Source organism: Kribbella soli, from assembly GCF_004331345.1.
Classification (GTDB): domain Bacteria; phylum Actinomycetota; class Actinomycetes; order Propionibacteriales; family Kribbellaceae; genus Kribbella; species Kribbella soli.
The window spans coordinates 280422-395764 of record NZ_SJJZ01000003.1 but is presented as its reverse complement, the minus strand read 5'-3'; the positions used below and the strand labels follow the sequence as shown (position 1 = coordinate 395764).

Sequence of the window (115343 nt, the reverse complement as noted above, 5' to 3'; positions counted from 1 at the left end):
CGACCTGCACCGCCGGGTGCCCGTACTCCGCGGCGATCTCGGCCGCCCGGCGTTCGATCCGGTCGAGCAGAAAGCGCTCCACGACGGGGTCGGTCGTGACGACATCGAGGTCGAGCTGGCGATGATCGCCCTTGCCGAAGATCGAGCCGTACCCGACCAGCCGACCGTCGTCGAACACCAGCCAGCCGTCGGTCGTGGGGTCGAAGCCGGGCTCGGAGAGCTCGTCCTGTGCGTCGTCGAGGGTGTAGTCGGCGAAACCGACCACCGAGGTGTTGTAGTCGGACACCAGTTCGAGGACCGCCTGCGCGTCCTCCAGCGTCGGCGAGCGGACGGTGTAGGCGTCTGGCAGTACGGCGGTCATTCCCACATGGTGATGAACGACCGCCGTACTGTCCACGGCATTAAAAGGGGATTAGCAGGCCTTGTCCCACTCCAGCTCACACGTGGTCTGAGCGGTCCTCAAGGTGGACACGGCCGCGGGCGGCGCCTGGTCGGACCAGGACGCGAGCGTGACGCCGACGGCGTCCTCGATCGAGCGCGGGCTGACCAGGTAGTTGTTGCTGATCATCGAGAACACCAGCTTGCGGCCGTCCTTGTTCGTCACGTACCCGGACAGCGAGGTGACGCCGGTGAGCGAGCCGGTCTTGCCGTGGAGGTTGTTGGCGGCCGGCGTGTTCTGCATCCGGCTGCGCAGCGTGCCGCCGACGAACCGTTCCGGGTTGCCCGCGATCGGCAAGGCGTCGTACCACTGCTTCCACCAGGACTCCTGCTGTGCACCGATCAGTACGTCGGTGATCGCGTCGGCGGTCACATTCACCTTGCGGGACAGGCCGGAGCCGTCGGAGAGCCGGATGCGGCTGGTGTCGACGCCGATGCTCTTCGCGTAGTCGGTGACCACGCCCAGCCCGGCCGGCCAGCTGCCGTCCGCGTCGACGACCGCTCCCATCGCCTTGACCAGCGTCTCGGCGTGCATGTTGTTCGAGAGCTTGAGGAACGGCGTCATCAGTTCGCCGACCGTCATCGACTCGTCCCGGGCCAGGCGCGTCGCGCTCGCCGGGGTGGCGGCGTTCTTGATCCCGCCGCTGACCGAGATGCCCTGCGCCGTCAGCGCGCGCCGGAACACGTCGGCGGCGTACAGCTCGGGCTCCCAGACGGTCACCCATTCCTGGCCTGTCGAAGCACCCAGCGGCACCGAGCCGGTCACCCGGACGACATTGGTGCCGTGGTCACGCTCGATGCTCAGCGTGTTCGACGAGCCTGCTGCGCCGGTCGTCGCCGTGTTGACCAGCTTGATCACACCGTTTGCGGGGACCAGGTCGAGCTTGACCGGCGCACCGGCGGCCGCACCGGGGCGGCTCTCGACGATCGCCGTACCGGAGTCGTAGTCCGTGTCCGGGGCGAGCGTGAGCGCGGAGATCTGCGCGTTGTAGTAGAACGGCTCGTCGTCCCAGGCCCAGCTGTCACCGAGGCGGACGTGGTCGAAGTACGTGTCGTCCGCGATCAGGTCGCCGTGCACCCGCCGTACGCCGGCCGCCTTGAGCTGCTTGGCCAATGCGGCGTAGTCCGACTCGAGTGCGGTCGGGTCGCCGTACCCCTTGAGGTAGAGGTTGCCGAGCAGTTGTCCACCGCGGATGGGCGCGCCGGCGAGTACGTCGGTGTGGAAGCGGTACGACGGGCCGAGGACGTGCATCGCCGCGGTCGAGCTGAACAGCTTGGTGTTCGACGCGGGCAGCATCCGTTGGGCGCCGTTCCGGTCGTACAGCGTTTCGCCGGTGGTCGCGTCACGGACCACGAGCGCGACCTGCGAACCGTCGTACCGGCTGTCGTTCAGCAGACCGTCGAGCTGCTGCTGCAAAGCCGTTGCTTGTACGGCGGTGGGCGCGGCGACGGACTGTGTCACGACCCCACCCACAGCGGCGGCGACCGCGGCAACCGCGGCGATCATCCCTCTCGGTAAACGACTCACGAGACACTCCCTCACCCCTGGCGGAAACCAACTAGCGGGAGTCAACACCCCGCAGTCCCCGGGGTCCAGGGATTGAGGTCTCGCGTTTCAGGTGAATCGATGGAAAAGTTCGTCTCACAGGTATCCGCCCCCACCTGAGGAGTCACACCATGCCCCGACTTCTAACCAGACTTCTGGCGGCCGCTCTGGCCGTCTTCAGCCTCTCCGCCTTCCTGTCGCCCGCGGTCCACGCCGCGACCACGGCGGCGGTCTTCCCGAGCGAGATCATCGGCGAGAACTTCCCCGATCCGGACGTCTTCGAGCAGAACGGCACCTGGTACGCGTACGCGACCAACGGCAGCCGCGGCACCCTCCCGGTCGCGACCGCACCAAGCGCGAACGGGCCGTGGACGGTCCGCGGGGACGCGATGCCCGGCGGCCCGTCCAGCGCCTGGGCCCAGCCCGGCCGCACCTGGGCGCCGGACGTCTACCCGAACTCCGACGGCACCTACACCCTCACCTACACCGCCTGGCACAAGGCCTCCGGCCGCCAGTGCATCGGCGTGGCCACCGCCACGAATCCGCTCGGCCCGTTCCAGCCGGTCGGTACGGCGCCGTTGATCTGCCCGCTCGAGCTGGGCGGCGCGATCGACGCGAACACGTTCGTGGCCAACGACGGCACCCGGTACCTGGTCTGGAAGAACGACGGCAACGCGATCAGCCAGCCGTCGACGCTCTGGCTGACCCGGACGGCGAACAACGGTCAGACCCTCGTCGGCGGCAACACCGCGATGCTCACGTCGAGCGGCGTGATCGAGGCACCGGATCTCGTCCAGCGCGGCAGCCAGTACGTGCTGTTCTTCTCCGGCGGCGGCTACAACGACTGCAACTACCTGACGTCGTACGCGACCTCGACGAGTCTGAGCGGGCCGTGGACCACGGCGTACCGGCCGTTGATGACGACGGCGACGTTCGACAGTCACGTCTGCGGGCCGGGTGGCGCGGACTTCGTCGGGGACCAGGTGTTCGTCCACGGCTGGGTGAACGGGGGACGGCACCTGTACGTCGCTGACGTCGGGTGGGCCAACGACTACCCGGTGGTGCGCGGGAGCCGGGTCCGGTACGAGGCGGAGCGCGGCACGCTGAACCACTGCGTCGTACGGTCCAACGCGGCCGGCGCGTCGGACGGGAAGGTGGTCGCGTACATCGACTACGCCGACTCGTGGGTGGAGAACACGGTGTTCGCGCCGGTCGCGGGCAGTTACACGCTGTCCGTCGGGTACGCCAACGGTTCAGCGTCCACGGCGAGCCACGGTCTCGTTGTCAACGGCAACAACGCCGGGTCGGTCAGCTATCCGGTCACCGGCTGGGACAACTGGCAGCAGAGCTCGGTCCCGGTCACACTCAACGCCGGCTGGAACACGATCCGGCTGACGAAGGGCGACCTGTACGCGGAGGTCGACTACCTCGAGGTGCAGTAGATCCGTCTGCGTGACCCCGTACTCTCGTATCTGCATGGCGAGACGGAACGGGGAGCAAGAAGCAGGCGATGGCAAAACCACCAGAACAGGTGTCCGAGAACCGGCGTGGACGTCCGGTGTGGCTGGACCTGCGCCGCACCGGACGCGGCCTGCAGGCGATGCTGTACGGCGGCCTCGCCTCACTGATCTCGCTGGTGATCACGTTCTGGACGCTGCCCCAGATCAGCAGTGACGGCCGCCTCCCGATCCTCCGGCTGGTCGTCCTGCTGGCGGTGTTCTCGGTGCTGGTGCGCTGGGTGCTGTCCGGCGTCGCGGTGCTGATCGGCTCGCTCGGGGTGCTGATCGGCGGGCTGCTGTCACAGTTCGGAGTCGTCTACCTCGCCATCACGGTCGATCCCGGGGTGAATCTGCACGGTGGGGTGGAGGCACCGCTGCTGGTGTCGATCTGGATGTCGTCGGTGAGCGCCTTCGTCGGCTGGGTCGCGTACGCGGGCAGTGACGACGCGTACGTCGCGGAGGTGATGCGGGTCGTGCACCGCCGCGCCCGGCGGATCCAGCCCGCGCCGAAGACCGGGATGCTGATCATCCAGATCGACGGCCTGTCCGCGCCGCTGCTGAACTGGATGGTCCTGGCCGGCAACCTGCCGAACCTCGGCGGCTGGATCCGGGACGGCAAGCACTCGATGCTCGCCTGGCACACCGGCGTACCGGCCACCACCCCGGCCAGCCAGGCCGGGATCCTGCACGGCGGCTCCCGGCACATCCCGGCGTTCCGGTGGTACGAGAAGGAGACCGGCCGGGTGATGGTCACCAACCGCGGCCGGGACGCGGCGGAGATCGAGGCCCGGATGTCCACCGGCCGCGGCCTGCTCGCCGACGGCGGCGTCAGCATCAGCAACAACTGGTCCGGTGACGCGGACAAGTGCGAGCTGGTGTTCAGCCGGGCCGCCCTGCCGAACAGCCGGAGCCGCGGCTACGTCCGGTTCTTCTCCAGTCCGCAGGGCGCCACCCGCGGTCTGGTGCTGTGTGTTGCCGAGATGGTGAAGGAGTTGCACCAGGCCAGGCGGCAGCGGGTCCGGCACCTGGTTCCGCGGGTCAAGCGCGGTGGGTCCTACATCTTCCTGCGGGCGATCAGCAACGTCCTGCTCCGCGACCTGAACGTCTCGCTGATCACCGACGAGCTGGTCAAGGGCACCCCGGTCATCTACTGCGACTTCGTCGACTACGACGAGGTCGCGCACCACGCCGGCCCGACCCGCGCCGAGTCGCTGCAGACGCTCGAAGGTCTCGACCGGGTGCTCGGCGCGTTGCAGCGGATCATCGAGATCCTCCCGCATTCGTACGAGATCGTCGTGCTGTCGGACCACGGCCAGAGTCAGGGCGCGACGTTCCTGCAACGCTACGGGCGGACGCTCGCCGAGGTGGTCGACGAGCTCGTCGACACCACCAAGGAGCCGGTCGCGGCGGTCGGCAGGTCCGAGGGCTGGGGCCCGGTGAACGCGTTCCTCACCGAGCTGAGCATGCGCCGCAGCGTGGCCGGGACGGTCACCCGGAAGGCACTGCACGGCAAGGCCCGCAGGGGCGAGGTGGAGCTCGGACCGAAGGACTGCGAGCCGCCGGTCGCCGCGGACGAGCAGATGGTCGTGACCGCGTCCGGCAACCTGGCGCTGATCTACCTCGCGACGACGCCCGGCCGGGTGCCGCTGGAGGAGATCGAGCTGCTGCACCCGAAGCTGATCCCGGGCCTCGCGACCCATCCCGGGATCGGGTTCGTCGTGGTCGACTCGCTCGCCGAGGGACCGGTCGCGATCGGGCGGTCCGGGGTCCGGGTACTGCGTTCCGGCCGGGTGGAGGGGGAGGACCCGCTGACGGCGTACGGCGAACTCGCGGCGCCGTCGTTGCTCCGGCAGGCGGAGATGCCGCACAACGGGGACCTGGTCGTGGTCAGCCGGCTGGACGACTACACCCACGAGGTGGCGGCGTTCGAGGAGCTGGTCGGATGCCACGGCGGCATCGGCGGCTGGCAGACCGAGGCGGTCCTGGTGCACCCGAGCCGCTGGGTGCTGAACGAGCCTCCCGTAGGCTCCGACGCGGTCCATGAAGTGCTGATCGACTGGCTGGAGAAGCTGGGGCAGCGCAAGGACCTTCCGGTCGAGTCGAAGGTGGAGGCCTGAAGCGTGCGAGTCACATGCGAGTGACATGGTGGGGGCACGCCACCACCACGATCGAGGCAGACGGCACGCGGCTCCTGACCGACCCGGTGCTGACGTCGCGGATCGCGCACCTGCGCCGCCGCCGCGGCCCGACGCCGCCGGCGGAGGCGGGGCAGTGCGATGCGGTCCTCATCTCGCATCTGCACGCTGACCACCTGCACCTCACGTCGCTGCCGTTCATCTCGCCGGACGCCGCGCTGATCGTGCCGCGCGGTGCGGCCAAGCTCATCCACGCCGACAGCGGGCCGGCCTACTCGGACCGCTGCATCGAGGTTGCTCCCGGCAATCAAGTGCGGATCGGGTCGCTCGAGATCACCGCCGTCACGGCCCACCACGACGAGCGGCGGCTGCCGTGGTCGTCGTACGCCGCCCAGCCGCTCGGGTACCGGGTCGACGGCTCGCCGAGTGTCTGGTTCGCGGGTGACACCGATCTGTACGACGACCTCGCGGCCGAGACCGGTGCGATCGATCTCGCGCTGGTGCCCGTCGGCGGGTGGGGACCGTCGCTCGGGCCCGGGCATCTGGACCCTCTGCGTGCCGCCGAAGCGGTTAGGCGGGTCGGCGCGTCGACGGCGGTGCCGGTACATTTCGGGACGTTCTGGCCGATCGGCCTCGACTGGATCAAACCGGAGCTGTTCCTGCCACCGGGGGACAGGTTCAAGGCCGCGATGACCGAGGCGGACCCCGCGGTGAAGGTGGAGGTTCTGGTGCCAGGCGAATCGATCGAGGTGCCTGCGTGACCGGCGACACCAAGTTCGATCTCTGGTACTTGTTCGCGTTGGCCGGTGCAGTCCTGATCGGGGCGGTGCTGCCCGTACTGCCGACCGGCGCCGCGGTGTCGGCGGGCGCCGTACTGGCGTCGCACAGCAATCCGATCGGGCTGGTCGGAGTACTGATCGCCGGCGCGGCCGGGGCGTACATCGGGGACCTGATCGTGTACGCCGGATGCCGGTTCGGTGGCGAACGGCTGGCGAAGCGGATCGGGTGGTTGCGCGACAACGCGTCGCTGGACGCGCTCCGGGAGCGGTTGGCCGACCACGAGATCAGCGTGCTGCTCACGTCCCGGCTGATCCCGGGCGGCCGGGTCCCGGTGCTGCTCGCGGCCGGACTCGCCGGCTACAAGTGGGAGCGATTCGCGCTCGTCGACCTGTTCGCCTCGTCGCTGTGGGCGGCGGTCTACATGGCGATCGGACTGCTCGGCTACGCGCTCTTCGACGAGCCCTGGCAGGGCGTGGTCGCCGCGATCGTGCTGGTCATCCTTACGACTGTGGTCAGCAGCCTGGTCCAGCGCGCGCGACGCAAGCGGTCAGACCCCGAATGACGCGTTGCGGAGCCGCTCGACCGACTCCGCATCGCCGTCCAGCTGTACATCGGCGACCTGCTGCCGCCCGAAGCAGAACAGCACCAGCTCACCCGGCTCACCCGTCACGGTGACCGAACCGTGCTCGTTCGGCCGCTTCGCGACGGACGTCGTACCGTCGGGTCGCTTGAGCACCAGGCCGCTCGGCGCCTTCCGCAGCATCGTCTTCGCCGCCAGCCGGACCGCCTTCCACAGGGCGTCCTGCTGCTCGGCGGGAAGGTCGCGGACGTCGTACGACGCCTGCGCGCGGCGGACGTCCTCGTGGTGGACGAAGTACTCCGTCGTGTTGAGCTGGTGACCGAGCTTCGGCAGGGCGTAGATCGAGACCGGCGGCGGACCGTTGCGTACCTTGCCGACGACCTCCGCGAAGCTGTAGCGCTCCTTGGCCCGCTGCATTCGTCTCTCGGTGGTGTCCGCGAGCGCCGGGATCATGATCCCGGGGCCTGCCATCGGGTCCGCCTCCCGGACGTACAGGTGGACTGCGAGGTCGTAGGCGTCCCAGCCGTCACACAGCGTCGGAGCGGCGGGGCCGACTTCCTCGAACAGGTCACACAGAGCGAGTCGTTCTACCCGGCTGTAGTCGGTCACAAGTCGATCGTAGTTGTCGGGAGGGAATGGCAGAATGTCAATCGTTGTCATGCCTGTGTCCCCTGTATGCACCTGACTGTCCTGGAGTGTGTCTTGCCTGTCCCGAAAGTCCCAGACAAGGGCGGCGTCACCCGGAGAGGTTTCGGGGTGCTGCGGGTCGCGATCTGGGAGGAGCCGGGCATCTTCGCGCTGTCCGTGCTCGCCGCCATGCTGTACGGCGCGATGACCGTGGCCGGCGGCTGGGCCCTCGGCTGGACCACCGATCATCTGATCCGCCCGTCGTTCGAGCGCGGTGACACCACCGGCGGCACGATCGCGGTGCTGATCTCGCTGTTCATGGGGATCGCGATCCTGAACGCGATCGGTGTCGTCGGACGGCGACTCGGGGCCGGTGTGATGCAGTTCCGCCTGCAGGCGACGTACCGCCGCCGGGTCACCCGGCAGTACCTGAAGCTCCCGCTGGAGTGGCACCACCAGCACTCGACCGGCATGTTGCTGTCGAACGCCAACGCCGACGTGGAGTCGACCTGGTTCGTGATCGCGCCGCTGCCGATGGCGATCGGCGTGATCGCGATGCTGGTGTTCGCGACCATCGCGATGTTCGCGGCCGACGTCTGGCTGGCGCTGGTGGGGTGCCTGGTGTTCCCGCTGGTGTTCGTCGCGAACGTGATCTTCCAGCGCTACCTGCAGCCGCTCGCGACCCGGGCGCAGCAGCTCCGCGCGGACGTCTCCGAGGTCGCGCACGAGTCGTTCGACGGCGCGCTGGTGGTGAAGACGCTGGGCCGGGAGGCGGCCGAGACGGAGCGGTTCCGCGCGCCGACGTACGCGCTCCGGGACGCGAACATCGCGGTGAACAAGGCCCGCGGCATGTTCGACCCGGTCATCGACGGCCTGCCTCGGCTCGGCGTTCTCGCGGTGCTGCTGGTCGGCGTCGGGCGGGTGCAGTCCGGCGGCGCGGACGCGGGTGACGTGGTCCAGGTGGCGTTCCTGTTCACGCTGATCGGTTTCCCGATCCGGGCGCTCGGCTGGGTGCTCGGTGAGCTTCCGCGGTCGGTCGTCGGGTGGGACCGCGTGCAGCGGGTGCTGACGGCCGAAGGCGGGACGGAGTACGGCGAAGCGCGGTTGACGTCGACGAAGGCGGCCCGGCTGCAGGTCGCCGGCGTCCGGTTCGGGTACCTGCCCGAGCGCGACGTACTCGCCGGGGTGGACTTCATGGTCGAGCCCGGCCGGACCGTCGCGGTCGTCGGGCCGACAGGCGCCGGGAAGTCGACGATGACGACCTTGCTGACCCGGCTCGTCGACCCGGAACAGGGTGTGGTGAAGATCGACGGGATCGACCTGCGGGACCTGGCCCGCGACGAGCTGGCCGGGTCGGTCGCACTGGTGGCGCAGACCGCGTTCCTGTTCGACGACACGATCCGCGGCAACATCACGCTCGGCGGGGACTACAGCGACGACGACGTGTGGGACGCGCTGCGGATCGCGCAGGGCGACGGCTTCGTGAAGGCGTTGCACGACGGGCTGGACACCAAGGTCGGCGAGCGCGGTACGACGCTGTCCGGCGGGCAGCGGCAGCGGATCGCGCTGGCGCGGGCCCTGGTACGGCGGCCGCGGTTGCTGATCCTGGACGACGCGACGAGCGCGGTGGACCCGCAGGTCGAGGCGCGGATCCTGGCCGGGCTGCGATCCGCCGTCCAGGAGGACTCCGGTGCGGCGACGACCGTGCTGGTGATCGCGTACCGGAAGGCGACGATCTCGCTCGCCGACGAGGTCCTGTTCCTCCACGACGGCCGGATCCAGGCGCACGGCACGCACACCGAGCTGCAGGCTTCGACGCCGGCCTACCGGGACCTGGTCGACGCGTACGAGAAGGACGCCGAGCGCCGCCTGGAAGAGGCCCAAGAGGATACGCAGCTTGATGAAGAAGGGGTTTCAGCGTGAGTGCGGCGGAAGCTTCGCGGCTTGACCACGGCGACAACGCGGGTGGGCTTCAGACCCTCAAGGACGGTCTGAAGGTCTCGCCCGAGCTCGCGCGTGGGTGGTGGGTGACCGGGCTCCTCGCGCTGACGATGACGGCCGGGCGGATCGTCGTACCGATCGCCGTGCAGCAGACGATCGACAAGGGCCTGTCCGGCCCGGGCGGTCCGAACATGTCGTACGTCGCGTGGATGTGCCTGATCTGCGCGCTGGGCGTGATCCTCACCGCCGGAGCGTCGTACCTGACGACCGTGCGGCTCGCGGTCAACTCGGAGAACGGGCTGGCGACGATGCGGATCAAGGCGTTCCGGCACGTGCACGACCTGCCGGTGCTGACCCAGAGCACCGAGCGCCGCGGGGCGCTGGTCAGCCGGGTCACGTCGGACGTGGACACGGTGTCGCAGTTCCTGCAGTTCGGCGGGTTCATCTTCCTGGTCAGCCTCGGGCAGATGCTGCTCGCGACGGTCGTGATGTTCTTCTACTCGTGGCAGCTCGCGCTCGTTGTGCTGTGCTGCTTCATCCCGTTGTTCGCCAGCCTGAAGTACCTGCAGCGCGCGATGTCGGCGGCGTACGGCGTGGTGCGGGCCAAGGTCGGCGAGATGCTGTCCGCGATCGCGGAGCCGGTCGTCGGCGCGCAGGTGGTCCGCTCGTACGCGATCGAGCAGCGCACGCAGGACCGGATCGACGCGTCGATCGAGGACTACCGGCATACGGCGACGAGGGCACAGGCGTTGACCGGGCTGACGTTCTCGATCGGTGGTCTGGCCGCCGGTCTCGCGAACGCCGGCGTACTGACGGTCGGCCTGCTGCTCGGCATCGACAACCAGGCGACGCTCGGGGAGTTGCTCGCGTTCATGTTCCTGGTGGCCCTGTTCTCGGACCCGGTGCAGATCGCCACGCAGGTGCTGACCGACGCGCAGAGTGCGTTCGCCGGCTGGCGGCGGGTGCTCGGTGTGATCGCGACGCCGGCCGATGTCGCGGACCCGGGCGAGGAGGGTGTGAAGCAGGCGCGCGGGCCGGTCACGGTCGAGTTCGACGACGTGGCTTTCGCTTATCCGGAAGGCGAACTGGTCCTGCGCGACGTCGACGTACGGATCGAACCGCACCGGCGGGTCGCGGTGGTCGGGGAGACCGGATCCGGCAAGACAACGTTCGCGAAGTTGCTGACCCGGTTGATGGATCCGACGTCCGGGGCGGTCCGGCTGGACGGCGTGGACGCCCGCGAGATTTCCTTCGAATCGCTCCGGGAGCGGGTCGTGATGGTGCCGCAGGACGGGTACCTGTTCGACGCGTCGCTGGCGGAGAACGTGCGGTTCGGACGGCCTGAGGTGACGGACGCGGAGCTGGTCACGGCGTTCGAGTCGCTCGGGCTGACGGACTGGCTGGAGTCGTTGCCGGACGGGCTGCAGTCGCCGGTCGGTCAGCGCGGCGAGTCGCTGTCGGCGGGGGAGCGGCAGCTGGTGGCCCTGGTCCGCGCGAACATCGCCGACCCCGACCTGCTCGTGCTCGACGAGGCGACGTCAGCGGTCGACCCCGGCACCGAGGTGCGGGTGAACGCGGCGCTGGAGCGTCTGATGTCCGGCCGTACGTCGGTCACCATCGCGCACCGATTGTCGACGGCGGAGGCGGCCGACGAGGTCCTGGTGTTCGACGAGGGCGAGATCGTGGAGCGCGGCCCACACGCCGAGCTCGTCGGCGCAGGCGGCGTCTACACCCGCCTCCACGACAGCTGGATCGCCCAGCGCAGCGCGCTCTAACGGCGTACCGAAGAACGGGAGGTCCCCGCCCGCCGGACTTGTGGTCACGCTCAGTGTGACCTGCCGGCGGGCGGGGACGTCACCCACTACCCGTTCGTCGGTACGTACCGACGTGTTGCTCAGGGAGTCGGGGCCGCGCCGTTGCTCGGGCCCGGCTGCGGTACCAGCAGGAACTCGACACCGCCCTTGTCATCGACCGCCGCGTCCAGGATCTTGTCGTCGAGTGCGTTCGCGGCGTTCTGCTCGAGGAAGACCCGGGCACCCGCCTCCTCGACGACCTGGTCACCCGGTTGCGGTGCCTCGGTCGTGGTCACCGCGAGCGCCGGATCCGCCGGGTTCTCCTGCGAGATCCGCACCCCGGCCCCCTCCGGCGCGCCCTCGACCCCGGTGATGCTCTTGATCACCAGCGTCGCGTTCTCAGTCAGGGTCAGCACAGCCCACTCCATCCGTCGATTGTCACTAGCCCCCGCCCCGTGCCCGACCACCAAAACCTCAAACCCACCCAGACCGCCCCACCACCGCCCGAGGCCGCGAAAGCTCGACTTTGTGCACGACGTCCGTACGACAGCCAAGGAAAACCACGGATACCGTGCACAAAGTGCCGGGGCGGAGGACGGCGGGCGTTCGGTGCCTGGTGTTTGGTGTGGGTTAGGCGGCGGCGGGGCGGGTTGGGTGGGGTGCGGCGGTGCGCCAGGTGGGGGCAGGGTCGGTACGGCGGGAGCCGCGGTCGAAGGCGGCGCGGAACCGGTGGACGAGATCGCCGGGACGGAGAACTGCGTCCTCCCAGCCGAAATGAACGACCTCGAGACCGCGATCAGAGAGTTGCTGGTCGCGTTCGAACGACCGGCGGAGCAATCGGCGACGTTCGCTCGGCGTCGCGGCCTCGAACTTCTCCAGACCGTCTGCTTCCCCGACGGTGCGGAACTCGGGCCACCAGAAGTCGACGCGAAGCGACAGCCAGCGATGCCCGTCCCAGAACTCCGCCTGAAGTACAGGAGCCGGGAGCCCGCCGTCCGCGAACACCAGGCGCGCGTACGACTCCAAGGCTGACTCGGAGCGAGGATCGCCCAAGGCAACTGCCTCCCGGGCCTTCCGTATGCCGGGCCAGCGGTGCTGACGCTCCAGGACAGCCTCGAGCTCGGCGAGCGAAACCGATCTGGACAAGGCGTGATCGACGGTCACCGCAGCCTCCCGGAGGGGTAGCTCGCGCGCGATGTCGACTGTGGTCCGAGCGTCCGAGGTGAGCCACAGCCCTTGGTGCAGTTGCAGGTCTGGCGCGGTCAGGCCGGCCCGGTGCAGTACGACGTCGGTGCGCTTCAGGTTGCGGCGGCGACCAGGTTCGCAGCTGAGCCAGATCGGGTTCGCGGCCGGCCGTCGGTCCCGATCCGTCCACACCCGGAGTCCGGTGAGGTCCGCTGCTGTGAAGTGGCTGATGACCGACTTCGGATGTGCTGCCTGTGCGCATGCAGCCCGTGCGAGGTGTTGATCGAGGCTGCCGTCGACGTACCGGCCGTGCGCGTGCTGCAGCAGACCGTTGCGCAGAAGCCGCTCGACGTCGTACTTCTGCAGACCCAACTCCATCAGATCGAGATGTCTCAGCGGCCTGCCCATCCGGCGGGCCAGCCGCCGCCGCACCCCGTCCCCAAGCCGTTCCACCCACCCAATCCTCCCGAAAACCCCGCCCCGCCGCCCGTCGCCGCCCGGCCGCCTGTGGACAACTCGACTTTGTGCACCCGATCCGCATTTCCGGGCTCCCGACGTACGGAGGTGGTGCACAAAGTCGCTGTTCGACGGGCGTGGGCGGGAAGTGGGGTGCGGTGGGTGTGGGTAATGGTGTGTGATCGGGGGATGGGTATTGAGATGGGTACGGCGGGGGTTGGGGAGTTGGGGGATGTTGTCGGGGTGCTGCGGGAGTGGCAGCGGGAGGGGGTGGCGTCGCAGTTGCATCCGGGGGATCTCGGGTGGTTCTGGCGGTTCGGGGTGGAGCGGACGGCGGCGGCGACGCGGATCTGGCGGCGGGGCGGTGAGATCGTCGCGATCGGGATGCTCGACGAGCCGGACTGGTTGCGGATGTCGATCGCGCCGGAGCTCCAGCGTGACGAGGAGCTGGCGCAGCGGATCGTCGAGGACGTGTCAGTGCCCGCACAGGGTGTGCTGATCGAGGGCAAGGTGTACGTCGAGACGCCGATGGGAGCGCTCGTCCAGGACCTGCTGTTCAAGGACGGCTGGAACGCGGACGTGCCGTGGGTCCCGGTGTGGCGCGACCTGACCGATCCGGTGCCGGATCCGGGCGTCCGGATCGACGTGGTCGGCCCGGAGGAGGCCCACGAGCGGACCGGCGTCCAGCGGGCGTCGTTCGACGGGTCGACGTTCACCAACGACCGCTGGTTCGCGATGGCCGACGGCCTGCCGTACGCCGACGCGCGCGATCTCTTGCTGCGCAACGACATCGGCGAATCCGTTGCCGCCGCCACCGTATGGTCGGCCGGCGAGGGACGCCCCGGCTACATCGAGCCGATGGGCGTCCACCGCCTGCACCGCGGCCGCGGGTACGGCACCGCGATGGTCCTCGGTTGTGCTCGCGCGCTGCAGGAGATGGGCGCTTCCAGCGTCTACACGGTCACCCCGGTAACGAACGTCGGCGCGGTCGAGACGTACCGGGCCGCGGGGCTCGAGCCGCAGGACGAGATCCGCTCCCAGTTCCGGGAGGCCTAGGCAGTCGCTGCGTCGTCCGCGGCCCGGAGCACGCGCAGGATGTTGCCTCCGGCAAGTTTGCCGAGCTCCTCGTCGCTCCAGCCGCGGTCGGCCAGTGCGCTGAACAGCACCGGGTACGACGCCACGTCCGGCAGTTCCACCGGGAACTCCGGGCAGCCGTCGTAGTCGCCGCCCAGACCGATGTGGTCGACGCCCGCCACCTCGCGGACGTGCTCGACATGCTCGACCACGTCCGCGAGCGTGATCTCCGGCCGCGGTACGTCGTACATCGCCTCGACCTTCTCGCGATGCTCGCTGCCCTCGAGGCCGTGCTCCTTGGCCAGCGCGTGCATGCCGTCGAGCCAGTCGACGTACGCCTGCGAGACGAAGTACGGCACGAACGTCACCATGCAGACGCCGTCGTTGCCGGCCAGCGTCTCGAGGACGTCGTCCGGCGCGTTCCGCGGTACGTCGCAGACCGCGCGCGCAGACGAGTGGCTGAAGATCACCGGCGCGCTCGTCACCCGGAGCGCGTGCCGCATGGTGTCCGCAGAGACGTGTGAGAGGTCGACCAGCATGCCGATCCGGTTCATCTCCCGGACGACCTCCTCGCCGAACTCGTTCAGCCCGCCGAGCACCGGCTCGTCGGTGGCCGAGTCCGCCCAGGACACGTTGTTGTTGTGGGTCAGCGTCATGTACCGCACGCCGAGCGCCCGCATCACCCGCAGGACGCCGAGCGACTCACCGATCGAGTGGCCGCCCTCCATCCCCATCAGCGACGCGACCCGGCCCGCCTTGATCGCCGCGTCCACGTCGTCGGCCGTGTCCGCCAGTTGGAGATCCGACGGGAACCGCTCGACGAGCCGCCGGACGAAGTCGAGCTGCTCGAACGTACGCCGTACCGCGTGCTCGTCCTGCGGCACCCAGAGGGACCAGAACTGCGCGCCCACGTGACCCGCGCGCAGCCGCGGCAGGTCCGTGTGGAGCTCCGGAACCGGGCCCGCCAGGTCGTGCGCGTCCAGGTCGTACCCGCACAGCTCGTAGAACGCGATCGGCAGGTCGTTGTGCCCGTCGATCACCGGATGCTCCCGCAGCAACGCCTCGATCCGACTCATTGGGTCATCTTCGCAAGTTCGGGACGGTGGTCAGAAGGCAACCCCGGATCGGGGACAATGGGTGGGTGACTATCGACGAGTTGACCTTCGACGCGGCCGGTCTGATCCCGGCAGTGGTGCAGCAGTACGACACGCGCGAGGTCCTGATGGTGGGCTGGATGAACGCCGAGGCGGTACGCCGTACCGCGGAGAGCGGCCGGAGCACGTTCTGGTCGCGCAGTCGGCAGCAGTACTGGGTGAAGGGCGAATCCAGCGGCCACCGTCAGCACGTGAAGCAGATCCTCGTCGACTGCGACGCCGACACCCTGCTCGTTCTCGTCGACCAAGAAGGCCCGGCCTGTCACACCGGGACGCACAGCTGCTTCGAGCACGGCGAGATCGAGGTGAAGGCAGCGTGACGGCGCCGGCGCTCGAGACGTTCCGCGAGTACGCGAAGGACCGCCGGGTCATCCCGGTGACGCGGCGGCTGCTGGCCGACGCGGAGACGCCGATCGGTGTGTACGGCAAGCTCGCGGCCGAACGCGAGGGCACGTTCCTGCTGGAGTCGGCGGAGAACGGCGGTGTCTGGTCCAGGTACTCGTTCATCGGGGTCCGCTCGTCCGCGACCCTCACCGAACGCAACGGCGAGGCCGTCTGGACCGGCAATCCGCCAGTAGGCCTGCCGCAGACCGGCGACCCGTTGAAGGCGCTCCGCGAGACGCTCGAGATCCTGCACACGCCGCGGCTGCCGGACCTGCCGCCGCTGACCGGAGGCATGGTCGGCTTCCTCGGCTACGACGCCGTACGCCGCCTGGAACGCTTGCCGGACACGACGACCGACGATCTCGGCCTGCCCGAGCTGACGTTCCTGTTCGCCACCGACCTGGCCGCCCTGGACCACGAGACCGGCGAGATCTGGCTGATCGCGAACGCGGTCAACTGGGACGACTCCGACGAGCGCGTCGACGAGGCCTACGCAGACGCCGTACGCCGCCTGGACGCCATGGAGCGCGACCTCGCCCGGCCCACCCCGTCGTACGTCGTGCACGCGGACCGGAAGGCCCAGCCGGACCCGCACCGGCAGCGCTCCAGCGCGGAGTACCGCCAAGCGGTCGAGGACGCGAAGGAAGAGATCCGCGCGGGCGAGGCGTTCCAGATCGTCGTCTCGCAGCGGTTCGAGCTGCAGAGCAGCGCCTCCGCGCTCGACATCTACCGGGTGCTGCGGCGCTCGAACCCCAGCCCGTACATGTACCTGGTCCGCCTGGACGGCTTCGACATCGTCGGCTCCAGCCCGGAGGCTTTGGTCAAGGTCACCGAGAACAAGGTGATCCTGCACCCGATCGCCGGCACCCGCCGCCGCGGCGCGACGCCGGAGGAGGACCACGCGCTCGAGGAGGAGCTGCGCGCGGACGTGAAGGAACGCGCTGAGCACCTGATGCTCGTGGATCTCGGCCGCAACGACGTCGGCAAGGTCTGCGCCCCCGGCACGGTCGAGGTCGTCGACTTCATGGACGTCCGCCGCTACAGCCACGTGATGCACCTGGAATCGACGGTCACCGGGCAGCTCAAGGCCGGCATGACCGCCTTCGACGCGCTCACCGCTGCATTCCCCGCGGGGACGTTGTCGGGGGCACCGAAACCGCGGGCGATGGAGATCATCGACAAGCTCGAGATCACCCGGCGCGGGGTGTACGGCGGTGTGGTCGGCTACCTCGACTTCGCCGGCGACGCCGATACCGCAATCGCGATCCGCACCGCGGTGCTGCGCGGCGGTACGGCGTACGTCCAGGCCGGGGCCGGGATCGTCGCGGACTCGGATCCGGCCGCGGAGGACGCCGAGTGCCGGACGAAGGCGGCCGCCGTACTCAACGCGATCGCGGTCGCGGGAACGTTCAGCGACGTCCTGGGGGACGTGTGAAACCGCAGCGGCTGGTCGACCTGCTCGCACTGGTGGCGCTGGTGCTGCTCGGCCTCTCGGCGTACCTGACCTGGGTGTCGGTCAACCCCGGCAACGGTCGCGTGGACGAGGTCTTCAACGGCTACTCGATCACCAAGGCCCCGGTCGCGCTGGCGCTCGCGGCGCTGGTGGCGGTGGTGATCACCAAACTCGCCGGTACGGCGCTGCGCCGCCTGCTCGGTGCGCTTGTCGCCGTGCTGGGCGCGATCGCGGTCGCCGTAGCGCTGCTGGTGCGGCCCGACGGCCCCGAGCTGAGCAGGATCCGGCCGGTGCTCAGCGCCGTACTGGCCGACCAGGTCATCCAGACCGGCGGCCCGGCGCCGTGGTTCGCCCTGGGCGGCGGAATCACGCTCGTCGCGGCCGGTCTGCTCACCGTGCTGACGGCGCATCGCTGGCGCAGCGCGACCCAGCGTTACGAGCGTGATCCGGCCGCCTCACCGGCGGATCAGTGGAAGGCGATCGACGCCGGGGAGGACCCGACTCTCTGATCGCGGCGGGCTACCGCCACAATAGGACGGGACGACGAGGAGGAGTGGCGCCAACTATGGACAATACGGTGGCGGATCAAGGGGCTAGTCGGATCGACGAGGAAGCTCCGCACGATCTGCACGGCAACAGCCCGGCGGCGTGGACCGCGGTGGCGATCGTGCTGGTCGCGTTCACGGTCGGCGCCATCGCCATGGTGCTGGGACCGAACTGGGTGCTGTTCTGGATCTCCGTCGGGATCGCGGTGCTGGGGGCTCTGGCCGGCAAGGTGCTGCAGCTGCTGGGCTTCGGGGTCCCGACCGACGGCGACCACTGAAGGGCGGACGGACATGACTGTGCTTGACGACATTCTCGCCGGGGTCAAGGCCGACCTCGCGGAGCGCCAGGCGCTTGTCGGCCTGGACGACCTGAAGCTCGAGGCCCAGCGCAAGCCCGACGCCAAGGACCCGATGCCGGTGTTCCGCGGCGACGGGATCGCGGTGATCGCCGAGGTGAAGCGCTCCAGCCCGTCCAAGGGCGAGCTGGCCGAGATCACCGACCCGGCCGCGCTGGCCGGTGAGTACGAGCTGGGCGGCGCCGCGGCGATCTCGGTGCTGACCGAGGAGCGCCGCTTCAACGGCAGCCTCGACGACCTGCGTGCGGTCCGCGGCCGGGTCGACGTACCCGTGCTGCGCAAGGACTTCATCGTCTCGTCGTACCAGCTCTGGGAGGCGCGCGCGGCCGGCGCCGACATGGTGCTGCTGATCGTTGCCGCGCTCGAGCAGGAGGCGCTGGTCTCGCTGATCGAGCGGGCCCAGTCGATCGGCCTGTGCCCGCTGGTCGAGGTGCACGACGAGGAGGAGACCCGGCGTGCGGTGGACGCCGGCGCCCAGCTCATCGGCGTGAACAACCGGAACCTGAAGACCCTCGAGGTCGACCGGGACACCTTCGCCCGGGTCGCGCCGACGATCCCGACCGAGCTCGTGCGGGTGGCCGAGTCCGGGGTCCGCGGTCCGCATGATGTAATCGAGTTCGCGCGCGCCGGGGCCGATGTCGTCCTCGTCGGTGAAACCCTGGTGACCGGCCGCGATCCTCGCGCTTCGGTCGCCGATCTCGTCGCCGCCGGATCGCACCCCGCCATCCAGCAGCGGCACTAGCCCTTCCCGGCCGGTCCAAACGGCACGGGGCAGCAACTCTCCCGCGCCGTACGGGCCGGGTCGGAAGGTTTTGTCGGATGAGTACTGTGCTGCCCGACCAGTTCGGGCACTTCGGCCGTTTCGGCGGCAGGTTCATGCCGGAGGCGCTGATCGCGCCGCTCGACGAACTCACCCAGGCCTGGCGGGACGCCATGGCCGACCCGGAGTTCACCGGTGAGTTCGAGCGGATGCTGCGCGAGTACATCGGCGCCCCGAGCCTGCTGTACGACGCGACCCGGCTGTCGGACATCGCCGGTGCGCGGATCCTGCTGAAGCGCGAGGACCTCAACCACACCGGCGCGCACAAGATCCGGAACGCGATCGGCCAGGCGCTGCTGACCAAGCGGATGGGCAAGCCGCGGGTGATCGCGGAGACCGGCGCCGGGCAGCACGGCGTCGCGACCGCGACCGCGTGCGCGTACCTCGGCCTGGAGTGCGTGGTCTACATGGGCGAGGTCGACACCGAGCGCCAGGCGCTGAACGTGGCCCGGATGCGGCTGCTCGGCGCCGAGGTGATCTCGGTGAAGACCGGCAGCCGGACGCTGAAGGACGCGATCAACGAGGCGCTGCGCGACTGGGTCGCCAGCGTGGACAAGACGCACTACATCCTCGGTACGGCGGCCGGTTCGCACCCGTTCCCGGCGATGGTCCGCGACTTCGTGCGCGGCATCGGCGACGAGGCGCGGGAGCAGTCGCTCGCCCTGCTGGGCAAGCTGCCGGACGCCGCGGTCGCGTCGGTCGGCGGCGGGTCGAACGCGATCGGCCTGTTCACCGCGTTCATCGGCGACGACGTGAAGCTGTACGGCATCGAGCCGGGCGGCGACGGGTTCGAGACCGGACGGCACGCGGCGACGATCACCGCCGGGCAGGTCGGCGTACTGCACGGTGCGCGGTCGTTCCTGCTGCAGGACGAGGACGGGCAGACGATCGAGTCGCACTCGATCTCCGCGGGCCTGGACTACCCGGGTGTCGGCCCCGAGCACGCGTGGCTGGCCGACACCGGGCGGGCGACGTACCGGCCGATCACCGACGCCGAGGCGATGGAGGCGTTCCGGTTGCTGTCGAAGACCGAGGGCATCATCCCGGCGATCGAGTCGGCGCACGCGGTCGCCGGCGCACTCGACATCGCGAAGGAACTGGGGCCGGAGGCAACCATTTTGGTGAACCTGTCCGGTCGCGGCGACAAGGACATGGACACGGCCGCCACCTGGTTCGGCCTCGGCGGGAAAGAGGCCACCGGTGAGTGATGTGGTTGCCCTGGGCAAGGCCGGGGTCGCGATCCGGAAGGCGAACGACGCGGGCCGCGGCGCCCTGATCGGGTACCTGCCGGCCGGCTTCCCGACGTACGACGGCGCGGTGGACGGCGTCAAGGCGATGATCGACGGCGGCGCCGACGTGATCGAGCTCGGCCTGCCGTACAGCGACCCGGTGATGGACGGCGTCACGATCCAGCGGGCGACCGAGGTCGCGCTGGCCGGTGGGCTGCGGACCCGCGACGTGCTCAGCACGGTCGAGAAGGTCGCGGCGTACTCCGATGTACCGGTGCTCGTGATGACGTACTGGAACCCGGTCGAGCGGTACGGCGTGGACCGGTTCGCGGCCGACTTCGCCGCCGCCGGGGGAGCGGGGCTGATCACGCCCGACCTGATCCCGGACGAGGGCGCGGAGTGGATCGCGGCCGCCGACAAGCACGAACTCGACAAGGTGTTCCTGGTCTCGCCGTCGTCGACCGACGAGCGGATCGCGATGACCACGGCCAACTGCCGCGGCTTCGTCTACGCGACCGCTGTGATGGGTGTCACCGGTGCGCGGGACAAGCCGTCGGATCTCGCGGCGCCGCTGGTCGCCCGGGTGAAGTCGGCGACCGGCCTGCCGGTCGGCGTCGGCCTGGGCATCTCGAACGGCGACCAGGCGGCCGGTGTGGCGGCGTTCGCGGACGCGGCGATCGTCGGCGCGGCCCTCGTCAAGGCGCTCCAGGACGGCGGCCCCGCGGGTGTTCGCAAGCTCACAGAGGGCCTGGCCGAAGGCGTCCGCCGGGAACCCCGCGCGCCCGCCGAACGTTAGAACCGCCGTGAGTCGATCGAGGAACGCTGTCCTGCTCCTGGCGGCGGTGGCTCTGCTCGCCCTCGCGGGCTGCAGTGGCAAGCAAGAGAAGCCGGACAACCCCGGCGGTGCGATCATCCGCAGCAGCCAGGACCCGAACGGGTTGCGCGGCGCCACCCTCGACCGGCCGTACTCGATGCCCGCGGCCACCTTGACCGACACCGCCGGGAACCCGTTCAACCTGGTCACCTCCACCAAGAAGCCGGTCACGCTGGTGTTCTTCGGGTACACGAACTGCCCGGACGTGTGCCCGACCGTGATGGCCGACGTGGCGTCCGCGCTCACCAAGCTCGACGACCAGGTGCAGGACCAGATCCAGATGCTGTTCATCACCACCGACCCGGCGCGCGATACCGGGCCGGTGATCCGCAAGTACCTGGACCGGTTCGACCCGTCGTTCGTCGGGCTGACCGGATCGCTGACGTCGATCAAGGACATCGCGAAGGCCGTCGGCGTACCGGTCGAAGGGATGCAGAAGCTTCCTTCCGGTGGGTACGAGGTCGGTCACGGAGCGCAGGTGATCGGCTTCGGGAAGAACGACAAGGCGAACGTGCTCTGGTTGTCGAACGCCGCCATCGGCGACCTGGCGCACGACTTCGGGAAGCTGGTGGAGGACAACCGGTGAAGCCGTGGATTCCCTGGGTCTCCCTGGTGGCGCGGCTGGTGCTCGGCGGCGTGATGCTGGTCGCCGGCGCGCTGAAGGTGACCGATCCGGAGACCGCCGCGCAGGCGGTCCGCGCGTACGAGCTGCTCCCGTCGGCCCTGGTGGAACCGGTCGGCTGGGGGCTGCCGTTCCTGGAGATCGCGATCGGGTTGCTGTTGCTCATCGGCTTCGGTGTCCGCGCGTCCGCGGTGGCTGCGGGTGTTTTCATGATCGTCTTCATCGCCGCGGTGTCGTCCGCCTGGGCCCGGGGCCTGTCGATCGACTGCGGCTGCTTCGGCGGCGGCGGTCAGGTCGCCCCGGGACAAACGAAGTACCTGCAGGAGATCCTCCGGGATCTCGGGCTGCTGGGGCTGGCCGCCTGGCTGTGGTTGAAGCCCGCCAGTAAGTTCGCTGTCGTATCGGAACCGGACACAGGACCGCAAGGAGCCACCGCGTCGTGAGCAAGACCAACTACCCGGCGAATCCGCTGCTGCAGCAGCCCAAGCGCCGGATCACCCCCGGCATCATCGTGGTGATCGTCCTGGTGCTGGCCCTCGGTGCCGGTGTCGGCGTGCAGTACTACCGCGGCCACTCGAAGGTCGAGGTGAGCATGAGCGAGCGTCCGGAGCCCACCGTCGTCACCGGTCCCGGCACGTCCGGCAAGGGCGTCACGGTCGGCCAGTCCGGCGCGAAGGTGAACATCGACCTGTACCTCGACTTCCGCTGCCCGCACTGCGCGGAGTTCGAGGAAGCGAGCGGCGCCACCGTCGACAAGCTCGTCCAGGACGGTACGGCGACGGTCACGTACTGGCCGCTGCAGTTCGTGAACCCGGACGCCTCACCGCGGCTCGCGAACGCGTTCGCCGCGGCGGCCGCGAACGGCAAGGCGCTGAGCTTCGTCGACGAGGTGTACGGCGACTTCTCGAAGTCCTGGACCACCGACCAGCTGCTGGAGCTCGGCAAGCAGCTCGGCGTCGGCGACGCGAAGTTCCAGCAGGCGGTGCAGGACAACACGTACGCGAGCTGGCTGGAGTCAGTGGGCAAGGCGGCCGACGACCGGGGCGTGACCGGTACGCCGACCGTCTACATCAACGGCAAGCAACTGGAGGCCGACCAGCTCACCGCCGAGGGCCTGCAGAAGGCCGTCGACGCCGTCGCAAGCTGAGGCCCCATCGTGACCGTGCGTTTCTGGCCGTGCTCTGGTGGGTCGAGTAGCGTTCCCCCTTGCCATGTCTAGTCTGCTTCCCGCCGTGATGGTTCCGGCGTTCATCCCGAGTCCGAGCCAGGGTGTTTGGCACCTCGGCCCCCTGCCGATCCGCGCGTACGCGCTGTGCATCCTGGCCGGCATCTTCGCCGGCTACTGGCTCGGCCGCCGGCGCTGGGTGGCGCGCGGCGGCTCGGCGCCGGTGCTCGCCGACATCATGTTCTGGGCGATCCCGTTCGGGCTGATCGGTGCGCGGATCTATCACGTGATCACCGACGCCGAGCTGTACTTCGGCGAGGGCAAGCACCCGATCGACGCGTTGAAGATCTGGCACGGCGGACTCGGTGTCTGGGGTGCGGTCGGCTTCGGCGCGCTCGGCGCCTGGATCGCCTGCCGGCGGGCCAAGGTGCCGTTCCTGGCGGTCGCGGACGCGATGGCGCCGGGGATCGCGCTGGCGCAGATCTTCGGCCGGTTCGGGAACTACTTCAACCAGGAACTGTTCGGCGGCCCGACGACCAAGCCGTGGGGTCTGGAGATCGCGACGGACCACCGGCCGGCCGGGTACGCCGACTTCGCGACCTTCCACCCGACGTTCCTCTACGAAGCGGTCTGGAACCTCGGCGTGATCGCGCTGATCCTGCTCGTCGAGCGCCGGTTCAAACTCGGTCACGGACGGGCGTTCTTCCTGTACGTCGCGGCGTACACCGCCGGCCGCGCGTGGATCGAACACATGCGTATCGACACCGTGAACCACTTCCTCGGCCTGCGGCTGAACGTCTGGACCGCGATCATCCTGTTCGTGCTGGCCGTCGTCGCCTTCGTCATCAGCGCCCGCAAGTACCCCGGCCAGGAAGACATCTCCACCGGCCCCGCCGCCGGCGAAACCCCCACCACCGACGAGCCCGAAGCCACCGCTGACAAAGCTGACGAGGCTGACGAGGCTGACGAGGCCGACGAGGCTGACGTCGCTGACGAGGCGACCCCGGCGAAGGCTGTGAGCAGCAACGGCTCCGACTCCGACGACGGGTCTCGTGACTGAGACGCCCGAGGTTTCTGCCGAGCATCACGGTGACCACACGCACCGTGATGTGAACGGCGGCTGGCTGCGTCCGGCGGTGTTCGGCGCGATGGACGGCCTGGTGTCGAACTTCGCGCTGATCGCCGGCATGGACGGCGGCACCAGCTCCGGTTCGAAGTTCATCGTGCTCGCCGGACTAGCGGGCCTCGCGGCCGGCGCGTTCTCGATGGCGGCGGGGGAGTACACCTCGGTCGCCTCCCAGCGCGAGCTCGCCCGCGCGGAGATCGAGGTCGAGCGCGCCGAGATCAAGAAGCACCCGCTCGACGAGGAGATCGAGCTCGCCGAGACCTACCGGGCGAAGGGCCTCGACCCGGACCTGGCCAGCAAGGTCGCGAAGCAGTTCCACGCCGACCCGGACCAGGCCCTCGAGGAGCACGTCCGCGAGGAGCTCGGCATCGACCCCGGCGACCTCCCGAACCCGGTGATCGCGGCCGCGTCGTCGTTCGTCTGCTTCGCGATCGGTGCCTTCGTCCCGCTGGCGCCGTACCTGTTCGGGGCCGGCAGCGTCCTTCCATCGCTGATCCTCGCTCTGACGGCCCTCTTCGCCTGCGGCGCCGTCGTCTCTCGCGTCACCAGCCGCTCCTGGTGGTACTCCGGCCTCCGCCAACTCTTCCTCGGCGCCGCAGCCGCCGCCCTCACCTACTTCGTCGGCACGCTCGTCGGTCCCGGAATCGGTTGAGTGTGCGTGAACAAGCTGCTGTAGGCGTTCAGGGCGGGTTGGCCGCCGAGGTGGGCGTAGAGGACGGTTGAGTCCTTGGGGATGTCGCCGGTGCGGATCAGGTCGATCAGGCCGGCCATGGACTTTCCTTCGTAGACCGGGTCGATGATCATCCCCTCCAGCTGACCGGTCAGCCGGATCGCGTCGAGGGTCGACTGCACGGGTACGCCGTACTCGTCGCCGGCCCAGCCCTCCAGGACGGTGATCTCGTCGGCACGGAGGTCCCGGTCGAGGTCGATCAGCTCCGCGGTGGCGCGGGCGATCCGTTCGACCTGGTCGCGGGTCTCCTGGAGCTTGGCGCTCGCGTCGATCCCGATCACCCGCCGTGGGCGGTCCTGGCCCGCGAACCCGGCGATCATCCCGGCGTGCGTCGAGCCGGTCACCGAGCAGACCACGATCGTGTCGAAGAAGACCCCGAGCTCCTGCTCCTGCTGCTCCACCTCGTACGCCCACTGCGCGAACCCGAGCCCGCCGAGCCGATGGTCCGAAGCACCGGCCGGGATCGCGTACGGCGTGCCGCCGCGAGCCTCGACGTCCGCGAGCGCCTGCTTCCAGCTGTCCTTGAACCCGATCCCGAACCCGGCCGGATCGAGCCGCACCTCGGCGCCCATGATCCGGCTGAGCAGGATGTTCCCGACCCGGTCGTTGAGGGCGTCCGGCCAGTTCACCCAGTTCTCCTGGACCAGCACCGCCTTCAGCCCGACCTTCGCCGCGACCGCGGCCACCTGGCGGGTGTGGTTCGACTGGTACCCACCGATCGACACCAGCGTGTCGGCGCCCTGCGCCAGCGCGTCCGGGATCAGGTACTCCAGCTTCCGGGTTTTGTTCCCGCCGTACGCGAGCCCGGAGTTGCAGTCCTCCCGTTTCGCCCACACCTTCGCCCCACCCAGGTACGCCGAGAGCCGCTCCAGCGGATGCACCGGACTCGGCCCGAACAGCAACGGGTAGCGCGAAAAATCACTGAGCCCCATCAGTTCCTCCAACTACGATCGGCGGAATGTTCCCCGGTGAGATCGATGTCCCTCCGGCCACGTACCTCGATCAACTAGGCACCATCTTCACCCGCTTCGACACCCAGGACTCCGGAAACGTCGCGTACGGCGTGCAGACCGCCGACGCCCGGTACTTCGTGAAGACCGCCGGCGACCCGGCGAACACCGAGCCGTACCTCGACTTCGCCGACCGAGTCACCCTCCTCCGCAACGCGATCGAGCTCGCCCACTCGGTCGACCACCCGGCGCTGCCGACCCTGCACGCCGTGATCGAGTCCCCGACCGGTCCGCTCCTGGTCTACGACTGGCGCGTCGGTGACCCTCTCCACAACCCGGCTGTCCGTGAGCGCTTCCAGGCCCTCCCGACCGAGGAGATCCTCACCGCTCTGGACACCCTCTACGACCTACATGCCGCCTTGGACGCAGCCGGCTGGATCCAAGGCGACTTCTACGACGGGTCCTTGCTCTACGACTTCACAACCCAACGCCTGACCGTCATGGACCTCGACTCCTACCACCGCGGCGCCTACCGCAACACGATGGGCCGCATGTTCGGCTCCACCCGCTTCATGGCCCCCGAGGAACTCGCCCTGGGTGCCCCCATCGACACCCGAACCACCGCCTACGCCCTCGCCCGCGCCGGCCTGATCTTCCTCCCCGACCCGCCACCGGCGCTCGAAGACGTTCTCATCGAGGCGACGACCGCGCGGTTCCCGACCTATCGGGCGTTCCACGAGGCCTGGCTGACCGCTTCGTCGACGACCGCCGACAGGTCGATCAACCGCTCCAGGTGAACCCCGGGGTCGGGTTGATCGAGCGCCCACGCCGCGCGCGCGACCAGAGTGACGGCAGCAACCAGTACGGCGCCTCGCCGTACCAAATCGGCCGGCCACGTAGCTGCGCTGCCGGCTTGGTAGGCGGCCACCAGATCCGCGATCGGTGTCGGGGTGAACTGCAACAGGTACCCGAGGTCGAAGCCCAAAGCGCCGACGCCGAATTGATCCCAGTCCACCGCGATGACGTCGTCGCCGTCTGTCCGGAGCAGATTGGGTGGATGCGCATCGCCGTGGACGAGCAGCTGTGGCAGTCGATCGAGCTCGGACATCACCTCGGACCGGTGGCTCCACAGTTGGTGGCCGGAACGCCGTACGTCGGCGGGCAGAACCTCGGCCGTTTCGAGCGCGGCCCAGCCACCGTGCTGCTGATCATCAGCCAGCCGGTCGCGCAGGATCCGCCGCGCGAACCAGTCGGCGGGCTCCAGCCGATTCAGGGCGAACCGCCCGAGCGCGGCCGCCGCGTCGGAGGAGGTGAGCGGAGTCGGCTGGGCGGCGTCGGTCCAGAGCGTGATGCCGTCCGGATCGCTGTCGACCTTCACACAGCGGGGTGCGCGCAGCCCGACGGTCAGCTCGAGCAGACCACTGGCGGCGACATCGGCTTGGCGGCGCCAGTACGCGTAGTGGCTCGGCCGCTCCTCGCCGGGCACCAGGCGCTTGGCGACGAACCCCTCGGGCGTACTCCACACGCCGCCGTCCGCCCGTCCGTTGCCCACGCTCAGCAGGACCCAATTGCGCCTCGGTTGCCAAACCATCGCGCAGATTTATCACCCGATTGGTCCACTCCACCCGGCCGCCTCTTCGACAACTGCGGACAGGTCGAGCATGCGTCTCACGTGATCGCCGGGATGCGTTTGTGTGAGCGACCAGGCTGCGCGTGACACAACGGTGTACGCCGCGGTCAGTACGGCTCCACGTCGTACAGCAGCCGCGTCACCGCCGTGCGCGTCGACCAAGGCGTCCAGCGGAACCTCGACCGCGAGCGCCAGGTAGCCGAGGTCGAAACCGAGCGGGCCCAGCCCGAACTGCTCCCAGTCGATCGCGACCACGTCGTCACCGGCGCGCCCGAGCAGGTTCATCGGATGCGCGTCACCATGTGTCGGCACCCGAGGTAGGTCATCTAGCACCGCTAGCGCGCGGTCCCGCAGTCTCCACAGCTCGTCGATCGCGGGCGAGGCGAGTCCCGCCCGGTCCAGCGACGCCCACCCACCGCGCCGCTCCACAGTCCCCAGACGGTCACGCAGTACGTCGCGAGCACCCCAGCCAGGCTCTGCCAAGGAGCAGCGCGCAAACCGCCCCAGCGCCCCGGCCAGCGCCTCGGGAGCCCACTCAGCGGGAGGCGTGTACGCCATCCGCAGCGTGATGCCGTCAGCATCCCGCTCGACATCCAGGCAGGCGGGTGCGCGAAGTCCCGGCGTACCCGCGACCACACCAGATTCGGCCACCAGCGCCTGTCGTTCCCAGTAGGCGTGGTGACGGGGGTTTTGTACGCCGGGAACCAGGCGCTTCACCACTTCGCCGTCGGGGGTTCGCCAGACGCCGCCAGTAGCTTGGCCGGTGCCGGCCGTGAGCGGTTGCCAGTCGGGGGACGGGTACCAGGGCATAGGGCTTGCCTATCAGGATCCCGCGGTCTCAGTAGGTGAATTTCCGGGGCTGTGGGTGGTTGGGATGGGAGCAGGCTGGGATGATGGGAGGCTAGTAGTGAACGCTTGCTTACGGAGGGTCATCAAGGCGTTGCGCAGTGGACAGGAAGTCCAACTGGCGGGCGTCATGAGGTAGTCTCGGGACTCCCGGCTTGGGCCAGTGTTGTCCCGCGGCCAGTTGTGTTGACCGTAGGACGACGGGAGCTCCTGAATGTTTGGTGTCCCCCCTGCCCAAAACCGGCACCGCCCGAGCGAGGGTCTGTACGACGGAGCCCACGAGCACGACGCTTGTGGGGTCGCTTTCGTCGCGACCCTGACCGGTGAACCGAGCCACGACATCGTGGCCAAGGCTTTGACCGCCCTGCGGAACCTCGAGCACCGTGGTGCGTCCGGTGCCGAGCCCGATTCCGGCGACGGCGCCGGAATCCTGATCCAGGTACCGGACGCGTTCTACCGCAAGGTGTGCGAGTTCGAGCTGCCGGCGCCGCACAGCTATGCGACCGGTATCGCGTTCCTGCCGGCCGATGCCGACGACGCCGCGAAGGCGATCGACCGGATCGAGGAGCTGGCGGACGAGGAGCAGCTGACGGTGGTCGGCTGGCGGGACATCCCGACCACGCCCGGCCTGCTCGGCGCGACCGCGCGTTCGGTGATGCCGACCTTCAAGCAGCTGTTCGTGACCGCGAAGGCCGGCCGCGTGCTCGGCCTGGCGCTGGAGCGGATGGCGTTCCGGCTGCGGAAGCGGGCCGAGAAGGAGACCGAGACCTACTTCCCGTCGCTGTCCGGCCGGACCATCACCTACAAGGGGATGCTGACCACCGACCAGCTGGACAAGTTCTTCCCCGAGCTGACCGACCCCGACCTCGCCTCCGCGATCGGGATCGTGCACTCGCGGTTCTCCACGAACACGTTCCCGTCCTGGCCGCTGGCCCACCCGTACCGGTACATCGCCCACAACGGTGAGATCAACACCGTCCAGGGCAACCGGAACTGGATGCGCGCCCGCGAGGCGCTGCTCTCCAGCGACCTGATCCCGGGTGACCTGGAGCAGCTCTACCCGATCTGTACGCCGAGCGCGTCGGACTCGGCGTCGTTCGACGAGGTTCTGGAGCTCCTGCACCTCGGCGGCCGCTCGCTGCCGCACGCGATGCTGATGATGATCCCGGAGGCGTGGGAGAACGCCGCCACGATGGACCCGCAGCGGCGTGCGTTCTACGAGTTCCACTCGACGCTGATGGAGCCGTGGGACGGCCCGGCGTCGGTGGTCTTCTCCGACGGCACCAAGGTCGGCGCGGTCCTGGACCGCAACGGCCTGAGGCCCTCGCGGTACTGGGTGACCGACGACGGTCTCGTCGTACTCGCCTCCGAGGCCGGTGTCCTCGACATCGACCCGGCGACCGTGACCGAGAAGGGCCGGCTCGAGCCCGGCCGGATCTTCCTGGTCGACGTCGACGCGCACCGGATCATCACCGACGCCGAGGTGAAGAACGCGCTCGCCGCCGAGCACCCGTACGACGAGTGGCTGCACGCCGGCCTGATCCGGTTCGAGGACCTGCACGAGCGGGAGCACGTCGTCCACAGCCATGCGTCGGTGACCCGGCGCCAGCAGGTCTTCGGGTACACCGAGGAGGAGCTGCGCGTCATCCTCACCCCGATGGCGAAGGCCGGCGCGGAGCCGATCGGCTCGATGGGCACCGACACGCCGATCGCCGTCCTGAGTGACCGGCCGCGGCTGCTGTTCGACTACTTCGCGCAGCTGTTCGCGCAGGTCACGAACCCGCCGCTGGACGCGATCCGCGAGGAGCTGGTGACCTCGCTGTCGTCCAGCCTCGGCCCGGAGTCGAACCTGCTCAACCCGAGCCCGGCGTCCTGCCGCCAGGTGGTGATCCCGTTCCCGGTGATCACCAACGACGAGCTGGCCAAGCTCCGGCACATCAACCTCGACGGCGACATGCCCGGCCTGGCCACCACGGTCCTGCGCGGCGTGTACGACGTCGAAGGCGGCGGCGAGGCACTCCGGACCCGGCTCGACGAGATCTGCGCCGAGGCCGACGCCGCGATCAGCGAGGGTGCCCGCATCCTGGTGCTGTCCGACCGGCACTCGAACGCCGACAGCGCGCCGATCCCGTCGCTGCTGCTCACCTCCGCGGTGCACCACCACCTGGTCCGGGAGAAGACCCGCACCCAGGTCGGACTGGTCGTCGAGGCCGGTGACGTCCGCGAGGTCCACCATGTCGCGCTCCTGATGGGGTACGGCGCGGCCGCGATCAACCCGTACCTGGCGCTGGAGTCCGTCGAGGACCTGTGCCGGCGCGGTACCTACCTGCCCGGCATCGAGCCCGAGCAGGCGATCCGCAACGTGGTGAAGGCGCTCGGCAAGGGCGTCCTCAAGGTGATGTCGAAGATGGGTGTCTCGACGGTCGCGTCGTACACCGGCGCCCAGATCTTCGAGGCGAACGGGCTGTCCCCGTTCCTGGTCGACATCTACTTCACCGGTACGTCGTCCAGGATCGGCGGCGTCGGCCTGGACGCGATCGCCGAGGAGGTACGGCGTCGCCACCTGCGCGCGTACCCGGCCGACGGCATCCTGCCCGCGCACCGCAAGCTCGAGATCGGCGGCGAGTACCAGTGGCGCCGCGAGGGCGAACCGCACCTGTTCGACCCGGACACGGTCTTCCGGCTGCAGCACAGCACCCGGACCGGGCGGTACGACATCTTCAAGCAGTACACGTCGCGCGTCGACGAGCAGTCCGAGCGGCTGATGACGTTGCGCGGCCTGTTCGGCTTCAAGAGTGGTCGCGGGCCGATCCCGATCGACGAGGTCGAGCCGGTGAGCGCGATCGTCAAGCGGTTCTCCACCGGTGCGATGAGCTACGGCTCGATCAGCGCCGAGGCGCACACCACGCTGGCGATCGCGATGAACCAGCTCGGCGGCAAGTCGAACACCGGTGAGGGCGGCGAGGACGCCGACCGGCTGTACGACCCGGCCCGGCGGAGCTCGATCAAGCAGGTCGCGTCCGGCCGCTTCGGCGTCACCGCGGAGTACCTGACGAACTCCGACGACATCCAGATCAAGATGGCGCAGGGCGCGAAGCCCGGCGAGGGCGGGCAGCTGCCCGGCCCGAAGGTGTACCCGTGGGTGGCGAACACCCGGCACTCGACGCCCGGCGTCGGCCTGATCTCGCCGCCGCCGCACCACGACATCTACTCGATCGAGGACCTTGCGCAGCTGATCCACGACCTGAAGAACGCGAACCCGCAGGCGCGGATCCACGTGAAGCTGGTCTCCGAGGTCGGCGTCGGCACGATCGCGGCCGGTGTCTCGAAGGCGCATGCGGACGTCGTCCTGATCTCCGGCCACGACGGCGGTACGGGCGCGGCGCCGCTGACGTCGCTGAAGCACGCGGGTGGTCCGTGGGAGCTCGGTCTGGCCGAGACCCAGCAGACCCTGCTGCTGAACGGGCTGCGGGACCGCATCGTCGTACAGACCGACGGCCAGCTGAAGACCGGGCGGGACGTGATCATCGCGGCGCTGCTCGGCGCGGAGGAGTACGGTTTCGCGACCGCGCCGCTGGTGGTGTCGGGCTGCATCATGATGCGGGTCTGCCACCTGGACACCTGCCCGGTGGGCGTCGCGACGCAGAACCCGGTGCTGCGGGAGCGGTTCTCCGGCAAGCCCGAGTTCGTCGTGAACTTCTTCGAGTTCATCGCCGAGGAGGTCCGCGAGTACCTGGCGGAGCTCGGGTTCCGGACGCTGGACGAGGCGATCGGGCACGCCGAAGTACTGGACATCGAGCGCGCCGTCGACCACTGGAAGGCCGACGGGCTCGACCTGTCGCCGATCCTGCACGTGCCGGCGCTGCCCGAGGGCGCGTCGCTGCACCAGACCGTCGAGCAGAACCACGGTCTGGACAAGGCGCTCGACAACGAGCTGATCCGGATCTGCCGGCCGGCACTCGACAACGGCGAACCGGTCCGGGCGCAGCTCGCGATCCGCAACGTCAACCGGACCGTCGGCACGATGCTCGGCCACGAGATCACCAAGCGGTACCGCGCGGCCGGGCTGGCCGACGGCACCATCGACCTGACCTTCACCGGGTCGGCCGGTAACTCGTTCGCCGCCTTCGTACCGCGTGGAGTCACCCTGCGACTCGAAGGTGACGCCAACGACTACGTCGGCAAGGGCCTGTCCGGCGGCCGGGTCGTGATCCGGCCCGACCGGCACGCGCGGTTCGACGCCGCCGACCAGATCATCGCCGGCAACGTGATCGCGTACGGCGCGACGTCCGGTGAACTGTTCATCAGCGGCGGCGTCGGGCAACGGTTCTGTGTCCGGAACTCCGGCGCGACCGCGATCGTCGAGTCGGTCGGCGACCACGCGTGCGAGTACATGACCGGCGGGCGCGTCGTCGTACTCGGCGCCGTCGGCCGGAACTTCGCCGCGGGCATGTCGGGCGGCGTGGCCCACGTGATCGACCTGGACCACACCCTGGTGAACCCGGAGCTGGTGGATCTGCACCCGGTCACCACGGACGAGTCCGAACTGCTGCACGACCTGGTCCGCAGGCACTTCGAGGAGACCGGTTCGGAACGGGCGGCCAAGCTGCTCGCCGACTGGCCGGCCGCGGCGGCCAGGTTCACCACGGTGATGCCCCGCGACTACGCCCGGGTGCTGGCGGCCAAGGCGGCCGCCGAGCGCGACGGCCTGGACGAGGACGCCACCACGCGAGCGATGATGGAGGCCATCTGATGGCTGACCCCAAGGGATTCCTGACCACCGGACGCGAGGTCGCCGACCGGCGGCCGGTCGACGAGCGGGTGCAGGACTGGAAAGAGGTCTACCCCGGCGGGCCCGGCAAGGCGCTGCTGCCGATCATCACCAAGCAGGCCGGCCGCTGCATGGACTGCGGCATCCCGTTCTGCCACAACGGCTGCCCGCTCGGCAACCTGATCCCGGAGTGGAACGACCTGGTCTGGCGCGACGACTGGTCGAGCGCGATCGAGCGGCTGCACGCGACCAACAACTTCCCGGAGTTCACCGGCCGGCTCTGCCCGGCGCCGTGCGAGACCTCGTGCGTGCTCGGCATCAACCAGGACCCGGTGACGATCAAGAACGTCGAGGTCGCGATCATCGACAAGGCCTGGGAGACCGGTGACGTCAAGCCGCAGCCGCCGGAGTGGCTGACCGGTAAGACCATCGCGGTCGTCGGGTCCGGTCCGGCCGGCCTGGCCGCCGCCCAGCAGCTGACCCGCGCGGGTCACACGGTCGCGGTCTACGAGCGCGCCGACACCCCCGGCGGCCTGCTGCGGTACGGCATTCCCGAGTTCAAGATGGAAAAGCTTCAGGTCGACCGCCGCATCCAGCAGATGAAGGAAGAGGGCACGGTCTTCCGCTCCGGCGTCAACGTCGGCGTGGACGTCACGGGCACCCAGCTCAAGCAGCGGTACGACGCGGTCGTGATCGCCACCGGCGCCACCGCCGCGCGGGACCTGCCGGTGCCGGGCCGCGAGTACGGCGGCATCCACCAGGCGATGGAGTACCTGCCGCAGTCCAACCGGGCCTCGCTCGGACAGACCGTCGAGGACCAGATCGTTGCCACCGGCAAAGACGTGGTGATCATCGGCGGCGGCGACACCGGCGCGGACTGCCTCGGTACGGCGCACCGCCAGGGCGCGCGGTCGGTGACCCAGCTGGAGATCATGCCGCGGCCCTCCGACGACCGCCCGGGCCACCAGCCGTGGCCGACGTACCCGATGATCTACCGGGTCGCCTCCGCACACGAGGAGGGCGGCGACCGGGTGTACGCCGTCTCCACGGTGAACTTCGAGGCCGATGCCGACGGCAACGTCGCGGGGCTGAATCTGGTCGAGGTGGAGTTCAAGGACGGGAAGTTCAACCCGGTCGAGGGCTCCGAGCGCACCATCCCGGCGCAGCTCGTGCTGCTGGCGATGGGCTTCGTCGGCCCGGAGCGCGAGGGCTTCCTCGAGCAGCTCGGCGTCGAGCTCGACGAGCGCGGCAACGTGAAGCGGGACAACCGGTACCAGACGTCGGTCGAGGGCGTCTTCGCCTGCGGTGACGCCGGCCGCGGCCAGTCGCTGATCGTCTGGGCCATCGCCGAAGGCCGCTCCTGCGCCGGCGGCGTCGACGCCCACCTCACCGGATCGTCGACACTGCCCACCCCGATCCCGCCCACCGCCCGCCCCCTCGCAGTCTGACCGCAGCCCCACCTTGGGCCCCAGGCAACCAAAACCCGGCATGGGAAACGGTTGGTCGGTGCTCAAGGTGGGGCTTCTCGGTAGGTTGGTGAGTGTGGTGCTGAGGCTGGTGACGAAGGAGCGGCTGCGGACGGTTGCGCCGTGGGCCGGTTTGAGCCTGCTCTTCGTGCTGACCTCGGTCGTGGTGGGGCTGTTCGGGTTCGTGAACGACTCCGAGCGGGTCACGATCGGTGCCCACGCGGCGACCGTGTCACCGACGTTCGACGGGCACGCGACCCTCGACCTCGGCGCCGTACTGCCGCGGTTGCGGATCCCGACGAACACGCCCGGCGGCATCGGCGTCAACGTCGACGTCCAGGAGACCGACGCCGACAACCTCACCGAGCTGCTCACCCGCGACACCCTGATCGCCTCCCAGCCCGACGGTGAGATCGGGCGGATCAAGCAGGTCATCCAGGAGATGGCGGTCGACAACGCGGTCGCCGGGGCCGGGTCCGGCCTGCTCGTGGTCGTGGTGGTCGCGACCCTGTGGACAGCGCTGGGGGTACGGCGCCGGAGCGAGCTGTGGCACCTGGTCCACCGGCACGAACGCCGTACCGAGCACCGGATGATCGTCATCCTGGTCGCGATGCTGATCACGATCGCGTCGATCTACGGGCCGGGACGGATGCGGCAGGCCGACGTACCGCCGACGCAGTGGCAGCCGTTGTTCAAGCTGCTGCCGGAGATGTCGTTCGACAACCGGCTGAAGACGGTCGAGGTCGCGTCCGGGTTCTCCACCACCGGCGGGGTCGGGGTGATCCGGACGCTGGTCGAGACGTACAAGAAGTCTACCGAGCTGTACGGCGAGCTGAAGGACCGGGTCGCCGAGGTCTCCCCGCAGCTGCACAAGCCGAACGAGAACGAGAAGGTCGCCCTGCTGGTCTCGGACCGGCACGACAACATCGGGATCGACGGCTTCGCGGCCGAGGTGGGCAAGGCGGGCGGCGCCAAGCTGCTCATCGACGCCGGTGACGACACCTCGTCCGGGCAGAGCTGGGAAGCGTTCAGCATCAACTCGCTGCGGCAGCACTTCAAGGACTTCAAGGTGGTCTCGGTGGCCGGCAACCACGACGCCGGCGGCCATGTCGAGGAGTTCATGCGCAAGGCCGGATTCACCGTGCTCGACAGCAAGCCGGTCGAGGTCGAGGGGATCCGGTTCCTCGGCGACAGCGATCCGACCCGCACCGGGCTCGGCAGCGCGGACACCCCGGGCGACGAGACGATCGAGCAGCAGTCGCAGCGGCTCGCGGACATCGCCTGCGACCAGCCGGACGACAAGCGGATCTCGACGATGGTGGTGCACGACCCGTCGTCGTTCGCCGACACCGCCGCCCGGGGGTGCGCGACGCTGCTGCTGTCCGGTCATTTGCATCGTCAGGTCGGGCCCGAACACCGGGTGGTCGACAACCGCGCGGTCACGACGTACACGAACGGGACGACCGGGGGAGCGGCGTACGCCTTCGCACTGGGCTACACGTTGCGCAAACCGGGCGAGGTCACACTGATCACGTACCAGAAGGGGCTGCCGGTCGGCCTGCAGACGGTCACCGCCCAGCCGAGCGGCGACGTGACCGTCGGGCCCTACACCCCCTTGGGTTCTTGACGATTCAGGCGATGCGCCCGCTCGTCTTCAACTGTTAACTGTCCAGTAACGGGGGCGGACCAGCGGACCCAGTGGTTTGCAGGAGTAGGGTTTTGTGACGTGCGTCGCGCAAAGATCGTTTGTACGCTCGGCCCGGCTACGGCCGCCCCGGAGCGCATCACAGAACTCGTCCAAGCAGGTATGGACGTCGCAAGGCTCAATCTGAGCCACGGCGCCCACGCCGAGCATGAGCGCATCTATCAGCGGATTCGGACCGCTGCCGCGGAGACCGGCAAGAACGTCGGCATCCTGGTGGACCTGCAGGGCCCGAAGATCCGGCTGGCCGAGTTCGCCGAGGGCAAGGCCACGCTGACCTACGGCGAGCGCTTCACGATCACCACCCGGGAGGTGCCCGGTGACCAGACCATCTGCGGTACGACGTACGACGGTCTGCCGGGTGACGTCAACCCGGGCGACCAGCTGCTGATCGACGACGGCCGGATCGGGCTCGTCGCCGAGGAGGTCACCGAGACCGACGTGATCTGCCGGGTCACCGTCGGCGGGCCGGTCTCCAACCACAAGGGCATCAACCTGCCCGGCGTCTCGGTCAGCGTGCCCGCGCTGTCGGAGAAGGACGCCGAGGACCTGCGCTGGGCGCTGCACCTGCCGGCCGACATGATCGCGCTGTCGTTCGTCCGGGACGCCGCCGACATCCAGCTGGTGCACAAGATCATGGACGAGGAGGGGCTGCGGCTCCCGGTCGTTGCGAAGATCGAGAAGCCGCAGGCGGTCGCCAACCTGGACGAGATCATCGAGGCGTTCGACGGGTTCATGGTGGCCCGTGGCGACCTCGGCGTGGAACTCCCGCTCGAGGAGGTCCCGCTGGTCCAGAAGCTGATCATCGACCAGGCCCGGCTGAACGCGAAGCCGGTGATCGTCGCCACCCAGATGCTGGAGTCGATGATCTCCGCGCCGCGGCCGACCCGGGCCGAGGCCTCCGACGTCGCGAACGCCGTACTCGACGGCGCGGACGCGGTCATGCTGTCCGGTGAGACCAGCGTCGGGCGGTTCCCGATCGAGACCGTCAAGACGATGGCCCGGATCGTGGAGTCGACCGAGGAGCACGGCCTCGGCCGGGTCCAGGAGATCGAATGGGAGCCGAAGACCAAGGGCGGCGTGATCGCCCGCGCGGCCGCGGACGTGGCGGAGCGGCTGGAAGCGAAGTACCTGATCGCGTTCACCCAGTCCGGTGACACGGCGCTGCGTCTGGCTCGCTATCGCACCGAGGTCCCGCTGCTCGCGTTCACGCCGGTCCCGTCGGTCAGCTCCTGGCTGAGCGTGGTGTGGGGCATCACCACCCACATCGTCCCCACCGTCGACCACACCGACGAAATGGTCCGCCAGGTCGACCAGCGCCTCCTCGAACTCGGCATCCTCAACAAGGGCGACCTGGTAGTCATCGTCGCCGGCTCCCCGCCCAGCATCCCCGGCTCCACCAACGCCCTCCGCGTCCACCGCATGGGCGACGCCATCGAAGGCAACGCCCCCGCCTACCGAAGCCCCAACCCGTAAGACCGGGTGCAGAGAGGCGGGCGGTCCGGTGACCGCCCGCCTCGACTAGCTTCGGTCCGTGGACCATCTCAAGAACGCCCGGTTGCACGGCGAGGACCACCGCGGGTCCCAGGCCGTGGGGCTGCGCTGGACGGGTAGCCGGATCGACGGCTGCGATTTCGGGCGCGCGGCTTTGCGGGATCTGCGGATCTGGGACACAAAGGTCGCGGACTCCTCGTTCGCCGGCGCCGACCTGCGGGACGCCGTACTGGGAAGCTGGCACCGCAAACGCCGCAACGAGTGGCGGCAGGTGTCGTTCGCCGGTGCCGACCTCCGCGGCGCCGTGCTGATCGGCGCACTCTTCGACGGCTGCGACTTCTCGCAGGCCCGTCTCGACGGCGTCCAGTTCGAGCAGTGCGACCTCCGCGACTGCACCTTCGCCGGTGCACTCCGCGACATCGTCTTCGACTGCCGCCCCCGACCCGACTGCCCGGCTCCAGCACCCCTCGTGAACCTCGACTTCCGCGCGACCACCTTCAACGGCGTCGAGTTCTGGGACTGCCACCCCGACAACGTCGTACTTCCCGATGACCCCGGAATCTTCTTCATCCCCAACTACCGCCCCGCCGCCCGACGCGCGCTGGCCGCACTCGAGTCGGACCCCTCACCCGAAGCTCACCTCCTCCGAGCCGAACTGACGAACGCACTCAAAGGCCCCGGCACAGAAACCGGCGCCACCCTGCACAACCACCACGACTACGAGTCCCCAGTCCTAGCCACCCTCGCCCACCACCACCTCACAACCTAGAACTTCGGCTCGGCCGCGCGAGACCTGCGACCTACAGCGCAGGCGGCAGGGCGATGAGCGGAATCGGTCGAATTGCGGCTAGAGTTCTCCTGCAGCCTTGCCGGGTTGGTGGAATGGCAGACACGACGGACTCAAAATCCGTTGCTCGCAAGGGCGTGTGGGTTCGAATCCCACACCCGGCACAAACTGTCGGTGGTCTTCGGGACGATGTGGCATGGGTCACTTCAGGTCGCGGGAGACGGTGGAGTCCGCGTTGCGGATGTCGGGCGACGGTGTGCCTGATCGTGTCAACGCGGAGATCCATGGCGTTGCGCTGCAGACGATTCGGACGTGGCGTCGTCGCTACCAGATGGAAGGCCGGACGCGCGGCGGTGTTCGCGCCCAGGCCTCGTGCCCGCGGTGTGACGGGGCTGGTCTGGACGAGACGGCGTACGCGCTCCTGCTGGGGTGGTATCTGGGGGACGGTTCGATCGCGCGGGCGCGACGAGGTGTCTTCACGCTGCAGATCGCCAACGATGAGAGATACAGCGATCTGAACCAGGAGATCGCCGAGACGATCAAGCGCGTGAAGCCGAATGCGAGCCCCTGCCTGCGTGGTGGCGGCGGAGCGATCCGGGTAGAGGCTCGCTGGAAGCACTGGCCGTGTGTCTTTCCGCAGCACGGGCCTGGACGGAAGCATCTGCGGAAGATCGAGTTGGCGGACTGGCAGCGGGAGATTGTTGCCGAGTACCCCGAACAGTTGCTCCGGGGGCTGTTTCACTCGGATGGGTGCCGGTTCGTGAACTGGGCGAGTAAGCCGGACGGCAAGCGGTATTACTACCCGCGGTACATGTTCTCGAACGAGTCGGAGGACATCCGGAAAATTCTCACGGATGCGCTGGATCAGTTAGGGATTGCTTGGCGGCAGCCGCGGCGGAATGCCATCGCGGTGAGTCGGCGGGAGGCGGTTGCTGTGCTCGACACGTTTGTGGGGGCTAAGAGCTGACGTGGGGTCGCTAGGGTGTGCGGTGTGACTGCTAAGCGTGTGGTGATTGCCGAGGACGAGGCTTTGATTCGGATGGATCTGGCCGAGATGCTCGCGGAAGAGGGGTACGACGTCGTCGGGCAGGCGGGGGACGGCGAGGAGGCTATCCGGCTGGCGATCGACCTGCGGCCGGATCTGGTGATTCTCGACGTGAAGATGCCGAAGCTGGACGGGCTGAGCGCGGCCGAGAAGATCGCGGGGGAGCGGATCGCCCCGGTGCTGATGCTGACCGCGTTCTCGCAGCGGGAGCTGGTCGAGCGGGCGCGGGACGCCGGCGCGATGGCGTACCTGGTGAAGCCGTTCTCCAAGGCCGACCTGCTGCCCGCGATCGAGATCGCCGCATCCCGGTACGTCGAACTCGCCGAGCTGGAGCGGGAGGTCGCCGACCTGGCCGAGCGGCTGGAGACCCGCAAGCTGGTCGACCGGGCGAAGTCGATCCTGCAGACCAAGTTCGGGCTGTCCGAGCCGGACTCGTTCCGGTGGATCCAGAAGACCGCGATGGACAAGCGGGTCTCGATGCGCCAGGTCGCCGAGCTGGTCGTCAACGAAGCCGGAGATTCCTGATCGGGCGAGAACATCTGCCTGTCCATGCGCAATCTGCCGTCATCTGCTCGCAGTACCGGCGTGTCGTAACCGTGAGGTGAACGCTTACCGGCATTGGTGACAAACCGTGGCCGAGGCCGCCGGTCGCGTCGAGCGGATCTCACTGAGACAGTCCGCTCGCTGACTCTGTGTCACCGCATTTGGCGGTCGGACAGCAATCAGGTCATCGGACGATGCTTACCGGGGTAACGACCTCACAACACAGCCTGTGCGCTGTTCGCTTGGAACCACCGCTGGGTCTAACCTGCGGGTGCTCGTGGCAAATGCGCGAGAGTCCCGGATTCGCTGGGACTATCCAGACATGGGAGGAACAGTGCACCAGCGTTCCGTAGTACGGGTCGGCGCGTCGCTGATCGTTGCGTCGTTGGCCCTGACTGCCTGCGGCTCACGCAGTGGCAACGATTCTGGCGGGGGCTCCGAAGAAGCGACCAAGACCGCGAAGATCGGCGTCATCGCGCCGTTGTCCGGAGACTTGTCGGCTCTGGGTCTGGGTATCCAGCACTCCGTCGAACTCGCCGTGAAGCAGGCCAACGAAGCCAAGGCGATCCCGGGCTGGAAGCTCGAGGTAGTGCCGAAGGACGACGAGGGCAAGACCGAGCCGGGCAAGAACGCCGCCACCGCGCTCGCCAGCGACAAGGACGTGATCGGCGTCGTCGGCACGCTGAACACCAGCGTCAGCCAGCAGGTCCAGCCGGTGCTCGCGCCGAAGGACATCGTCCAGGTCTCCCCGGCCAACACCGGCCCCGGCCTGACCCAGGGCGCCAAGTGGCAGACCGAGCCGAAGCGGCCGTACCCGACGTACTTCCGTACCTGCACGACGGACGCGGTCCAGGGTCCGTTCGCGGCCCGGTACCTGTACGAGACCGCGAAGATCACCAAGGTCGCGACGATCCACGACAAGAAGGCGTACGGCCAGGGCCTGGTCGGCACCTTCACCGAGGAGTTCAAGAAGCTCGGTGGTCAGATCGTGTCGGCGCAGACGATCAACCCGGACGAGTCGAACTACCAGGCCGTGATCTCCGCGGTCAAGCCGTCCAACCCGCAGGCGGTCTACTACGGCGGTGAGTACCCGAACGCCGGGCCGCTCTCGCAGCAGATGAAGGCTGCCGGCCTGAACGTCCCGCTGATGGGCGGCGACGGCATCTTCGACCCGAAGTACATCACCCTGGCCGGAAAGACGGCCGACAACGACCTGGCCACCTCGGTCGGCGCCCCGGTCGACAGCCTGGAGTCGGCGAAGAAGTTCGTCGCGGACTACACCGCTGAGAAGTACAAGGAGCCGTACGCCGCTTACGGTGGCTACTCGTACGACGCTGCGAACGCGATCATCGCCGCGCTGAAGGAGTCGCTGAAGAGCGCCACGGACGTCGAGTCCGCGCGCAAGGCGACGGTCGACGCGATGGCCAAGGTCAGCTTCGACGGTGTGACCGGCAAGGTCGCGTTCGACCAGTACGGCGACACCACGTCGAAGGTCCTGACCGTCTACAAGGTTGCCGGTGGCAAGTGGGCGACCGTGGAGACCAAGGACTTCGAGACCAAGTAAGCAGAGTCGACCTCATGTCTCGGGGGTGGGAGCGATCCTCCCACCCCCGTGGCATGTCATAACCGAGGCAGATGGGAGGTCGACGTGGACCAGTTCTTCCAGCAACTCGTCAACGGGTTGACCTTGGGCTCGCTGTACGCCCTGATCGCGGTCGGGTACACGGTCGTGTACGGCATCGTGCAGCTCATCAACTTCGCCCACGGCGAGGTGTTCATGATCGGCGCGTTCGGCGCGCTGACGACGTACCTGTTGTTCTTCGACGGCAAGACCAATGTATGGATCCTGCCGATCATGATCGTCGGCGCCATGATCGCGTCGGTCGGCACCGCGGTGCTGATGGAGCGTGTCGCGTACCGTCCCCTGCGGAACGCGCCACGACTCGCGCCGCTGATCACGGCGATCGGCATCTCCGTGTTCCTGCAGGAGTTCGTCCGCCTCTTCTACGAGGAGCCCGCCTGGACGGTGTTGGTGTTCGCCGGTCTGGCGATCGCCGTCGGCTACGTCGCCGGCGGACGGGTGGCCAAGGTGGACCTGAACCACCCGGTGTCCAGGTGGTACGACCGGGCCCCGCTGCTCGGCGGCGCAGGTGGCGCCGTCGGCCTGTGGAGCGTCGTACGGCTGATCAACCGCGATCTCAACCCGCTGCTGGTCGTCGGCGTGATCGTGCTCGGCGCAGTGGTCGGCACCGCGATCGGCTGGCTGGCCGGTCTGGCGGTACGACGGAACGCCCGGGCCGAGATACCGGTTCCGGCGATCGCGGCCGCCGCTGTCGGTGGCGCCGTCGTCGCCGAGGTCGGCTGGCTGCTCTACAAGAAGCTGATCACCACTGTCGAGTGGCCGAGCGCCAAGCTGCGCATCCCGTTCCCGCAGATCGACGTGGTGACGGGCAAGGCGCTGCAGGTCGGCGGTGTGACGATCCAGCGGTCCGCGCTCTTCACGGTCGGGGCGCTCGTGATCTGCGCGGTCCTGCTCTGGTTCTTCATCAACCGGACCCGGATCGGCCGCGGTATGCAGGCGGTCTCGCAGGACCCGGACACGGCACGGCTGATGGGAATCAACGTCGACCGGATCATCGTGGTCGCCTTCGCCCTCGGTGCGGTGCTCGCCGCGATCGCCGGCGTCTCCCAGGGCCTGCAGAACACCAACATCGACTTCCGGATGGGCTTCCTGGCCGGTCTGAAGGCGTTCACCGCCGCCGTGCTCGGCGGTATCGGCAACATCTACGGTGCGGTCGCCGGTGGTCTGGTCCTCGGCGTCGTCGAGGCGATGGCCACGCAGTACATCCCCGGCCAGTTCGGCGGTAGTACCTGGAAAGACGTGTGGGCGTTCGTCATTCTGATCCTGGTTCTGGTGTTCAGGCCGCAGGGCCTGCTGGGCGCGAGGGTGGTGGACCGCGCATGACCGATATCGACACTCCTGTCGACGACATCTCGGAGGCTCCGGTGGCGAAGCCGGGCAAGCCGATCGCCTGGCCGCTGGGCCTGGCCGGCGTGGCGCTGGTGATCGTCGGCTCGTTCCTGTCCTGGAGCTACGACGGTCAGATCCTGAACGACCTGTCGATCAACTTCTACCCGAACGGCCTGCAGATCCTGGCGATCATCCTCGCCCTGCTGTCGCTCGTGCTGCTGCTCGTCGAGAAGGGGCCGCTGGTCAAGCTGGGCTCGTGGCTGGACGCGACCCTCGGTCTGCGGGCCCTCGGCGTCGGGCTGGTGCTGTACATGGTGCTGGCCCTGGTCGCGATCTCGGTGGAGTCCGACGGCCTGATCAACGTCAACCCGGGCGGGTACGTCACGCTCGTCGGCGGCTTGCTGATCGCGGTGTCCGCGTGGATGCTGCCGTTGCACCAGCTGCGGGACATGAGCGAGGCGCGGATGCCGGCCTGGTTCGACATCCTCTCGATCGCGGTCCTGATGGCGGCCTTGCTGTTCACCGCGGCGTACGCGCTCGCTCAGACCGAGGCCTGGCCGCTGATCCTGTGCCTGGTGTTCGTCGGGGCGGCCGCGACCTGCCTGTTCCGGTGCGGGGTGATGACGTTCGTCAGCCACGCCGGACAGCGGCACCGCAAGGTGCTGACCCTGGCGGCGTTCGCGGCGGCGTTCCTGTTCCCGTTCACCCAGAACGGGGACGACACGAACATGTCGATCGCGGGCTCGGTGCTGGTCTTCAGCGCCACCGCGATGGGTCTGAACATCGTGGTCGGCCTGGCCGGCCTGCTGGACCTCGGGTACATCGCGTTCCTGGGATCGGGTGCGTACGTCGCGGCGACGCTGTCGACGTCGGCGTTCGCGACCATCGACTGGAAGCCGCCGTTCCTGATCGTGGTGCTGGTCGGCGCCTGTGTGGCGGCGACACTCGGCCTGATCATCGGTTCGCCGACGCTGCGGGTCTCCGGCGACTACCTGGCCATCGTGACGCTGGGCTTCGGTGAGATCTTCCGGTTCTCGATGTTCAACCTGGACGGCAACAACGGGCCGAACCTGACCAACGGCCCGAACGGTATCCCGGGCATCCCGGACCTGGTGTTGTTCGGCTTCGACTTCGGTACCGACCACACGGTCGCGGGTGTCGAACTCACCCGGAACGCGAACTACTACTTCCTGCTGCTGATCCTGGTCGGCTTCGTCATCCTGACGTTCTCCCGGCTGAACAACAGCCGGATCGGGCGCGGCTGGGTGGCGATCCGGGAGGACGAGAAGGCCGCCGAGGCGATGGGCGTGAACGTGTTCGGGCTGAAGCTGCTCGCGTTCGCGATCGGCGCCTTCCTGGCCGGTATGGCGGGCACGGTCAAGGCCCACCAGGACGGCGCGGTGAGTCCGGACCAGTACATCTTCCTGGAGTCGGCGTTCCTGCTGGCCGCGATCGTGCTGGGCGGTATGGGCACCATCGTCGGGGTGTTGCTGGGTGCAACGATCCTGAAGGTGCTGCCGGAGAAGCTGCGGTTCTTCCTCGAGTACCGGCTGCTGCTGTTCGGCCTGCTGCTGGTGCTGATGATGCGGTTCCGGCCCGAGGGGCTGGTCGCGAGCAGACGCCGGAAGCTGGAGTTCCACGAGGAGGACGAGGCGCTGGCCGTCGCGGTCGAAGAGGAACGGCTGATCGCGGTGGAGGAGGCGAAATGACGGTGACCGAAACTCAGGACGTGGCCGCACGGCCGATCGGCGACCCGGTCCTGGAAGCCTCCGGTGTGACTATGCGGTTCGGCGGTCTGCTGGCGGTCAACGACGTCAACCTGACCGTCCGCGAGGGCGAGATCGTCGGTCTGATCGGCCCGAACGGCGCCGGCAAGACGACGTTCTTCAACTGCCTCACCGGTCTCTACAAGCCGACCAGCGGGCAGGTCCGGTTCTCCGGTACGCCGTTGCCGCCCAAGCCGCGGGCCGTGGTCCGGGCCGGGATGGCGCGGACGTTCCAGAACATCCGGCTGTTCGCGAACATGACCGCGCTGGAGAACGTGATGGTCGGGCGGTACTGCCGGACCAGCGCCGGCGCGCTCACGTCGGTGCTGCACGGCCCGAAGTTCCGCCGCGAGGAGGCGGCCACCCGGGCCCGGGCCCAGGAACTGCTCGAGTTCGTCGGGCTCGGCCGGTCGACCGAGCACCTGGCCCGGAACATGCCGTACGGCGACCAGCGCCGGCTCGAGATCGCGCGGGCCCTGGCCACCGACCCGAAGCTCATCCTGCTGGACGAGCCGACTGCCGGTATGAACCCGCAGGAGACCCGGCAGGCCAGTGACCTGATCTTCAAGATCCGGGACTCCGGGCTGTCGGTCGTGGTGATCGAGCACGACATGCGGTTCATCTTCAACCTCTGCGACCGGGTGCTCTGCCTGGTCCAGGGGGCGGCCCTGATCGAGGGCACCCCCGAGGAGGTGCAGTCCGACCCGCGGGTGATCGAGGCCTACATCGGCACCGGCGAGGACGACGACGAGGACGAAGGCCCGCAGGACGACGTACCCGGAGGGGAGGTCTGATGGCCGCGATGCTCGAGGTCAAGGACCTGGAAGTTGCCTACGGCAAGATCCTTGCGGTGAAGAAGATCAGCTTCAGCGTGGAGCAGGGGCAGGTGGTGTCGCTGATCGGCACCAACGGCGCCGGCAAGACCACCACGCTGAAGACGATCTCGGGTCTGCTCCGGCCGACCGGCGGGGAGGTCTGGTTCCAGGGCGAGCGGATCGACCACGTGGCGGCGCACGACATCGTCACCCGCGGTCTGGCGCACTCGCCCGAGGGCCGGCGGATCTTCCCGCGGCTGTCGGTCGAGGAGAACCTGCTGCTCGGCGCGTTCTCCCGTCGGGATCCCGCGGGCGTGCGCTCCGACCTGAAGGCGGCGTACGACCTGTTCCCGATCCTGGGGGAGCGGCGCAAGCAGCCGGCCGGTACGTTCTCCGGCGGTGAGCAGCAGATGCTGGCGATGGGCCGGGCGATGATGAGCCGGCCGAAGCTGCTGATGCTGGACGAGCCCTCGATGGGTCTGTCGCCGATCATGATGAAGCGGATCATGACGACGGTGAGCGAGCTGCAACGGCAGGGTACGACGATCCTGCTGGTCGAGCAGAACGCCCAGGCCGCGCTGAAGCGGGCCGACTACGGGTACGTGCTCGAGGTCGGGAAGGTCGTGCTGTCCGGCACCGGCCGGGACCTGCTGGTGAACGACTCGGTCCGGAAGGCCTATCTGGGCGAGGACTGACGCGGTTGCTGCTGGTTCAGTTGCGGATGACAACGAGCAACTGAACCAGCAGCGGCGCGACGATCAACGCCGGCAGCAGGTCGGCGACGGCCACCTGCTTCAGCTTGAGCAGCCGCAGCGCGACACCGATGAGCATCACGCCACCTGTCGCGCCGAGTGCGATCACGTGAGCATCTGGCAGTACGTCGCCCAGTACCGCACCGACGGCCGTCATCGAGCCCTGTACGACGAGGATCACCAAGGCCGACGCGGCGACGCCCCAGCCGAACGACGCGGCGAAGGCGATCGACGTGAAGCCGTCCAGAACCGCCTTCAAGAACAGCTGATCCGCGCCGCGGCCGAGTCCGTCGGACAAGGCGCCGAGAAACGTCAGCGGGCCGACGCAGAACACCATCGACGCGGACACGAACCCTTCGACGAACGTGCTCTGCCCTTCGCCGCGGTCGAACCGGCGCTGCATCCACGCGCCGAAACCCTCCAGCCGCTGCTCGATCCTGAGCAGCGATCCGACGATCCCGCCGATCAGCATCGCGCCCAGCACGATCAGGATCGGGGCGCTGTCGCCGACCGCGTCGCTGAGTGTGTGGTCGCCGACGGCGAGTGCAGAAGAAATTGCGATGAGGAGCGTGACCAGGCCGATCGCGTCGGTGACGAGGTCCCTGGTGCGGTGACTGAGCCGGTGGCCGACGAGTACGCCGAGTACCGAACCGACGAGCACTGTCGCGACGTTCACGACGGTCCCGATCCCGATGAACAAACTGGTCCCTCCGGACATCTGTGGTCAGCTTTGCATGTGACCCCCGAGGGCCTACTGTTGCGCGAGGACGAGCGTATCCGCCCGTCTGTTCACCTCGGGGGTGGACCGTACCGGGAGGTCGCTGTGGTGGCTGCCGTCGAGGTGAGGGACGCCCGGCCGAGCGACGCCGACGCGCTGGTGGCGCTGTGGCGTGAGCTCAGCACCGCTGCCGGTCTGCCGTCCCGGCTCCCGGCCCCGCCGTCGCCCGCTGCGGCCGAGGTTGCCGTCAGCAAGCATCTGGACGACCCGTTCGGCCGGTTGCTGGTGGTCGAGCTGGACGGTCACGTGCACGGGATGGCGTATCTGCGCCGGACCATGATCAGTCCGCTGCACGACGACTCGACCGTCACGGTCGAGTACCTGCACGTCAGCGACACGTCCCGCCGGCACGGCCTCGGGAAGGCACTGATCGCGGAAGCGGTCGCCTGGGCCGAGCACGAGAGCTGCCTCCACCTGGCCGTGGTCGCGCCCGCGATCGCCCGCGAGGCGAACCGCTTCCTCGCCCGCCTCGGCCTCGGGCAGGCCGGCGTACTGCGGTTCGCGAACACGCACACCGTACGTCGCCGGCTCAACGCCGAGCATGCGCCGAACCTGCTCGCCCTGCTGTCGTCGCGCCGCTCGGCGATCGCCCGTCGCGCGGTCAGCTCCCGGGCGGAGCCTGAATCAGCTGGCAAGTGATCCGGGCGGTGCACACCCGCTTGTCCCGGTCGTCGGTGACGACCACCTCGTACGACGTGGTGGTCCGGCCGAGGTAGATCGGTGTCGCGACGCCGGTGACGACCCCGTCGCGGACCGCGCGGTGGTGGGTCGCGTTGATGTCGACGCCGACCGCGACCTTCCCGGACGTCGCCGCGTGCAGCGCCGACCCGATCGAGCCGAGGCTCTCGGCCAGCACACAGGACGCGCCGCCGTGCAGGAGGCCGTACGGCTGCGTGTTGCCCTTGACGGGCATCGTCGCGACCACCCGTTCGGGTGACGCTTCGCTGACAACGATTCCCATCAGCTGGAGGAGGGTGCCCTCCATGCCCATACCTGGTCCGAGGTTCGTTTCATCTGTCACGGAAGCAGTGTGTCAGAACTGTCCACGGGACCCACTAGAGTCGGTGTGTGGCTCCAGATACCGACACTTCTACGATGACCAAGGACTCCGCAACCCCGGGCACCGGGCGACCGCGGGTCCTGCTGCTGGACGGGCACTCCCTGGCGTACCGGGCGTTCTACGCGCTCCCGGTGGAGAACTTCTCCACCACCACCGGGCAGCACACCAACGCGGTGTACGGGTTCACCTCGATGCTGATCAACATGCTGCGCGACGAGCAGCCCACGCATGTCTGTGTCGCGTTCGACGTGTCCCGCAAGACGTTCCGCTCCGAGCAGTACACGGAGTACAAGGCGGGCCGGTCGAAGTCGCCGGACGAGTTCAAGGGGCAGATCTCGCTGGTCAAGGAGGTGCTGGAGGCGCTCCGGATCCCGACCACGGAGATCGACGGCTGGGAGGCCGACGACATCATCGCGACGCTCGCCACGCAGGCGTCCGAGCAGGGCTTCGAGGTGCTGATCAGCAGCGGTGACCGGGACTCGTTCCAGCTGGTCAGCGAGGACGTCACGGTGCTGTACCCGAAGCGCGGCGTGTCCGAGATCGCCCGGATGGACCCGGCCGCGATCGAGGAGAAGTACGGCGTCGGCCCGCGGCTGTATCCGGATCTCGCCGCGCTGGTGGGGGAGCAGAGCGACAACCTCCCGGGCGTGCCCGGGGTCGGCCCGAAGACGGCGGCCAAGTGGCTGAACCAGTTCGGCTCGCTGAACGACGTGATCGACCGGGTGAACGAGATCAAGGGCAAGGCCGGTGAGTCGCTGCGTGAGCACCTCGCCGACGTGATCCGGAACCGGCAGATCAACGAGCTGGTCCGCGACCTGACACTGGACGTCTCGGTCGACGACCTGGCCCGTATCCCGTGGGACCGGGAGAAGGTGCACACGCTGTTCGACAGCCTGGAGTTCCGGGTGCTGCGCGAGCGGCTGGTCGCCGAGCACGAGGAGGTCGACGCGGCCGTCGACCACGGCTTCGAGCTGGAGGGCGTGCAGCTGAAGCCGGGCGAGGTGGGGGCCTGGCTGAAGGAGCACGTGAGCGGCGGTGACCGCGTCGGTGTCGCGGTGCAGGGCAGCTGGGGCGGCGGCACCGGTCAGATCACCGGTCTGGCGCTGGCGAACACGTCCGGTGCGGCGGCCTGGTTCGACCCGACCACGATGACGCCGGACGACGAGTCCGCCTGGCAGGCCTGGCTCGCCGACGAGAAGCAGCCGAAGGCGCTGCACGATGTGAACGGCCCGCTGCTCGGCTTCCTGGAGCGCGGCTGGACCCTGGCCGGCCTCAGCTCGGACACCCAGCTCAGTGCGTACCTGGTCCGCCCGGATCAGCGGGCGTACGACCTCGCCGACCTCACCGTTCGGTACCTCAAGCGCGAGCTGCGCAACGAGGAGGCCGAGAACGGCCAGCTCAGCTTCGACGACGTCGAGGGCGGGCCGGCCGCGGACCACACGATGCTGCGCGCCCGCGCGATCGCGGACCTCGCGGACACTCTCGACGCCGAGCTCGAGAAGCAGGCCGGTACGGCGCTGCTCGCGGACGTCGAGCTGCCGCTGATCCAGGTGATCGCCGCGATGGAGCGGGACGGGATCGCGGTCGACCGGGCGTACCTGGAACAGCTCGAGGAGCGGTTCGCCACCGGCGTACGGGACGCGGCCACGTCGGCGTACGAGGTGATCGGCAAGGAGATCAACCTCGGGTCGCCGAAGCAGCTGCAGGTGGTGCTGTTCGACGAGCTGCAGATGCCGAAGACCAAGCGGACCAAGACCGGGTACACCACGGACGCGGACTCGCTGCAGGCGCTGTTCGAGAAGACCGAGCACCCGTTCCTGGCGTACCTGCTGGCGCACCGGGACGCGACCCGGCTGCGGCAGACGGTCGAGGGTCTGCTGAAGACGATCAGCCCGCGCGACGGCCGGATCCACACGACGTTCAACCAGACCATCGCGGCGACCGGTCGGCTGAGCTCGACCGAGCCGAACCTGCAGAACATCCCGATCCGCACCGAGGAAGGGCGCCGGATCCGGCAGGCGTTCGTGGTCGGCGAGGGCAACGAGTCGCTGATGTCGGCGGACTACAGCCAGATCGAGATGCGGATCATGGCGCACGTGTCGAAGGACCAGGGCCTGATCGACGCGTTCAACTCCGGGATGGACTTCCACTCGGTGACCGCGTCCCGGGTGTTCTCGGTCGAGCCGTCCGCGGTGACCCAGGAGCAGCGCGCGAAGATCAAGGCGATGAACTACGGGCTCGCGTACGGCCTGTCGGCGTACGGGCTGAGCCAGCAGCTGAAGATCGGTGTCGACGAGGCCAAGGGCCTGATGGACGAGTACTTCGAGGGCTTCGGCGGGGTCCGGGACTACCTGCGGTCGATCGTGATCGACGCCGGTAAGACCGGGTACACCGAGACGATCCTGGGCCGCCGGCGGTACCTGCCGGACCTGACCAGCGACAACCGGCAGCGCCGCGAGATGGCCGAGCGGATGGCGCTGAACGCGCCGATCCAGGGGTCGGCCGCGGACGTCATCAAGATGGCGATGCTGAAGGTCGAGCGGTCGCTGCGCGAGTCCGGCCTGAAGTCACGGATGCTGCTCCAGGTCCACGACGAACTCGTCTTCGAGATCGCCCCCGGCGAACGCGAGGCCCTCGAGGACCTGGTCCGCCACGACATGGGCCACGCCGTCGACATGGCCGTCCCGCTGGACGTGTCTGTCGGCGTCGGCCGCACCTGGCACGAGGCCGCCCACTAAGAGGTCGCGAACACCGGTAGGGGATCGGGGGAGAGGGCTCGCTGGATGCAGGCTCTCTCCCGGTCGGTGAGGTCTGGGAGGTCGTTCAGGGGCCACCAGCGGACGTCGAGGGACTCGTCGTCGTTGACGCGGGGCTCGCCGCGGACGGGGCGGCAGCGGAAGCAGAGGTCGAGGAACTGGACCTGGTCGCCGTTCGGGTAGCTGCCGGGTGGGAGTGACTCGACGCTGACCAGGCGCTCGACGACTGCCTCGACCGCGGTCTCCTCCTGGATCTCGCGCACCAGCCCGACGGCCGGCTGCTCACCCGGCTCGAGGATCCCGGCAACCAGGCTCCACCGGCCGTTGTCGGCGCGTTCGACGAGGAGCACCTCGTCGCGGTCGTTGAGCACGACCGCGGTCAGCCCGCTCAGCCACAACAGGTCGTGCCCGATCTTCTCGCGCAGGTCGAGGACGAATTTCGGTGTCGGCATGCCCAGAACCCTACCGAGGCCGGCGTCCAGGACTTTCTTCGCCGCAAGAAATTTGGGTGGCCGAACGCAAGCGGCAAGCGTTTGCCGCGCAAGATACGAACAGTGATTGATCGATCCCGATCGGTATCGGACGAGACCTTCCGTCGGGTCGCGTTGTATGTCATTCTCCCGGGCAAAAGATCCGAGATCCTATCGGATATTGCTCTCGGATCTTTCGTCTCCGTTCCGACCCCGCCGCCTAGGAGGAACCATGCCGAACGATCACGCACGCCCGGGACTCAGCCGCCGATCACTCATCGCCGGAGCCCTCGGACTGACCGCGGCCGCCGGCGGCGGTGTGCTCAGCGCGTGCAGTGGCTCGAGCAACGCCGGCACCGCAGCCCCGGGTTCAGGCGCCGCGGCGCCCAGCGTCACGCTCGGCCCGAAGCTGGCGACAGTGCAGTATCCGGAGGGGTACGTCGGCCCGGTCGCCCGCACGCTGACGCCGATCACGACCGAGAAGACGACGTTCAAGATCGTCGTCAAGCAGGACGTGACGATCGGCGACTGGAAGACCAACGCGTTCACCAAGTGGCTGGAGCAGAAGACCGGGATCCACATCGAGTGGATGCAGGTCGGCGGCACCGACGACGACGTGATGACCAAGGTCAACGCGATGATCGCCGCCGGTGACATCCCGGACGCCTTCCTCGGGATCGCGTTCACCCGGTCGCAACTGTTCCTGTACGGCCAGCAGGGACTGTTCACCGACGTCGGCCAGTACATCGACGGGTACGCGCTGAACCTGCAGCAGGCGATGAAGGACTATCCCGACACCCGCAAGCTGATCCAGGCGCCGGACAAGAAGATCTACTCCTTCCCCGGCATCAACGACTGCTACCACTGCCGGGCCAGCGACGGCCGCGCCTGGCTGAACACCGAGTGGATCAAGCAGGTCGGGCTGGCCATGCCGCAGACCACCGACGAGTTCCACGAAGTACTGCGCGCATTCAAGAAGGCCGACCTGGCGGGCAACGGCAAGACGATTCCGTTCGCCGGCTACAAGGACTCCCCGATCGACCCGTTCTTCATGAACCCGTTCCTCTACAACCCGGGTGAGCCGTGGCTGGTGGTTCGCGACGGCAAGGTCGACGTCGCGTTCGACAAGGACGAGTGGCGTGAGGGGCTGAAGTTCGTGAACAGCCTGTACAAGGACGGGCTGATCAACCGGGACGTGTTCACCGCCGACGAGGACCAGCTGAAGCGCTACGGCAACGCGTCCGGCAAGCCGCTGATCGGGGGCGCGCGGACGAACTACTGGGGCGTCTTCCTGGACATCGACCAGAAGGACCCGCACGCGCGCTGGCGCCAGTACGAGGCGTGCCCGCCGCTGAAGGGACCGAACGGCGTCCAGTACGCCGCGTGGGACTACACCGGCGTCGGCGTCGAGGTGGCCCACCTGGTGATCACCAAGAAGTGCGCCAAGCCGGAGCAGTTGGTCCAGTGGGCCGACGCCCAGTACGAGCTGGAGGCGATCCTGCGCGGATACGGCGGTCCGGCGTTCTCGTGGGCGAAGAAGGGCGAGCTCGGGATCAACGGCAAGCAGGCGGTCTACGGGTTCGACGCGACCTGGAACTCGCAGAAGAACATCAACTGGAGCCAGGACAACCCGATGTACCGGTCCCAGGACTTCCGGCTCAGTGAGCGGGTGAACCCGAAGGACATGACCTTCGAGAAGCCGCTCTACGAGCAGACCAGGGACAAGTACTTCCCGCACAAGCAGCCGCCGGAGATGCAGTTCCCGCCGGTCACCCTGGACCAGGACCAGGCCGCGCAGGAGGCGGAGCTGAGGACCAACCTCAAGGGCGAGGTGAACCAGTCGTTCGCCAAGTTCCTCACCGGGCAGCTCGACCCCAACGACGACGGTGCGTGGAACGACTACAAGGGCCGGGTCGCGAAGATCGGCGTGAAGCCGTATCTGGAACTCCAGCAGACCGCCTACGAGACGTACAACGGATGAGCGCGGGAACGACGCTGGCGCCGGACGAGCGGCGGCTCGGGGCCGGTGCGCCGATCCAGGACACCAAGAGCGACAAGATCGCGCTGGCCTGTATCTACACCGCCCTCGGGCTCTTCTGCCTGGCGGTGCTGTACCCGATCGTCTACGTCCTCAGTGCCTCCGTCAGCAACACCAAGCTGGTGTCCGCCGGCGAGGTGTGGCTGTGGCCGGTCGGGTTCACGCTGGATGCGTACAAGGCGATCCTCGACTACAAGTCGATCGTCAGCGGCTTCGGCAACTCGGTGTTCTACGCGGTCGCCGGCGCTCTGGTCGCCACGATCCTCACGCTGCTCGCGGCGTACCCGTTGTCGCGGAAGGGGCTGCCGGGCAAAGGGATCATCATGGCGGCGTTCGTGTTCACGATGATGTTCAGCGGTGGGCTGATCCCGACGTATCTGGTCGTGCACGAGCTGGGGTTGCTGAACACGCGGTGGGCGATGATCCTGCCGACCGCGCTGGCGGTCTGGAACGTGATCATTACCCGGACCTACTTCATGGTGACGATCCCGGAGGAGTTGGTGGAGGCCGGGAAGGTGGACGGCTGCAGCGACTTCGGGTTCTTCTGGCGCGTCGTCCTGCCGCTGAGCAAGCCGATCATCGCGGTGAATCTGCTGTTCTACGCGGTCGGTTCGTGGAACTCGTTCTTCAACGCGCTGATCTACCTGACCAACGAGCACCTGTTCCCGTTGCAGGTGATCCTGCGGCAGATCTTGCTCCAGACCAAGGTCGACCCGTCGCAGATGGCCGACACCAGCAAGCTGGCGCAGATGCAGGAGTTGCAGCAGCAGCTGAAGTACTCGCTGATCGTGATCGGCATGATTCCGCCGCTGCTGGTCTACCCCTTCGTCCAGAAGCACTTCGTCAAGGGAGCCATGATCGGCTCCCTGAAGGGATGAGGTCTCGTGGCCACAACAGAAACTGAGACAAGGTCGTCGGTGCGGTCGGCCGGCCACAAGCGCACTCGGGTGGCGAAGTCCAGGGTCGGCCTCGGGCTGCGGATCCGCAGGAACTGGCAGCTGTACGCGATGCTCGCGCTGCCGCTGATCTGGCTGGCCATCTTCGCGTACTGGCCGATGTACGGCGTGATCATCGCGTTCAAGGACTACAACGTGGTGTCCGGGATCTGGGGCAGCCCCTGGGCCGGGATGAAGTACTTCGACCGGTTCGTGGAGTCGTACCAGTTCTGGCGGCTGATCAAGAACACCGTGTATCTGCACGTCTACGAACTGGTCGCGACGTTCCCGTTGCCGATCATCCTCGCGCTGTGCCTGAACACGGTTCGGAAGAAGTGGTTCAGCCGCACGACGCAGCTGATCACCTACGCGCCGCACTTCATCTCGACAGTGGTCGTGGTCGGTCTGCTCGTGGTCCTGACCAGTCCGAACACCGGTGTGACGAACAAGCTGATCGGGTTGTTCGGGTTCGGTCCGACCGATGTCATGGGCGACTCGGGGATGTTCCGGCATCTCTTCGTCTGGTCGGGCGCGTGGCAGACGATGGGATTCGCAGCGATCATCTACCTGGCCGCGCTGACCAGCGTGCCGCCGGAGCTGCACGAGGCGGCGATCGTGGACGGGGCGTCCCGGTTGCGGCGGATGTGGCACATCGATCTGCCGGCGATCGTGCCGGTCGCGGTGATCCTGCTGATCCTGGACATCGGCCGGATCCTGTCCGTCGGCTTCGAGAAGGTGCTGCTGATGCAGAACAGCCTGAATCTCGACGTAGCGGAGGTGATCGATACCTACGTCTACAAGATCGGCCTGGCCTCGTCCGTCCCACAGTTCAGTTATGCGACCGCGATCGGGCTGTTCAGATCGGTGATCGGGCTGGTGTTGCTGGTGCTGGCGAACACGTTCGCCCGGCGGTTCGCGAAGTCAAGCTTGTGGTGATTCGGCGGCCTGGCGGTGCAGTCCTGCCGCCAGGCCTGCCGACAGCAGGAGCGCGCAGGTGCTGGTCATCGCGGCCAGCACCTTCACGCCGTCCAGGCCGGTCGCGATGCCGGTGCCGAGAATGACCCCGGCGGCCACCGCGAGCACCACCAGACCGAGCCAGATCGCCAGCGCGGCGCGCTTCTCCTGCTGCGCGATTGCGGCGTACACGACCAGCTGCAGTACGGCGTACGCGGAGCCGGAGACTGCGAACAGCCAGGTGTAGGGGCCGAGGGGTGCGTACTTCTCCTCGCCGCCGATGATCGCGACGACCAGATCGGGAAGGATCAGGGTGCCGATGACCGTGCACACACCGAGACCCGCGACAGCCGCGATCGCCTTGCGCAGCCGCAGGGTGTCACCCGGCGCCTGTGCGAGGGTCGGGAACACCAGGACGATGACGAACTGCGGGAGGAACAGGCAGGCTTTCGCGATGATCACTCCGGCCGCGTAGTACCCGCTGTCCGTGCCGTCGAGCAATGCGCGGGCGAACAACACGTCGGCGTTGGCGAGCGCGAAGAACGCCAGCAGCGTGTGCGTGCCGTGCACGGTCTCCCGCAGTACCTCCTTGACCTGGTCCTTGGTCGCGCCGGTCGATCCGCGGAGCGCGATGCGGCCGATCACGACCGGTACGGCGGCGCCGAGCGCGAGACCGATCATCGCTGAGTCGAGCGTCGGACGGATGAGCAGTGCGCCGCCGCCCAGGACGAGGCGGCCGACACCGGTGGAGGTGTAGATCGCGGCCAGCTCGGTCCAGCGTTTGCTGCCCTGGAGGACGCCGAGCTGGGACCCCATCACCGTCAGGCAGCCGAGCGTCGGGGCGAGCAGCAGGATCGAGACCACCGAATCGATGTGCAGCAGCCACATGAACACCGGCGTGAGCACCAGGCAGACCGCGGTCAGTCCGAGCGCCGCGCGATTGCCTGCCTTCAGCATCGCGTCGGCCAGTTCTCCGGCGCCGGCACCGGAGTGTGTCGCGAGTTGGCGGGCGCCGGCTGCCTGCAGGCCGAGCGAGGCGACATTGCCGATCAGCAGCAGACCCAGCAAGGCCGTGAGGGCGCCGAACTGTTCCGGGGCGAGCCGGTGCGTGCCGATGAGCGTGAATCCGTAGGCGGCGACGTTCATGATCGCCATCGCTACGGCCACCACGGTGGCCCGCCGCAGGAACGCCAGGCGCTTGGCCTTCGGTGCATCGGCCGGAGTGATGCCAGACGTCATTTACGCTGCCTCGGATCGTGTGAGATTTGCCGGACCTCACGGTACGGCAACGATGCCGCCCAGGAGCCGCCGGATCCGTTAATGTCCGGCCGGTGAGGAGGCTGAAAGCTGGTAGTTCGGAGCAGGTCGTCTGGCGGGCACGGCTCGTCCTGGGATGCCTTGCTCTGATCGCTCTGTGCTTTCAGCGTGCTCCCGGCCAGATCGTTCCGGATCGCAGACTCGAGCTGACGGCCGGGCCGGGCGGGTTCCTGTCGCGCGCACTGCACCTGTGGGATCCGCACACTGCGTTCGGCCAACTGCAGAGTGACGCCTACGGCTACCTGTTTCCGATGGGGCCGTTCCACTGGTTGCTGGACACGCTGTCGGTGCCGGACTGGATCACGCAGCGCCTGTGGTGGTCGCTGGTCCTGTGCGTCGCGTTCCTCGGCATCTGGAAGCTCTGCAACGTCCTGCAGTACGGCGTGCCTTGGACACGGCTCGCCGTCGCACTGCTGTACGCCGTGGTTCCACTGGCGTTCGGCGGGCTCCCCATCGAGGTGTGGCCGCTGGCCATGGCCCCGTGGGTATTACTGCCACTCGTCTCACCAGGTGCCCGCTCCGGCTGGTGGCGGGTCAGCTGGTCGGCTGTCGCGTTTGCGCTGATCGGCGGCGCCAACCCGGTGGCCGGCGTCGCGACCCTCGTCGCACCGGCCGTCTGGCTCCTGGTGCGCGCGAGGGTGAAGCTGACTGTCGCGTGGCTGGGCTTCGTCGTCGCAGCGTCGATCTGGTGGCTGGTCCCACTGCTCATGCAGTTCCGGTACGGCGCTGCGCCGCAAAGCCCGCGCTGGATACCGGTCGCCGGTGCGGTGGTCGCAGTGCCGCTCGCACTGGCTGCGGCGCACTTCCTGCGCCGCCTGACCAACCTGTCCGTCACACGAGGCGTCCACCGCCGCGTCGTACCTGTTCTGGTCACCTGCCTGGCCGTGGCCGCCGCCCTGCCCGTGGTGCTTACCCGACCGGACGGGGCGTTCGCTGCGATCCCGCCGCACTGGGAGGACGCGGCCAGCTGGTTGGACGAGCAGACCACACCCGGCAGCGTGCTGGTCCTGTCCAGCTCCAGCGAACCGCTCGCTGCCCTCGTGAGCCGCCCACTGGCCGCGCTCACGAATGACATGCGGAGCCGTATCGACTCCGGCGTCGGTGACCCGGCGCTGCGTCAGGAGCTGACCCGCGACGGCGTCCGGTACGTCGTCGTACGGAACGACGTACCGGAAGGCACGCCGTCGCTGGCGATCCACGAGAGTCTGGCCGACTCCGGCATCGGACGGGTGGCGTACTTCGGCCCGCCTGGGCAGGCCCGCCTGCCGTACCCGAGCGTGGAGATCTACGACGTCGGGGCGACCACCCCAGGTCGGCTGATCCCTCGGTCCCGGCTCGTAGCGGTCGGCGGCACCGCTGACGACGTACCGACTGTGGTGACCGCGCTCGGTGGCCAGGGGGCTGCTGTACTGCGGGCAGACGCCAACGGCAAGCTGGACGGTCTGCCACTGATCGCGACCGACAGCCAGCAGACTGATCAGCAGCAGCCGAGTGCAGTGGTACTGCGGAACGCGCAGATCGGCAGGTCAGCCTGTCTGCACGTTGGCGCGCGGGCCTTGTGTGGCCAAGACCAGGCGAAGGACTCCGCCGAACCGAACGGCCTGTCCCGCATTGTGCAGCTCCCGCAGGCCGCGACGTACCAGCTCCGCGGGACGGCCCTGCCGCGGGACGGCGAGGCGCTCGAACGGCTGCTGTCGGTGCCGGGAGCGATCACCGCCACGGCGTCGTCGCGGGCGGTCGCCGCGCCGGAGGGACGGCCGAACGCGGCGGTCGACCGCGATCTCGGCACCGGCTGGCTGGCCGCGCCGGACGACCCGGCACCGAGCCTGACACTGAAGTTGCCTGCAGCAAGGGACGTGCAGGGGCTGCGGTTCCAGGCGTACCTGAACGGTTCGCGGCCGGCAGAGGTCGTGTTGCACTTCGACGGCGGTGCGACGCTCCCGGCCACGGTCGACGCCGGTGGGTACGTCCGGTTCGCGACGAGGCACGTGCGGACCGTCAGGATCGACTTCACCGCGACGAAGCCGCTGCAGGACGCGCGGACCAGTCCGGTCGGCGTGACCGAGGTCGAGGTTCTCGGTGCGGACGAACTGCGGAAGGCGGTCCCTCCGCAGCGCCGGGTTCCGGCGTACTGCGGCAACGGGCCGACGGTCCGCGTCGACGGCGTACCGGCGCGGACGCAGGTCGCGGCGACCATGCGGGATCTGCTGCAGCGGCGGCAGGTGGCGTTCGCCCTGTGTGGCCAGATGTCGACCATCCCGCTGCGGTCCGGCCTCCACCAGGTGGAGGTGCAGGCGAACGGGGGGCTGGTGCCGGTCGAGACCACGCTGGTGAAGGCGGGGTTCGGAGACGTGTCCGTGACGCCGGTGCAGGGTGTGGACGTCTGGCGTCCCAACCCGACCGAGCTGACGGTCGAGGTGCCGGATGCGGACGAGCAGTCCGTGCTGGCCGTCGCGCAGAACTACAACGAAGGCTGGGAGGCGTACGACGGCAGCGGCCAGAAGCTCACGCCGATCCGGATCGGCGGCTGGCAGCAGGGCTGGGTCCTGCCGGCCGGGCCGGAGCAGGTGGTCACGGCAAGCTTCATGCCGGACAGGACTTACCGCGCCGGGCTGCTGCTCGGGCTGGTTGCCTTGCTCTCGGTCTTGGCCACTGCCGCGTTCTTCACCACAGGACGTTCGACGAGGCGGTAGCTGACTGCTGCCAGGACGACAGAGGCCAGCAGAGTCACGGGCAGTTGTACGGCGAACGGACCGTCGATCAGGCCTAGTACGACGAACTGGTACGCCACAACGCCGTACGAGAGCTGTGCTGCGAGCTGCGCCGGTCGACCGCCCAGTACGCGGACTGTCCTGGCTGTAGGCGTCAGGACCGGGAAGAGGACACAGGCGACGACGACTGTGTAGAGCAGGCTCTTGATGAGCGCCTGCGCGGCTGTGGGGGTGGAGTGGTCGTACGGACCGGCGATCGGAGTCGCGGTGATCAGCAGGAGCGCTGCAGCGATTCCCCAGAGTGTGCCGGGGACTCTGGTCAGCATGTCGAGTGTTGACGGGCCGAGCCGACCTGTGGCGCGGGCGACCTGCCAGAGCGCCATACCCATGCCGACGGCGAACCAGCCGAGGTACCCGGGCAGCCAGAGCCCTGCCTCGGGGTGACCGGTTGCCATAACCGCGGCCATCCACACCGGTCCGAGCACGGTCAGCGCGACCAGGACCAGGAGCCGCCACCGGACACTGCGGCGGGTGGGACGCTCGTACCCGGTCAGCAGCCGCCCCAGACCGGGCAGGAGCAGGTAGAACGGGAGCGGCGTCAGGACGGCCCAGCGGAGGTAGGTGGTCGCCGGCTGTGGGACGAGGACGATCGACAGCACGACGGCGACCAACAGTGCCGGGAGGATGCGTAGTGCGCGGCTGCGCAGGTACGGGAGGGTGAGCGGGGGCAGGGTGCCGGAGAACCACGCCAGTACGTGCGGCCGGTAGAGCAGGAACCCGGACACTGCACAGAAGATGGCCCAGCCGACGTCCAGCCGGGACACGACCCCGGCGAACGGCGCATGCGTGTGCAGACCGACCTGTGACACCACCACTGCGAGTGCAGCTATCACTCGCAGTCCGTCCACTGCGGGGAATCGGGTCATGCGGTCTGTCCTTTGTGGGCGGTCCAGATGGCTGTGCCGGGGACGAGGGGGCCACGCTCGGGTCCCCAGCCGCCCCAGATGAGCCGGTGCCCGGCCGGCCATTCCGGTTCGAGCAGGTCGTCGACGACGAACCCGGAGCCGGTCAGCTCCCGGATCCAGTCGCCGGTCGTGCGGTGGTGCTCGGCGTACACCGGCGTGCCGGACGCGTCGACCTCGACGTACGGCGTCCGGTCGAAGTAGGAGTGGGTGATCCGCAGGCCGGCGGCCGACGGGTCGTCGGGCATCGTCCAGCGGAACGGGTGAGTCACCGAGAACACCAGCAGCCCCCCGGGCTTCAGGACGCGCGCGATCTCGTGGAACGCCGTACCGACGTCGGCCACGAACGGGAGCGCTCCGAAAGCGGAGCAGACGATGTCGAAGGTGCTGTCGCGGTAGGGGAGTGCGACAGCGTCAGCGGCCACCGTGCGGACCGCCGTGCCGGTGCGTACGTCGAGTTCTTGAGCGATCCGGAGCTGCTCGATCGAGATGTCGAAGGCAACCACATCGGCGCCCTGCCCGGCGAGCCAGCGCGAGCACTGGGCCGCACCGCAGCCGACCTCGAGGATCCGCTTGCCGCGGACCGGCCCGAGCAACTGGGCCGCCTCCTCGTCGACGCCCTCCGGACACCAGACGAACCGGTCGTCACCGAGGAAGTCGCCGTGCTCGACCAGGTACTCAGCCGCGACCCCGTCCCAATAGGTCCGGCTGGCACGTGACGTCTGAGCTTCCGTCAGCTCAACCCTCCGCGGCTCGACCACCGGCTTACCCTAGAGGACCCCGGAGTCTGCAGCCTCCGAGGTCCTGGATCAGCTCTCCAGCTTGCTGTCGGCGTAGACGGTCATGGCGTCGCGCATGTACTCGACCAATGCGTCGTCGCCACTGCCGATGTTCTGGCGGAACCGCTCGTCGTCGACGTACATCTGCCCGAGGCCCTTGTACGCCTCACGTGTCGGCGTCCAGAACAGACAGGTGACCTCGTGGTGCAGCTGGATCAGCTCCTGCACACTCAGCTCGGTCACTGCGACCCCTTCCGCCTTCAGCGCGGCCAGCCCTTCGTGGACGCGGGGGTAGCCCGTCCGGGCCTTCTCGGCGTCCGCCTCGGTCCAGCCGCGCATCCGCTGGTAGCTCGCATCCACTGCTTCGTCGCCCCAGCGCTCGCGCGCTTCGGCCTCGTACGGGTTGCGCTCGAATCCTTCGAAGACCTTGTCCGGTGACATCTCTCCTCCTCTCTTCAAGTTGTCGATGGTGGCGTCGACGGTCTGCACCAGCCGGCCAAGGCGCAGTTGCTCCTTGACCAGCCACTCCTTGTGCTTGGCGAGCACCTCGATCGCGTCCTGCTCGTCGCGGTGCGCGATTACCTCGCCCACCACGTCCAGACTCAGCCCGAGGTCCCGGAGCAGGAGGATCTGCTGCAACCGCAACAGCTGCTCCTGCTCGTAGTACCGCCGGCCGTTGGGCGCGACCCGGGCCGGCATCAGCAGGCCGATGGAGTGGTAGTGCCGGAGCGTGCGGGAGGTGACACCGGAGGACCGGGCCACCTGCGCGATCGACCACGCCATCGAACTGCTCCTTTCCGTCGACGTCCCCGACGGTAGATGTTGCCGCTACGTCAACTTCAAGCCGATTTGTCCAAGGGATGCGGCAGGATGCGGAGGCATGAGCGATTTCGCGGCCAGTGCCGTTCCGCTGACCGGTGGGTACGGCGGGCAGACGTTCGCGGTGAGCGCCGGCGACGAGGACGCGGTCATCAAGTTCTACGTGCGGGACCCGGAGCGGTCCGCCGTCGACGCCTCGCTGCTCGAGTTGGTGCGCGGACTGCTGCCGGTGCCGCGGGTGCTGGATCTCAAGCGCGAGGGGTCCTTCGAGGATCCGCCGTACCTGCTGACCGAGCGACTGCCGGGGATCAACCTGCAGGTCTTCCTCGAGTCGGCGACGGAGGAGCAGCGGCGACGGGTCGGGACGCAGCTGGGAGAGCTGCTGGCGCGGCTGAGCGGGATGCCGTTCCTGCAGTCCGGGATGTTCCGCGGCGGTGAGCTGACGGTCGAGCCGTTCGGGTTCGGCGACCTGACGGAGTACGTCGCGGGGCTCCGGCTCGGGTTCGACGACCGGCAGCGGGAGGGTTTCGCGGCGGTCGTCGACGAGGCGGAGGACGTGCTGGCCGACGGCGTGCACCGGGTCTGCCTCGTGCACAGCGACTTCAATCCGAAGAACCTGCTGGTCGACCCGGAGACGGCGTCGATCACCGGGTTGATCGACTGGGAGTTCGCCCACGCCGGTTCGCCGTACGCCGATCTGGGCAACCTGCTCCGCTTCTCGGAGGACCAGGTCCTGGCCGCGGCCGTACTGGACGCGCTCCGGGGAATGGGGCTGGGGGAGCGGCTGGTGGACCTCGGTCGGGCGGCCGATCTGTGGGCGCTGCTGGACCTCGCGGAGCGGGCCGCTGAGCACGAGGTCGCGGCGGCCGCGCACCGTCTGGTCTCCCGAATGGCGGACACGGGCACGCTGGCCGGGGGCCGTCCGGCGTTCGGCGTCGTACATTGAGATCAGTGGCACGTCGGGAGACCTCGGCGGGCGGCCGGTCGGCACCGGGTGCCCCAGGTTGTGCTGTCTCCGTCAAGACCGGTATTCTGTGAGATGCGCTATGGGCCCGCGCGACCTCGGACGGAGCAGGCTCGTGCTCGCAGCAGTCGGTGGTGAATCTGTGCTCTTCAGGCAATCCAGCGGTTTGATGCGATCCAACGGTTCATGACGCGACCGCACAACACCACCAGTCCACGGAGCAACCCACCACATGACGGCCAGCATCGAGGCACCTCTCGACCCCGCAGTACGCACCACCCCGCAGGTAGCGGTCAATGACATCGGGTCGGAGGAAGACTTCCTCGCGGCGATCGATCAGACCATCAAGTACTTCAACGACGGCGACATCGTCGAGGGCACCATCGTCAAGGTCGACCGGGACGAGGTCCTGCTCGACATCGGTTACAAGACCGAAGGCGTAATCCCCTCCCGCGAGCTGTCGATCAAGCACGACGTCGACCCGAACGAGGTCGTCAACGTCGGCGATCACGTCGAGGCCCTGGTTCTCCAGAAGGAGGACAAGGAAGGCCGTCTGATCCTCTCGAAGAAGCGCGCCCAGTACGAGAAGGCCTGGGGCACGATCGAGAAGATCAAGGAAGAGGACGGCGTCGTCACCGGCACCGTCATCGAGGTCGTCAAGGGTGGCCTCATCCTGGACATCGGCCTGCGTGGCTTCCTGCCCGCCTCGCTCGTCGAGATGCGCCGGGTCCGCGACCTCCAGCCGTACGTCGGCCAGGAGATCGAGGCCAAGATCATCGAGCTGGACAAGAACCGCAACAACGTGGTCCTGTCCCGCCGGGCGTGGCTGGAGCAGACGCAGTCCGAGGTGCGGATGAACTTCCTCACCCAGCTGCAGAAGGGCCAGATCCGCAAGGGTGTCGTCTCCTCGATCGTCAACTTCGGTGCGTTCGTGGACCTCGGCGGCGTCGACGGTCTGGTGCACGTCTCGGAGCTGTCCTGGAAGCACATCGACCACCCGACCGAGGTCGTCGAGGTCGGCCAGGAGGTCACGGTCGAGGTGCTGGACGTCGACATGGACCGCGAGCGCGTCTCGCTGTCGCTGAAGGCGACCCAGGAAGACCCGTGGCAGCAGTTCGCCCGGACCCACCAGATGGGCCAGATCGTGCCCGGCAAGGTCACCAAGCTGGTTCCGTTCGGTGCGTTCGTCCGCGTGGAGGAGGGCATCGAGGGTCTGGTGCACATCTCCGAGCTGGCCGAGCGGCACGTCGAGATCCCGGAGCAGGTCGTCCAGGTCAACGACGACGTCATGGTCAAGATCATCGACATCGACCTGGAGCGGCGCCGGATCTCGCTGTCGCTCAAGCAGGCCAACGAGGGTGTCGACCCGGTCTCGGACGACTTCGACCCGACGCTCTACGGCATGTCGGCGACGTACGACGACCAGGGCAACTACATCTACCCGGAGGGCTTCGACCCGGAGACGGGCGAGTGGCTCGAGGGCTTCGACGCGCAGCGCGAGGAGTGGGAGCGGCAGTACGCCGAGGCCCACACGCGCTGGGAGGCCCACAAGAAGCAGATCGAGGACGCCAAGACGGCGGACGTCGAGGCCGGCGAGGCGTCGACGTACTCCTCGGCCTCCGGCGGCTCTGCCCCGAAGGACGACGCTCCCGTCGAGGGTGCGCTCGCTTCCGACGAGGCACTGCAGGCGCTTCGCGAGAAGCTGACCGGCCAGGGCTGACCCGGTAGCAGTAGTACCCGAGACCCCCGCATCCCCCGTACTGGATGCGGGGGTCTCGCACGTCTACGACGCATTGACCGTCGCGGTGGCGGCTCATAGCGTCGGGACAAGGCCCGTGATCCGATGCTCCGGGCCTGTCTCAAGGGGGGCCCTTTCGTGGCCAGAAAACGCAGTGTCCTGTCCCGCGCCAGACTCGCAGCCGGAGCGATTGTGCTGCTTGCACTGCTCGCACCGGCCAACGGCGCCGCCGACGCTGCACCGAGCCGCCCAGTCGCGACCAGTGACAACGCGGTGGTCCGGTGGAACACCACCGCAGCGACCGCCGCACTGGCCACTCATCTCGCGCCGACCGACAATCCGCTGCACGAGTCGCGCATGTACGCGATGATGCACATCGCCATCCACGATGCGCTGAATGCCATCCAACCGCGCTCACAGGCCTATGCATTCCACGGCCGTGCGCGGGGCGCGTCCCCGGAGGCCGCCGTTGCCGCTGCCGCGAGGACAGCGCTGGTCGGTGCGCTGACGGACCTCACCCCACCGTTCACCGACACGAGCGCCGCCATCGCCGGCGTCGAGACGGCGTACACCTCGGAACTGGCGACGATTCCGGACAGCGCCGCGAAGCTGGCCGGTGTCGCGCTCGGCAAGAAGTCGGCGTACACCATCCTTGCCAAGCGTGCGGACGACGGGGCGTCCGAGGTGCCGCTGGTGGTCGCCGACTTCCCGCAAGGCGTCGATCCCGGCGAGTACCGGTTCACTCCTGGTACGCCGTTCGCCTTCGCCCCCACGTGGGGAGAGGTGCGGCCCTTCGCGCTCCGCTCGGCCAAGCAGTTCCCGGTGGCACCGCCGCTCGCGCTCGACTCGGCCGAGTACGCCGCCGACTACAACGAGGTGAAACGTCTGGGCGGCGACGGCGTGACCACGCCCAGCGCCCGGACCGCCGACGAGACCGAGATGGCCAGGTTCTGGGTGGAGAGCTCGCCGTTGCTGTGGAACCGGCTTGCCCGCCAGTTGGCAACCGGCCGGCACCTGGATCTCTGGCAGAGCGCGCGCCTGTTCGGCCTGCTCGATCTGGCCCTGACCGACGGCTACATCGCGACCTTCGCCGTGAAGTACAAGCTGCTGTTCTGGCGGCCGGTGACCGCGATCCAGCTGGGCGCAACGGACGGCAACGACGCGACTGCGCCGGACCCGACCTGGACCCCGCTGGTGACCACACCGCCGATCCCCGATCACGACTCCGGCCACAGCGTCGAGGGTGGTGCGGCGGCCGCCGTACTTCGCGGGTTCTTCAAGACCGACCGGATGGACTTCTCGCTGTGCAGCTTCACCGTGTTGCCCGGTAGCACCTGCACCGACGCCAACCCGGTGGTGCGTCACTTCACCAGGTTCTCGCAGGCTTCTGCCGAGAACGCCCGCTCACGAGTGCTGGTCGGGTTCCATTTCAAGCACGCCACGACCGAAGGCGAGAACCACGGAACGAAGATCGGTCAGCTGGTGGTCCGCAATTACCTGCAACCCCGCCACTAGCCGGACTGGCCTCCCGCACTCTGAACGGGCGCGGGAGGCTGGTGGCGGTGAGGAGTTGGGTCAGGGTCGTGCGGTTCAGATTGTCGGCGCCTGGCATTCCGGTCTCGTCGAGGATGTCCAGGGCGAGCTGCCAGTGGTGGTGGGCTTCTGTGACGCTGTCGCGGGAGTGCAGGGCCTGGCCCAGGTGGGTCAGTGCGCAGACCTCTGACCAGCGGTCGTCCAGGTCGCGGCTGAGGTCCAACGCCTCTGAGGCGATCCGCTCGGCGTCGTCGTGGTCGCCCTGGCCGAGTAGCGCGGTGGCGAGGGTGTTGAGTGCGAAAGCCTCGGCGCGGCGCTCGCCGGCGACACGGTTCAGCGCGACCGCCTCGCGCGCTGCCACGACCGCTTCGTGGTGACGGTCGGCGAGCAGGTAGGTCTCGGCGATGTTCGCTTGGTTCCGGGCGACTCCGGCGGTGTCGTTCAGCGGCTCGAGAACGTCGATCGCCGCGCGGTGGTGCCGAACGGACGCGTCGGTGTCACCCCAGCGGCGATACAGCCGGCCCAGGTCGGTCAGCGCCGAGCCCCGGCCGTGGTCATTGCCGAGCAACTCGAACAGCCGCAGCGCCTCGTCGAGGTGCTTGCAGGCCCGGTCCAAGTCGGAGCGGAACAGGTACGCGCGACCGACGGCGTGCGCCGTCACCGCCTCGGCGTCGCCATCGCCCGTAAGGCGAGCGGCGTCGAGCGCCAGGCACTGGATCTCGAACAGGTCGTCAAGGGCGCGCAGGTACATGAGGTACGGCCAGAGCGCATGCGCGAGCCGGTACGCCGCTCGATCGTGCCCCTGCTCGACCGCGGTGCGGACCGCGGCGACCAGGCCCTGCCGCTCGTCGGTGAACCAGTCGACGGCCTGCCGCGCGGTCTCGAAGACCATCGGCTCGACACCTGCTGCAGGCGTGCCGAAATCGAGGAGCGGTTCAGACTTCTCCAGCGCGACCTTGCCGTTCAGCGCCGAATGCGCGTACCAGTCCAGCAGTCGCGTCTGCGCTGCGGTGCTCTCCGCCGCGTCGTCGAGCTCCTGCACGAGCCGGACGGCGTACTCAGCCAGCAGATCGTGCAGCTGGTACCTCTCTCTGGGCTGCTCGAGCAGATGCGCGCCGACGAGCTGGCCGAGGGCCTGTCGCGTCTCCTCGGGCGGTACGGCGAGCAGCGCGCTGACGGCCTCCAGACTCGTGTCGGGACCCGGATGCAGCCCGAGCACGCGGAAGGCGCGGGCAGGCTGTGAGTCGAGTACGTCGTACGACCAGCCGAAGACTGCCCGCAGCGCGCCGTCGGCGTCCTCACCGACGTCCAGCAGCGCCAGCCGGTCCGGATGCTGCTCGAGCTCGGTGGACAACGCCTGCACGCTCCCGGCCGGGTCCCGGGTGAGGCGCTCCGCGGCAATGGCCAGCGCCAGCGGGAGGTGGCCGCACAGCCGCGTCAGCTCGGCCAGCTCCGCCGTGTCGTGGCGAACGTCGTGGGCAGCTAGGACCCGCGTGAGGTACGCCGCCGCGTCGTCCTCACTGAACGGCTCCAGCGGCACGCGGTGCGCACCTTCCCGGGCGGCGAGGGACCTGAGCTGGCTGCGGCTGGTGACCAGCACCAGACCGGCCGAGCCCGGAATCAGCGGTCGCACCTGGTCGGCGTCCCGGGCGTTGTCCAGTACGACGAGCACCTCGCGGCCGGCCAGGACGCTTCGGAGCAGGGCTGCCCGCGCCTGCCGGCCATCCGGGATCTGAGCACCGGTCAGGCCGAGACCTCGCAGCAGCAGATCCAGTGCGGTGTCCGGATCTAGCGGCCGGTCAGGCCCGTAGCCCTGCAGGTTCAGGTACAGCTGACCGTCCGGGAACCGGTCCGCTGCCCGATGCGCCCAGTGCAGAGCCAGCGCGGTCTTGCCCACTCCGCCCGGCCCGTGCACGGCAACGATCGTCGGAGCGCTCGACGCCCGCGGCGCCGAGCTCAGACGGTCGAGCTCGGCGAGCGTCGCCGCCCGGCCGGTGAAGCCCCCTGGAGCAGGCGGGAGCTGGCGAGGGGTCATCGCGCTCTGCTTGGGCGCCAACTGCCGGGGCTGTGTCGCCGCGAGCAGCTGAGCGTGCAGGGCACGCAGCTGCTCATCAGGATCGGTTCCCAGCTCGTCGGCGAGCCGGCGGCGCAGTTCCTCGTACTGCGTCAACGCGTCGGCCGGACGGCCGCACTTGGCGAGCACGGTCAGCAGCCGCAGCCAGAGCGACTCGCGGAGCGGGTAGGCCGCTGCGAGCTCCCGCAGCTCCGGCAAAGCTTGCTCGTGCTTCCCCGCGGCGAGGTCGAGGTCGAGCCGTCGCTCGACGGCGGACAGGTACGTTTCGGTCAGCCTGGGCGTCTGGAGCTGGTCGAGCCATTCCGAGTCGACCCCGCCGAACGGCTCGCCGCGCCACAGCGCGAGCGCTGCCGTGAGCCGGTCCCGTTACTCGCCGGGGTCGTCCAAGCGGCTCGCCGCCTCGACCAGCTGCCCGAACCGGGACGCGTCCACCTGTCCGCTGGCGATGCGCAGCGCGTAACTGCTGCCGATCAACTCGATGTCTGCCTCCGGTCCGAGCAGCCGGCGCAGCCGGAACACCAACGACTGCACGCTCGGCCGGAGGTTCTCGGGCGGGTCGGTGCCCCAGACGCGACGGCCGATGGCGTCCACGGTGACTGGCTCCGGCGCGGCGAGGGCGAGCACCGCCAGCAGGGTCCGGGGGCGCCCGGTCAGGCGCGCGACGGGCACGCCGTCACGAATCACCTCAACCGGTCCCAGTAGCCGGATCTCCACGCCGTGCCCCCTCGATAGCCTGCCCCTTCGATTGTCCGGCCCGGAGGGCTCAACTGCTGCCCGAACCGGGTCGGTAGGCTGCGACGGTGCTGAGAGTGGGACTGACTGGCGGTATCGGTGCCGGGAAGAGCGCGGTGTCGTCGCGGCTGGCCGCGCGGGGTGCCGTGGTGATCGACTCCGATGTGCTCGCGCGGGAGGTGGTCGCGCGGGGGACCGACGGTCTCGCGGAGGTGGTCGCGGCGTTCGGTCCCGGCGTACTGACGGCCGACGGTGAGCTGGACCGGCCGGCGCTCGGGAAGATCGTGTTCGGCGACGAGACCGCCCGCCGGAAGCTGGAGGCGATCATCCACCCCCGGGTCCGGGCGCGGGCTGCCGAGATCGAGGCCGATGCGGCGGCGGACGCGATCGTGGTGCACGACATCCCGCTGCTCGTCGAGACCGGTCAGGCGGACCGGTTCGACCTGGTGCTGGTGGTCGACGTACCGCTGGAGGTCCAGGTGCAGCGGCTGACCGCGCAGCGCGGAATGACTGACGAGGAAGCGAAACAGCGGATCGCGAGCCAGGCATCCCGGGACGACCGGCTCGCGGTCGCGGACGTGGTGGTCGGCAACTCCGGCAGCCTGGCCGACCTGGATCGCCGCCTGGACGAGGTGTGGGCCACACTCCAACAGCGCCAAGGCCACGGTCCGGACACGAAAAGGTGACCCTTGCGCGGGAAATGATGAATCCGGGACCGCCTGTACGAGAATCTGTCCCGGTTCGGCCCGAGGTGTGTTTCAGGCCGGACACGGTCGGCGCACCTCCGTGCCGGTCCGAACGTCCGACGTTGGGAGGATGGCGTGGTTTGCCCGCGCTGCAGCTCTGACGTCCCCGAGGTGTCGCACTTTTGTCATCACTGTGGCAATGACATGCGCACCGGGGACTCCGAGCGGAAGAACGCGTACGCCGCCAGGCCCGACGAGGCCGTGGCCTCGTTCAAACTGGTCTCGACGATCATGCCGCAGGGGTCCGGCAAACAGCCGTACACCTACAAGGTCGCGCTCGGCATCGCCCTGCTGCTGACCGTGGTGACGGCGGCGCTCGGCGCCCTGCCGGTGGCGATCATGATCGCGGCCTTCGCGATCCCGATCGTCTACATCATCTACTTGTACGACGTGAACCTCTGGGAGGACGAGCCGATCCCGGTGGTCGCCGCGGCTTTCGTGCTGACCGGCGTACTCGCGGCGCTCTTCACCTGGATCTGGTCGGACAAGGTCGGGCTGTCGATCGCCACGATCGGCGAGAACCGCTCGGGACCGTCGTTGCGGGACCTGTTGATCGTGCTCCTCCTGGTGCCGGTCGTGTCGGAGCTGATCCGGCAGATCGGCCCGCTCTACCTCGCGTCGCGGCCGCGGTACGACGACCTGATGGACGGCTTCACCTTCGGTGTGGTCGCCGGTGTCGGCTACGCGTGCTTCGAGACGCTGGTGCTGCACTGGGGCTGGATCAGCGGCGGCTTCGCCGGTCCGGGCAGCAGTGCCGGGACCTGGATCTCGATCGTCGTGCTGCACGGCTTCATCAAGCCGCTGGTGTACGGCTCGGCGACCGGTCTCGCGGGCGCGGAGTTCTCCGGCCTCGGCGAGAAGTACGACGGTTTCACGCCGCGCTGGGTCGGCGGCCTGCTGCAGGCGATGGTGGTGAACGCGCTGTTCCAGGGCGGCATCTACCTGCTCGGCTTCGTTGGCGGCCGCGGCTCGACGATCGGCGCGATCCTCGGCGTCGTCTGGGGCCTGTTGCTGCTCGGCGCGCTGATCATCCGGGTCCGGACCGTGCTCCACAAGGGCCTCCTGGAGGCTGCGCTGGAGTCGGCCGCTCGGGGCGGTTCCAACCACGCGTCCGGCGATCTGGCGTTCTGCTCGCGCTGTGAGATGCCGCTGCTCCCGCACTCCGACTTCTGCTCGGCCTGCGGCAACTCGGTGCGATCCGTACCGAAGTCCGCCCGCGGGGTGACAGCAGCCACGGGTGCCAGTGGGTACGAAGCGACGACTGGGGAGACGCAGGCATGAGCAACCAGCAGCCGCCGTACGGTGGTCAAGGCGGTCAGGGCGGACAGCCGCCGTACGGCGGGCAGCCGGGGCAGCAGCCCGGTCAGCAGCCTGGCTACGGTCAGCAGCCCGGGTACGGCCAGCAGCCAGGTCAGCAGCCGGGTCAGCAGCCGGGTCAGCCGGGTCAGCAGCCTGGTTACGGGCAGCCGCAGCAGCCTGGGTACGGCCAGCAGCCGCCGTACCCGCAGCAGGGCCAACCGCAGGCGTTCCCTGGCCAGCAGCCTCCGCAGGGCTACCCGGGGCAGCAGCAGGGGTTTCCCGGCCAGCAGCCGGGCTTCCCCGGGCAGCAGCCTCCGTACGGCGGCCAGCAGTGGAACCAGCCTCCGCGCAGTGGCGGTGGCGGCAGCAGCAAGACGCTGCTGATCGCCGGCGGTGCGTTCGCGGTCGTGGCGATCATCGGTGTCGTGCTCGCCCTGGTCTTCAAGGGTGGCGACGACGACCAGGCCGACCCGACTCCGGCCCCGACGTCCGCGCCGACCTCGCAGCCGACCGGCGAACCGACCGAGGAACCCACGGGCGAGCCCACCGGTGAGCCGACTTCTGAGCCCACCGGCTCGCCGACCACGGAGCCGACGACGGAGCCGAACGGCGGCGACGAGGGCATCGAGGTCGCCGAGGGCGTCTACGTGAAGCCGCAGACGGGGTACATCCGCAAGAGCGTCGAAGGGTTCAAGGGCGTCGTCCTGGTCAAGCAGGGCGAGGGTGTCTTCATGGTCCAGGCCGCGAAGGTGACGGGTACCAGCGCAGCGTCCCTGCTGCCGCAGGTCCTCAAGACCGACACCAAGAGCCTGTCCTCGGTCAAGACCGGCCAGGTCAAGACGACGACACCGGGTCCGGAGGACAAGACCCCGGTCAAGACCCTGCTCACCCAGTCGTACTCGGGCCTGCAGAGCAGCCAGAGCGGCAGCCTCGCGGTCGTCGGGTTCGTCGCCGTGGTGGAGCGCGAGGACGGGGTGTTCACGGTCGCCAGGGCGTACGGGCGCAAGGACAAGCTCTCGACGCTCGACCCGGACACCACGGCCATGCTGAAGTCGGTGCTGCAGAGTCAGTGAGCGGAAAGCGAGACAAGGGGACCGGCGGTAACCCCTGGGTCAACCAGACCGGACCGGACCCGGACGAGACCGACGAGCCGGAGGACCAGCTCCCGCCGTCGCCGTGGGACCTCGAGGTGGCGCCACCGCCGTCGCCGTGGGGCGACGGCGGCGCGCCCGGACCGGGTCCTGGACCCGGCCCGGGGTCCGGGTCTGGTTCCGGTCCGGCGACGCAGACCTCGTCGGCGTGGGGCGACAAGGTCGGCCCGCCCTCGATGCGCCGCCCGCCGGCGGAGAAGACGAAGCGCTTCTCCGTCCCGCCGCTGCTGATCCCGATCGGCGCCGGCCTGCTCGTGGTCGCGCTGGTCGCGGTCGTGCTGGTGGCGCTGTCCGGCGGTGACAAGAAGGCCGACCCGGGCCAGTCGCCGAGCCCGCCTGCCGGTACGCCGACCGCGCCGACCGCGCCGGCATCGTCGTACCAGCCGCCGCCGAACGCGCTCCCGGTCGGGTTCGGCGTCTCCCTCGTCCCGGTCCAGGGCTGGAAACTGGTCACCAAGGAGACCCAAGGAAAAGAGGTCGCGACGTACGCGCCGAACGGTGAGCCCCGCGCGTTCTTCTGGGTCCGGCAGAAGCAGAACGTGACCGCGAACGCCTACCTGCTCGGGATCGTCGAGGGCGAGACCGAGAACGAGGTCGCGCAGCTCGGCAACGTACGGAACCTGCCGTGCCCGAAGGACGTCTTGGTGGAGTGCATCGCGATCGACTACACCTCCACGGCCAAGGTGAACGGCGAGGACGTGCAGGTCAAGGGCTCCGTCGAGGTGTACCGGCGCAAGGACAACGTGGTCACCGCGCTGGACTTCCGGACCCGGGTCGACTTCGCCGCGAAGGCCGAGGCGGACGCCGCGATCATGAAGAAGTCCGTGATCGACAGTCTGTGACGGATCCCCAGAACTACCGCGAGGAACAACTATGAGTCAGCAGTACGGTCCACCGCCGGGCCCGCCGCCGGCACCCGCTCCCGGCGGTTGGGGCACCGGGCAGGGACAGCAGGGTCAGCAGGCACCGCTCGCGCAGCGCGGCGCCGCCGCCGGTGGCGGCTTCGGTGGCGGCGGCTGGGGCCCCGGTCCGGGCCGGCCGAGCCATCCGCCGAAGGCGAACCGGACGCCGTGGATCATCATGGCCGGCGCGATCGTGGCGGTGCTGCTGGTCGCGGTCGGCGTCGTGCTGATGGTGAACGGCAAGGACGACAAGCCGACCACGCAGTCGACGCCGGAGCCGGGCGGCCGCACCATGTACACGCCGTCGCCGACGCCGACCCCGAACGACTCCAAGGGGCCGAACGACGTCGGTGTCCAGGTCGGCTGGGGCATCTGGTTCACGCCGTCCAAGGGCTGGCTGCCGGACTGGGACAAGTCCAGGAGCGGCAAGAACTACATCTTGCAGCAGTTCAACGCGCGTGGGCTGATCGACGGGTACTACTGGGTCCGTCAGACCGAGCTGTACGACGCGAAGGGCTTCGCCGAGCACCTGGTCGACGTCGAGTCGAACGGTATGGAGGGCGTCCGGATCGGCAAGGGCACCGCGTGCAAGCCGGCGAACCCGAACATCAAGGCCTGCTACGCGCTGTCCTACACCGGGGCCTGGGTCGCCAAGAACGGCAAGAAGGTCCAGATGCAGGGCTTCGTCACCGCCTACCAGGACCAGTTCGACCGCACCACCGCCACCGACGCGGCCCTCGAGACCCGCGTCTATGCGCGCCGCGTGAACGAGCTGATCTACATGAACAACAGCCTGGTGAAAAGCTTCTGACCTGCGGTTTTTAGAAACTGTCGGCGCGGGACCGTACGGTGGAGGGCATGAGACAGGTCTCGGATCTCCAGCGTATGGTCGCCCCGCTGAAGGTGGTGTCGGACTTCGATCCGGCGGGTGACCAGCCGGCCGCGATCGCGGACCTCGAGCGGCGGATCAACGCCGGCGAGCAGGACGTGGTGCTGCTGGGCGCCACCGGTACGGGTAAGACCGCGACGATCGCGTGGCTGGCCGAGAAGGTCCAGCGCCCGATGCTGATCCTGCAGCCGAACAAGACGCTCGCCGCCCAGTTCGCGAACGAGTTGCGGCAGTTCTTCCCAGCCAACGCCGTCGAGTACTTCGTGTCGTACTACGACTACTACCAGCCCGAGGCGTATGTCCCGCAGACGGATACCTACATCGAGAAGGACTCCTCGATCAACGAGGAGGTCGAGCGGCTGCGGCACTCCGCGACCTGGTCGCTGCTGACCCGCCGCGACGTGATCGTGGTCGCGACCGTCTCCTGTATCTACGGCCTGGGCTCCGCCGACGAGTACCTGAACCGCATGATCCATGTGAAGGTCGGCACCGAGATGGACCGCGACGGCCTGCTCCGCAAGCTGGTCGGCGTGCAGTATGCGCGCAACGACCTGGCCGGGACCCGCGGCACGTTCCGGGTCCGCGGCGACACGCTCGAGGTCTTCCCGGTCTACCAGGAGCTCGCCGTCCGGGTGGAGTTCTTCGGCGACGAGATCGAGCGCGTGATGACGCTGCACCCGCTGACCGGTGAGGTGATCAGCGAGGAGGACGAGGTCTACATCGGCGCCGCCACGCACTACGTGACCGCGCCGGAGCGGATGGAGCGCGCGATCACCTCGATCGAGGCCGAGCTGGAGGGGCGGCTGGCCGAGCTCGAGCGCGGCGGGCAGCTGCTGGAGGCGCAGCGGCTCCGGATGCGTACGACGTACGACATCGAGATGATGCGGCAGATCGGGACGTGTTCCGGGATCGAGAACTACTCCCGGCACACCGACGGCCGCGAGGCCGGTACGGCGCCGCACTGTCTGCTGGACTACTTCCCCGAGGACTTCGTGCTGGTCATCGACGAGTCGCACGTGACCGTCCCGCAGATCGGCGGGATGTACGAGGGGGACATGTCCCGGAAGCGGACCCTGGTCGAGCACGGCTTCCGGCTGCCGTCGGCGATGGACAACCGGCCGCTGCGCTGGGAGGAGTTCCTGGAGCGGATCGGCCAGACCGTGTACCTGTCCGCGACCCCGGGGCAGTACGAGCAGGACAAGTCCGACGGGTACGTCGAGCAGCTCATCCGGCCGACCGGTCTGGTCGACCCCGAGGTGATCGTGAAGCCGACCAAGGGCCAGATCGACGACCTGATCCACGAGATCCGGATCCGGGTCGAGCGCAACGAGCGGGTCCTGGTCACGACGCTCACCAAGAAGATGTCCGAGGACCTGACCGACTACCTGCTCGAGATGGGGATCCGGACCAGGTATCTGCACAGCGAGGTCGACACGCTCCGCCGGGTCGAGCTGCTGCGCGAGCTGCGGATGGGGGAGTACGACGTTCTCGTCGGTATCAACCTGCTCCGTGAGGGTCTCGACCTGCCCGAGGTGTCGCTGGTCGCGATCCTGGACGCCGACAAGGAAGGCTTCCTGCGGTCGGGCCGTTCGCTGATCCAGACGATCGGTCGCGCCGCGCGAAACGTGTCCGGCCAGGTGTTCATGTATGCCGACAAGATCACCCCGTCGATGGAGCAGGCGATCGACGAGACCAACCGGCGGCGCGCGAAACAGATCGCGTACAACGTCGCGCACGGGGTCGATCCGCAGCCGCTGCGGAAGAAGATCGCCGACATCACCGACATGCTGGCCCGCGAGGACGCGGACACCGCCGAGCTGCTCGGCTCCGGCCGCACCCAGTCGCGCGGCAAGGCACCGGTCCCCGGCGGAGGCAAGGCGAAGGCCGGCGAGAAGGCGAAGGAACTGGCCGGCGGGCTCCCGTCGTCCGACCTGGCCGACCTGATCCAGCAGCTGACCGACCAGATGCACAACGCCGCCGCCGAGCTCCAGTTCGAGGTCGCCGCCCGCTACCGCGACGAGATCTCCGAACTGAAGAAGGAACTCCGCCAGATGACCAACGCCGGCGCGAAGTAGCGGAAACCGTCGTACGCCGGGGCCGGTCAGCTCCGGCGTACGACGGTGTGCCGCGGCGACTCGTCCACGGTCAGCGTGAAGATGTCCGGCCGGGCGTAGTGGCCGACCGAGTCGAAGTCGAAGTACCCGCGCTCGAGCTCGGCGAGGTCGAGTTCCGCGAGCAGGATGCCCTCACCGGCGCGCAGCGGTCCGGCGAGGATCTCGCCCAGCGGCGAGATGATCGTGCTGCCGCCGTTGATCAGCACGGCGCCGTCCTGGGTCAGGTACTGGTTCGCGCTGATGACGAAGCAGCGGCCTTCGAGCGCGATGTGCCGCATGGTCGCCTGCCACTGCTCCCGGTCGTCGACCGTCGGCGCGCACCAGATCTGCACGCCCTTGGCGTACATGGACTGCCGGAAGAGCGGCATGTAGTTCTCCCAGCAGATCGCGGCGCCCAGCACCCCGACGTCCGTGCGGACCGCGGGCATCGTCGACCCGTCGCCTTGGCCCCACAGGTACCGCTCGGCCGCGGTCGGCATCAGCTTGCGGTGGTGAGCGACCAGCCCGTCGCGCGGGTCGATGAACACCGCCGTGCAGTACAGCGTCCCGCCGTCCCGTTCGATCACGCCGGCCACGAGGTGTACGTCGAGTTCACCCGCGAGCTCGGCCAGACGCGCGATCTCCGGCCCGTCCAGCTCGACGGCGGCCTCCCGGTACCGGCGGAACTGCTCGCGACCTTCCGGCGATCGCGAACCGACGGTGATCCCGAAGTCGTACCCCTTCGGATAGCCGCCGAGAAACGCCTCCGGCAGCACGACCAGCCGCGCGCCACTCTCCGCCGCCTCGCGGATCCACCGCTCTGCCTTCAGCACGGTCGCAGGCGTGTCGAACAGCACGGACCCGGCCTGCACAGCAGCCACCACAACAGAACCCATGCCGAGCAGCGTAGTTCTGTCCGGACTGCGGTCTAGTGTGCGTGTCAGGGCCGGCTGGCAGGAGGGATGAGATGGGGCAGCTGAGTGACGGGGACGTGCTCGAGTACTGCTTGGGGAAGGCGGGAGCTTGGCAGGACGAGCCGTGGGACGGGGACGTGGTGGCGAAGGTGGGGCCGAAGATCTTTGCGTTTCTCGGGGGCGGTGCGGTGGGGCTGAAGTGCGGGGCGAACCGCGAGGAGGCCGACGAGCTGGTGGATACGTACCCGGACGACGTCAGCAAGATGGCGTACATCGGGCGCGCCGGGTGGAACACGGTGCGGCTCGGGGGAGCGGTGCCGGACGACGAGGTGCTGGAGCTGATCGACGCGTCGTACGAGACCGTGGTGGGGAAGCTGCCGAAGCGGCAACGACCGACGGCCGGCGATTGATCGGCGGCCAATAGGTTACCGGCTGCGACTACTCCCTGACGGGGCTGCGATGATTTCGACAGGCGGACACGGCGTCCTGGATTTGGAGTCTGGGACACCGAGCCGTCAGAATGGACCTTGAGAAGGGGAGTATTCCTTTTGCGGCGGCATCGTCATCACGGTCAGGGCTCGTCCCGAACCCGGTGCCCTCGGCGTCACTCTGAGTGACGCGGAAGAGACCTTCGGAGTCGATTTTTCGTCTGAGCTCCGGAGGATTCTATGCACGTTGCTGACTATGTCTGGTACATCACCGTCGGCCTGCTCCTGGCGCTGCTGGCCTTCGACGTCTTCGTCATCGGCCGCCGGCCACACGAGCCGAGCACCCGCGAATCGGCCACCGCGATCGCGTTCTACGTCGGTCTCGCGGTCGTCTTCGGCCTCGGGGTCTGGTGGTTCTCCGGCGGGCAGTACGCCGGGGAGTTCTTCGCCGGCTGGCTCACCGAGTACAGCCTGAGCGTCGACAACCTGTTCATCTTCTTGATCATCATGTCCAGGTTCGGCGTACCGAGGAAGTACCAGCAGACCGCGTTGCTGGTCGGCATCATCCTGGCGCTGGTGTTCCGCGGCGTCTTCATCGCGGTCGGCGCGGCCGCGATCAACCAGTTCTCGTGGATCTTCTACATCTTCGGCGCGTTCCTGGTCTACACCGCGATCCACCTCGCCAAGCAGGGCGAGAACGACGACGAGGACTTCAAGGAGAACGCGGTCATCCGGTTCGCGAAGCGGCGGCTGAACGCGACCGACGAGTACAACGGCGTGAAGCTGACGCTGAAGCAGAACGGCCGCCGGTTCGTCACCCCGATGGCGATCGTGATCATCGCGCTCGGCACCACCGACCTGCTCTTCGCGCTCGACTCGATCCCGGCGATCTACGGCCTGACGCAGGAGCCGTTCCTGGTCTTCACCGCGAACGTGTTCGCGCTGATGGGTCTGCGGCAGCTGTACTTCCTGCTCGGTGACCTGCTCCGCCGCCTGGTGTACCTGTCGCTCGGTCTGTCGGTGGTGCTCGCGTTCATCGGCGTGAAGCTGGTGCTGCACGCGATGCACGTGAACGAGTTGCCGTTCATCAACGGCGGTCACCACATCGACTGGGCCCCGGAGATCCCGATCTGGTTCTCGCTCGGCTTCATCATCGTGACGCTGGGCATCACCACGATCCTCAGCCTGCACAAGTCCCGCACGTTGAAGGCGGCCGAGCCGGTCGACGAGGTCGAGCCCTCGGAGCCGGAGCTTCACCACAAGGAGTCCTGACCACAACGGATCGCCCCGGACCCGCCCAGCGGTCCGGGGCGATTTTGTCTGTTCAGAAGCGCGCGGCGGTGACCAGCGTCGCCCGGCGGTCGTCGGTGAGCGCCTCGTTCTCCAGCCGCTTGCCGGTCTCGGAGGCGTGCAGCATCCCCGCCGGGGACACGAACCCGACGTGGTGCACCGGCTTCCCGGGCCGTGCGAAGAAGTACAGGTCGCCCGGCCGCGCGTCGTCGATCGGGATGTTCGGCAGCGTGTCCGCCTGGTCGTGCGCGTCCCGCGGCGTCCGCAGCCCGAGCACCCGGCTGACAGTGTGGATCAGCCCGGAGCAGTCCAGCCCGTGCGCCGACGTACCGCCCCACAGGTACTCCAGCCCGAGGAACTGCTCGCCGAGGCGCAGCCGCTCGTCGGCATCGGACGGCTCGGACGCAGACCGCAGTACGGCGTCCAGAAGCCAGCCCGACCCGCCGTCGGGTGTCGCCACCCGCGTATGCCCGTCGGCGTGCTCGTCGGACGCCAAGACCGTCCCGAACGACAGCTCCGATACCGGCCGGCCACCAGGCTCGGCAAGCAACGCGGCCGTTGGTACGGCGATTGCGACCGGGTCGGACGCGATCTGCGGCAGCTCGCCCAGGTGACTCGACGGGACCCAGCCCGGGTACCCGAGCTCGTCCTGGGACGACGGCTGCCACGGCGCGAGGACCTCGGACCAGCCGTCCCGCTCCGAGCGCACCAGGACGGGCTCGGCGAACAGCAGCTGGGTCAGGGTCCGGCCGTGCAGGCCGAGCCGGGTCTCGGTGTCCATCGACTTGGCCCACGCGGCCACGTCGGGTTGGGTGGCGGTGGCCGGCGCGTCGATGTCGCGCGGCGCGTCCGGTGAAGTCCAGACCGTACTGATCGGGACGTTGGCGGCGGCTAACTTCATACCGTCAAGCCTGTCACGCCCAGTCCTGGAGCAGAAGGCAGGTGGATCAGCGAGCCGTCGTACCGGATCCCGCCGGTCACCGGCGCCTCGCGGAGCCACCAAGCGGCGTCCAGGTCGTTGACCGCCGTCGTCGGGTACGCCGAGACCAGCGCGGCCGCCGCGCCGACGCCGACGTGGCTCTCCATCATGCAGCCGACGATCGCGCCGAGGCCGTGCTCGCGAGCGAGTTCGAGGAGCGTCCGGGCCGGTGCCAGCCCGCCGCACTTCGCGAGCTTCACGTTCACCAGGTCGGCCGCGCCGTGCCGGATCACCGCCACCAGGTCGCGGACGCCGTACACGGACTCGTCGGCGAGGATCGGCGTACTGACCCGGTCGGTCACCCAGGCCATGCCGTCGAGATCGGCCGCGGCGACCGGCTGCTCGACGAGCTCGATCGCGCAGCCGGCGTCCTCGAGCGCGCGGATCACCGTGACCGCGTCGCGACGCGTCCAGCCCTGGTTGGCGTCCAGGCGCAGCCGCGGCTCGGGCCCGATCGCGTCGCGGACCCGGCGGACGCGCTCGATGTCGCCGGCCGCGTCGGTGCCGACCTTGATCTTGAGTACGTCGAACCCGTCCGCGACCCGCGCCTTCCCGGCGTCGGCCAACGCGTCCGCGTCGCCGACCGACAGCGTCACGTCCGTCCGGACGACGTCGGTCGTCGACCCGAGGAACCCGTGCAGCGTCTGCCCGCGCCGCCGCGCAGCCAGGTCGTGCAGTGCTACGTCGACAGCGTCCTTCGCCCCGAAGTTGCCGACTGCCGCGCCCTGCACGCGACGCAGCGCCTCCGTGAGATCGTCCGGGCCGAGGCCCTCGAGCGCAGTGGTGATCGGGCCTTCGATACAGGCCTGTGAGCCGGCGAGGGAGTCGCCGGTCACCTTCCAGACCTGCGGCGCCTCGCCCCAGCCGCTGTGCTCGCCGTCGCTCACCTCTACCAGGAGCGACTCGACATGGGTTGCCGTCCGCAGCGCGGTGACGAACGGCGTGTGCAGCGGCGCCGAGACCAGGTGGGTGGTGAGCTTCACCGCACTGCCTCCAGGTTGTGCCGGTGGTTCCAGGCCTCGAGTGCGATCGACGCGATCAGCTGCTGCGCCTCGGTGTCCGGCAGGTCCGACGTCGTACACACGACGAGCACGAACGGGTCGGCGTCCTTCGGGCGAACGATGCCGCCGTCGTGCCGGATCCGGCTGTCCCAGCCGTTCTTGTGCTCGACGCGGGTCCGTTTCGGCAGCAGTGCGGGGATCTCGCCGTTCCACTGGTTGGCGGCCAGCAGTTCGCGCAGGTACTCGCCGTACTCACCCTGCTGGTTGCCTACCGCAACGAGGACTCCGGCCAGGCCGGCCGGGCTCATCAGGTTGCTGATTCCGGCGCGGACAGCAGGCATGTCGTCGATGCCGCGCTGGATCCTGGACTCCGGCGCGGGCGAGCTGGGCAGCGTCGCCTCGGCCAGAGCAGTGTGCGCGGCCGCGATACCGACCTGCTCGAGCACCAGGTCGGTCGCCAGGTTGCTGGACCGGGTGATCATCTCCGTCGCCAGCCAGTTGAGCGGCACCTTCTTGCCCAGCTGTTCCCAGGTCTTCGGCGCCTCGTCCTCCTCCGGGTCCACACCGAACCGGCCGCCGGCCGCGGACTCGAAGTCGTTGTGCACGGCCACCGGCTGGAACAGCGCCAGCTCACCCGCCTCGACCTTGCGCAGCATCGCCATCGCCACCGGCAGCTTCATCGTGCTCGCGGAGTAGTGCGTCCGCTCTGCCTCGTGCACGAACACCGGCGTACCGTCCAACCGGCCCAGCCAGACCCCGAACTCCCCGGCCCCGTCGACCTGCCGCAGCAGCTCCGCGATTCCCATGCCGCTCACCCAATCACAGCTGCGGACCTGGCAGACTGCCGAGGGTGTCACGGGCAATCGGTCTTCTCATCGGCTTCGCGGCCGACCGGCTCGTCGGCGACCCCCGCCGCTTTCACCCGGTCGCCGGCTTCGGCCAGACCGCCGCCCGCCTCGAGCAACGCCTGTACGCCGACTCGCGCCGCAACGGCACCGTCCACACCGCGGTCCTCGTCGGAAGCACAACGGTTCTGGGCCTCGCGGCCGAGCGGCTCACCCGTCGGCATCCGATCCTCCACACCGTGGTCACTGCCGCCGCCACCTGGACCGTCCTCGGTGCCCGCAGCCTCGACCGTGAGGCCGAAACGATGGCCGCCTTGCTGGCGGAGAAGGACATCCCGGCGGCCCGTGACCGGCTCAGCCATCTGTGCGCCCGCGACGCGACCGACCTCGAAGCCGACGGGCTGGCCCGCGCGACGGTCGAGTCGATCGCCGAGAACACCTCGGACGCGTGTGTCGCGCCGCTGCTCTGGGGCGGGGTCCTCGGCGTCCCCGGTCTCCTCGGGTACCGCGCGGCGAACACGCTCGACGCGATGGTCGGCTACAAGTCGCCGAAGTACCTGAACTTCGGGTGGGCGTCGGCGCGATTGGACGACGTACTCAACCTGCTGCCGGCGCGGGTGTGCGCGTTGCTGACCGGCCTCGCGGCGGGTCGGGTGCAGGAGACAACGCGCGTCTGGCGGCGAGATGCGCCGAAGCATCCGAGTCCGAACGCCGGGCCGGTCGAGGCCGCGTTCGCGGGAGCGCTCGGGCTGACACTCGGCGGGACGAACAGCTACGGGACCTACGCGGAGGACCGCGGCACGCTGGGCGACGGTCCGGCGCCGACGGTCGCCGACGTCCGGCGTACGGCGGCACTCGCGCGGCGGGTCGGGATGGCGGCGGCCGGCGTCGCAGCGATCACCGCGGTGCTAGCGAAGGGGAAGCGATGGGGTTGAGTCATCGGCCGGTGCGGATCGCGCTGATCCGGCACGGCGAGTCCGAGGCGAACCTGGACAAGACGATCTACGAACGCATCCCCGACCACACGGTCCCGCTGACGGCGCTGGGACACGAGCAGGCGGCCAAGGCGGGGCGGGAGCTGCGGGAGCTGTTCGAGAACGAGCCGGTCCGTGTGTACGTGTCGCCGTACCTGCGGGCACGCCAGACGCTGGACTCGCTCGGGCTTGATGACCTGATCGGCGTGCCGCGTGAGGAGCCGCGGCTGCGGGAGCAGGACTGGGCCAACCTCCAGGACACCGCGGACATCGAGCGGCAGGAGGAGCTGCGCGACTCGTTCGGGCACTTCTTCTACCGGTTCACGCATGGTGAGTCGGGTTCGGACGTGTACGACCGGGTGTCGACGTTCCTGGAGACGATGCACCGCGACTTCGAGACACCGGACGCGGCGCGCAACGTGCTGCTGGTGTCGCACGGGCTCACGATGCGGCTGTTCTGCATGCGCTGGTTCCACTGGTCGGTCCGGTTCTTCGAGTCGCTGCGGAACCCGGCCAACGCGGAAACCCGCGTCCTGCTGCGTCAGCCAGACTTCCGCTACAAGCTGGACCGCCCGTTCGACCAGTGGACCACCTACGAACCGACGGAACCCGAACGCTCGGCCTGGCTCTAGCTGCTCCGAGGCTCCTGACCGCGACGTGAGAGCGCGAGCGAGCGTCGGGAGTGGCGGGTAGGGTCCTGAGGAGAGGGCTACTCGACGGGAGTGATCGCATGGTGGTGGACCAGATCCGCGCGGCAACCCAGGACCTGTTGGCCGCGCTGACGCCGGAGCAACTGAAGAGCATCTCGGCACCGTTCGACACACCCGATCACCAGACGTGGACCTACCTGCCCGGTGCTGTTCCGGGCCTGGCGCTGACCGAGCTGTCGGTGGCGCAGGAGGCCCTCGTCGTCCGCCTGCTCGAACTCGTCTACAGCAAGCGCGGTCTGGCCGATTTCCGCGCCGTGATGGCGGCCGAGATCATCGTCCGCGGCCTCGGTGATCCGATGGAGGTCGCGGAGATCGGGGGATGGGAAGGTTCGACGGTCGGCGATCGCTACTACCTCCGCGTGCTCGGCGATCCCGCCGGGACCGAGCCCTGGGCCTGGCGGCTCAACGGTCACCATCTGGCGTTGCACGTGACGCTGGTGGACGGGGCGATCTCGTTCACCCCGCAGTTCTTCGGTTCGAATCCGGCGGAGGTCCTGTCCGGGCCGCAGGCCGGGCGGCGGTTCCTGGTCGCCGAGCAGGACCTCGGCTTCCAGCTCCTGCACGCCCTCGAGCCGGCCCAGCTCGACGTTGCGCGCGTCTCGGAGGAGGCGCCCGACGACATCCTCACCCGCCACGACCCGGTCGCCGACGCGTCGCTGCTGCACCGCGGCCTGGCGTACGGCGACATGACCGAGGACCAGCGCCAGCTCCTCAGCCTCCTCATCGGTCAGTACGTCGGCCGCGCCGCCGGGCCGATCGGGTTGCAGACGTGGCACGACATCACCGAACAGGGCATCGAGCAGCTGACGTTCGCCTGGGCCGGCGAGACCCAGCCCGGGGTCGGCAACCGCCACTACTACTCGATCGCCGGCCCCACCTTCCTGGCCGAGTACGACAACACCCAGGACAACGCCAACCACATCCATTCAGTCTGGCGAGACCTCCGCAACGACTGGGGCACCGACCTCCTGGCGGCGCACTACGCCATGCACCGCTGAAGGTCACCGCGCAGGCTGGAACTCGTGGGTAGCGGTCCAGGTGCCGACGCGGTGCCCGAGCCGGTTGCCGTCGTCCATCGCCTGGCGGAAGTGCAGACCCAGCCAGATCCTGGCGCTCTTGGTCTCCGCGTCCAGCGCCGCCGCGGTGGAGTAGTGGCGATTCGTCCCCGTGACCGAGGACGAGACGTCGATGTCGATCGAGCGCGCTCCGAAGAGCCTGCTGAACGTCTCCGATGCGGCGCCGGTGAGGCAGGCATGGCCGCTGACGTAGTCGGGGTACGGCGGCGTCGCGACGAGTGGGCTCCAGCTGGGATCGGCTGCGGTCGCGGGGTTGCCGTCGGTGTCCGCCAGCCGGATCGCGGTGATCGGCCGCCAGTACGCGTAGTCGTACTTCGCCCGCCAGCAGGCGATCACCGCGTCGGCGGTACCGGTGTTGAGGAGCGCGAAGGCGCGTGCGGTCCGGACGATGTCCATCCCGCTGGCGGCTGTCCGGTCCCGTAACGCGGCGTTGTACTGCACGGGCACGGGCGCGTTCCAGAACAGCGCGGTTTGGGTCTGTTCAGGGGTCCGGGACGACCCGACGTCGGCGCCCTTCGCCTTCACCTCGGCGAAGTCACGGGCGTAGGCCTTCGACGTGATCGGGTCGGGGCCGGGCAGCCGTACCTGGGTCGGCGACTTCAGGGCGAGCGGCCGCACGAAGCCGAGCCAGGGAGCGAGCATCGGCGCCATCAGTTCCGGGGTCGGGCGCCAGACACCCGGAGCAGGAGTGACCTCGAGCGTGATGGGCGCGCCACGCCCGTCGTTCGTCCGTGCCGCGATCAGCGACGCCGCGGCGGTCTCGCCGACTCGCTGCCCACGGCTCTTGGCGGACCCGTCGGGGATGCCGCTGAGTGAGGTGGCGTAGTCGGAGGCGAGGTTCGAGGCGGACGCGGGGAAGTAGTAGCTCAGGACGCGGTACGCCGCCGTGGCAGCCGCGGCTTCCGTCGACGCCCTGCGGTGGACCGAAGGTTGTCGCAGGTACGGCCGGTAGCGGCCCTCGATCGCCACGACCGCGTCGTACACGGCGATCGACACGAAGCCGTAGTACAGCGTGGAGACGGGGACCGGGGTGGCGTTCTCGGTGAAGATGGTGCGGGTGGCGATCGTGTTCCAGGTGGTGACGACCGCCGGATCGGAGTGGCGTGCCGAAGCGTCGGCCGGAACCGTGATGGCCGAGCCGGCGAGTCCGGCGACCAGGACGGCGGACGTGGCGAGCGCGTGATTGAAGCGCACAGGAGTCTCCTTCAGTCGAAAGTCGAACGACTTGCGCTGAAGCAACGGTGTGCGCTGCTGGAGGGGGTCAGCGGCTCAAGCCCTCCCTGCCCGGCCTACACCCGCGGTCTAGTGCGGTCAAGCATCAAGCGTTGGCTCTGCACGTGCTGCCGGGGACGTCGGATAGAGTCGCGGCGTCAATCGACGGCATCAGCAGGAACCCGGTGTGAGTCCGGGGCGGTCCCGCCACTGTGACCCGTGAAGGGGAGTCAGGAACTGCCGCCGTCGTACCTGGAGTCGGGGCGTGGATACCCCGGGAAGGAACGCGTGCGCATGCCTGCGAAGCTGCTGTTGCTGTCCACTGCCGACACCGACCTGCTGGCGGCCGCCGCGGCCGATGCCGGGTGGAACGTTGCGAACCCGGCCCGGCTCGATCTGGCCGCTCTCGCACCACTGCTCGACGACGCCGAGGTCGTCGTCGTCCGGCTGCTCGGTGGGCGCCGCGCGTGGGAGGACGGGCTCGACGCGGTCCTCGCCTCGGGGAAGCCCGCGGTGGTCGTGAGCGGCGAGGCCGCGCCGGACGCCGAGCTGATGTCGCTGTCGACCGTGCCCGCCGGCGCGGTCACCGAGGCGCTCGCCTACCTGCGTGAGGGCGGTGCGGACAACCTCCGAAACCTGGCCGGCTTCCTGCGCGACACGCTCCTGTTGACCGGCGACGAGTTCGAGCCGCCGCGCGCGCTCCCGGCGTACGGCGTCCGTGGGTCCTTCGTCGACGACGATCGGCCCGTGGTGGGGATCGTGTACTACCGCGCGCACGAGATCTCCGGGAACACCGCTTTCGTCGACGCACTCGCGGCGGCGGTCACCGATGCCGGCGCGCAACCACTTCCGGTGTACTGCGGGACTCTTCGCGGGCTCGACCCGGCCGAGAACGTCGGGCTGTTCGATCTACTGCGGAAGTGCGACGTACTCGTCACCACTCTCCTCGCCGCGGGCGGTGCGGTGGCGGCCCATGCGAGCGCGGGCGGTGCGGACGACGCGTGGGACGCGGGCGCGCTGGCGTCGCTCGACATCCCGTTGATCCAGGGCCTCGCGCTGACCTCGACCCGCGAGCAGTGGGTGGAGAGCGACGCGGCCGTCAGCCCGCTCGACGCGGCGACGCAGGTGGCGATCCCGGAGTTCGACGGGCGGCTGATCACGATCCCGTTCTCGTTCAAGGCGTACGACGCCGACGGTCTGGCACGTTATGCGCCGGACGCGGAGCGGTGCGCGCGGCTGGCCGGCATCGCGGTCGCGCATGCCCGGCTGCGGCACGTTCCGCCGGCCGAGAAGCGGATCGCGCTGGTGTTGTCGTCGTACCCGACCAAGCACGCGCGGATCGGGAACGCGGTCGGGCTGGACACTCCGGCGTCGGCGGTCGTCCTGCTCGGGCAGCTGAAGGACGCCGGGTACGACCTGGGCGACCTCGATCTGAGCGAGCTGCAGGGGGCGGACGGTGCCGACGGGTTGATCCACCGGTTGATCGCGGCGGGCGGGCACGACGTCGACTGGCTGACGGACGAGCAGTTGGCCAACGCGGTCGCCAAGGTCCCGCTGTCCACGTACGCCACCTGGTTCGGCCGTACGCCGGAGTCGTTGCAGGAGGCAATGACCGGGGCGTGGGGCGAGGCGCCGGGGGAGCTGTACGTCGACACGTCCGGCGACGAGCCGGCGATCGCGCTCGCCGCGCTGCGGTTCGGGAACGTCGTGCTGATGATCCAGCCGCCGCGTGGCTTCGGCGAGAACCCGGTCGCGATCTACCACGACCCGGACATGGCGCCGTCGCACCACTACCTGGCGGCGTACCGCTGGCTGGAGGCGTCGCCCGCCCAGGGCGGGTTCGGCGCGCAGGCCGTCGTACATCTCGGTAAGCACGGCACGCTGGAATGGCTGCCGGGCAAGGGGATCGGGATGGCGGCCGACTGCGCGCCCGACGCCGTCCTCGGGAACCTGCCGATGGTGTACCCGTTCATCGTCAACGACCCCGGCGAGGGTACGCAGGCCAAGCGGCGGGCGCACGCGACGGTCGTCGACCACCTGGTGCCGCCGATGGCGCGGGCCGAGACGTACGGCGACATGGCGAAGCTGGAGTACCTGCTCGACGAGTACGCGACCGTGTCGGCGCTCGACCCGGAGAAGGTGCCGACGTTGCGCGCGCAGATCTGGACGCTGATCCAGGCGGCGCAGTTGCATCACGATCTGCACACGTCGGAGAAGCCGGAGGACGACGACTTCGACGAGTTCGTGCTGCACCTCGACGGGTACCTGTGCGAGATCAAGGACGTGCAGATCCGCGACGGACTGCATGTGCTGGGTGGGGCGCCGGTCGGTGAGGCGCGGATCAACCTGGTGCTCGCCGTACTGCGGGCCCGGCAGCTGTGGGGTGGTTCGTACTCGATCGCCGGTCTGCGGACCGCGCTCGGAGACACGTTCGGAGTGGACGAGGCCGAACTGCTCGCCAACCCCGGGGCAGCGGCCGACCTCGCCGACCTCGCGACGCTGGCCGATCTGCCGGCGGTCAGCGGCGCGGACGGGGTCGATCTGCTGGAGGCGGTGGCGCGGAAGCTCGTGGTCGGGATGGAGACGCTGAGCTGGGACGCGACGAAGGTCCCGGTGGTGGTCGGCGAGGTCCTCGGCCGCGCGTCCGAGCAGGTCGAGGCGTCCCTCACCTTCGCGGCAACCGAAGTCGTCCCGCGCCTCGCCCGCACGGGTGACGAGGTGACGAACGTCCTGCGGGCGTTGGACGGGCGGTTTGTGGAGGCGGGGCCGTCCGGGTCGCCGACTCGTGGGCTGGTGAACGTGCTGCCGACCGGCCGCAATTTCTACGCGGTCGACCCGAAGGCGATCCCGAGCCGGAACGCCTGGGACGTCGGCGTCGCGCTCGCCGACTCGCTCCTGGCGCGGCACCACGCGGAAACGGGGGAGTGGCCGCGGTCCGTCGGCCTCACCATCTGGGGCACGTCGGCCATGCGCACGCAGGGCGACGACCTCGCCGAGGTGCTGTGGCTGCTCGGCTGCCGACCCGTCTGGGACGAGGCCTCACGACGCGTCACCGGCTTCGAGGTGGTCGGCCTCGAGGAGCTCGGGCGGCCGCGGATCGACGTGACGATCCGGATCTCCGGCTTCTTCCGGGACGCGTTCCCGCACGTCGTCGCGCTGCTGGACGAAGCGGTGCGGACCGTTGCCGCGCTGGACGAGTCGGCCGACGACAACTACCTGCGCGCACACGTAGACGCTGATGTTGCTGAAGGCAATGATCTGCGATCGGCTACTGCACGGGTGTTCGGGTCGAAACCTGGTTCCTATGGAGCTGGGTTGCTGCCGCTCGTCGATGCGCGGAACTGGCGGACGGACGCCGAGCTGGCCGAGGTCTACGCCGTCTGGGGTGGATATGCCTATGGCAAGGATCTGGATGGCGCGGAGGCCCGCGGCTCGATGGAACGTGCGTACGCCCGGATCCAGGTCGCGGCGAAGAACGCGGACACCCGCGAGCACGACATCATGGACTCCGACGACTACTTCCAGTACCACGGCGGCATGATCGCGATGGTGCGGCACCTGACCGGCGCCAACCCGAAGGCGTACGTCGGCGACTCCGCCGTACCCGCACAGGTCAAGACGCGGACGCTGGAGGAGGAGGCCAAGCGGGTCTTCCGGGCCCGCGTGGTGAACCCGCGGTGGATGGCGGCGATGCGGCGGCACGGGTACAAGGGCGCGTTCGAGATGGCCGCGACCGTGGACTACCTGTTCGGGTACGACGCGACCGCGGGCGTCGTCGACGACTGGATGTACGAGTCGCTGACCACGGAGTACGTCGCCGATCCGGAGATGGCCGAGTTCTTCCGCAAGTCGAACCCGTGGGCGCGGCACGGGATCGCGGAACGGCTGCTGGAGGCGGCGCAACGCGGGCTGTGGGAGGAGCCGTCGCCCGAGGCACTGGAGACGCTGCGGAACGCAGTCCTTGAGACGGAGGGTGACATCGAGGACCGCGGCTGATTGGGTAGACGTATGCCGCCTGAGCCGCGAAGGGTCCTGATCACCAACGACGACGGGTATCGCGCCCCGGGGATTCGGGCGCTCGCACCGGCGATCGCCAAGCTCGGGTACGATGTACTCGTGGTCGCTCCGATGATCGACGAGAGCGGTGTCGGCTCCGCACGGGCCGGGATGGTCGACCGGCCGATCCGGACCGCGTCCGACGTCGAGAACGGCGTGACGTTCATCGGGATCGAAGGCACCCCGGCACTCGCGGTGACGATGGCGCAGACCGGCGTGTTCGGCCCGCCGCCGGACCTGGTGCTGTCGGGGATCAACCGGGGGCTCAACATCGGGGTGTCCATCTTCCACTCGGGCACCGTCGCGGCGGCCCTGACGGCGGCCGAGACGGGTACGTCGGCGGTCGCCGTCAGCATCGACGCGGAGGCCCCCGGCCACTGGCCGACCGCGGCGAGGATCGCGGGCGACGCACTCGGGTGGATCGCCGGCGAGCCGGCCGGGACAGTGCTCACGATCAACGTGCCGGACCGCCCGCTGGACCAGCTGGCCGGCGTACGGCACGCATCGCTGGCCGTGAACCGGCTCACTCGTCTCGTCGCCACGACAGCTCCGACAGGCGAGCCGATGATCGTCGTGGAACGCAGTCCTCAGGCCGCCACGGTTCCGGGTACCGACGAGGCCCTGCTCGCCGACGGCTTCGTGACGGTCACGCCGATCGTCGGTATCCGCGAAGTCCGGGACGACGCCGCCGCCACGGCCCTCGCGAAGCGCCTCGTGCAATGAAGCTGTTCGTCGCTGAGTACGGCGCGGCGGACGCACCACCACTGTTGTTCATCCACGGTCACGGCGGCGGCTATCACTTCCAGCAGTGCCAGGCGGACCTGTTCGCCCGGGATCTTCGGCTGATCGCGCCCGACCAGCGTGGGGTCCTCCGGTCGCCGCTGCCGCCGGGCGAGCGCGTCGATCTGGACGTGCTGCTGGCCGACTTCGAGGAGTTGCGTGTCCAGCTGGGGATCGAGCGCTGGGCGATCCTCGGCCACTCGGCCGGCGGCAACTACGCGGTCGAGTACGCGATCCGGCATCCTTCGGCGGTCAGCGCGGTGATCTTCGACTGCCCCTGCTGGGACTTCGACGCCAACGATCGTCACCGGTTGCCGATCTTCGCGCGCCTGTACGACGAGCTTGGTGATGCCGACCGTGCCGCGCGATGCCGTGAGCTGGCCGTCGTGGACCGCCGACTCACGGCGGACGACAGGACCTACGAGCTGGCGTTCGGTCTCGGCGAGCGCTTCCAGGATCTGTCCTTCCACGATCCATCGCGCCGCTCGGAGTTCATGGGTCTCGGCGACGCAGCCGGCTTCACCGACGAGATGTGGGCCCGCGGCAACAGTCACATGGTGACGCTGCCTGAGCTGTACGCCTCGAAGCTCGATCGGTTGGCCCTGATACCGCAACCGAGCCTGTTGATCGAGGGCATCGACGATCTCGCGACGGACCCGATCTCGGTCGAGACCTACCGCAACACCGTTCCGACCGGCCGACTCGTCACCTTCACCCGCTCTGGCCACTTCCCACACTTCGAAGAGCCGAACCGGTACGCCGACCTGGTGCGCACCTTCGTCAACCAGCACTCCAACCCGGCGCGAGACCGCTAGGAAGCCGGCAGCTCACGACCGAGCAGCGACCGGGCAGCGACCGCGACCTCGACTGAGTACGTCGTGCGTCCACTGCACATCGCGCGGGGAGTTGCCAGCCGAGAGCTCTTCACCTGGACGGTGTCTGGAGACATCGGCGGCAGGACAAGCTGCCGATCAGAACGGTGGTGGGTCCTCCGACGGCTGTGCTGTCGACGACTGCCTGACCCGTGGCTGTGTTGTTGGCGGCGGTGTTGTTGGTGATCGTCTGGTCGGTGTTTGTTTTGTCGGTGGTTGGATCCTGGGTTGCTGATCGTTGTGGTGCTGATCGTTGTGGTGCTGGGTGATCGGGCCGCGGGCGGGTGGAACGGTTGTGTATCGGTGGCCGGTGGGGGCGGTGAGAGTAACGGAGCCGTCGTCGTGCGCGGTGCTCTTCCATCCCCACGCGGGGGTGTCCTTGATGACATGGTGGTACTCGCAGTACGGCACCAACCCGGACAGGCTGGTCCGCCGGCTCTGTGCGAACGGGGTCGCGTGGTCGCGGTCGCATTCGCGGGACATGCGATTGCAGCCGGGCCATGCGCAGACGGGGTGCCGGGCGAGGAGAGTTTCACTGACGACCGCGCCAGGGTCGTGGCGGGTGGTGGCGGCCTCGAGCACAGTCCCGTTGGTGGGGTCGGTGAGGAGCCGTCGCCAAGTGCCGCTGGTGGCGATGCGGCGGGCCATTTCGGCAGGGATGGGTCCGTAGCCGGTGAGTTCGCAGGGGTCGTCGTCCACGCCGAGCAGGGTGGTTATCGGTACGAGAATCTCGATGTGTGGTCGTCGGCGATGCTGGTCCGGTAGTCGGCGACCGAGCCAATCGACCCCGTTGTGCAGCATTTGCTCGAACACGTCCGCCACCACGTCAGCCCGTCGCTGCTCAACATTCCGCTCGTCCCTTGTCCGCTGACCTGATTCCATCTCGGCCGAGCCGCCGGAGAAATCCGGTCCGGACCGGACGGTCCCGGTGACATCGTCAGCACGAGCGGCGTTGGACTTGGACTTGGTCGTCCGAGCTCCGGAAGCCGCGTCGGTTTTCGCGCTGGTGTCGGCGTCGGTTGAGGCGCCGGAGTTGCCAGCGCGGCGATCAAGTTGCGGGCCGGCGATGCCGGTGTTGTCTGCGCTGCTGGCGCTGCTGGCGCTGCTGGCGCTGCTGGCGCTGCTGGCGCTGCTGGCGCTGCCCGCGGTGTCCTGCGCGGTGGTCGTGCTGCTGGAGTGCGAGGCCGGCGAACCGGTGCCTGCGTTGCTGGGCTCGCCGGCGGGGTGGCGGGCTGACGTGTCGCCGCCTGTCTGGTTGGGCTTGCTGGTCGGCGTCGTTCGCTTGGCGAGGTCGGCCATGGCTTGGATGACGATCCACATCTGCTGGATCTTGTCGGCGGTGTGCACGACCCACAGCCCGGCCATGCCGTCGGCGAGCGGGACGATCTTGCAGGTGCGTTCGGTGACGGCGGCACGATGGCGGTTGGCGGCGTCGTGGGTGGTGTGTTTGGCGACCTGGCGGCGCAGAGAGGCGTTCAGGTTGGCGTGGGTCTGGCCTGGGGCGCGGCGCAGCACGTGTGCCTCGACGGCTTGCGCGGCGGTGTCGGGGAGGGCTCGGGTGGCTTCAGAGATGGCGAGTGCCTTGGACCAGGTCAGGGCGCCGCAGCGTAGCGCGGTGTGGGTGGCCGGCAGGGTGCCGGTCAAGTGGAGTGCTGTGTCGATGTGCCGGGCGGCGGTGTTGGTGGACAGTCGTAGTGCGGCGCCGACTTCTGCGGCCCAGGAGCGTTCGGGGTCGATCGGCCGGCCGGAGGAGTCGACCTGGGTGGGGCGGGGGATGTCGGTGGCTTGGGCCTTGCGTTGCCGGGAGAACGAGGCCATCGCGGCGGTCTTGATGGCTGCGGCCCAGGCTTCCATCCGGGCCGCGGCCTTCATCGCCTCGATCAGTGCGATCGGTGACTCGCACTGTGGCCGCAGCTCCTCCAATGCTGCCGCCAGCTCGGCTCCGGGCGGCAGGAAGACCCACGTCGGTGCCTTCAGCCGCAGCATCTCTCGTTCGGCCTCGTCCTGCTCGACCCCGGCCCACAGCTCCCACTCCAGCCCATCCACGCGCGACATCGGCGGCAGGTCGTCGTACCAATCCTCTTCGCCTACATAGCGCGGAGGACGTGGATCACCAGGGTCAGGCAAGTCATCCGGCGGCACCAGCGCAGCCTCAATCCCGGCGAGTGCTTGCTCGCCGGGAAGCTGTTCGATCACCGCCGCCGACATGGATCTATATTAGAACACCTGTTCGATTCAAGCAAAATCGTGGATGCCTCCAGCGTTCCTGGCGCCGACGAGGCCCTCCTCGCTCCGCTGCCTGGTCAGAGGAGGCCGGCCGCTACCAAGTACTTCCCGACCTGGGCGATCTCGTCGGTGTCCAAGGGGATCTGGGGCGGCGCCATCACGCCGTACTTGATCACGCCACGCAGTTGCAGCGCTGCCTTGAAGGCCCCGAGGGCGGAGGAACTCATGCCCATCCGGACCGGGTCGCCGACCCCGATCAGTTCGAACAGCCGCACCAGCCGCTCCTGCTCGGCGCGCGCGTCCTCCCACTCGCCGGCCGCCGCATGGTCGAAGAGCTTGACGTAGCCGTGGGGGTCCACGTTGCCGAGCCCCGGGACCACTCCGTCGGCTCCCATCCACAGTGCGCTGTCGACGGTCAGTTCCGAGCCCGTGAGCACGCTGAAGTCGGTGATGTCACCACGGTCGCGCGCCCGCAGGATGACGTTGCGCAGACCACCCTCGTCACCGCTGGAATCCTTCAGGCCGGCCAGTACTCCGTCGGCCGCGAGCTGCAGCACCAAGTCGGCGCCGAGCTTGGAGTGCACCGCCACCGGCAGGTCGTAGGCGAACACCGGGAGCCCTGCGGCCGCCGCGACTCTCCGGAAGTGTTCGTCGATCTCCGCCGGATGGGTGCGGGTGTAGAAGGGCGCGGTGACGACGATGCCGTCCACGCCGGCCGCGACGGCCGTCCGGACGTGGTCGATCACCCGCAAGGTCGCCATGTCGATGACACCTGCCAGCACCGGCAACCGGCCTGCCACGTGGCCCACCACCGTGTCCAGCACCACCCGGCGATGTCCGTCCGGCAGGTACGCCACCTCGGAGGTGGAGCCGAGGACGAACAAGCCGCTCACGCCGCCGTCGATCAGGTGGTCGACCAGCCGGACCAGGGAGGCGGTGTCCACCTGGTGATCCGGCGTGAACGGCGTACAGACAGGTGGGATGACACCGGTCAGGCGGGCAGGCAAGGTCATGAACGCTCCAATGCTTGGGTGATCAGGTCATCGGTGGACTCTTGCGCGACCACGGGGTGATAGCAGCGGAACCGGTGCGCCGGCTCGGCGGCATCGGACTCGAACTCGGGCATCGCACCGGAGCAGCTGTCGTCGGCCTTCCAGCAGCGGGTCCGGAACGGGCAGCCGCTCGGCGGTCGAGTGGCCGACGGCACCGGCCCGGTCAGCGGGATCGGGTCGATCGGCGAGATCAGGCCGGGGGTCGCCGAGAACAGCGCGCGGGTGTAGGGATGCCGCGCCTGCCGGGCGATGCCGACGGCCGGTGCCTGCTCGACGATCCGGCCGAGGTACATGGTGACCACCCGGTCACTCATCCGGCGTACGGTCTGGATGTCGTGCGAGACGAACACCATGGCCAGGCCGAGGCGTTCCTTGAGGTCCAGCAGCAGGTTCAGGATCTGCGCCCGGACGGAGACGTCGAGAGCACTGGTCGGCTCGTCGGCGACCAGTAGCGCCGGCTCCAGGGCCAGCGCCCGGGCGATCGCGACGCGCTGCCGCTGGCCACCGGACAACTGGCCGGGCAGGGCGTCGGCGACGCTCCGGGGCAGACCCACCAGGCCCATCAGGTCCCGGACCCGTTCGTTGCGCTGGGCAACGGTTCCGCGACGGTGCACGTCGAGCGGATCACGCAGCACGCGATGAACGGGCAGCCGGCGGTTCAGGGCGGTCGACGGATCCTGGAAGATCATCCCGGTCCCGGTGCCGATGGCCTCGCGGCGTTCGGCCGGTGTCATCGACCAGATGTCCCGGCCCCGGAACGCGGCCGTACCCGCGGTCGGTCGCTGGACACCGACCAGGACCTTGGCCAACGTGGACTTCCCACAGCCGGACTCGCCGACCACGCCGACGGTCTCACCGGCGGCGACGGTCAGATCAGCCCCGGTCAGCGCATAGACCCGATCTTTGCTGAACAGGCCCCCGGACCTGGCTCGGTGGACGACGTGCACGTCCGACAGTTCGAGCACCGTCTCCGTCATCGCAGCGCCTCCTTCTCCAGCGGCTGGAGGACAACTGCCGGATGATGGCAAGCGACCAGGTGCTGCGAAAGCCGGCCGGACAGTTCGGGTGTTGTGCTGCGGCACAGATCGGTGACCATCGGGCACCGGTCGGCGAACCGGCAACCGGCGGGGAAGTCGGCCGGCGAGGGCACGACGCCGCGGATCTGGGTCAGCCGGGCCGCGCCGGACTCCAGCGACAGGACAGACCCGAGCAGGCCACGGGCGTAATGGTGCGCGGGCTCGCCGACCAGGTCGGCCGTGACACCGGTCTCGACGATCTGGCCGCCGTACATCACCACCACCCGGTCGGTGACGTCGGCCACCAGTGCCAGGTCGTGCGATACCAGGATCAGGGCGAAGCCGAGTTCGGCCCGCAGCCGCAGCAGCAGCTGGATCACCTGCGCCTGCACGGTGACGTCGAGGGCTGTGGTCGGCTCGTCGGCGACGATCAACTTCGGTTCCCGGGACAGCGCCATCGCGATCAGCACCCGCTGGCGCTGACCACCGGACAGTTCGTGCGGGTAGCTGGTCAGGGTCCGCTCGGGATCCAGTCCGACCAGTTCCAGCAGTTCTGCCGGAGTACGCCGTCCGCCGCGGCGGACCACCTGCTTCAACTGCGCTCTGATCGTCATCGCCGGGTTCAGTGAGGACAGCGCATCCTGGTAGATCATGGCCATGTCGTGACCGAGCAGCCGGCGCCGTTCGGCGCGAGGCAGACTCAGCAGGTTCTTGCCGTCGAACCGGATCCGGCCACTGATCCGGGCGCCCCGCGGCTCCAGCCCCATCACCGTGAGCGCGGTCAGCGACTTGCCACAGCCGGACTCGCCGACCAGTCCGAGCACCTCGCCCGGCCGTACGTCGAAGCTGATCCGGTCGACGACGTCGACCCCGTCGTGCCGGCCCTTGAAGCCGATCGCCAACTGCTGCACGGACAGCACGGGTTCACCGTCCGGCAACGGCCGCGCGCGTTCCCGCAGCCGCGTGGCCGCCAGGTCCAGACCGGGAAGCTCGACCAGCTCGCCAGAGCCCGGCTGTGCGGTCTCCAGCGCGTCCTTGTCCCGCTTCTTGGGGGTCGCCCGGCGTCCGCCCGGTGCCGCCCAGGCGTCGGAGACGGCCTCGGACAGGATGTTCAGCGACAGCACGGTGATCAGGATCAGCAGTCCCGGGAACACCGTCGCCCACCAGCCGCCCAGCAACACCATGTTCTTGCCGTCGGCAATCACCGAGCCCCAGGAAGGCTCCGGTGGCCGGACCCCGGCCCCGATGAAGGACAGCGACGCCTCGAAGACGATGGCGTCGGCAACCATCACCGTACAGAACACCAGCACCGGAGCGGCACAGTTGATCGCCACGTGCCGGAGCAGGATGTGCGGGGTCCGGGCGCCGATGATCCGCTCCGCGACCACATAGTCCTCGCCGTACTGCGCGAGGACGTTGGCGCGGACCACTCTGGCCACGGGCGGCGTGTAGAGGAAGGCGATCGCGATCACGAGAACCGGGATGGATCCACCGAACACCGCGACCAGTACGGCGGCGAGCGCGATCCCGGGGAACGCCATCACGACGTCGAGGATCCGCATCACGGTCTCGTCGACCGCCTTCCGGGTGGTGGCCGCGACAGCTCCGACGATCGCGCCCGCGGTCAGTGCGAGCGCGGTCGCGCCGAGGCCGATCAGCAGCGACCAGCGAGCGCCGTACACGAGCCGGGTGAAGATGTCCCGGTTCGCGCTGTCGAGCCCGAACCAGTGCGCCCCCGACGGCCCGCCGCCGGCGTCCTCCTGCGTCAGGATGTCGTACGGCGTCAGCAGCGGAGCAAAGATCGCGGCCAGGATCACCACCGCCAGGACCGCGACAGCGAGCCAGGCCGCAGGTGGCAGCCGCTTGAAGTTGATCCCGGGGCGGGAGAGCTGCCGGGCCAGTCGTGCGCGCATCAGACAGCGCTCCTCAGTCGCGGGTTGACCACCAGGTACAGCACGTCGACGACGAGGTTGACCACCACGAAGCCGACCGCGATCGTCAGTACGACGCCCTGCACCACCGCCGGGTCACCGTCGCGGACGGCGTTGATCATCAAGGTGCCCATCCCAGGAAGGGTGAAGATCTGCTCGATCACGACAGCCCCGCCGAGCAGATAGCCGATCCGCAGGCCGAGGACGGTGAGCGGGTTGATCAGTGCGTTCCGCAGGACGTTGCGTCCCACCACCACCACGGGCGGCAGGCCGCTGCCGATGGCGGTCCGGACATAGTCCTTGTCGAGTTCCTCGACGACCGACGTACGAATGATCCGGGTCAGTTGAGCGGCCACCGGCAATGACAGTGCCAGCGCCGGCAGCGTCATCGTCCGCAGCCAGGGGGCGATCCCGTCGGCCGGATTCACATAGCCGCTCGGCGGAAACCAGCCGCGGTCGACCGCGGCGTACTGGATCATCAGCAGCGCCAGCCAGAACGACGGCGCGGCCACGCCGATCAGCGAGACCAGACGGATCGCCTGGTCCGGCCAGCGGTCCCTGAAGATCGCGGCGGTGACACCGAGCAGCAAGGCCAGTACGAGTGCGATCAGCAGTCCCAGCAGCGTGAGCTGGAACGTCAGCGGCATCGCGGTCGTGACCGACTGCAGCACCGGCGCCTTCGTCAGCACACTGGTGCCCAGGTCGCCGTGCAGCAAGTCACCGACGAAGTGGAGGTAGCGCACCGGCAGTGGATCCAGCAGGCCGTTCTCCTGCCGGAACATGTGCAACTGCTCCTCGGTCGGGTTGGCACCCTGGAAGTACGCGACCGCGGGATCGTTGTTGGAGAACCGCATCACCAGGAAGACGAACGCGATCACGCCGAGCAGCAGCGGGACGAGCAACAGCAGCCGGCGAACCAGCATTCGGACGATGACGGCCACAGTCGGCTACCTCAGGCCCGCTTCGCCTGCAGCAGGTTGATCCCTGGATACGGCTGCGCCTTGATCCCGCTGAGCTTCTTCCCGTCCCAGGCGGTCATCAGCTCCGTGTGGACGACGGGATACAGCACCGCCTGCTCGGCGACCAGGTCGAGGTACTCGTGGGTCAGCTTGAGCCTGGTGTCCGCGTCGGTGGCCCGGACCGCCGCGTCCATCTTGGCGAAGATCTCCTTGGCGCCGGAGCTGTTCTCCCAGCGTGTGTACTTCATCCAGGACCCGCCCTGGGTGTAGTTGTAGCGCAGGATCAGGTCCGCGTCGGCGCCGAACTGGTTCGGGTTCGAGGCGGCCGCGACCACCTGGTAGTCGGCATGCTGGTCCATCTTGGTGAACACCGCGGCGGTGTCCTGCGGCTCCAGCGTGGTCTTCACGCCGATCGCGTTCCAGGACGCGGCGATGGTCGGCAGGCAGTCGACGATCCAGCTCACGTTCACCGCGAGCAGGTTGATCGACAGGTTCGTCACGCCGGCCTCGGCCAGCAGCGCCTTGGCCTTGGCCGGGTCGTAGCTGTAGACGGTCTTCGCCTTGGCGTAGGCGGGGTTCTCCTCGTTCAGGAACGAGGTGCTCGCCTTGCCGCGGCCCTTGAGTGCGACCTCGATCATCTTCTGGGTGTCGATCGCGGTGAACAGCGCCTGCCGGACCCGGACGTCGTCGAACGGCTTGGTCGCGGTGTTGAACATCAGGAACAGGTGGTTCATCCCCTTGCCGCCCTCGACCGTGAGGCCCGAGCTCTTCAGTTGCTCGATGTTGGCGTACGGGATGTTGTCGGACAGCTGTGCCTCGGCGCTGCCGCCGGAGATCTTCGCGACCCGGGCGGAGGAATCGACGATGCTCAGCCAGTTCATCTTCTTGAACGCCGCCGGGCGGGGGCCGTTGTAGTCCGCGAAGGCCTCGAAGGTGGTGTTCGACTTCGGCTGGTGCGAGACCTGCTTGTACGGTCCGGACCCGACCGCCTTGCCGTTCTTGGCCAGGTCCCAGGCGCCGGCCTGGGAGAAGACATGCTTGGGCATGATCTTGGCGATGGTCAGCCGGGGCGCGCCGTCGGGGAACGGGAAGTTCAGGACCAGCTCGACGGACTTCTCGTCGACCTTCTTGACCTCCTTCAGCCAAGCAGCGAAGAAGTTGTAGGTGAGCACCTTCAGTTTCGGGTCGAGGATCCGCTGGAAGGTGAAGACGACGTCGTCGGCGGTGACCGGCTGGCCGTCGTGCCACTTCGCCCCGTCCCGCAGGGTGAACTTCCAGGACGTGGCGTTCAGATCGGACGGCACCTCCGTGCCGAGTGCGGGGTACGGCTGCCGGGTGATCGGGTCGGTGTCGAGGAGGCCCTCGTAGACGTGCTGCATCGCCGCCATCGTGAAGGCGGACGCACTCAGGGTCGGGTCCCAGCTCTGGTTGTTCCCGTAGCCGATCACCGCGGTGACCAGACCGGTGTCTGCTGCGCCGCCGACGGCTCCGGTCGAGGCCGGGCCGCCGCTACAGGCCGACAATCCACCAGTGATCGTCGCGGCTGCGCCCAGCGCACCGGAGTACTTCAGGAACGAGCGGCGGTCGAACCCTGTTTGGTTCACGATGCCTCCAGCGGCAGGGAGTGTGGTGGAGCTTCACAAGAGGTAGGTTATAGGACGTACTACGTCCTACGTCCTATGAGCGCCGACCTTAGGAGTTCTGTCTCCGGTCGGTCAAGACCGGAGGAGACGCCGATGGCTGATCACCCACCGAGGGCAGGAGTGCGTCGTGGCAGTGACACGGCCGAAACGCAGTGACGAGCTGGCCAACGCGATCGCCGACCTGATCATCGAGCGCCGTCTGGAGCCCGGCGCCGCGCTGCCTCCGGAGAGCGTGCTGATGACCGACTTCAGCGTCAGCCGCAACTCGGTCCGGGAGTCGCTCAAAGCCTTGCAGGCGTTGGGGATCGTCGAGATCCGGCATGGCTACGGAACCTTCGTCGGCTCGGCCAGCTCGGCGGCGTTGCATCCCTGGCTGCTGTTCCGCACCCGATCCGGCGGCAGCACCGAGCGGCTGCGGGAACTGCTCGAGATCCGGGAGATCCTCGAGACCGAGCTGACCCGCCGGGCCGCCGGAACCGGCGACGGCGAGCTCCGGCAGAAGCTGTCCGGCTGCGTCGGGCGGATGCGGGTCGACGGGCCGGACGCGGCGACCGCCGACCGCGAGTTCCACGAACACATCTGCGACGCGGCCGGGGTCCCGCTGGCTCGGGAGCTGGTCGGCCTGTTCTGGGACGTCTACCGGGCCGTCGAGACCGACCTGGAGACCGTCGCCGAGTCACCCGGCGAAACCGCGGCGCGGCATCAACGCGTCGTCGACGCGATCGAATCCGGCGACGCGGATCGGGCCGAAGAGGCCGTCCACCTGCACTTCGGCGAGGTCCGTGCCCGCCTCGGCACCGGCCCGTACCGAAGCCGGCCGGCCGATCAGTAGCCGGGATGTGCCATGATCGGGCCGACGAGTGTGGAGGAACACCGGTGACCAGCGTGCTGGGAGTCCGGGGCGGTCCCGCCACTGTGACTGGGAGAGATCTCAGAAGCCAGGACATCTGCAGCCGTCCGCCGGTGCGCCGGCGTACCAGTGCCGTGGCGGGCGTGGACACCCGCTCGACGAAAGGGACCACCGCCGATGCGGGCTGCACCGTCGAACTCGTTTCCGTTCACCGCGATAGTCGGGATGGACGATCTCCAGCTCGCGCTGATCCTGGCGACGATCTCGCCGGCCATCGGCGGCGTGCTGATCCGCGGCGAGAAGGGTACGGCGAAGTCGACCGCCGTCCGCGCCCTCACCGAGATCCTGCCGCCCCTGGACGTCGTACCCGGTTGCCGCTTCTCCTGCGACCCTGACCGCCCGGACCCGACGTGCCCGGACGGCCCGCATGCCGTCACGGAAGGCGCCGAAGTGCGCGCCGCGCGGTTGGTGGAGTTGCCGGTGGGGGCGACCGAGGACCGGGTGCTCGGGTCGCTGCACCTGGAGAAGGCACTCGCGGAGGGCATCACGGCGTACGAGCCGGGCCTGCTCGCCGCGGCGCATCGCGGATTGCTGTACGTCGACGAGGTCAACCTGCTGCACGACCACCTGGTCGACGTGCTCCTCGACGCCGCCGCGATGGGGCGCGCGTCGGTCGAGCGGGACGGTGTTTCGGTGACCCACCCGGCGCGGTTCGTGCTCGTCGGCACGATGAACCCCGAGGAGGGCGAGCTCCGGCCGCAGCTCCTCGACCGGTTCGGGCTGACCGTCGACGTGGTCGCCAGTCGCGATCCCGCCGTACGGGTGGAGGTGATGCGCGCGCGGCTCACGTACGAGGCGGATCCGGAGAGCTTCGTCGCCAGGTACGACGGTGCGCAGCGGGAACTCGCCGAACGCATCGTCAAGGCGCGCGATCTGCTGACCGAGGTGATCCTGACCGACTCGGCGCTCCGCCAGATCGCGGAGATCTGCGCGTCGTTCGACGTCGACGGGATGCGCGCCGACCTGGTCACGGCCCGTACGGCGGTCGCCCACGCCGCCTGGTCCGGCCGCACCGTCGTCGAGGTCGACGATGTCCGGGCAGCTGCCAAGCTCGCCCTCCCACACCGCCGCCGTCGGAACCCCTTCGACGCTCCCGGCCTGGACGACCAGCAACTCGAAGAAGCAATCAACAACAGCACCCCACCCGAAGACCCCGACGACGACGGACCGGACGATCCAAGCGGTGGACCTGGTGGCGGAGCGGACAACTCTGCTTCTTCCGAGGGTGGTTCTTCCGAAAGCGAAGAGCAGTCCATTGGTCAGACGGCGGCCGGTCCGGCCCCGTGCGGTGACGTTGCTGGGAGTTCTGCGCCGTACAAGGCTCGGCTGTTGAGTGTTCAGGTGGCGGGGACCGGGGTTGCAGGGCGGCGGTCTCGGGCGATTACCGAGGTGGGGCGCGTTGTGGGGGATCGCGGCCGGGTCGGGCGCGAGGCGGGGCGGCCGCATCTGCTGGGGACGATGCGGAACGCAGCGCCGTACCAGAAGGTTCGCGGGCGGAGCGGTCCCGGGCTGGTGGTGCGGGCGGACGACGTGCGGCTCGCGGTGCGGGAAGGGCGGGAGGGGAACCTCGTGCTGTTCTGCGTCGACGCCTCAGGTTCGATGGGGACGAAGAAGCGGATGGGTGAGGTGAAGACCGCGATCGTCTCGCTCCTCCTCGACGCGTACCAGCGCCGCGACACGGTCGGTCTCGTCACGTTCGCCGGCGCCGCCGCGACAGTCGCCCTGCCGCCGACGGGCAGCGTCGAGACCGCCGTACGACGGCTCGAATCGCTCCCGACCGGCGGACGTACGCCGCTCGCCGAAGGGTTGCTCCAAGCGGCCGAGGTACTGCGGATCGCCGCGATCCGCGACCCGCGCCGGCGCCCGCTCCTCGTCCTCGTGACCGACGGCCGCGCCACCCACGGCGACAACGCGTTCGCCCGCGCTCGCCAGGCCGCTGGATGGCTCGCGCAGCGCGGGACCGCGACGGTCGTGGTGGACTGCGAGCCGCGCCGCGGTGTCCGTCTCGGACTCTCCTCGGAGCTTGCCGCCGACCTCGGAGCGGAGTACCTCGACCTCGGAGACGTTGCCGCCGGCAACCTCGTGCGTACGGTCATTGAGCGGAAGGCGGCCTGAGATGCCGAAGGGACAGCCGGTCGCCGTACCGGAGGACGGCCTGACCACCCGCCAGCGTCGCAACCGTCCGCTGCTGATGGTGCACACCGGTGAGATGAAGGGGAAGTCGACGGCGGCGTTCGGGATGGCGCTGCGGGCCTGGAACCAGGGCTGGAACCTCGGGGTCTTCCAGTTCGTGAAGAGTGCGAAGTGGAAGGTCGGCGAGGAGAGCGCGTTCAAGGCCCTCGGTCGGCTGCACGAATCGACCGGTGAGGGCGGGCCGGTCGAGTGGCACAAGATGGGTGAGGGCTGGAGCTGGTCCCGCAAGGCCGGCACCGAGGAGGACCACGCCGCCGACGCGGTCGAGGGCTGGCGGGAGATCCAGCGCCGGCTGGCGGCCGAGACCCATGACCTGTACGTGCTCGACGAGTTCACGTATCCGATGAAGTGGGGCTGGGTGGACGTGGACGAGGTCGTCGACACGCTCGTCAACCGACCCGGTCATCAGTACGTCGTGATCACCGGACGCGACGCTCATCCGAAGCTCCTCGAGGCCGCCGACCTCGCCACGCAGATGACGAAGCTCAAGCACCCGATGGACGCCGGCCAGAAGGGCCAGAAGGGCATCGAGTGGTAGCGCCGGCCGGCCCGCGCGGGATGGGGGAGTGTTGATGATCCCGCGGGTGGTGGTTGCGGCGCCGTCCTCCGGAGCGGGTAAGACCACCGTCGCCGTCGGGCTGATGGCGGCGTTGCGGCGGGCCGGGCAGGTGGTGGCCGGGTTCAAGGTGGGGCCGGACTACATCGATCCCGGGTTCCACGCGGTCGCGACCGGGCGACCGGGCCGGAACCTCGATCCGATGCTGTCGGGGGAGGAACTGGTCGGGCCGCTGTTCGCACACGGTTCCGCCGGTGCGGACCTGGCCGTGGTCGAGGGCGTGATGGGGCTGTACGACGGTGCGCTCGGGACGGAAGGTTTCTCCTCCACGGCCCACGTCGCGAAGCTGCTGAAGGCGCCTGTGGTGCTCGTCGTCGACGCGTCGGCGGCCGGCCGGAGCGTCGGCGCCGTCGTCCAAGGTTTCGTTGCCTTCGACACCGAGATCCGCATTGTTGGGGTGATCCTGAACAAGGTGGGTTCGGACCGGCACGAGGCGGAAGTACGAGCCGGGGTCGCGCCGACCGGCGTACCGGTCCTCGGCGTCCTCCGCCGCGACACGCGCCTGACGGTCCCCAGCCGCCACCTCGGCCTGATCCCCGCCAACGAACAACACACGCAAGCCGAACAGGCCGTAGACGCCGCCGCAGAACTGGTCCGCCAAGGCGTAGACCTGCAAGCAGTAATCACCGCCGCCCACTCCGCTCCACCCCACGAAGCCACCCCCTGGACCCCCGAGTCACTGCAGTCGAGTGCAGATGTGGGAGCGCGGCCGGTGGTGGCTGTTGCGGCGGGGCCGGTGTTTTCGTTCCATTACACCGAGACGACCGAGCTACTCACCGCCGCCGGTGCGGACGTGGTCACCTTCGACCCACTCGTCGATCCGTTGCCTGAGGCAACCGCAGCGCTCTACCTCGGCGGCGGCTTCCCCGAACTGCACGCCGAGGCGCTCTCCGCGAACGTGGAGCTGCGCAAACAAGTGGCCGCCGCGATCGCCGACGGTCTCCCGGTGATCGCCGAATGCGCCGGCCTGCTCTACCTCTGCCGCGAGCTCGACGGTCACCCGATGACCGGCGTACTCCCCGCGACCGCCCGCATGACCAGCCGCCTCACCCTCGGCTACCGTACGGCGATCGCCGCGACCAGCACCGCGTTCTTCGACGAAGGACGCCGGGTGCGCGGCCACGAGTTCCACCGCACCACGATCGACCTCGAGGCCGACGTACAACCGGCCTGGCATCTCCCCGGCGGCGTCGAAGGAATCACCCTGCCGCACGTCCACGCGTCGTACCTGCACCTGCACTGGACCGCCACCCCCGACGTCCCGGCCCGCCTGGTAGCCGCTGCCCGCGAGCGTGCCCGGTGAACCTGATCGTCGGCGTCGGACTCCGCACCGGTACGCCGTACGCCGAACTGCAGGACCTCGTGACGACAGCCCTGCACGAACTCGCGGGTGAGGTCCAACTGGTCGTCACGATCGACGGCAAGGAAAACGAGCCCGCGGTGCAACAGTTGGTCGCACAGCTAGGCGCAGAGCTACGCACCTTCTCGAACGACGAACTAGCCAACCAGCCGGTGCCGACCCCGAGCGAACAGGTCGAGCAACTCAAAGGAACCCCGAGCGTCGCCGAAGCAGCCGTCCTCGCAACCGGCGCAGAACTCCTCATCCCGAAACGGCAAACCTCCAACGCCACAGTCGCGATCGGTGTGTGGCGGGCGGCCGGGTACGACGTGCGGGATCGCGAGGTCGTGCAGCGGGTGATCGCCGAGCGGCGCGACGTACGGCGGGGGTTCCTGGACCTGCCGGTCGACGACGCGACGCTCGGACGGGTGCTGGAGGCGGCGCATCGGGCGCCGAGTGTCGGGCTGAGCCAGCCGTGGGACTTCCTGGTGATCCGCGACCTCGCGACCCGCCGCAAGGTGCACGATCTCGCGACCGTGCAACGGGACAGGTTCGCCGCATCCCTCCCGGAGGACCGGCGGGCCGCGTTCGACGGGCTGAAGATCGAGGCGATCCTCGACACCCCGCTGAATCTCGCGGTGACCTGCGACCCCGGCCGCGGCGGCCGGCACGTCCTCGGCCGGCACGCGGATCCGCGGACAACCATGTTCTCGGCGGCGATCGCGATCCAGAACCTCTGGCTCGCCGCCCGCGCCGAGGGCCTCGGCGTCGGCTGGGTCTCGTTCTTCGAACCAGATGAGGTCGCCGCCGTCCTCGACCTGCCGGCGCACATCGAACTGGTCGGCTACCTCTGCGTCGGGTACGTCGACGAGTTCGCCGCGGCGCCCGAACTGGTGCGTTCCGGATGGGCCAAGCGGCGCCCGCTGTCGTGGGCGATCCACCACGAGGAATGGGGCCGCCGCGACACGTCGATCGTCGACGACGCCCTGCAGGCCGCGCAGAACGCCGTACCCGCGACTGGTCAGCGAGTCCACGTGATCGTCGGCGGCGACGCGAGCCAACTTCACCAGGCCGATGCGCTGGTCGTCGATCTCGGCGCAGACCGGCCGCCCGCCGATTTCGGGGTGTTGTGGCGACCGGCGCGCACGCCTGCCGAGGCGGTCGAGTTCGGCGTCGAGATCGCCCGCGACCTCGCGCTGCAGGGCGTCGGCCACCTCGTCGTACGGCTGGCTGACAGCTCGGAGCGTGCCGAGGCGCTCGCGCGCGGTCTGCAGGTCGGTACGTCGGCCTGCGGTCTGACACACTCCTCCGCATGACTGCACCTATGTACGTCCCGGCGTTCTCGATGAAGCAGCGCGTGACGTTGATGGCGAACAAGTACGAGCTGATCGTCACCAACCCGGACGGGACCGACGGTGCGCTGCTCGCGTTCGCGCAGCAGAAGCGGATGGCGTTCAAGGAGCAGGTGACGTTCTACAGCGACGACACCAAGACCCAGCCGGTGTTCTCGTTCAAGGCCCGCAAGACCATCGACCTCGGGTCTGGCTACGACGTGTACGACGCCGAGGGGCAGGCGATCGGCTGGTTCAAGAAGGAGTTCGGCAAGAGCCTGCTCCGGTCCAGCTGGCAGCTCAGCGCGCCGGGCGTCGAGGCGGACGGCACCGAGCGGAACCAGACGATCGCGATCGTCCGGCGGGTCTGGGACTTCGTGCCGTTCATCGGCGAGATCCCGCTGCCGTTCATCTTCCACTTCGACTTCACCGACCGGTCCGGCGGGCAGCCGGTGCTGTCGGTGGAGCGGAAGATGTCGGTCCGGGACCGCTACCGGATCACCGTCCAGGACGAGCGCCTCGACTTCCGCGTCGCCGCCGCGATGACCGTCGCCCTGGACGCGCTGCAGTCACGCTGAGTCCCCGGCGTACGACCACGGTAGTACGCCGGGCTCACTCTTTCGGGTGAACCTACCCTGAGTGGGCTTGGTTCCGGTCCGGCCCGGTGCGAGGCTGTATCCATGGGCGTAGCACAGCGCAGTCGACGGTGGTTGGTTCCGGTTACGGCAGTCGCGGTTGTGGCAGGGGTGGGGGCACTCGGACCGGTGGTCGCGGATGCGTCGCCGAAGCTGCCGGGGATCTCCGCGCAGGACCTGCTCGCGAAGGTTCAGACGGCGAAGGTCGACGGGCTGAGCGGCACGGTCCGCTCGGACGCGGACCTGGGCCTGCCGGCCATCCCCGGCGCGCCGGCCGGTAGCGAGCAGCTGACCGAGATGCTGAGTGGTCAGCACACCGCGCGGGTCGCGTTCGCGAGCCCGGACAAGGCACGGGTCTCGGTGCTCGACAACCAGGCCGAGCGGGTCTGGACCACCGACGGCAAGTCCGCGTGGGCGTACGACTCGTCCCGGCGCGAGGCCGTGAAGCTGACGGTCCCCGAGCACAAGACGACGAAGCCTGAGAAGGCCGTGCCGTCGTACGACCCGCAGGCGGTCGCCAAGCAGTTCCTCGACGCGATCGACCCGACCACCAAGGTCGAGGTCAGCGGTACCGAGAAGGTCGCCGGCCGGGACGCGTACAAGCTGCGCCTGGTGCCGAAGACCGACAAGACGACCGTGGGTTCGGTGACGCTGGCGATCGACTCCAAGACCTGGGTCCCGCTGGACGTGACGGTGATGCCGCGGACCGGCAACGACCCGGCGGTCGAGGTGGGCTTCAGCTCGGTGTCGTTCGACGTACCGGCCGCGAGCACGTTCACCTTCACCCCGCCGCAGGGTGTGAAGGTCACGGACAAGAAGGTGCCGTCCCAGGACCGGCCGAAGCGGGTCGCCCCGAAGCAGGTCGAGCCCAAGCAGACCAAGCCTGGTACGGCGAAGGCGGACGAGCCGACCGTGATCGGTGAAGGCTGGGAGAGCGTCGCGATGATCCGCGGAGCGCAGACCGGCCAGCTGACCGGGAACGGACCGCTCGCGCAGCTGCTCGCGAAGGCGCCGACCGTGTCGGGCACGTGGGGCACGGGCAAGGTGCTGACCAGCAAGATGGTGAGCGCGTTGATCACCGACGACGGCCGGGTCTTCGTCGGCCTGGTCACCCCGGACACCCTGCAGGCCGCCGCGGCGAAGGCCCCCCGCTGAACAGCCAGATGACCAGCGCGCCGGTCGTCACCCACGGGCTGACCAAGCGGTTCCACGGCGGCCAGGTCGCGGTGGACGCGGTCGACCTGGAGGTGCCGGCCGGCAGTGTGTTCGGCTTCCTCGGCCCGAACGGGTCGGGGAAGACGACAACGATCCGGATGCTGCTCGGCCTGATCGCGCCGACGTCCGGCGAGGTCGAGCTGCTCGGCGAGCCGATGCCGAAGGCGCACCTGCGGGTCCTGCCCCGGGTCGGCGCGCTGGTCGAAGGGCCGGCGTTCTACCCGTTCTGGACCGGCCAGGCGAACCTGCTGCGGTTCGACGCCGCCGACCGCACCGCCGATCCGAAGACCCGCAAGGCACGCGCCGGCGAGGCGCTCGAACGGGTCGGGCTGTCGAACGCGGCCGGTAAGAAGGTCCGCGCGTACTCGCTCGGCATGCGTCAGCGGCTCGCGATCGCGGTCGCGCTGATGCAGCGCCGCGAGCTGCTCGTCCTGGACGAGCCGACGAACGGCCTCGACCCGCAGGGCACCCGCGAGGTCCGGCACCTGATCCAGGAGCTGGCGAGCGACGGTACGACGGTCTTCACCTCGACCCATCTGCTCGCCGAGGTGGAGCAGGTCTGCACGCACGCGGCCGTGATGAGCCGCGGGAAGCTGCTCCGGCAGTCGACGGTCGAGGACTTGCGCGCCGAGCTGCGGCCGCGGTTGGTTGTGCGTACGCCGGATGCCGGGACGGCGGCCGAGACGTTGCAGGGGTTGGGCGTGACGGATCTGAAGACGAGCGGTGAGACCGTCGAGGGTGATCCGGGCGAGCTGCCGATCGAGAAGTTCGCCGCCGCGCTGGTCGCGGCCGACGTCCGCATCCACGGCTTCGGCCTGGAACGACCGAGCCTGGAAGACGCCTTCGTAGCACTCACCGGGGAGGGCTTCGATGTCGCCGAATGAAGCAACAGCCGAACCAACCGAGGCATTGGTTGCTGGGCAGCGGCCTAGTGCTGGGCGGCATACTCTCGCGTTGTTCCTGTCCGAACTGCGGCTGGTGTTCGGGCGGGCTCGGACTCAGGTGGGGCTCGGTGTGCTGGCCGCCGTACCGCTGCTGATCGGGATCGCGGTCCGGATCGCCGGCTCGGACAGCGGCGCCGAGGGGTTCATCGGGCAGATCGCCGGCAACGGGCTGTTCCTGATCGTCGCCAGCCTCGGCCTGTCGCTGCCGTTCTTCCTGCCGACCGCGGTGACCGTGATCTCGGGGGAGTCGCTGGCCGGCGAGGCCAGCCTCGGCACGCTACGCAACCTGCTCACCGCACCGGCCGGCCGGTCCCGGCTGCTCGCCGCCAAGATGGTCGCCCTCGCGATCTTCTGCCTGGCCGCGACGATGACGATCTGGATCTCCGGCCTGATCGTCGGCTTCATCCTGTTCCCGGTCGGCGACGTCCTGCTGCTCTCCGGCTCGACCGTCTCGCTCGGCGAAGGCCTGCTCCGCGCGCTCGGGATCGCCGTCGTGATCTCGCTGTCGCTGCTCGGACTCGCCGGCATCGGCCTGTTCGTGTCGTCGCTGACCTCGACGCCGCTGGCCGCGATGGCGGCGACGTTCGGCACGTTCATCGTGCTCGGCATCCTGACCGCGATCCCGCAGCTGCACGCGATCCACCCGTGGCTGCTGATCTACCGCTGGCAGTCGTTCGCCGACCTGCTCCGCGACCCGCCGTACTGGCACGAGATAGGCCGCAACCTGCTCCTCCAAGGCGGCTACCTGGTCGTCTTCTACGCCGCCGCCTGGGCGAGGATCACGAGCCGCGACATAACCTAGGGTCTCGTGACCAGCTCCATGGATGGCGACCTCGTGGCCGTCCTGCGCTGTCCGGTGTGTGCTGACCGGCTGGCGCTGGACGACCGTACGGCGCGCTGCCCGCGCGGGCACGCCTACGACCTGGCCAAGCAGGGCTACCTGAACTTGTTGCCCTCGGCCTCGAACGGGATCGAGGGCGACTCGGCCGCGATGGTCGGCGCCCGCACGGTCTTCCTCGGCACCGGCCACTACGGACCGATCCGGGACGCACTGATCCTGCAGGCCGGGCTGGGCGAGGACGATCTGGTCGTCGAGGTCGGCGCCGGCACCGCCTACTACCTGACCGGTGTCCTGGGCCTGTCCCCGCACCGTCGCGGGATCGCACTCGACGTGTCGAAGTACGCCGCCCGCCGCGCGGCCCGAGCGGACCCACGGATCGCGTCCGTGGTGTGCGACGCGTGGCGTGAACTGCCGTTGATGGACGGGTCGGCTCAGCTGATGCTGAACGTGTTCGCCCCCCGGAACGCCGCCGAGATGGCCCGCGTACTGGCCCCCGACGGCCGGCTGCTCGTGGTCACGCCGAACCAGCAGCACCTCGGCGAGCTCGTCGACGTACTGGGGATGGTCAGCGTCGACGAGCAGAAGGAACGCCGCCTGGAGGAGTCGCTCGCGGGGGAGTTCGAGCGCGTCGGCACCGAGGTGGTCGAGGAGACGATGCGGCTCGACCGATCGGCCGTGGAGCAGTTGGTGCTGATGACACCGAGCGCCCGGCACCTGAACTACCGCGAGCTGCTGCAGCGGGTCGGGGCACTGCCAGAGCCGATGATCGTCACATTGTCGGTGAATTTGTCGACCTGGCTACGGACCTCCAGCACTCCACAATCGGCCTGACGGCTGCCCGCCCACGCTCAGCCTGCTCGCGGACGGGCAATTGTGTAGTGCTGGAGGTCCGCCAACTCAGGCCGCCTTGCCGACGACCTCGCGGGCGACGACGGTGCCGTGGGTCTCGGCCTCCACGTGGGCCTCGGATTCCGAGACCTTGGAGGCGTCGATGAGCTCCTCCATGCCCGGGGTGACCGGGGCGAGGGTGAGCTCAGCGGCGGCGGTCCGGATGTTCATGCCGAAGACGTCACCGAAGATTCGCTCGAGGTACGGCGTGGCGTGGTCCCAGCCCTGCTTCGGCGAGCCGGGGCCGTATCCGCCGCCGCGGGCGAGCGCGAAGATCGCCGGCCGCCCGGCCAGCGGCCGGGAACCGAAGGCGAGGTCCTTGTCGATCACCAGCAGGTCGATCCACGTCTTCACGTGCTGGGCGATGCCGTAGTTGTACATCGGTACGGCGAGCAGGACCGCGTCGGCGTTCACGATCTCCGCCTTCAGTTCGTCGGCGATCGCCTGGGCCTCGGCGAGCGGCATCCGGTCCGATTCGGCGACCGGCTGCTGGCCCACCTGGGCCGCGGCCAGGGTCGGCCACACGGTCGCGGGCAGCGGGTGCTGACCGAGGTCACGCCGTACCACGACACCGTCCGGGTGCTCAGCCTTCCAGGCGGCTTCTGCGCTGTCCGCGAGGGCGCGGGACACCGAGCCGTCCAGCCGGATGCTGGCGTCGACGCGTAGCAGGGTGCTCATTCGTTCTCCATCAAGGTGAGGGGGCGTGCTCATATTGAGCTGTTATGAAGATAATCTGTTTTGCAGAACATATTCAAGTCAGATCGTATTCCGGGTGGCGTACACCACGTACGATGGGGACATGTCCAGTACTCCGCCCGACGTCGCGACCCGAGGTACGCGAGGGGTCGAGCCCGCGGTCGCCAGTGGCGCACCGGTGGAGGCCGACCTCGGCTGGGCGCTCGGCGTCGTCTTCCGGCGGTACGTGAAGGCGTCCGCGGCGGCGCTGGAAGGGTTGCCCGGCGGACCGCGGGGCTACCAGGTGCTCGCGACGACGAGCGCCGAGGGACCGAAACGGCAGCTCGACCTGGCCGCTCAGCTCGGCGTCGACCGGACCGTGATGACCTACCTGCTCGACGACCTGGAGAAGGCAGGCCTGGTGCAGCGCCGGCCCGACCCGGCCGACCGGCGGGCGCGGCTGATCGCGCCGACCGACGAAGGCCACGAGGCACTCTGTGACCTCGAGCGGCGGCTACGTGCCACCGAGGACGAGATGCTGGGCATCCTCGACGAGTCGGAGCGGTCCAGCTTCCGGATGCTCCTGCAGCGGCTGGCGATGAAGGCCAACGACGTCGACCCGCTCCACAATGCCTGCACCCTGGCCGAGGCCGACGACCCGGTCAACACTTAATGCAGCGGCACGAAGCCTGACTCGTAGGCGCGGATCACCGCTTGGGTGCGGTCCCGGGCGTGGAGCTTGGCGAGCACGTTGGCGACGTGCGTCTTGACGGTCTGCAGACCGAGGATCAGCTCCGCGGCGATCTCCGCGTTCGACAGTCCGCGGGCCATCAGCCGCAGGACCTCCTGCTCGCGTTCGGTCAGCTGGTACCGGTCGAGTCCGCTCGGCGCCGGGGTGCCGGCGTGGGCGAGAGCAAGGGCGCGGATCGCCTCCGGGAACAGCAACGACTCGCTCTTCGCGACCGTCCGGATCGCCGCGATGATGTCGTCCGGCGGAGTCCGCTTGAGCAGGAACCCGGACGCTCCGGCCCGCAGCGCGTCGTACACGTAGTCGTCGTTCTCGAACGTCGTGACGACCAGGACGCGCGGCGCCGGGTCGAGGCTGTCCAGTAGCAGTCGCGTCGCCTGGATGCCGTCCACCGCGGGCATCCGGACGTCCATCAGTACGACGTCCGCGCCGGTACGACGTACCAGTGGCAGCACCTCCGCCCCGTCGCCGGCTTCACCGACGACCGTGAGGTCCTCCTCGGCGTTGATGATGGCCCGCAACCCGCTACGGATCAGCGGCTCGTCATCGACCACGACCACGGACAGGTTCATGTCATCCTCCCTTCGTCACACTCACGGGTAACCGGACTGCCAGTTGCCATCCCGGGTCGTCCTGCCAATCGACCGGGCCGGCGTCGACGGTTCCTCGCAGTACGGCGACTCTTTCACGGATCCCGGCCAGGCCGCGGCCGCCACCGGAGTGATCGGACCTGCCGCTGACCGGGTTGGTCACGGCGAGCCGCAGCCCGGATGCGTCCAGGCAGATCGACAGGTGCACGGCCAGCTCGCCGGCCGGGCGTCCGGCGTGCCGGATCGCGTTGGTCAGGCCCTCCTGGACGATCCGGTACGCCTCCCGGGACACCGCGGCCGGCAGTTGCTCCAGCGCGCCCGATCGCTCGACCTCGACCGTGATCCCGCCGGCCCGGGTCGCGTCGACCAGCCGGTCCAGACCCCCGAGCGTGGCCTGCGGCGTGGTCCGGGAACCCGGCCGCCGGTCGTCGCGGAGCAGGCCGAGCACATGATCGAGATCGGCCAGCGCCGCCCGGGCGGAGGTCTCCATCGCGGCCAGTGCGGTCTCGGCGAACTCCGGATCGCTGGCCAGCACGCGGCGGGCGGCCGCCGCCTGGATCGTGACCAGGCTCAGCGCGTGCCCGACGCTGTCGTGCAGCTCGCGGGCGAGACGGTTGCGCTCGGCAAGTGTCGCGGTCTGCTTCTCGAGGAGCTCGATGCGCTCCGCCGCGGTCGGGCCGAGCACGCGGGGCGCCAGGTACGCCAGCAGCGCGCCGACGGCGGCGGACAGCAGGAACAGCCCGGCGAGACCGCCGATCGCCGCGGCCGGCATCCACAGGTCGGTCCAGTTGCCGTGCACGTCGTACGACCAGCCAGGGACGACGTCGCGAGCACCGGGGGAGCGGAACGGAGCGGCCAGCCAGATCGCGCCGAGACCGAAAACGATCGTGCTGAGGATGCCGACGACGCCGCCGGCCAGCAGGTGCAGGCAGAACCACAGCGTCGTACGCCGCCGCTGCGCCCAGGTCCGCGCCGGGCCGAGGGGTCGCTCCTCGAACCGCACCGCGAGCAGCGACTCGACCGCGATGCCCTCGACCTCGCGGACGGCGGGCAGCAGGCCGAGCACGACCGGCGGCACCAGGCCGAGCAGCACCCAGATGGTGCCGGTGGCAACCTTCGGCAGGCCGAGATCGCCGACCACCGCGCCGAGCGCGCTGTCGACCAGGATGAACGCCAGGACCAGCGCCGCGCCGAGCAGCAGGTACACCCAGCGCAGGTACGTCGACGGACGCCACAGGCAACCGATCGCCCGCCACACCCGTCGCGCCACGTCTCGCACCATCACATCCTGTCAAAGCCGGGGCGGGTTTCCCTCCCTCCCCGGAGTGAACGGAGGGAAACCCGTGATTCCGGGCCGGACCGGGTGGGTTGGGTCACGAAGAAGTTGAGGGTTTACGCAAATTTGACGGAGTGTCGCCGAGTTCGGTCTCTGCGGGCGTCGCGATCTGCTGCTCCGGCAGGTACGGTCTGTGGTCGGGGCGGGTGCCCGTCCGGTTACAGGATGTGTCTGGACGGGTAGGGGAACGGCTCCAGGACGGGTGGTCAGCAGGACCGCGAGGACCCGGCGCGGCGGACGTTAAGTCCCCGTGAAGACCCCGCGGGTGAATTGACCACCTTTCCATATTTGATGTTTGATCAAATATCGGGACGAGAGAGGTCGATATGAGGTTGAGGCGTTCCGTCATCGCCCTGATGGCGGTCCTGGGGCTCGCCCTGGTGAGTGCGTGCAACGGTGACGACAGCGGCAAACAGGCCGACGGCGACGGGCTGCAGAAGGTCAGCTACCTGACGTCGTTCAACACCTTCGGGCGCGAGGCATATGCCTACGTCGCGTTGGAGAAGGGGTACTTCAAGGACGCCGGTTTCGACGTCAAGATCACCCCCGGCAGCGGCACCGTCGACGTGATGAAGCTGGTGGCCGGCGGTCAGGCCGACTACGGCATCGGCGACTTCACCGCGGTCGCGATCACCCTCGCCAAGCAGAAGCTCCCGGTCACCACGGTCGGCATGGTCCACCAGCGGTCCTTGGCCGGGATCATGTCCCTGGAGGGCCTGGGCATCAACGGGCCGAAGGACCTGCCCGGCAAGACGATCGGCGACCAGCCGGGCTCCACCAACACGGTGATGTTCCCGGTCTACGCCAAGGCGGTCGGTATCGACGCGAGTAAGGTCACCTTCCTCCCCTCGCCGCCGCCGGGGCTGCCGGCCCTGCTGGCGTCCGGCAAGGTCCAGGGCATCGGCCAGTTCATGGTCGGTGAGCCGCTGATCGCGAATGCCGACAAGGAGAAGCACCGCAAGGTCATCAAGCTGCCGTACGGCAAGGTGCTGCCGGATCTGTACGGAAACGCGATCATCACCCGGTCGGACCTGGCCAAGGACCACCCGGACCAGGTGAAGAAGTTCACCAACGCGCTGCTCAAGGGCCTGCAGGACACGTACAACGACCCGGCCGCGGCGGCCGCGACCCTGAAGAAGTACGTGCCCAACACCGATCTCACGGTGGCCACCAAGGAACTCGAGATCATGAAGGAGTACATCAAGCCGGACGACTTCAAGGGTCCGCTGGGTGAGGTCACGCAGGAGCGGGTGCAGAAGGTCATCTCGCTGCTGGAGGAGTCGAAGGCGATCGGCTCGGGCGTGATCAAGCCCGAGGACGTCGTGACGCTGAACCTGGCTCCGAAGAGCTGAGGTTAGGAGTACTGGA

At 68.9% G+C, this 115343-nt stretch carries 100 protein-coding genes, 1 tRNA gene, 1 pseudogene and 2 riboswitches (1 of these 104 only partly in view); of the genes and pseudogenes, 68 read left to right on the top strand and 34 right to left on the bottom strand.

Annotated elements, in window-relative coordinates:
- Positions 1-361, bottom strand: partial view of a GNAT family N-acetyltransferase gene (locus E0H45_RS24830; RefSeq protein WP_131341531.1) — the beginning only. Its footprint begins 593 nt before the window's first position; only the first 361 of its 954 coding nucleotides appear in the window; its start codon is at positions 359-361; its stop codon lies off the left edge, out of view.
- A 51-nt stretch (positions 362-412) separates the two neighbouring features.
- Positions 413-1966 carry a D-alanyl-D-alanine carboxypeptidase/D-alanyl-D-alanine endopeptidase gene (gene dacB / locus E0H45_RS24825; RefSeq protein ID WP_238155251.1) on the bottom strand — a complete coding sequence of 518 codons (1554 nt, stop codon included), beginning with the start codon at positions 1964-1966 and terminating at the stop codon, positions 413-415.
- A gap of 149 nt (positions 1967-2115) precedes the next feature.
- Between dacB and E0H45_RS24820 the strand changes: the two genes are divergently transcribed.
- The 4 genes from E0H45_RS24820 to E0H45_RS24805 all read left to right on the top strand — a co-directional run bounded on the left by E0H45_RS24820 (position 2116) and on the right by E0H45_RS24805 (position 6960).
- Positions 2116-3426: a family 43 glycosylhydrolase gene (locus E0H45_RS24820; RefSeq protein WP_131341528.1), complete on the top strand. Its 1311-nt coding sequence runs from the start codon at positions 2116-2118 to the stop codon at positions 3424-3426.
- 68 nt (positions 3427-3494) lie between these two features.
- Positions 3495-5600: a phage holin family protein gene (locus E0H45_RS24815; RefSeq protein ID WP_131341525.1), complete on the top strand. Its 2106-nt coding sequence runs from the start codon at positions 3495-3497 to the stop codon at positions 5598-5600.
- A gap of 14 nt (positions 5601-5614) precedes the next feature.
- Complete coding sequence (locus E0H45_RS24810; protein WP_131341522.1) at positions 5615-6379, top strand: MBL fold metallo-hydrolase; 765 nt, start codon at positions 5615-5617, stop codon at positions 6377-6379.
- Positions 6376-6960 (top strand): DedA family protein, encoded by a 585-nt coding sequence (locus tag E0H45_RS24805; protein WP_131341519.1) that lies wholly within the window; start codon positions 6376-6378, stop codon positions 6958-6960. Before E0H45_RS24810 ends, E0H45_RS24805 begins: the two co-directional genes overlap by 4 nt.
- Here E0H45_RS24805 and E0H45_RS24800 read toward each other — a convergent pair.
- The gene (locus tag E0H45_RS24800; protein WP_131341516.1) at positions 6946-7587 is read right to left on the bottom strand and encodes a TIGR03085 family metal-binding protein; all 642 of its coding nucleotides are present in this window, start codon (positions 7585-7587) and stop codon (positions 6946-6948) included. The genes E0H45_RS24805 and E0H45_RS24800 overlap by 15 nt on opposite strands.
- A 93-nt stretch (positions 7588-7680) precedes the next feature.
- Here E0H45_RS24800 and E0H45_RS24795 point away from each other — a divergent pair, with 93 nt between their 5' ends.
- Positions 7681-9528 carry an ABC transporter ATP-binding protein gene (locus E0H45_RS24795; protein WP_131341513.1) on the top strand — a complete coding sequence of 616 codons (1848 nt, stop codon included), beginning with the start codon at positions 7681-7683 and terminating at the stop codon, positions 9526-9528.
- The gene (locus E0H45_RS24790; protein WP_131341510.1) at positions 9525-11321 is read left to right on the top strand and encodes an ABC transporter ATP-binding protein; all 1797 of its coding nucleotides are present in this window, start codon (positions 9525-9527) and stop codon (positions 11319-11321) included. Before E0H45_RS24795 ends, E0H45_RS24790 begins: the two co-directional genes overlap by 4 nt.
- Before the next feature lie 119 nt (positions 11322-11440).
- Here E0H45_RS24790 and E0H45_RS24785 read toward each other — a convergent pair whose 3' ends face one another.
- Both E0H45_RS24785 and E0H45_RS24780 read right to left on the bottom strand, forming a co-directional pair.
- On the bottom strand, positions 11441-11755 hold the full coding sequence (locus tag E0H45_RS24785) for a Fe-S cluster assembly protein HesB (RefSeq protein ID WP_131341507.1): 315 nt from the start codon (positions 11753-11755) through the stop codon (positions 11441-11443).
- Between the two features lie 214 nt (positions 11756-11969).
- The gene (locus tag E0H45_RS24780; RefSeq protein ID WP_131341504.1) at positions 11970-12977 is read right to left on the bottom strand and encodes a hypothetical protein; all 1008 of its coding nucleotides are present in this window, start codon (positions 12975-12977) and stop codon (positions 11970-11972) included.
- 192 nt (positions 12978-13169) lie between these two features.
- Between E0H45_RS24780 and E0H45_RS24775 the strand changes: the two genes are divergently transcribed.
- A complete protein-coding gene (locus E0H45_RS24775) occupies positions 13170-14036 on the top strand; it encodes a GNAT family N-acetyltransferase (protein WP_165546586.1) in 867 nt (288 codons plus the stop codon).
- On the opposite strand, the gene E0H45_RS24770 is transcribed toward E0H45_RS24775, so the two are convergent.
- Positions 14033-15130, bottom strand: a complete 1098-nt coding sequence (locus E0H45_RS24770; protein WP_131341498.1) for a dipeptidase — start codon at positions 15128-15130, stop codon at positions 14033-14035. The genes E0H45_RS24775 and E0H45_RS24770 overlap by 4 nt on opposite strands.
- A gap of 65 nt (positions 15131-15195) precedes the next feature.
- Here E0H45_RS24770 and hisI point away from each other — a divergent pair, with 65 nt between their 5' ends.
- From hisI to E0H45_RS24710, 12 genes are all read left to right on the top strand, one after another.
- Positions 15196-15528: a phosphoribosyl-AMP cyclohydrolase gene (gene hisI, locus E0H45_RS24765; protein ID WP_131341495.1), complete on the top strand. Its 333-nt coding sequence runs from the start codon at positions 15196-15198 to the stop codon at positions 15526-15528.
- Complete coding sequence (locus E0H45_RS24760; RefSeq protein WP_131341491.1) at positions 15525-17027, top strand: anthranilate synthase component I; 1503 nt, start codon at positions 15525-15527, stop codon at positions 17025-17027. The genes hisI and E0H45_RS24760 overlap by 4 nt, the downstream gene beginning before the upstream one ends.
- Positions 17024-17554, top strand: coding sequence for a Trp biosynthesis-associated membrane protein (locus E0H45_RS24755; protein WP_131341488.1), 531 nt, complete (start codon positions 17024-17026; stop codon positions 17552-17554). The genes E0H45_RS24760 and E0H45_RS24755 overlap by 4 nt, the downstream gene beginning before the upstream one ends.
- Positions 17555-17610: 56 nt before the next feature.
- Entirely contained in the window at positions 17611-17868 is a 258-nt protein-coding gene (locus tag E0H45_RS24750) for an HGxxPAAW family protein (RefSeq protein WP_202872506.1), read from the top strand.
- 13 nt (positions 17869-17881) lie between these two features.
- Complete coding sequence (trpC, locus tag E0H45_RS24745) at positions 17882-18688, top strand: indole-3-glycerol phosphate synthase TrpC (RefSeq protein WP_131341484.1); 807 nt, start codon at positions 17882-17884, stop codon at positions 18686-18688.
- A 77-nt stretch (positions 18689-18765) separates the two neighbouring features.
- Positions 18766-19974 (top strand): tryptophan synthase subunit beta, encoded by a 1209-nt coding sequence (gene trpB, locus E0H45_RS24740; RefSeq protein ID WP_131341481.1) that lies wholly within the window; start codon positions 18766-18768, stop codon positions 19972-19974.
- Positions 19967-20791: a tryptophan synthase subunit alpha gene (gene trpA / locus E0H45_RS24735; RefSeq protein ID WP_202872505.1), complete on the top strand. Its 825-nt coding sequence runs from the start codon at positions 19967-19969 to the stop codon at positions 20789-20791. The genes trpB and trpA overlap by 8 nt, the downstream gene beginning before the upstream one ends.
- Before the next feature lie 7 nt (positions 20792-20798).
- On the top strand, positions 20799-21455 hold the full coding sequence (locus tag E0H45_RS24730) for an SCO family protein (RefSeq protein WP_131341478.1): 657 nt from the start codon (positions 20799-20801) through the stop codon (positions 21453-21455).
- On the top strand, positions 21452-21934 hold the full coding sequence (locus tag E0H45_RS24725) for a DoxX family protein (protein WP_131341475.1): 483 nt from the start codon (positions 21452-21454) through the stop codon (positions 21932-21934). Before E0H45_RS24730 ends, E0H45_RS24725 begins: the two co-directional genes overlap by 4 nt.
- The gene (locus E0H45_RS24720; RefSeq protein WP_131341472.1) at positions 21931-22638 is read left to right on the top strand and encodes a DsbA family protein; all 708 of its coding nucleotides are present in this window, start codon (positions 21931-21933) and stop codon (positions 22636-22638) included. Before E0H45_RS24725 ends, E0H45_RS24720 begins: the two co-directional genes overlap by 4 nt.
- 64 nt (positions 22639-22702) lie before the next feature.
- Complete coding sequence (gene lgt, locus E0H45_RS24715; protein WP_202872504.1) at positions 22703-23716, top strand: prolipoprotein diacylglyceryl transferase; 1014 nt, start codon at positions 22703-22705, stop codon at positions 23714-23716.
- On the top strand, positions 23709-24434 hold the full coding sequence (locus E0H45_RS24710; protein WP_238155250.1) for a VIT1/CCC1 transporter family protein: 726 nt from the start codon (positions 23709-23711) through the stop codon (positions 24432-24434). Before lgt ends, E0H45_RS24710 begins: the two co-directional genes overlap by 8 nt.
- Here the strand turns inward: E0H45_RS24710 and E0H45_RS24705 are convergent.
- Complete coding sequence (locus E0H45_RS24705) at positions 24395-25444, bottom strand: 1-aminocyclopropane-1-carboxylate deaminase (protein ID WP_131341470.1); 1050 nt, start codon at positions 25442-25444, stop codon at positions 24395-24397. The genes E0H45_RS24710 and E0H45_RS24705 overlap by 40 nt on opposite strands.
- Positions 25445-25470: 26 nt before the next feature.
- Between E0H45_RS24705 and E0H45_RS24700 the strand changes: the two genes are divergently transcribed.
- Positions 25471-26259, top strand: coding sequence for a protein kinase family protein (locus E0H45_RS24700; RefSeq protein WP_131341467.1), 789 nt, complete (start codon positions 25471-25473; stop codon positions 26257-26259).
- Here E0H45_RS24700 and E0H45_RS24695 read toward each other — a convergent pair.
- Together E0H45_RS24695 and E0H45_RS24690 are read right to left on the bottom strand one after the other, a co-directional pair.
- Positions 26184-27014: an aminoglycoside phosphotransferase family protein gene (locus E0H45_RS24695; protein ID WP_165546585.1), complete on the bottom strand. Its 831-nt coding sequence runs from the start codon at positions 27012-27014 to the stop codon at positions 26184-26186. The genes E0H45_RS24700 and E0H45_RS24695 overlap by 76 nt on opposite strands.
- A gap of 51 nt (positions 27015-27065) precedes the next feature.
- The gene (locus E0H45_RS24690; protein ID WP_131341461.1) at positions 27066-27902 is read right to left on the bottom strand and encodes a phosphotransferase; all 837 of its coding nucleotides are present in this window, start codon (positions 27900-27902) and stop codon (positions 27066-27068) included.
- 250 nt (positions 27903-28152) lie between these two features.
- Between E0H45_RS24690 and gltB the strand changes: the two genes are divergently transcribed.
- From gltB to E0H45_RS24625, 13 genes are all read left to right on the top strand, one after another.
- Entirely contained in the window at positions 28153-32691 is a 4539-nt protein-coding gene (gene gltB / locus E0H45_RS24685; RefSeq protein ID WP_202872503.1) for a glutamate synthase large subunit, read from the top strand.
- Entirely contained in the window at positions 32691-34157 is a 1467-nt protein-coding gene (locus E0H45_RS24680; protein WP_131341460.1) for a glutamate synthase subunit beta, read from the top strand. Before gltB ends, E0H45_RS24680 begins: the two co-directional genes overlap by 1 nt.
- A 94-nt stretch (positions 34158-34251) precedes the next feature.
- Positions 34252-35802, top strand: coding sequence for a metallophosphoesterase family protein (locus E0H45_RS24675; RefSeq protein WP_131341457.1), 1551 nt, complete (start codon positions 34252-34254; stop codon positions 35800-35802).
- 99 nt (positions 35803-35901) lie between these two features.
- Positions 35902-37353: a pyruvate kinase gene (pyk, locus tag E0H45_RS24670; protein WP_131341455.1), complete on the top strand. Its 1452-nt coding sequence runs from the start codon at positions 35902-35904 to the stop codon at positions 37351-37353.
- A 58-nt stretch (positions 37354-37411) separates the two neighbouring features.
- Positions 37412-38140 carry a pentapeptide repeat-containing protein gene (locus E0H45_RS24665; RefSeq protein ID WP_131341453.1) on the top strand — a complete coding sequence of 243 codons (729 nt, stop codon included), beginning with the start codon at positions 37412-37414 and terminating at the stop codon, positions 38138-38140.
- 99 nt (positions 38141-38239) lie between these two features.
- Positions 38240-38322, top strand: a tRNA-Leu gene (locus E0H45_RS24660).
- A gap of 77 nt (positions 38323-38399) precedes the next feature.
- Positions 38400-39125 carry a transcriptional regulator gene (locus E0H45_RS24655; protein WP_238155248.1) on the top strand — a complete coding sequence of 242 codons (726 nt, stop codon included), beginning with the start codon at positions 38400-38402 and terminating at the stop codon, positions 39123-39125.
- Positions 39126-39140: 15 nt separating this feature from the next.
- On the top strand, positions 39141-39728 hold the full coding sequence (locus E0H45_RS24650; protein ID WP_131341447.1) for an ANTAR domain-containing response regulator: 588 nt from the start codon (positions 39141-39143) through the stop codon (positions 39726-39728).
- A 340-nt stretch (positions 39729-40068) separates the two neighbouring features.
- Complete coding sequence (locus E0H45_RS24645; protein WP_238155247.1) at positions 40069-41310, top strand: branched-chain amino acid ABC transporter substrate-binding protein; 1242 nt, start codon at positions 40069-40071, stop codon at positions 41308-41310.
- A gap of 84 nt (positions 41311-41394) precedes the next feature.
- A complete protein-coding gene (locus E0H45_RS24640) occupies positions 41395-42711 on the top strand; it encodes a branched-chain amino acid ABC transporter permease (RefSeq protein ID WP_238155245.1) in 1317 nt (438 codons plus the stop codon).
- On the top strand, positions 42708-44426 hold the full coding sequence (locus E0H45_RS24635; protein ID WP_131341444.1) for a branched-chain amino acid ABC transporter permease: 1719 nt from the start codon (positions 42708-42710) through the stop codon (positions 44424-44426). The genes E0H45_RS24640 and E0H45_RS24635 overlap by 4 nt, the downstream gene beginning before the upstream one ends.
- Complete coding sequence (locus tag E0H45_RS24630) at positions 44423-45277, top strand: ABC transporter ATP-binding protein (RefSeq protein WP_131341441.1); 855 nt, start codon at positions 44423-44425, stop codon at positions 45275-45277. Before E0H45_RS24635 ends, E0H45_RS24630 begins: the two co-directional genes overlap by 4 nt.
- Positions 45277-45993, top strand: a complete 717-nt coding sequence (locus E0H45_RS24625) for an ABC transporter ATP-binding protein (RefSeq protein ID WP_131341438.1) — start codon at positions 45277-45279, stop codon at positions 45991-45993. Before E0H45_RS24630 ends, E0H45_RS24625 begins: the two co-directional genes overlap by 1 nt.
- Before the next feature lie 16 nt (positions 45994-46009).
- Here E0H45_RS24625 and E0H45_RS24620 read toward each other — a convergent pair whose 3' ends face one another.
- Entirely contained in the window at positions 46010-46768 is a 759-nt protein-coding gene (locus E0H45_RS24620; RefSeq protein ID WP_131341436.1) for a DUF554 domain-containing protein, read from the bottom strand.
- A 108-nt stretch (positions 46769-46876) separates the two neighbouring features.
- On the opposite strand from E0H45_RS24620, the gene E0H45_RS24615 reads away from it, so the two are divergent.
- Positions 46877-47467 carry a GNAT family N-acetyltransferase gene (locus tag E0H45_RS24615; RefSeq protein WP_238155244.1) on the top strand — a complete coding sequence of 197 codons (591 nt, stop codon included), beginning with the start codon at positions 46877-46879 and terminating at the stop codon, positions 47465-47467.
- On the opposite strand, the gene E0H45_RS24610 is transcribed toward E0H45_RS24615, so the two are convergent.
- On the bottom strand, positions 47430-47819 hold the full coding sequence (locus E0H45_RS24610; RefSeq protein WP_131343774.1) for a hotdog fold thioesterase: 390 nt from the start codon (positions 47817-47819) through the stop codon (positions 47430-47432). The two genes, E0H45_RS24615 and E0H45_RS24610, sit on opposite strands and share 38 nt — an antisense overlap.
- Positions 47820-47923: 104 nt before the next feature.
- On the opposite strand from E0H45_RS24610, the gene polA reads away from it, so the two are divergent.
- Positions 47924-50626, top strand: coding sequence for a DNA polymerase I (gene polA, locus E0H45_RS24605; protein WP_131341431.1), 2703 nt, complete (start codon positions 47924-47926; stop codon positions 50624-50626).
- Here polA and E0H45_RS24600 read toward each other — a convergent pair.
- Complete coding sequence (locus E0H45_RS24600) at positions 50623-51096, bottom strand: NUDIX hydrolase (RefSeq protein ID WP_131341428.1); 474 nt, start codon at positions 51094-51096, stop codon at positions 50623-50625. The genes polA and E0H45_RS24600 overlap by 4 nt on opposite strands.
- Before the next feature lie 250 nt (positions 51097-51346).
- Between E0H45_RS24600 and E0H45_RS24595 the strand changes: the two genes are divergently transcribed.
- From E0H45_RS24595 to E0H45_RS24585, 3 genes are all read left to right on the top strand, one after another.
- The gene (locus E0H45_RS24595) at positions 51347-53095 is read left to right on the top strand and encodes an extracellular solute-binding protein (RefSeq protein ID WP_165546584.1); all 1749 of its coding nucleotides are present in this window, start codon (positions 51347-51349) and stop codon (positions 53093-53095) included.
- Complete coding sequence (locus E0H45_RS24590) at positions 53092-54030, top strand: carbohydrate ABC transporter permease (protein WP_131341423.1); 939 nt, start codon at positions 53092-53094, stop codon at positions 54028-54030. The genes E0H45_RS24595 and E0H45_RS24590 overlap by 4 nt, the downstream gene beginning before the upstream one ends.
- Before the next feature lie 69 nt (positions 54031-54099).
- Complete coding sequence (locus tag E0H45_RS24585; RefSeq protein ID WP_238155240.1) at positions 54100-55023, top strand: ABC transporter permease; 924 nt, start codon at positions 54100-54102, stop codon at positions 55021-55023.
- On the opposite strand, the gene E0H45_RS24580 is transcribed toward E0H45_RS24585, so the two are convergent.
- Positions 55009-56280 carry an MATE family efflux transporter gene (locus tag E0H45_RS24580; protein WP_131341420.1) on the bottom strand — a complete coding sequence of 424 codons (1272 nt, stop codon included), beginning with the start codon at positions 56278-56280 and terminating at the stop codon, positions 55009-55011. The genes E0H45_RS24585 and E0H45_RS24580 overlap by 15 nt on opposite strands.
- 92 nt (positions 56281-56372) lie before the next feature.
- On the opposite strand from E0H45_RS24580, the gene E0H45_RS24575 reads away from it, so the two are divergent.
- Entirely contained in the window at positions 56373-59051 is a 2679-nt protein-coding gene (locus E0H45_RS24575; protein ID WP_238155239.1) for an alpha-(1->3)-arabinofuranosyltransferase domain-containing protein, read from the top strand.
- On the opposite strand, the gene E0H45_RS24570 is transcribed toward E0H45_RS24575, so the two are convergent.
- Genes E0H45_RS24570 through E0H45_RS24560 form a run of 3 tightly spaced genes read right to left on the bottom strand, consistent with a single transcriptional unit; the run spans position 58958 to position 61593 of the window.
- On the bottom strand, positions 58958-59995 hold the full coding sequence (locus E0H45_RS24570) for an acyltransferase family protein (protein ID WP_131341417.1): 1038 nt from the start codon (positions 59993-59995) through the stop codon (positions 58958-58960). The genes E0H45_RS24575 and E0H45_RS24570 overlap by 94 nt on opposite strands.
- Positions 59992-60792: a class I SAM-dependent methyltransferase gene (locus E0H45_RS24565; RefSeq protein ID WP_131341414.1), complete on the bottom strand. Its 801-nt coding sequence runs from the start codon at positions 60790-60792 to the stop codon at positions 59992-59994. Before E0H45_RS24565 ends, E0H45_RS24570 begins: the two co-directional genes overlap by 4 nt.
- A 48-nt stretch (positions 60793-60840) precedes the next feature.
- The gene (locus E0H45_RS24560; protein WP_131341412.1) at positions 60841-61593 is read right to left on the bottom strand and encodes a MerR family transcriptional regulator; all 753 of its coding nucleotides are present in this window, start codon (positions 61591-61593) and stop codon (positions 60841-60843) included.
- Positions 61594-61690: 97 nt separating this feature from the next.
- On the opposite strand from E0H45_RS24560, the gene E0H45_RS24555 reads away from it, so the two are divergent.
- The 3 genes from E0H45_RS24555 (at position 61691) to E0H45_RS24545 (ending at position 65846) form a co-directional block, all read left to right on the top strand.
- Entirely contained in the window at positions 61691-62575 is an 885-nt protein-coding gene (locus E0H45_RS24555; RefSeq protein WP_131341409.1) for a phosphotransferase family protein, read from the top strand.
- A 250-nt stretch (positions 62576-62825) separates the two neighbouring features.
- Positions 62826-64313 (top strand): 30S ribosomal protein S1, encoded by a 1488-nt coding sequence (gene rpsA / locus E0H45_RS24550; protein ID WP_131341406.1) that lies wholly within the window; start codon positions 62826-62828, stop codon positions 64311-64313.
- A gap of 210 nt (positions 64314-64523) precedes the next feature.
- The gene (locus tag E0H45_RS24545; protein WP_165546583.1) at positions 64524-65846 is read left to right on the top strand and encodes a vanadium-dependent haloperoxidase; all 1323 of its coding nucleotides are present in this window, start codon (positions 64524-64526) and stop codon (positions 65844-65846) included.
- On the opposite strand, the gene E0H45_RS43680 is transcribed toward E0H45_RS24545, so the two are convergent.
- The 3 genes and pseudogenes from E0H45_RS43680 to E0H45_RS24535 form a co-directional block, all read right to left on the bottom strand.
- Positions 65761-66615 carry a tetratricopeptide repeat protein gene (locus tag E0H45_RS43680; protein ID WP_272949011.1) on the bottom strand — a complete coding sequence of 285 codons (855 nt, stop codon included), beginning with the start codon at positions 66613-66615 and terminating at the stop codon, positions 65761-65763. The genes E0H45_RS24545 and E0H45_RS43680 overlap by 86 nt on opposite strands.
- A 1338-nt stretch (positions 66616-67953) precedes the next feature.
- Positions 67954-68289: pseudogene (locus E0H45_RS43975) on the bottom strand (AfsR/SARP family transcriptional regulator); the annotation flags it as partial.
- 15 nt (positions 68290-68304) lie between these two features.
- Entirely contained in the window at positions 68305-68607 is a 303-nt protein-coding gene (locus E0H45_RS24535) for an AfsR/SARP family transcriptional regulator (protein ID WP_165546582.1), read from the bottom strand.
- A gap of 131 nt (positions 68608-68738) precedes the next feature.
- Between E0H45_RS24535 and coaE the strand changes: the two genes are divergently transcribed.
- The 6 genes from coaE (at position 68739) to uvrB (ending at position 75732) form a co-directional block, all read left to right on the top strand.
- Positions 68739-69356 (top strand): dephospho-CoA kinase, encoded by a 618-nt coding sequence (gene coaE / locus E0H45_RS24530; protein WP_131341396.1) that lies wholly within the window; start codon positions 68739-68741, stop codon positions 69354-69356.
- Between the two features lie 204 nt (positions 69357-69560).
- The gene (locus tag E0H45_RS24525) at positions 69561-70697 is read left to right on the top strand and encodes a PrsW family glutamic-type intramembrane protease (protein ID WP_238155237.1); all 1137 of its coding nucleotides are present in this window, start codon (positions 69561-69563) and stop codon (positions 70695-70697) included.
- Positions 70694-71788, top strand: coding sequence for a PT domain-containing protein (locus tag E0H45_RS42950; RefSeq protein ID WP_131341390.1), 1095 nt, complete (start codon positions 70694-70696; stop codon positions 71786-71788). Before E0H45_RS24525 ends, E0H45_RS42950 begins: the two co-directional genes overlap by 4 nt.
- Positions 71785-72708: a hypothetical protein gene (locus E0H45_RS24515; RefSeq protein WP_131341386.1), complete on the top strand. Its 924-nt coding sequence runs from the start codon at positions 71785-71787 to the stop codon at positions 72706-72708. The genes E0H45_RS42950 and E0H45_RS24515 overlap by 4 nt, the downstream gene beginning before the upstream one ends.
- 31 nt (positions 72709-72739) lie before the next feature.
- On the top strand, positions 72740-73579 hold the full coding sequence (locus E0H45_RS24510; protein ID WP_131341383.1) for a hypothetical protein: 840 nt from the start codon (positions 72740-72742) through the stop codon (positions 73577-73579).
- Between the two features lie 47 nt (positions 73580-73626).
- Complete coding sequence (gene uvrB / locus E0H45_RS24505; RefSeq protein ID WP_131341380.1) at positions 73627-75732, top strand: excinuclease ABC subunit UvrB; 2106 nt, start codon at positions 73627-73629, stop codon at positions 75730-75732.
- Positions 75733-75758: 26 nt separating this feature from the next.
- Here uvrB and E0H45_RS24500 read toward each other — a convergent pair whose 3' ends face one another.
- Complete coding sequence (locus E0H45_RS24500) at positions 75759-76646, bottom strand: nitrilase-related carbon-nitrogen hydrolase (protein WP_131341378.1); 888 nt, start codon at positions 76644-76646, stop codon at positions 75759-75761.
- 71 nt (positions 76647-76717) lie between these two features.
- Here E0H45_RS24500 and E0H45_RS24495 point away from each other — a divergent pair, with 71 nt between their 5' ends.
- Together E0H45_RS24495 and E0H45_RS24490 are read left to right on the top strand one after the other, a co-directional pair.
- Positions 76718-77074 carry an MmcQ/YjbR family DNA-binding protein gene (locus E0H45_RS24495; RefSeq protein ID WP_202872502.1) on the top strand — a complete coding sequence of 119 codons (357 nt, stop codon included), beginning with the start codon at positions 76718-76720 and terminating at the stop codon, positions 77072-77074.
- Positions 77075-77332: 258 nt separating this feature from the next.
- On the top strand, positions 77333-78364 hold the full coding sequence (locus E0H45_RS24490) for a TerC family protein (protein WP_131341375.1): 1032 nt from the start codon (positions 77333-77335) through the stop codon (positions 78362-78364).
- 52 nt (positions 78365-78416) lie between these two features.
- Here E0H45_RS24490 and E0H45_RS24485 read toward each other — a convergent pair whose 3' ends face one another.
- Genes E0H45_RS24485 through E0H45_RS24475 form a run of 3 tightly spaced genes read right to left on the bottom strand, consistent with a single transcriptional unit; the run spans position 78417 to position 81168 of the window.
- Entirely contained in the window at positions 78417-79283 is an 867-nt protein-coding gene (locus E0H45_RS24485; protein WP_131341372.1) for a C40 family peptidase, read from the bottom strand.
- The gene (locus E0H45_RS24480; protein ID WP_131341369.1) at positions 79280-80344 is read right to left on the bottom strand and encodes a mandelate racemase/muconate lactonizing enzyme family protein; all 1065 of its coding nucleotides are present in this window, start codon (positions 80342-80344) and stop codon (positions 79280-79282) included. Before E0H45_RS24480 ends, E0H45_RS24485 begins: the two co-directional genes overlap by 4 nt.
- On the bottom strand, positions 80341-81168 hold the full coding sequence (locus E0H45_RS24475; RefSeq protein ID WP_131341366.1) for a serine hydrolase: 828 nt from the start codon (positions 81166-81168) through the stop codon (positions 80341-80343). Before E0H45_RS24475 ends, E0H45_RS24480 begins: the two co-directional genes overlap by 4 nt.
- Before the next feature lie 44 nt (positions 81169-81212).
- Between E0H45_RS24475 and E0H45_RS24470 the strand changes: the two genes are divergently transcribed.
- From E0H45_RS24470 to E0H45_RS24460, 3 genes are all read left to right on the top strand, one after another.
- A complete protein-coding gene (locus E0H45_RS24470; RefSeq protein ID WP_202872501.1) occupies positions 81213-82142 on the top strand; it encodes a cobalamin biosynthesis protein in 930 nt (309 codons plus the stop codon).
- Positions 82133-82813: a phosphoglycerate mutase family protein gene (locus tag E0H45_RS24465; protein ID WP_131341360.1), complete on the top strand. Its 681-nt coding sequence runs from the start codon at positions 82133-82135 to the stop codon at positions 82811-82813. The genes E0H45_RS24470 and E0H45_RS24465 overlap by 10 nt, the downstream gene beginning before the upstream one ends.
- 98 nt (positions 82814-82911) lie before the next feature.
- Complete coding sequence (locus E0H45_RS24460; protein ID WP_131341357.1) at positions 82912-83889, top strand: DUF3500 domain-containing protein; 978 nt, start codon at positions 82912-82914, stop codon at positions 83887-83889.
- A 3-nt stretch (positions 83890-83892) separates the two neighbouring features.
- On the opposite strand, the gene E0H45_RS24455 is transcribed toward E0H45_RS24460, so the two are convergent.
- Complete coding sequence (locus E0H45_RS24455) at positions 83893-85161, bottom strand: vanadium-dependent haloperoxidase (protein ID WP_202872500.1); 1269 nt, start codon at positions 85159-85161, stop codon at positions 83893-83895.
- Between the two features lie 153 nt (positions 85162-85314).
- Positions 85315-85439, top strand: a riboswitch (cobalamin riboswitch).
- A 34-nt stretch (positions 85440-85473) separates the two neighbouring features.
- Between E0H45_RS24455 and cobN the strand changes: the two genes are divergently transcribed.
- The 3 genes from cobN to E0H45_RS24440 are packed head-to-tail and all read left to right on the top strand — an operon-like array spanning position 85474 to position 90830.
- Complete coding sequence (gene cobN / locus E0H45_RS24450) at positions 85474-89175, top strand: cobaltochelatase subunit CobN (protein WP_131341354.1); 3702 nt, start codon at positions 85474-85476, stop codon at positions 89173-89175.
- A gap of 12 nt (positions 89176-89187) precedes the next feature.
- Complete coding sequence (gene surE, locus E0H45_RS24445; RefSeq protein WP_131341352.1) at positions 89188-89958, top strand: 5'/3'-nucleotidase SurE; 771 nt, start codon at positions 89188-89190, stop codon at positions 89956-89958.
- Positions 89955-90830, top strand: a complete 876-nt coding sequence (locus tag E0H45_RS24440; RefSeq protein ID WP_131341349.1) for an alpha/beta fold hydrolase — start codon at positions 89955-89957, stop codon at positions 90828-90830. The genes surE and E0H45_RS24440 overlap by 4 nt, the downstream gene beginning before the upstream one ends.
- Here the strand turns inward: E0H45_RS24440 and E0H45_RS42565 are convergent.
- The 7 genes from E0H45_RS42565 to E0H45_RS24410 all read right to left on the bottom strand — a co-directional run bounded on the left by E0H45_RS42565 (position 90827) and on the right by E0H45_RS24410 (position 99675).
- Positions 90827-90964, bottom strand: coding sequence for a hypothetical protein (locus E0H45_RS42565; RefSeq protein ID WP_165546581.1), 138 nt, complete (start codon positions 90962-90964; stop codon positions 90827-90829). The genes E0H45_RS24440 and E0H45_RS42565 overlap by 4 nt on opposite strands.
- Positions 90965-90986: 22 nt before the next feature.
- Positions 90987-93095: an HNH endonuclease signature motif containing protein gene (locus tag E0H45_RS24435; protein ID WP_131341346.1), complete on the bottom strand. Its 2109-nt coding sequence runs from the start codon at positions 93093-93095 to the stop codon at positions 90987-90989.
- A gap of 95 nt (positions 93096-93190) precedes the next feature.
- Positions 93191-94126, bottom strand: coding sequence for a dihydrodipicolinate synthase family protein (locus E0H45_RS24430; RefSeq protein ID WP_131341343.1), 936 nt, complete (start codon positions 94124-94126; stop codon positions 93191-93193).
- Positions 94123-95142 (bottom strand): oligopeptide/dipeptide ABC transporter ATP-binding protein, encoded by a 1020-nt coding sequence (locus E0H45_RS24425; RefSeq protein ID WP_131341341.1) that lies wholly within the window; start codon positions 95140-95142, stop codon positions 94123-94125. Before E0H45_RS24425 ends, E0H45_RS24430 begins: the two co-directional genes overlap by 4 nt.
- Positions 95139-97094 carry a dipeptide/oligopeptide/nickel ABC transporter permease/ATP-binding protein gene (locus E0H45_RS24420; protein ID WP_131341338.1) on the bottom strand — a complete coding sequence of 652 codons (1956 nt, stop codon included), beginning with the start codon at positions 97092-97094 and terminating at the stop codon, positions 95139-95141. Before E0H45_RS24420 ends, E0H45_RS24425 begins: the two co-directional genes overlap by 4 nt.
- Positions 97094-98053 carry an ABC transporter permease gene (locus E0H45_RS24415; protein WP_131341335.1) on the bottom strand — a complete coding sequence of 320 codons (960 nt, stop codon included), beginning with the start codon at positions 98051-98053 and terminating at the stop codon, positions 97094-97096. The genes E0H45_RS24420 and E0H45_RS24415 overlap by 1 nt, the downstream gene beginning before the upstream one ends.
- Positions 98054-98064: 11 nt before the next feature.
- Positions 98065-99675, bottom strand: coding sequence for an ABC transporter substrate-binding protein (locus E0H45_RS24410; protein WP_238155236.1), 1611 nt, complete (start codon positions 99673-99675; stop codon positions 98065-98067).
- A gap of 166 nt (positions 99676-99841) precedes the next feature.
- On the opposite strand from E0H45_RS24410, the gene E0H45_RS24405 reads away from it, so the two are divergent.
- The 10 genes from E0H45_RS24405 (at position 99842) to E0H45_RS24360 (ending at position 110569) form a co-directional block, all read left to right on the top strand.
- Positions 99842-100546, top strand: coding sequence for a FadR/GntR family transcriptional regulator (locus tag E0H45_RS24405; protein ID WP_202872499.1), 705 nt, complete (start codon positions 99842-99844; stop codon positions 100544-100546).
- Positions 100547-100557: 11 nt separating this feature from the next.
- Positions 100558-100683: riboswitch (cobalamin riboswitch) on the top strand.
- A 58-nt stretch (positions 100684-100741) separates the two neighbouring features.
- Complete coding sequence (locus tag E0H45_RS24400; RefSeq protein WP_131341327.1) at positions 100742-102739, top strand: putative cobaltochelatase; 1998 nt, start codon at positions 100742-100744, stop codon at positions 102737-102739.
- A gap of 1 nt (position 102740) precedes the next feature.
- The gene (gene cobO / locus E0H45_RS24395) at positions 102741-103355 is read left to right on the top strand and encodes a cob(I)yrinic acid a,c-diamide adenosyltransferase (protein WP_131341324.1); all 615 of its coding nucleotides are present in this window, start codon (positions 102741-102743) and stop codon (positions 103353-103355) included.
- Between the two features lie 34 nt (positions 103356-103389).
- Positions 103390-104736: a cobyrinic acid a,c-diamide synthase CobB gene (locus E0H45_RS24390; RefSeq protein ID WP_131341321.1), complete on the top strand. Its 1347-nt coding sequence runs from the start codon at positions 103390-103392 to the stop codon at positions 104734-104736.
- Entirely contained in the window at positions 104733-106088 is a 1356-nt protein-coding gene (gene bluB / locus E0H45_RS24385; protein WP_131341318.1) for a 5,6-dimethylbenzimidazole synthase, read from the top strand. The genes E0H45_RS24390 and bluB overlap by 4 nt, the downstream gene beginning before the upstream one ends.
- Positions 106085-106681: an LURP-one-related family protein gene (locus E0H45_RS24380; RefSeq protein WP_238155235.1), complete on the top strand. Its 597-nt coding sequence runs from the start codon at positions 106085-106087 to the stop codon at positions 106679-106681. The genes bluB and E0H45_RS24380 overlap by 4 nt, the downstream gene beginning before the upstream one ends.
- Positions 106682-106849: 168 nt before the next feature.
- Positions 106850-107893: a LolA family protein gene (locus E0H45_RS24375; protein WP_238155234.1), complete on the top strand. Its 1044-nt coding sequence runs from the start codon at positions 106850-106852 to the stop codon at positions 107891-107893.
- 8 nt (positions 107894-107901) lie between these two features.
- Positions 107902-108837 (top strand): ABC transporter ATP-binding protein, encoded by a 936-nt coding sequence (locus E0H45_RS24370; RefSeq protein WP_131341314.1) that lies wholly within the window; start codon positions 107902-107904, stop codon positions 108835-108837.
- Positions 108824-109699: an ABC transporter permease gene (locus E0H45_RS24365; RefSeq protein WP_131341311.1), complete on the top strand. Its 876-nt coding sequence runs from the start codon at positions 108824-108826 to the stop codon at positions 109697-109699. The genes E0H45_RS24370 and E0H45_RS24365 overlap by 14 nt, the downstream gene beginning before the upstream one ends.
- Positions 109700-109705: 6 nt before the next feature.
- A complete protein-coding gene (locus E0H45_RS24360; protein ID WP_238155233.1) occupies positions 109706-110569 on the top strand; it encodes a putative RNA methyltransferase in 864 nt (287 codons plus the stop codon).
- A 66-nt stretch (positions 110570-110635) separates the two neighbouring features.
- Here the strand turns inward: E0H45_RS24360 and E0H45_RS24355 are convergent, their stop codons facing one another.
- Complete coding sequence (locus tag E0H45_RS24355) at positions 110636-111304, bottom strand: FMN-dependent NADH-azoreductase (protein WP_131341308.1); 669 nt, start codon at positions 111302-111304, stop codon at positions 110636-110638.
- A 121-nt stretch (positions 111305-111425) separates the two neighbouring features.
- On the opposite strand from E0H45_RS24355, the gene E0H45_RS24350 reads away from it, so the two are divergent.
- Positions 111426-111974 carry a MarR family winged helix-turn-helix transcriptional regulator gene (locus tag E0H45_RS24350; RefSeq protein WP_131341306.1) on the top strand — a complete coding sequence of 183 codons (549 nt, stop codon included), beginning with the start codon at positions 111426-111428 and terminating at the stop codon, positions 111972-111974.
- On the opposite strand, the gene E0H45_RS24345 is transcribed toward E0H45_RS24350, so the two are convergent.
- Positions 111971-112621, bottom strand: coding sequence for a response regulator transcription factor (locus E0H45_RS24345; protein ID WP_131341303.1), 651 nt, complete (start codon positions 112619-112621; stop codon positions 111971-111973). The genes E0H45_RS24350 and E0H45_RS24345 overlap by 4 nt on opposite strands.
- Position 112622: 1 nt before the next feature.
- Entirely contained in the window at positions 112623-113909 is a 1287-nt protein-coding gene (locus E0H45_RS24340) for a sensor histidine kinase (protein WP_238155232.1), read from the bottom strand.
- Positions 113910-114301: 392 nt separating this feature from the next.
- On the opposite strand from E0H45_RS24340, the gene E0H45_RS24335 reads away from it, so the two are divergent.
- Entirely contained in the window at positions 114302-115327 is a 1026-nt protein-coding gene (locus tag E0H45_RS24335) for an ABC transporter substrate-binding protein (protein WP_131341297.1), read from the top strand.
- Positions 115328-115343 lie beyond the last annotated feature (16 nt).

Excerpts from the sequence above, each read along its gene's own strand:
- E0H45_RS24595 (WP_165546584.1), top strand. The coding sequence starts at position 51,347 with ATGCCGAACGATCACGCACGCCCGGGACTCAGCCGCCGATCACTCATC.
- E0H45_RS42950 (WP_131341390.1), top strand. The coding sequence starts at position 70,694 with ATGAGCAACCAGCAGCCGCCGTACGGTGGTCAAGGCGGTCAGGGCGGA.
- E0H45_RS24655 (WP_238155248.1), top strand. The coding sequence starts at position 38,400 with ATGTCGGGCGACGGTGTGCCTGATCGTGTCAACGCGGAGATCCATGGC.
- E0H45_RS24815 (WP_131341525.1), top strand. The coding sequence starts at position 3,495 with ATGGCAAAACCACCAGAACAGGTGTCCGAGAACCGGCGTGGACGTCCG.
- surE (WP_131341352.1), top strand. The coding sequence starts at position 89,188 with ATGCCGCCTGAGCCGCGAAGGGTCCTGATCACCAACGACGACGGGTAT.
- E0H45_RS24465 (WP_131341360.1), top strand. The coding sequence starts at position 82,133 with ATGGGGTTGAGTCATCGGCCGGTGCGGATCGCGCTGATCCGGCACGGC.
- trpB (WP_131341481.1), top strand. The coding sequence starts at position 18,766 with ATGAGTACTGTGCTGCCCGACCAGTTCGGGCACTTCGGCCGTTTCGGC.
- lgt (WP_202872504.1), top strand. The coding sequence starts at position 22,703 with ATGTCTAGTCTGCTTCCCGCCGTGATGGTTCCGGCGTTCATCCCGAGT.
- E0H45_RS24345 (WP_131341303.1), bottom strand. The coding sequence starts at position 112,621 with ATGAACCTGTCCGTGGTCGTGGTCGATGACGAGCCGCTGATCCGTAGC.
- E0H45_RS24820 (WP_131341528.1), top strand. The coding sequence starts at position 2,116 with ATGCCCCGACTTCTAACCAGACTTCTGGCGGCCGCTCTGGCCGTCTTC.
- E0H45_RS24370 (WP_131341314.1), top strand. The coding sequence starts at position 107,902 with ATGACCAGCGCGCCGGTCGTCACCCACGGGCTGACCAAGCGGTTCCAC.
- E0H45_RS24620 (WP_131341436.1), bottom strand. The coding sequence starts at position 46,768 with ATGTCCGGAGGGACCAGTTTGTTCATCGGGATCGGGACCGTCGTGAAC.
- polA (WP_131341431.1), top strand. The coding sequence starts at position 47,924 with ATGACCAAGGACTCCGCAACCCCGGGCACCGGGCGACCGCGGGTCCTG.
- E0H45_RS24510 (WP_131341383.1), top strand. The coding sequence starts at position 72,740 with ATGAGTCAGCAGTACGGTCCACCGCCGGGCCCGCCGCCGGCACCCGCT.
- E0H45_RS24610 (WP_131343774.1), bottom strand. The coding sequence starts at position 47,819 with ATGGGCATGGAGGGCACCCTCCTCCAGCTGATGGGAATCGTTGTCAGC.
- E0H45_RS24560 (WP_131341412.1), bottom strand. The coding sequence starts at position 61,593 with ATGGCGTGGTCGATCGCGCAGGTGGCCCGGTCCTCCGGTGTCACCTCC.
- E0H45_RS24435 (WP_131341346.1), bottom strand. The coding sequence starts at position 93,095 with ATGTCGGCGGCGGTGATCGAACAGCTTCCCGGCGAGCAAGCACTCGCC.
- E0H45_RS24690 (WP_131341461.1), bottom strand. The coding sequence starts at position 27,902 with ATGCCCTGGTACCCGTCCCCCGACTGGCAACCGCTCACGGCCGGCACC.
- E0H45_RS24770 (WP_131341498.1), bottom strand. The coding sequence starts at position 15,130 with ATGAGTCGGATCGAGGCGTTGCTGCGGGAGCATCCGGTGATCGACGGG.
- E0H45_RS24475 (WP_131341366.1), bottom strand. The coding sequence starts at position 81,168 with ATGGGAATCGCGGAGCTGCTGCGGCAGGTCGACGGGGCCGGGGAGTTC.
- E0H45_RS24810 (WP_131341522.1), top strand. The coding sequence starts at position 5,615 with ATGCGAGTGACATGGTGGGGGCACGCCACCACCACGATCGAGGCAGAC.
- E0H45_RS24590 (WP_131341423.1), top strand. The coding sequence starts at position 53,092 with ATGAGCGCGGGAACGACGCTGGCGCCGGACGAGCGGCGGCTCGGGGCC.
- E0H45_RS24555 (WP_131341409.1), top strand. The coding sequence starts at position 61,691 with ATGAGCGATTTCGCGGCCAGTGCCGTTCCGCTGACCGGTGGGTACGGC.
- gltB (WP_202872503.1), top strand. The coding sequence starts at position 28,153 with ATGTTTGGTGTCCCCCCTGCCCAAAACCGGCACCGCCCGAGCGAGGGT.
- E0H45_RS24775 (WP_165546586.1), top strand. The coding sequence starts at position 13,170 with ATGGGTATTGAGATGGGTACGGCGGGGGTTGGGGAGTTGGGGGATGTT.
- E0H45_RS24485 (WP_131341372.1), bottom strand. The coding sequence starts at position 79,283 with ATGAAGTTAGCCGCCGCCAACGTCCCGATCAGTACGGTCTGGACTTCA.
- cobO (WP_131341324.1), top strand. The coding sequence starts at position 102,741 with ATGCCGAAGGGACAGCCGGTCGCCGTACCGGAGGACGGCCTGACCACC.
- E0H45_RS24500 (WP_131341378.1), bottom strand. The coding sequence starts at position 76,646 with ATGGGTTCTGTTGTGGTGGCTGCTGTGCAGGCCGGGTCCGTGCTGTTC.
- E0H45_RS24335 (WP_131341297.1), top strand. The coding sequence starts at position 114,302 with ATGAGGTTGAGGCGTTCCGTCATCGCCCTGATGGCGGTCCTGGGGCTC.
- E0H45_RS24380 (WP_238155235.1), top strand. The coding sequence starts at position 106,085 with ATGACTGCACCTATGTACGTCCCGGCGTTCTCGATGAAGCAGCGCGTG.
- E0H45_RS24525 (WP_238155237.1), top strand. The coding sequence starts at position 69,561 with ATGCGCACCGGGGACTCCGAGCGGAAGAACGCGTACGCCGCCAGGCCC.
- E0H45_RS24440 (WP_131341349.1), top strand. The coding sequence starts at position 89,955 with ATGAAGCTGTTCGTCGCTGAGTACGGCGCGGCGGACGCACCACCACTG.
- E0H45_RS24705 (WP_131341470.1), bottom strand. The coding sequence starts at position 25,444 with ATGGGGCTCAGTGATTTTTCGCGCTACCCGTTGCTGTTCGGGCCGAGT.
- E0H45_RS24430 (WP_131341343.1), bottom strand. The coding sequence starts at position 94,126 with ATGACCTTGCCTGCCCGCCTGACCGGTGTCATCCCACCTGTCTGTACG.
- E0H45_RS24750 (WP_202872506.1), top strand. The coding sequence starts at position 17,611 with ATGGACAATACGGTGGCGGATCAAGGGGCTAGTCGGATCGACGAGGAA.
- E0H45_RS24680 (WP_131341460.1), top strand. The coding sequence starts at position 32,691 with ATGGCTGACCCCAAGGGATTCCTGACCACCGGACGCGAGGTCGCCGAC.
- E0H45_RS24580 (WP_131341420.1), bottom strand. The coding sequence starts at position 56,280 with ATGACGTCTGGCATCACTCCGGCCGATGCACCGAAGGCCAAGCGCCTG.
- E0H45_RS24350 (WP_131341306.1), top strand. The coding sequence starts at position 111,426 with ATGTCCAGTACTCCGCCCGACGTCGCGACCCGAGGTACGCGAGGGGTC.
- E0H45_RS24570 (WP_131341417.1), bottom strand. The coding sequence starts at position 59,995 with ATGACCCGATTCCCCGCAGTGGACGGACTGCGAGTGATAGCTGCACTC.
- E0H45_RS24355 (WP_131341308.1), bottom strand. The coding sequence starts at position 111,304 with ATGAGCACCCTGCTACGCGTCGACGCCAGCATCCGGCTGGACGGCTCG.
- uvrB (WP_131341380.1), top strand. The coding sequence starts at position 73,627 with ATGAGACAGGTCTCGGATCTCCAGCGTATGGTCGCCCCGCTGAAGGTG.
- E0H45_RS42565 (WP_165546581.1), bottom strand. The coding sequence starts at position 90,964 with ATGTCTCCAGACACCGTCCAGGTGAAGAGCTCTCGGCTGGCAACTCCC.
- E0H45_RS24490 (WP_131341375.1), top strand. The coding sequence starts at position 77,333 with ATGCACGTTGCTGACTATGTCTGGTACATCACCGTCGGCCTGCTCCTG.
- trpC (WP_131341484.1), top strand. The coding sequence starts at position 17,882 with ATGACTGTGCTTGACGACATTCTCGCCGGGGTCAAGGCCGACCTCGCG.
- E0H45_RS24425 (WP_131341341.1), bottom strand. The coding sequence starts at position 95,142 with ATGACGGAGACGGTGCTCGAACTGTCGGACGTGCACGTCGTCCACCGA.
- E0H45_RS24390 (WP_131341321.1), top strand. The coding sequence starts at position 103,390 with ATGATCCCGCGGGTGGTGGTTGCGGCGCCGTCCTCCGGAGCGGGTAAG.
- E0H45_RS43680 (WP_272949011.1), bottom strand. The coding sequence starts at position 66,615 with ATGTACCTGCGCGCCCTTGACGACCTGTTCGAGATCCAGTGCCTGGCG.
- cobN (WP_131341354.1), top strand. The coding sequence starts at position 85,474 with ATGCCTGCGAAGCTGCTGTTGCTGTCCACTGCCGACACCGACCTGCTG.
- E0H45_RS24400 (WP_131341327.1), top strand. The coding sequence starts at position 100,742 with ATGCGGGCTGCACCGTCGAACTCGTTTCCGTTCACCGCGATAGTCGGG.
- E0H45_RS24460 (WP_131341357.1), top strand. The coding sequence starts at position 82,912 with ATGGTGGTGGACCAGATCCGCGCGGCAACCCAGGACCTGTTGGCCGCG.
- E0H45_RS24630 (WP_131341441.1), top strand. The coding sequence starts at position 44,423 with ATGACGGTGACCGAAACTCAGGACGTGGCCGCACGGCCGATCGGCGAC.
- E0H45_RS24365 (WP_131341311.1), top strand. The coding sequence starts at position 108,824 with ATGTCGCCGAATGAAGCAACAGCCGAACCAACCGAGGCATTGGTTGCT.
- E0H45_RS24420 (WP_131341338.1), bottom strand. The coding sequence starts at position 97,094 with ATGCGCGCACGACTGGCCCGGCAGCTCTCCCGCCCCGGGATCAACTTC.
- E0H45_RS24700 (WP_131341467.1), top strand. The coding sequence starts at position 25,471 with ATGTTCCCCGGTGAGATCGATGTCCCTCCGGCCACGTACCTCGATCAA.
- E0H45_RS24635 (WP_131341444.1), top strand. The coding sequence starts at position 42,708 with ATGACCGATATCGACACTCCTGTCGACGACATCTCGGAGGCTCCGGTG.
- E0H45_RS24645 (WP_238155247.1), top strand. The coding sequence starts at position 40,069 with ATGGGAGGAACAGTGCACCAGCGTTCCGTAGTACGGGTCGGCGCGTCG.
- rpsA (WP_131341406.1), top strand. The coding sequence starts at position 62,826 with ATGACGGCCAGCATCGAGGCACCTCTCGACCCCGCAGTACGCACCACC.
- E0H45_RS24495 (WP_202872502.1), top strand. The coding sequence starts at position 76,718 with ATGGGGCAGCTGAGTGACGGGGACGTGCTCGAGTACTGCTTGGGGAAG.
- E0H45_RS24625 (WP_131341438.1), top strand. The coding sequence starts at position 45,277 with ATGGCCGCGATGCTCGAGGTCAAGGACCTGGAAGTTGCCTACGGCAAG.
- E0H45_RS24600 (WP_131341428.1), bottom strand. The coding sequence starts at position 51,096 with ATGCCGACACCGAAATTCGTCCTCGACCTGCGCGAGAAGATCGGGCAC.